Annotated in this window: 110 protein-coding genes, 1 tRNA gene and 6 pseudogenes (2 of these 117 cut by a window edge); 59 read left to right on the top strand and 58 right to left on the bottom strand. The window is 66.1% G+C overall.

The features are described from left to right. From NO931_RS10505 to NO931_RS10485, 5 genes are all read left to right on the top strand, one after another. Window positions 1-21 carry the final stretch of an AbrB/MazE/SpoVT family DNA-binding domain-containing protein gene (locus NO931_RS10505; RefSeq protein ID WP_256392285.1) on the top strand. Its footprint begins 210 nt before the window's first position, so 21 of the gene's 231 nt are visible here — the last part of the coding sequence; the start codon falls outside the window, past its left edge; the stop codon is at window positions 19-21. Continuing rightward, a complete protein-coding gene (locus NO931_RS10500; protein ID WP_256392284.1) occupies window positions 22-399 on the top strand; it encodes a PIN domain-containing protein in 378 nt (125 codons plus the stop codon). 51 nt (window positions 400-450) lie between these two features. After that, window positions 451-1,965, top strand: coding sequence for a replication factor C large subunit (locus NO931_RS10495; protein WP_256392283.1), 1,515 nt, complete (start codon window positions 451-453; stop codon window positions 1,963-1,965). A gap of 198 nt (window positions 1,966-2,163) precedes the next feature. Then, window positions 2,164-3,396, top strand: coding sequence for an AI-2E family transporter (locus NO931_RS10490; protein ID WP_256392282.1), 1,233 nt, complete (start codon window positions 2,164-2,166; stop codon window positions 3,394-3,396). A 104-nt stretch (window positions 3,397-3,500) separates the two neighbouring features. Then, window positions 3,501-4,079: an HdeD family acid-resistance protein gene (locus NO931_RS10485; RefSeq protein WP_256392281.1), complete on the top strand. Its 579-nt coding sequence runs from the start codon at window positions 3,501-3,503 to the stop codon at window positions 4,077-4,079. Here NO931_RS10485 and NO931_RS10480 read toward each other — a convergent pair. Beyond that, entirely contained in the window at window positions 4,051-5,478 is a 1,428-nt protein-coding gene (locus tag NO931_RS10480) for a TIGR00341 family protein (protein ID WP_256392280.1), read from the bottom strand. The two genes, NO931_RS10485 and NO931_RS10480, sit on opposite strands and share 29 nt — an antisense overlap. 99 nt (window positions 5,479-5,577) lie before the next feature. Here NO931_RS10480 and sp36 point away from each other — a divergent pair, with 99 nt between their 5' ends. Next, window positions 5,578-5,796 carry a Sp36 family protein gene (sp36, locus tag NO931_RS10475; protein WP_510629982.1) on the top strand — a complete coding sequence of 73 codons (219 nt, stop codon included), beginning with the start codon at window positions 5,578-5,580 and terminating at the stop codon, window positions 5,794-5,796. Continuing rightward, complete coding sequence (locus tag NO931_RS10470) at window positions 5,793-6,818, top strand: DUF7972 family membrane protein (RefSeq protein ID WP_256392279.1); 1,026 nt, start codon at window positions 5,793-5,795, stop codon at window positions 6,816-6,818. The genes sp36 and NO931_RS10470 overlap by 4 nt, the downstream gene beginning before the upstream one ends. 62 nt (window positions 6,819-6,880) lie before the next feature. On the opposite strand, the gene NO931_RS10465 is transcribed toward NO931_RS10470, so the two are convergent. From NO931_RS10465 to NO931_RS10435, 7 genes and pseudogenes are all read right to left on the bottom strand, one after another. Further along, window positions 6,881-9,271 (bottom strand): heavy metal translocating P-type ATPase, encoded by a 2,391-nt coding sequence (locus NO931_RS10465; protein WP_256392278.1) that lies wholly within the window; start codon window positions 9,269-9,271, stop codon window positions 6,881-6,883. Window positions 9,272-9,370: 99 nt separating this feature from the next. Then, window positions 9,371-10,120: a helix-turn-helix domain-containing protein gene (locus tag NO931_RS10460; RefSeq protein WP_256392277.1), complete on the bottom strand. Its 750-nt coding sequence runs from the start codon at window positions 10,118-10,120 to the stop codon at window positions 9,371-9,373. A gap of 49 nt (window positions 10,121-10,169) precedes the next feature. Beyond that, complete coding sequence (locus tag NO931_RS10455) at window positions 10,170-10,469, bottom strand: DUF7967 family protein (protein WP_256392276.1); 300 nt, start codon at window positions 10,467-10,469, stop codon at window positions 10,170-10,172. Window positions 10,470-10,762: 293 nt separating this feature from the next. Beyond that, window positions 10,763-11,503: pseudogene (locus NO931_RS10450) on the bottom strand (transposase); the annotation flags it as partial. Between the two features lie 67 nt (window positions 11,504-11,570). Further along, entirely contained in the window at window positions 11,571-11,840 is a 270-nt protein-coding gene (locus NO931_RS10445) for a DUF8036 family membrane protein (protein WP_259371498.1), read from the bottom strand. 145 nt (window positions 11,841-11,985) lie between these two features. Beyond that, window positions 11,986-12,276 carry an ArsR/SmtB family transcription factor gene (locus tag NO931_RS10440; RefSeq protein WP_256392274.1) on the bottom strand — a complete coding sequence of 97 codons (291 nt, stop codon included), beginning with the start codon at window positions 12,274-12,276 and terminating at the stop codon, window positions 11,986-11,988. Between the two features lie 68 nt (window positions 12,277-12,344). Further along, window positions 12,345-12,707: an alpha/beta hydrolase family protein gene (locus NO931_RS10435; protein WP_256392273.1), complete on the bottom strand. Its 363-nt coding sequence runs from the start codon at window positions 12,705-12,707 to the stop codon at window positions 12,345-12,347. 1,073 nt (window positions 12,708-13,780) lie between these two features. Between NO931_RS10435 and gcvPA the strand changes: the two genes are divergently transcribed. The 3 genes from gcvPA to nikR are packed head-to-tail and all read left to right on the top strand — an operon-like array spanning window position 13,781 to window position 17,121. After that, window positions 13,781-15,124: an aminomethyl-transferring glycine dehydrogenase subunit GcvPA gene (gene gcvPA, locus NO931_RS10430; protein WP_256392272.1), complete on the top strand. Its 1,344-nt coding sequence runs from the start codon at window positions 13,781-13,783 to the stop codon at window positions 15,122-15,124. Further along, window positions 15,121-16,641, top strand: a complete 1,521-nt coding sequence (gcvPB, locus tag NO931_RS10425) for an aminomethyl-transferring glycine dehydrogenase subunit GcvPB (protein ID WP_256392271.1) — start codon at window positions 15,121-15,123, stop codon at window positions 16,639-16,641. Before gcvPA ends, gcvPB begins: the two co-directional genes overlap by 4 nt. 57 nt (window positions 16,642-16,698) lie before the next feature. Further along, window positions 16,699-17,121 (top strand): nickel-responsive transcriptional regulator NikR, encoded by a 423-nt coding sequence (gene nikR / locus NO931_RS10420; RefSeq protein WP_256392270.1) that lies wholly within the window; start codon window positions 16,699-16,701, stop codon window positions 17,119-17,121. Here nikR and NO931_RS10415 read toward each other — a convergent pair whose 3' ends face one another. The 5 genes from NO931_RS10415 to arsD form a co-directional block, all read right to left on the bottom strand. After that, entirely contained in the window at window positions 17,122-17,286 is a 165-nt protein-coding gene (locus tag NO931_RS10415; protein ID WP_256392269.1) for a DUF7838 family putative zinc beta-ribbon protein, read from the bottom strand. It abuts the gene before it with no gap. A gap of 416 nt (window positions 17,287-17,702) precedes the next feature. Next, the gene (gene hcsS, locus NO931_RS10410) at window positions 17,703-17,894 is read right to left on the bottom strand and encodes a halo-CC-star protein HcsS (protein WP_144928123.1); all 192 of its coding nucleotides are present in this window, start codon (window positions 17,892-17,894) and stop codon (window positions 17,703-17,705) included. Continuing rightward, window positions 17,885-18,253, bottom strand: a complete 369-nt coding sequence (gene hcsL / locus NO931_RS10405) for a halo-CC-star protein HcsL (RefSeq protein WP_256392268.1) — start codon at window positions 18,251-18,253, stop codon at window positions 17,885-17,887. Before hcsL ends, hcsS begins: the two co-directional genes overlap by 10 nt. After that, window positions 18,250-20,181: an arsenical pump-driving ATPase gene (gene arsA, locus NO931_RS10400; RefSeq protein WP_256392267.1), complete on the bottom strand. Its 1,932-nt coding sequence runs from the start codon at window positions 20,179-20,181 to the stop codon at window positions 18,250-18,252. Before arsA ends, hcsL begins: the two co-directional genes overlap by 4 nt. A gap of 3 nt (window positions 20,182-20,184) precedes the next feature. Further along, on the bottom strand, window positions 20,185-20,514 hold the full coding sequence (gene arsD, locus NO931_RS10395; RefSeq protein ID WP_256392266.1) for an arsenite efflux transporter metallochaperone ArsD: 330 nt from the start codon (window positions 20,512-20,514) through the stop codon (window positions 20,185-20,187). Between the two features lie 325 nt (window positions 20,515-20,839). Here arsD and NO931_RS10390 point away from each other — a divergent pair, with 325 nt between their 5' ends. Beyond that, complete coding sequence (locus tag NO931_RS10390; RefSeq protein WP_144928111.1) at window positions 20,840-21,232, top strand: ArsR/SmtB family transcription factor; 393 nt, start codon at window positions 20,840-20,842, stop codon at window positions 21,230-21,232. A 171-nt stretch (window positions 21,233-21,403) separates the two neighbouring features. Beyond that, window positions 21,404-21,835 carry a low molecular weight phosphatase family protein gene (locus NO931_RS10385; RefSeq protein WP_144928108.1) on the top strand — a complete coding sequence of 144 codons (432 nt, stop codon included), beginning with the start codon at window positions 21,404-21,406 and terminating at the stop codon, window positions 21,833-21,835. A gap of 74 nt (window positions 21,836-21,909) precedes the next feature. On the opposite strand, the gene NO931_RS10380 is transcribed toward NO931_RS10385, so the two are convergent. The 3 genes and pseudogenes from NO931_RS10380 to NO931_RS20845 form a co-directional block, all read right to left on the bottom strand. Beyond that, entirely contained in the window at window positions 21,910-22,752 is an 843-nt protein-coding gene (locus NO931_RS10380; RefSeq protein WP_256392265.1) for an arsenite methyltransferase, read from the bottom strand. Then, window positions 22,745-23,104, bottom strand: coding sequence for an ArsR/SmtB family transcription factor (locus NO931_RS10375; RefSeq protein WP_256392264.1), 360 nt, complete (start codon window positions 23,102-23,104; stop codon window positions 22,745-22,747). The genes NO931_RS10380 and NO931_RS10375 overlap by 8 nt, the downstream gene beginning before the upstream one ends. 353 nt (window positions 23,105-23,457) lie before the next feature. Beyond that, a pseudogene (locus tag NO931_RS20845) lies at window positions 23,458-23,580 on the bottom strand (arsenic resistance protein); the annotation flags it as partial. Between the two features lie 52 nt (window positions 23,581-23,632). Between NO931_RS20845 and NO931_RS10370 the strand changes: the two are divergent. The 3 genes from NO931_RS10370 to NO931_RS10360 all read left to right on the top strand — a co-directional run bounded on the left by NO931_RS10370 (window position 23,633) and on the right by NO931_RS10360 (window position 25,855). After that, window positions 23,633-23,854 (top strand): hypothetical protein, encoded by a 222-nt coding sequence (locus tag NO931_RS10370; RefSeq protein ID WP_256392262.1) that lies wholly within the window; start codon window positions 23,633-23,635, stop codon window positions 23,852-23,854. Window positions 23,855-24,065: 211 nt separating this feature from the next. Further along, complete coding sequence (locus NO931_RS10365) at window positions 24,066-25,253, top strand: ABC transporter substrate-binding protein (protein ID WP_256392261.1); 1,188 nt, start codon at window positions 24,066-24,068, stop codon at window positions 25,251-25,253. 68 nt (window positions 25,254-25,321) lie between these two features. Further along, on the top strand, window positions 25,322-25,855 hold the full coding sequence (locus NO931_RS10360) for a cob(I)yrinic acid a,c-diamide adenosyltransferase (RefSeq protein WP_256392260.1): 534 nt from the start codon (window positions 25,322-25,324) through the stop codon (window positions 25,853-25,855). Here the strand turns inward: NO931_RS10360 and NO931_RS10355 are convergent. After that, on the bottom strand, window positions 25,852-27,585 hold the full coding sequence (locus NO931_RS10355; protein WP_256392259.1) for an adenine deaminase C-terminal domain-containing protein: 1,734 nt from the start codon (window positions 27,583-27,585) through the stop codon (window positions 25,852-25,854). The genes NO931_RS10360 and NO931_RS10355 overlap by 4 nt on opposite strands. Further along, entirely contained in the window at window positions 27,582-28,538 is a 957-nt protein-coding gene (locus NO931_RS10350) for an MBL fold metallo-hydrolase (protein WP_256392258.1), read from the bottom strand. The genes NO931_RS10355 and NO931_RS10350 overlap by 4 nt, the downstream gene beginning before the upstream one ends. Before the next feature lie 423 nt (window positions 28,539-28,961). On the opposite strand from NO931_RS10350, the gene NO931_RS10345 reads away from it, so the two are divergent. The 3 genes from NO931_RS10345 (at window position 28,962) to NO931_RS10335 (ending at window position 31,201) form a co-directional block, all read left to right on the top strand. After that, window positions 28,962-29,216 carry a DUF7553 family protein gene (locus NO931_RS10345; RefSeq protein WP_256392257.1) on the top strand — a complete coding sequence of 85 codons (255 nt, stop codon included), beginning with the start codon at window positions 28,962-28,964 and terminating at the stop codon, window positions 29,214-29,216. Window positions 29,217-29,269: 53 nt separating this feature from the next. Further along, window positions 29,270-29,344 (top strand) — tRNA-Val (locus NO931_RS10340). Between the two features lie 162 nt (window positions 29,345-29,506). Beyond that, window positions 29,507-31,201: a thiamine pyrophosphate-binding protein gene (locus NO931_RS10335; RefSeq protein ID WP_256392256.1), complete on the top strand. Its 1,695-nt coding sequence runs from the start codon at window positions 29,507-29,509 to the stop codon at window positions 31,199-31,201. 80 nt (window positions 31,202-31,281) lie between these two features. On the opposite strand, the gene NO931_RS10330 is transcribed toward NO931_RS10335, so the two are convergent. Next, on the bottom strand, window positions 31,282-32,730 hold the full coding sequence (locus NO931_RS10330) for an FAD-binding oxidoreductase (RefSeq protein WP_256392255.1): 1,449 nt from the start codon (window positions 32,728-32,730) through the stop codon (window positions 31,282-31,284). Window positions 32,731-32,840: 110 nt separating this feature from the next. Here NO931_RS10330 and NO931_RS20840 point away from each other — a divergent pair. Then, a pseudogene (locus tag NO931_RS20840) lies at window positions 32,841-33,118 on the top strand (ArsR/SmtB family transcription factor); the annotation flags it as partial. A gap of 42 nt (window positions 33,119-33,160) precedes the next feature. Here the strand turns inward: NO931_RS20840 and NO931_RS10320 are convergent. Beyond that, window positions 33,161-34,162, bottom strand: a complete 1,002-nt coding sequence (locus NO931_RS10320; RefSeq protein WP_256392254.1) for a DMT family transporter — start codon at window positions 34,160-34,162, stop codon at window positions 33,161-33,163. A gap of 243 nt (window positions 34,163-34,405) precedes the next feature. Here NO931_RS10320 and NO931_RS10315 point away from each other — a divergent pair, with 243 nt between their 5' ends. Further along, on the top strand, window positions 34,406-35,200 hold the full coding sequence (locus tag NO931_RS10315) for a helix-turn-helix transcriptional regulator (RefSeq protein WP_256392253.1): 795 nt from the start codon (window positions 34,406-34,408) through the stop codon (window positions 35,198-35,200). Between the two features lie 37 nt (window positions 35,201-35,237). On the opposite strand, the gene NO931_RS10310 is transcribed toward NO931_RS10315, so the two are convergent. Genes NO931_RS10310 through NO931_RS10300 form a run of 3 tightly spaced genes read right to left on the bottom strand, consistent with a single transcriptional unit; the run spans window position 35,238 to window position 38,221 of the window. After that, complete coding sequence (locus NO931_RS10310; protein WP_256392252.1) at window positions 35,238-36,332, bottom strand: glycosyltransferase; 1,095 nt, start codon at window positions 36,330-36,332, stop codon at window positions 35,238-35,240. A 1-nt stretch (window position 36,333) separates the two neighbouring features. After that, a complete protein-coding gene (locus NO931_RS10305; RefSeq protein WP_256392251.1) occupies window positions 36,334-37,305 on the bottom strand; it encodes a glycosyltransferase family 4 protein in 972 nt (323 codons plus the stop codon). A gap of 49 nt (window positions 37,306-37,354) precedes the next feature. Then, a complete protein-coding gene (locus NO931_RS10300; RefSeq protein WP_256392250.1) occupies window positions 37,355-38,221 on the bottom strand; it encodes a sulfatase-like hydrolase/transferase in 867 nt (288 codons plus the stop codon). 240 nt (window positions 38,222-38,461) lie between these two features. On the opposite strand from NO931_RS10300, the gene NO931_RS10295 reads away from it, so the two are divergent. Continuing rightward, a complete protein-coding gene (locus NO931_RS10295; RefSeq protein ID WP_259371518.1) occupies window positions 38,462-39,871 on the top strand; it encodes an aryl-sulfate sulfotransferase in 1,410 nt (469 codons plus the stop codon). A gap of 244 nt (window positions 39,872-40,115) precedes the next feature. On the opposite strand, the gene NO931_RS10290 is transcribed toward NO931_RS10295, so the two are convergent. Further along, on the bottom strand, window positions 40,116-40,640 hold the full coding sequence (locus tag NO931_RS10290; protein WP_256392248.1) for a DedA family protein: 525 nt from the start codon (window positions 40,638-40,640) through the stop codon (window positions 40,116-40,118). A gap of 82 nt (window positions 40,641-40,722) precedes the next feature. Beyond that, window positions 40,723-42,294, bottom strand: coding sequence for a sulfatase (locus NO931_RS10285; RefSeq protein WP_256392247.1), 1,572 nt, complete (start codon window positions 42,292-42,294; stop codon window positions 40,723-40,725). Between the two features lie 115 nt (window positions 42,295-42,409). On the opposite strand from NO931_RS10285, the gene NO931_RS10280 reads away from it, so the two are divergent. Both NO931_RS10280 and cysE read left to right on the top strand, forming a co-directional pair. Then, window positions 42,410-43,426 (top strand): lysylphosphatidylglycerol synthase transmembrane domain-containing protein, encoded by a 1,017-nt coding sequence (locus NO931_RS10280; protein WP_256392246.1) that lies wholly within the window; start codon window positions 42,410-42,412, stop codon window positions 43,424-43,426. A 261-nt stretch (window positions 43,427-43,687) separates the two neighbouring features. Continuing rightward, window positions 43,688-44,239: pseudogene (gene cysE, locus NO931_RS10275) on the top strand (serine O-acetyltransferase); the annotation flags it as partial. A gap of 324 nt (window positions 44,240-44,563) precedes the next feature. Here cysE and NO931_RS10270 read toward each other — a convergent pair. The 9 genes from NO931_RS10270 to glmU all read right to left on the bottom strand — a co-directional run bounded on the left by NO931_RS10270 (window position 44,564) and on the right by glmU (window position 55,723). Beyond that, window positions 44,564-45,736, bottom strand: coding sequence for an acyl-CoA dehydrogenase family protein (locus NO931_RS10270; protein ID WP_256392245.1), 1,173 nt, complete (start codon window positions 45,734-45,736; stop codon window positions 44,564-44,566). Window positions 45,737-45,803: 67 nt separating this feature from the next. After that, on the bottom strand, window positions 45,804-46,691 hold the full coding sequence (locus NO931_RS10265; RefSeq protein WP_256392244.1) for an alanine--tRNA ligase-related protein: 888 nt from the start codon (window positions 46,689-46,691) through the stop codon (window positions 45,804-45,806). Window positions 46,692-46,757: 66 nt separating this feature from the next. Continuing rightward, entirely contained in the window at window positions 46,758-47,258 is a 501-nt protein-coding gene (locus NO931_RS10260; protein ID WP_256392243.1) for a helix-turn-helix domain-containing protein, read from the bottom strand. Between the two features lie 61 nt (window positions 47,259-47,319). Continuing rightward, complete coding sequence (dph5, locus tag NO931_RS10255) at window positions 47,320-48,093, bottom strand: diphthine synthase (protein ID WP_256392242.1); 774 nt, start codon at window positions 48,091-48,093, stop codon at window positions 47,320-47,322. Window positions 48,094-48,152: 59 nt separating this feature from the next. Next, the gene (locus NO931_RS10250) at window positions 48,153-49,742 is read right to left on the bottom strand and encodes a midas domain-containing protein (RefSeq protein ID WP_256392241.1); all 1,590 of its coding nucleotides are present in this window, start codon (window positions 49,740-49,742) and stop codon (window positions 48,153-48,155) included. A gap of 77 nt (window positions 49,743-49,819) precedes the next feature. After that, a complete protein-coding gene (locus NO931_RS10245; RefSeq protein ID WP_256392240.1) occupies window positions 49,820-51,439 on the bottom strand; it encodes an acetolactate synthase large subunit in 1,620 nt (539 codons plus the stop codon). Between the two features lie 3 nt (window positions 51,440-51,442). Beyond that, complete coding sequence (locus NO931_RS10240) at window positions 51,443-52,837, bottom strand: NAD-dependent succinate-semialdehyde dehydrogenase (protein ID WP_256392239.1); 1,395 nt, start codon at window positions 52,835-52,837, stop codon at window positions 51,443-51,445. A gap of 123 nt (window positions 52,838-52,960) precedes the next feature. Then, window positions 52,961-54,286 carry an amidohydrolase family protein gene (locus tag NO931_RS10235; protein ID WP_256392238.1) on the bottom strand — a complete coding sequence of 442 codons (1,326 nt, stop codon included), beginning with the start codon at window positions 54,284-54,286 and terminating at the stop codon, window positions 52,961-52,963. A gap of 234 nt (window positions 54,287-54,520) precedes the next feature. Beyond that, window positions 54,521-55,723 (bottom strand): bifunctional sugar-1-phosphate nucleotidylyltransferase/acetyltransferase, encoded by a 1,203-nt coding sequence (gene glmU, locus NO931_RS10230; RefSeq protein WP_256392237.1) that lies wholly within the window; start codon window positions 55,721-55,723, stop codon window positions 54,521-54,523. A 240-nt stretch (window positions 55,724-55,963) separates the two neighbouring features. On the opposite strand from glmU, the gene aglJ reads away from it, so the two are divergent. Then, the gene (gene aglJ, locus NO931_RS10225; protein WP_256392236.1) at window positions 55,964-56,893 is read left to right on the top strand and encodes an S-layer glycoprotein N-glycosyltransferase AglJ; all 930 of its coding nucleotides are present in this window, start codon (window positions 55,964-55,966) and stop codon (window positions 56,891-56,893) included. Between the two features lie 31 nt (window positions 56,894-56,924). Here the strand turns inward: aglJ and NO931_RS10220 are convergent, their stop codons facing one another. Further along, window positions 56,925-57,248, bottom strand: coding sequence for a hypothetical protein (locus NO931_RS10220; RefSeq protein WP_256392235.1), 324 nt, complete (start codon window positions 57,246-57,248; stop codon window positions 56,925-56,927). Window positions 57,249-57,371: 123 nt separating this feature from the next. On the opposite strand from NO931_RS10220, the gene NO931_RS10215 reads away from it, so the two are divergent. After that, window positions 57,372-57,581, top strand: a complete 210-nt coding sequence (locus tag NO931_RS10215; protein WP_256392234.1) for a ribbon-helix-helix domain-containing protein — start codon at window positions 57,372-57,374, stop codon at window positions 57,579-57,581. Here the strand turns inward: NO931_RS10215 and NO931_RS10210 are convergent. Both NO931_RS10210 and NO931_RS10205 read right to left on the bottom strand, forming a co-directional pair. Next, window positions 57,569-58,069 (bottom strand): JAB/MPN domain protein-containing protein, encoded by a 501-nt coding sequence (locus NO931_RS10210; RefSeq protein WP_256392233.1) that lies wholly within the window; start codon window positions 58,067-58,069, stop codon window positions 57,569-57,571. The genes NO931_RS10215 and NO931_RS10210 overlap by 13 nt on opposite strands. A 106-nt stretch (window positions 58,070-58,175) precedes the next feature. Continuing rightward, window positions 58,176-58,898: a hypothetical protein gene (locus NO931_RS10205; RefSeq protein ID WP_256392232.1), complete on the bottom strand. Its 723-nt coding sequence runs from the start codon at window positions 58,896-58,898 to the stop codon at window positions 58,176-58,178. A 77-nt stretch (window positions 58,899-58,975) separates the two neighbouring features. On the opposite strand from NO931_RS10205, the gene NO931_RS10200 reads away from it, so the two are divergent. Together NO931_RS10200 and NO931_RS10195 are read left to right on the top strand one after the other, a co-directional pair. Continuing rightward, a complete protein-coding gene (locus NO931_RS10200) occupies window positions 58,976-59,662 on the top strand; it encodes a VOC family protein (protein ID WP_256392231.1) in 687 nt (228 codons plus the stop codon). Window positions 59,663-59,699: 37 nt separating this feature from the next. Continuing rightward, window positions 59,700-60,185: a hypothetical protein gene (locus tag NO931_RS10195; protein ID WP_256392230.1), complete on the top strand. Its 486-nt coding sequence runs from the start codon at window positions 59,700-59,702 to the stop codon at window positions 60,183-60,185. A 33-nt stretch (window positions 60,186-60,218) separates the two neighbouring features. Here the strand turns inward: NO931_RS10195 and NO931_RS10190 are convergent, their stop codons facing one another. Together NO931_RS10190 and NO931_RS10185 are read right to left on the bottom strand one after the other, a co-directional pair. Then, window positions 60,219-60,518 (bottom strand): DUF5779 family protein, encoded by a 300-nt coding sequence (locus NO931_RS10190; RefSeq protein ID WP_256392229.1) that lies wholly within the window; start codon window positions 60,516-60,518, stop codon window positions 60,219-60,221. Window positions 60,519-60,596: 78 nt separating this feature from the next. Continuing rightward, a complete protein-coding gene (locus NO931_RS10185; protein ID WP_256392228.1) occupies window positions 60,597-61,052 on the bottom strand; it encodes a ferritin-like domain-containing protein in 456 nt (151 codons plus the stop codon). A gap of 310 nt (window positions 61,053-61,362) precedes the next feature. Here NO931_RS10185 and NO931_RS10180 point away from each other — a divergent pair, with 310 nt between their 5' ends. From NO931_RS10180 to NO931_RS10145, 8 genes are all read left to right on the top strand, one after another. Beyond that, window positions 61,363-62,598: a LeuA family protein gene (locus NO931_RS10180; RefSeq protein ID WP_256392315.1), complete on the top strand. Its 1,236-nt coding sequence runs from the start codon at window positions 61,363-61,365 to the stop codon at window positions 62,596-62,598. 448 nt (window positions 62,599-63,046) lie between these two features. Continuing rightward, entirely contained in the window at window positions 63,047-64,864 is a 1,818-nt protein-coding gene (gene ilvB / locus NO931_RS10175) for a biosynthetic-type acetolactate synthase large subunit (RefSeq protein ID WP_256392227.1), read from the top strand. Between the two features lie 2 nt (window positions 64,865-64,866). Continuing rightward, a complete protein-coding gene (gene ilvN, locus NO931_RS10170; protein ID WP_256392226.1) occupies window positions 64,867-65,487 on the top strand; it encodes an acetolactate synthase small subunit in 621 nt (206 codons plus the stop codon). Window positions 65,488-65,552: 65 nt separating this feature from the next. Continuing rightward, window positions 65,553-66,602, top strand: a complete 1,050-nt coding sequence (gene ilvC, locus NO931_RS10165; RefSeq protein ID WP_256392225.1) for a ketol-acid reductoisomerase — start codon at window positions 65,553-65,555, stop codon at window positions 66,600-66,602. Continuing rightward, a complete protein-coding gene (locus tag NO931_RS10160) occupies window positions 66,595-66,858 on the top strand; it encodes a DUF7989 family protein (protein ID WP_256392224.1) in 264 nt (87 codons plus the stop codon). The genes ilvC and NO931_RS10160 overlap by 8 nt, the downstream gene beginning before the upstream one ends. Next, window positions 66,855-68,276 carry a 3-isopropylmalate dehydratase large subunit gene (gene leuC, locus NO931_RS10155; RefSeq protein WP_256392223.1) on the top strand — a complete coding sequence of 474 codons (1,422 nt, stop codon included), beginning with the start codon at window positions 66,855-66,857 and terminating at the stop codon, window positions 68,274-68,276. Before NO931_RS10160 ends, leuC begins: the two co-directional genes overlap by 4 nt. Beyond that, window positions 68,273-68,908, top strand: coding sequence for a 3-isopropylmalate dehydratase small subunit (gene leuD / locus NO931_RS10150; RefSeq protein WP_256392222.1), 636 nt, complete (start codon window positions 68,273-68,275; stop codon window positions 68,906-68,908). The genes leuC and leuD overlap by 4 nt, the downstream gene beginning before the upstream one ends. Window positions 68,909-69,045: 137 nt before the next feature. Further along, a complete protein-coding gene (locus NO931_RS10145) occupies window positions 69,046-69,207 on the top strand; it encodes a hypothetical protein (protein WP_256392221.1) in 162 nt (53 codons plus the stop codon). A 221-nt stretch (window positions 69,208-69,428) separates the two neighbouring features. On the opposite strand, the gene NO931_RS10140 is transcribed toward NO931_RS10145, so the two are convergent. Then, window positions 69,429-70,295: a hypothetical protein gene (locus NO931_RS10140; protein WP_256392220.1), complete on the bottom strand. Its 867-nt coding sequence runs from the start codon at window positions 70,293-70,295 to the stop codon at window positions 69,429-69,431. 237 nt (window positions 70,296-70,532) lie between these two features. Between NO931_RS10140 and NO931_RS10135 the strand changes: the two genes are divergently transcribed. Then, window positions 70,533-71,513, top strand: coding sequence for an isocitrate/isopropylmalate family dehydrogenase (locus NO931_RS10135; RefSeq protein WP_256392219.1), 981 nt, complete (start codon window positions 70,533-70,535; stop codon window positions 71,511-71,513). A 62-nt stretch (window positions 71,514-71,575) separates the two neighbouring features. Continuing rightward, window positions 71,576-71,719, top strand: coding sequence for a DUF7557 family protein (locus NO931_RS10130; RefSeq protein ID WP_256392218.1), 144 nt, complete (start codon window positions 71,576-71,578; stop codon window positions 71,717-71,719). Between the two features lie 17 nt (window positions 71,720-71,736). Here the strand turns inward: NO931_RS10130 and NO931_RS10125 are convergent, their stop codons facing one another. From NO931_RS10125 to NO931_RS10115, 3 genes are all read right to left on the bottom strand, one after another. After that, window positions 71,737-72,207, bottom strand: a complete 471-nt coding sequence (locus NO931_RS10125) for a DUF5799 family protein (protein ID WP_256392217.1) — start codon at window positions 72,205-72,207, stop codon at window positions 71,737-71,739. Between the two features lie 194 nt (window positions 72,208-72,401). After that, window positions 72,402-72,779 (bottom strand): OsmC family protein, encoded by a 378-nt coding sequence (locus NO931_RS10120; RefSeq protein ID WP_256392216.1) that lies wholly within the window; start codon window positions 72,777-72,779, stop codon window positions 72,402-72,404. Window positions 72,780-72,868: 89 nt separating this feature from the next. Beyond that, complete coding sequence (locus tag NO931_RS10115) at window positions 72,869-73,591, bottom strand: metal-dependent hydrolase (RefSeq protein WP_256392215.1); 723 nt, start codon at window positions 73,589-73,591, stop codon at window positions 72,869-72,871. Between the two features lie 145 nt (window positions 73,592-73,736). Between NO931_RS10115 and NO931_RS10110 the strand changes: the two genes are divergently transcribed. The 4 genes from NO931_RS10110 (at window position 73,737) to NO931_RS10095 (ending at window position 78,485) form a co-directional block, all read left to right on the top strand. Beyond that, complete coding sequence (locus NO931_RS10110) at window positions 73,737-74,000, top strand: hypothetical protein (RefSeq protein WP_256392214.1); 264 nt, start codon at window positions 73,737-73,739, stop codon at window positions 73,998-74,000. A gap of 161 nt (window positions 74,001-74,161) precedes the next feature. Then, on the top strand, window positions 74,162-76,357 hold the full coding sequence (locus NO931_RS10105; RefSeq protein WP_256392213.1) for a DHH family phosphoesterase: 2,196 nt from the start codon (window positions 74,162-74,164) through the stop codon (window positions 76,355-76,357). A 97-nt stretch (window positions 76,358-76,454) separates the two neighbouring features. After that, window positions 76,455-76,745, top strand: coding sequence for a hypothetical protein (locus NO931_RS10100; RefSeq protein WP_256392212.1), 291 nt, complete (start codon window positions 76,455-76,457; stop codon window positions 76,743-76,745). 81 nt (window positions 76,746-76,826) lie between these two features. Next, a complete protein-coding gene (locus NO931_RS10095; protein WP_256392211.1) occupies window positions 76,827-78,485 on the top strand; it encodes a tRNA uridine(34) 5-carboxymethylaminomethyl modification radical SAM/GNAT enzyme Elp3 in 1,659 nt (552 codons plus the stop codon). Window positions 78,486-78,513: 28 nt separating this feature from the next. On the opposite strand, the gene NO931_RS10090 is transcribed toward NO931_RS10095, so the two are convergent. The 3 genes from NO931_RS10090 to NO931_RS10080 all read right to left on the bottom strand — a co-directional run bounded on the left by NO931_RS10090 (window position 78,514) and on the right by NO931_RS10080 (window position 81,944). After that, window positions 78,514-79,029: a CNNM domain-containing protein gene (locus tag NO931_RS10090; protein WP_256392210.1), complete on the bottom strand. Its 516-nt coding sequence runs from the start codon at window positions 79,027-79,029 to the stop codon at window positions 78,514-78,516. Between the two features lie 210 nt (window positions 79,030-79,239). Then, a complete protein-coding gene (locus NO931_RS10085) occupies window positions 79,240-79,716 on the bottom strand; it encodes an Lrp/AsnC family transcriptional regulator (RefSeq protein WP_256392209.1) in 477 nt (158 codons plus the stop codon). 41 nt (window positions 79,717-79,757) lie between these two features. Beyond that, on the bottom strand, window positions 79,758-81,944 hold the full coding sequence (locus NO931_RS10080; protein ID WP_256392208.1) for an amino acid permease: 2,187 nt from the start codon (window positions 81,942-81,944) through the stop codon (window positions 79,758-79,760). Window positions 81,945-82,284: 340 nt separating this feature from the next. On the opposite strand from NO931_RS10080, the gene NO931_RS10075 reads away from it, so the two are divergent. Then, window positions 82,285-82,713: an SHOCT domain-containing protein gene (locus tag NO931_RS10075; protein ID WP_256392207.1), complete on the top strand. Its 429-nt coding sequence runs from the start codon at window positions 82,285-82,287 to the stop codon at window positions 82,711-82,713. 1 nt (window position 82,714) lies between these two features. On the opposite strand, the pseudogene NO931_RS20835 reads toward NO931_RS10075, so the two are convergent. Next, window positions 82,715-83,006 (bottom strand): annotated as a pseudogene (locus NO931_RS20835) (ZIP family metal transporter); the annotation flags it as partial. Between the two features lie 109 nt (window positions 83,007-83,115). Between NO931_RS20835 and NO931_RS10065 the strand changes: the two are divergent. Beyond that, the gene (locus NO931_RS10065) at window positions 83,116-84,528 is read left to right on the top strand and encodes a S8 family peptidase (protein WP_256392205.1); all 1,413 of its coding nucleotides are present in this window, start codon (window positions 83,116-83,118) and stop codon (window positions 84,526-84,528) included. Window positions 84,529-84,540: 12 nt separating this feature from the next. Here NO931_RS10065 and NO931_RS10060 read toward each other — a convergent pair whose 3' ends face one another. Beyond that, on the bottom strand, window positions 84,541-85,503 hold the full coding sequence (locus NO931_RS10060) for an AEC family transporter (protein WP_256392204.1): 963 nt from the start codon (window positions 85,501-85,503) through the stop codon (window positions 84,541-84,543). Window positions 85,504-85,631: 128 nt separating this feature from the next. Here NO931_RS10060 and rqcH point away from each other — a divergent pair, with 128 nt between their 5' ends. The 3 genes from rqcH to NO931_RS10045 all read left to right on the top strand — a co-directional run bounded on the left by rqcH (window position 85,632) and on the right by NO931_RS10045 (window position 89,665). Next, the gene (rqcH, locus tag NO931_RS10055) at window positions 85,632-87,776 is read left to right on the top strand and encodes a ribosome rescue protein RqcH (RefSeq protein WP_256392203.1); all 2,145 of its coding nucleotides are present in this window, start codon (window positions 85,632-85,634) and stop codon (window positions 87,774-87,776) included. A 2-nt stretch (window positions 87,777-87,778) separates the two neighbouring features. Continuing rightward, window positions 87,779-88,513 (top strand): DUF4013 domain-containing protein, encoded by a 735-nt coding sequence (locus NO931_RS10050; RefSeq protein ID WP_256392202.1) that lies wholly within the window; start codon window positions 87,779-87,781, stop codon window positions 88,511-88,513. An 84-nt stretch (window positions 88,514-88,597) separates the two neighbouring features. Then, complete coding sequence (locus NO931_RS10045; protein WP_256392201.1) at window positions 88,598-89,665, top strand: mRNA surveillance protein pelota; 1,068 nt, start codon at window positions 88,598-88,600, stop codon at window positions 89,663-89,665. Window positions 89,666-89,693: 28 nt separating this feature from the next. On the opposite strand, the gene NO931_RS10040 is transcribed toward NO931_RS10045, so the two are convergent. From NO931_RS10040 to NO931_RS10030, 3 genes are all read right to left on the bottom strand, one after another. Next, window positions 89,694-90,452 carry a TrmB family transcriptional regulator gene (locus NO931_RS10040; protein WP_256392200.1) on the bottom strand — a complete coding sequence of 253 codons (759 nt, stop codon included), beginning with the start codon at window positions 90,450-90,452 and terminating at the stop codon, window positions 89,694-89,696. Continuing rightward, on the bottom strand, window positions 90,445-93,453 hold the full coding sequence (locus NO931_RS10035; RefSeq protein WP_256392199.1) for an MMPL family transporter: 3,009 nt from the start codon (window positions 93,451-93,453) through the stop codon (window positions 90,445-90,447). The genes NO931_RS10040 and NO931_RS10035 overlap by 8 nt, the downstream gene beginning before the upstream one ends. Window positions 93,454-93,654: 201 nt before the next feature. Next, the gene (locus tag NO931_RS10030) at window positions 93,655-94,389 is read right to left on the bottom strand and encodes an MBL fold metallo-hydrolase (RefSeq protein WP_256392198.1); all 735 of its coding nucleotides are present in this window, start codon (window positions 94,387-94,389) and stop codon (window positions 93,655-93,657) included. A gap of 231 nt (window positions 94,390-94,620) precedes the next feature. On the opposite strand from NO931_RS10030, the gene NO931_RS10025 reads away from it, so the two are divergent. The 4 genes from NO931_RS10025 to NO931_RS10010 all read left to right on the top strand — a co-directional run bounded on the left by NO931_RS10025 (window position 94,621) and on the right by NO931_RS10010 (window position 96,893). Beyond that, on the top strand, window positions 94,621-94,896 hold the full coding sequence (locus NO931_RS10025) for a 4a-hydroxytetrahydrobiopterin dehydratase (RefSeq protein ID WP_256392197.1): 276 nt from the start codon (window positions 94,621-94,623) through the stop codon (window positions 94,894-94,896). Between the two features lie 15 nt (window positions 94,897-94,911). Beyond that, window positions 94,912-95,280, top strand: coding sequence for an LWR-salt protein (gene lwrS / locus NO931_RS10020; protein ID WP_256392196.1), 369 nt, complete (start codon window positions 94,912-94,914; stop codon window positions 95,278-95,280). A gap of 100 nt (window positions 95,281-95,380) precedes the next feature. Then, window positions 95,381-95,680 (top strand): hypothetical protein, encoded by a 300-nt coding sequence (locus NO931_RS10015; RefSeq protein ID WP_256392195.1) that lies wholly within the window; start codon window positions 95,381-95,383, stop codon window positions 95,678-95,680. Window positions 95,681-96,350: 670 nt separating this feature from the next. Next, window positions 96,351-96,893: a hypothetical protein gene (locus NO931_RS10010; protein ID WP_256392194.1), complete on the top strand. Its 543-nt coding sequence runs from the start codon at window positions 96,351-96,353 to the stop codon at window positions 96,891-96,893. A 729-nt stretch (window positions 96,894-97,622) separates the two neighbouring features. Here the strand turns inward: NO931_RS10010 and NO931_RS10005 are convergent. Continuing rightward, a complete protein-coding gene (locus NO931_RS10005) occupies window positions 97,623-98,861 on the bottom strand; it encodes an ABC transporter permease (RefSeq protein ID WP_256392193.1) in 1,239 nt (412 codons plus the stop codon). Beyond that, window positions 98,861-99,676 (bottom strand): ABC transporter ATP-binding protein, encoded by an 816-nt coding sequence (locus tag NO931_RS10000; protein WP_256392192.1) that lies wholly within the window; start codon window positions 99,674-99,676, stop codon window positions 98,861-98,863. Before NO931_RS10000 ends, NO931_RS10005 begins: the two co-directional genes overlap by 1 nt. A gap of 83 nt (window positions 99,677-99,759) precedes the next feature. Between NO931_RS10000 and NO931_RS09995 the strand changes: the two genes are divergently transcribed. Both NO931_RS09995 and NO931_RS09990 read left to right on the top strand, forming a co-directional pair. Further along, entirely contained in the window at window positions 99,760-100,392 is a 633-nt protein-coding gene (locus NO931_RS09995; RefSeq protein WP_256392191.1) for an HAD family hydrolase, read from the top strand. 123 nt (window positions 100,393-100,515) lie between these two features. Further along, the gene (locus tag NO931_RS09990; RefSeq protein WP_256392190.1) at window positions 100,516-101,298 is read left to right on the top strand and encodes a GIDE domain-containing protein; all 783 of its coding nucleotides are present in this window, start codon (window positions 100,516-100,518) and stop codon (window positions 101,296-101,298) included. A 36-nt stretch (window positions 101,299-101,334) separates the two neighbouring features. Here NO931_RS09990 and NO931_RS09985 read toward each other — a convergent pair whose 3' ends face one another. Continuing rightward, window positions 101,335-101,982, bottom strand: coding sequence for a hypothetical protein (locus NO931_RS09985; protein ID WP_256392189.1), 648 nt, complete (start codon window positions 101,980-101,982; stop codon window positions 101,335-101,337). 140 nt (window positions 101,983-102,122) lie between these two features. Here NO931_RS09985 and NO931_RS09980 point away from each other — a divergent pair. The 4 genes and pseudogenes from NO931_RS09980 (at window position 102,123) to NO931_RS09965 (ending at window position 106,343) form a co-directional block, all read left to right on the top strand. Then, a pseudogene (locus tag NO931_RS09980) lies at window positions 102,123-102,802 on the top strand (IS6 family transposase). Between the two features lie 70 nt (window positions 102,803-102,872). Beyond that, window positions 102,873-104,093 (top strand): hypothetical protein, encoded by a 1,221-nt coding sequence (locus NO931_RS09975; RefSeq protein WP_256392188.1) that lies wholly within the window; start codon window positions 102,873-102,875, stop codon window positions 104,091-104,093. 213 nt (window positions 104,094-104,306) lie between these two features. Then, window positions 104,307-104,663 (top strand): Hsp20/alpha crystallin family protein, encoded by a 357-nt coding sequence (locus NO931_RS09970; RefSeq protein WP_256392187.1) that lies wholly within the window; start codon window positions 104,307-104,309, stop codon window positions 104,661-104,663. An 18-nt stretch (window positions 104,664-104,681) separates the two neighbouring features. Then, complete coding sequence (locus NO931_RS09965) at window positions 104,682-106,343, top strand: ABC1 kinase family protein (protein WP_256392186.1); 1,662 nt, start codon at window positions 104,682-104,684, stop codon at window positions 106,341-106,343. A gap of 34 nt (window positions 106,344-106,377) precedes the next feature. Here NO931_RS09965 and NO931_RS09960 read toward each other — a convergent pair whose 3' ends face one another. The 4 genes from NO931_RS09960 to NO931_RS09945 all read right to left on the bottom strand — a co-directional run bounded on the left by NO931_RS09960 (window position 106,378) and on the right by NO931_RS09945 (window position 109,268). Then, complete coding sequence (locus tag NO931_RS09960) at window positions 106,378-106,767, bottom strand: pyridoxamine 5'-phosphate oxidase family protein (RefSeq protein WP_256392185.1); 390 nt, start codon at window positions 106,765-106,767, stop codon at window positions 106,378-106,380. A 66-nt stretch (window positions 106,768-106,833) separates the two neighbouring features. After that, window positions 106,834-107,442, bottom strand: coding sequence for a DUF2238 domain-containing protein (locus NO931_RS09955; protein ID WP_256392314.1), 609 nt, complete (start codon window positions 107,440-107,442; stop codon window positions 106,834-106,836). A 59-nt stretch (window positions 107,443-107,501) separates the two neighbouring features. Beyond that, window positions 107,502-108,155 (bottom strand): hypothetical protein, encoded by a 654-nt coding sequence (locus NO931_RS09950; protein WP_256392184.1) that lies wholly within the window; start codon window positions 108,153-108,155, stop codon window positions 107,502-107,504. A gap of 117 nt (window positions 108,156-108,272) precedes the next feature. After that, window positions 108,273-109,268: a metal-dependent hydrolase gene (locus tag NO931_RS09945; RefSeq protein ID WP_256392183.1), complete on the bottom strand. Its 996-nt coding sequence runs from the start codon at window positions 109,266-109,268 to the stop codon at window positions 108,273-108,275. A gap of 489 nt (window positions 109,269-109,757) precedes the next feature. On the opposite strand from NO931_RS09945, the gene heR reads away from it, so the two are divergent. From heR to NO931_RS09930, 3 genes are all read left to right on the top strand, one after another. Further along, the gene (gene heR / locus NO931_RS09940; RefSeq protein ID WP_256392182.1) at window positions 109,758-110,567 is read left to right on the top strand and encodes a heliorhodopsin HeR; all 810 of its coding nucleotides are present in this window, start codon (window positions 109,758-109,760) and stop codon (window positions 110,565-110,567) included. 331 nt (window positions 110,568-110,898) lie between these two features. Then, window positions 110,899-111,546: a helix-turn-helix domain-containing protein gene (locus NO931_RS09935; RefSeq protein WP_256392181.1), complete on the top strand. Its 648-nt coding sequence runs from the start codon at window positions 110,899-110,901 to the stop codon at window positions 111,544-111,546. 58 nt (window positions 111,547-111,604) lie between these two features. Next, window positions 111,605-112,461, top strand: the 5' portion of a protein-coding gene (locus NO931_RS09930) for a cytochrome P450 (protein WP_256392180.1). The gene runs 460 nt beyond the window's last position; the window shows 857 of its 1,317 coding nt (coding positions 1-857); it begins with the start codon at window positions 111,605-111,607; the stop codon falls past the right edge of the window.

Here is a 112,461-nt window from a genome sequence, read left to right as displayed (position 1 = left end):
CTCGACGAGGCCGGTCACTGAATGTACGCGGAGACGGACTTCCTCCTCGCACTGATCAAAGACGACGACTGGCTGGGCGATGCGGCCGAATCGGTGTACCGCGACCATCGGAACGAACTGTGGACGTCGCGATTCACGCTCGTCGAACTGCTGCTGGTCGCCTACCGCGAAGACAGGGACGCGGAGCGAGTCGTCGCTAACGCCGCCGCCCTCGTGGAGGTCCGCGGCGATGTCGACGCAGTGGTCGCCGCGGCGACATACGTCGAGGACCACGGCTTCACGCCGTTCGACGCGCTTCATCTCGTCGAGTCGAACGGCGACGCCGTCGTCTCCAGCGACGAAGCGTACGAGGGGTACGCACCTCGGGTCGACCTCAGAGATACCGACGACGAAGCCTGACGGCGCGCCGCTCCGCAACCACTAAACGCGGTTCGTCCCTACCTCCGGGCAATGACCGACTGGACGGAGAAGTACCGCCCCGACACCCTCGCCGAGGTCCGGGGGAACGACAAGGCCCGCGACGCGCTGAAGGAGTGGGCCGACTCCTGGGAGGACCACCGGAAGGCGGCGATCGTCCACGGGAGCCCGGGGATCGGCAAGACCTCCGCGGCCCACGCGCTGGCCAACGACATGGGCTGGCCGGTGATGGAACTCAACGCCAGCGACCAGCGTCAGGGCGACGTGATCGATCGGATCGCGGGCGAAGCCTCCAAGAGCGGGACGCTGACCGCCGGGGGCGCCGGGCGCCGTCTCGTCATCATGGACGAGGCGGACAACTTCCACGGCAACGCCGACTACGGCGGCTCGCGAGCGGTCACGGGCGTCGTCAAGGACGCCAACCAGCCGATCGTGCTGATCGCAAACGAGTTCTACGACATGTCCCAGAGCCTGCGCAACGCCTGCGAGGAGATCGAGTTCCGCGACGTTTCGACGCGCTCGATCGTCCCCGTGCTGCGGGACATCTGCCGGCAGGAGGGCGTCGAGTTCGAGGACGAGGCGCTCAAGAAGATCGCCGAGCAGACCAGCGGCGACCTGCGCTCGGCGATCAACGACCTCCAGGCAGTCGCCGAGCAAACGGAGACGCTGACCGTCGACGACGTGATGACCGGCGAGCGCGACACGACCGAGGGCATCTTCGATTACCTCGACGACGTGATCAAGAAGTTAGACGCCGAGGAGGCGCTGAAAGCCTCCTACGACGTCGACGAGACGCCCGACGACATGATCAACTGGATCGAGGACAACATGCCCAAAGATTACGAAGGGCAAGAGCTCGCCGACGCCTACGGCTACCTGGCGAACGCCGACCGCTGGCTCGGCCGGGTGCGGGCGACGCAGAACTACTCGTACTGGCGCTACGCGGGCGACAACATGACCGCCGGCGTCGCCGCGGCCCGCCAGGGATCGAAGGGCGGATGGACTCGCTACGGCCCGCCGAGCTACTGGTCGAAGCTCGGGCGCTCGAAGGGGACCCGCCAGACGCGCGACGGCATCGCGCGGCGGATCGCCGAACAGAGCGGCACCAGCATCGGCACGGCCCGCCGGCGCGTACTGCCGTTTCTCGCGGTGATGACTCATCACTGCAAGAACCGCGATCTCACGGTTCGGATGGCCGCCGCCTACGATCTGGACGCGAAAGAGCTGTCCTTCGTCACCGGCAGCGGGAAAGACACGAACAAGGTCCAGTCGATCGTCGAGGACGCCGAGGAGCTGCGGGCGGAAGCCGCCGTCGAGCACTCCGGCGGCGCGTTCGAGGGCGCGGTACGATCGACCGACGACGCGGGCGACGACGACGCCGACGAGTCGAGCGACGAGAACGAGAGCGACGACGGTCAGGTGACGCTCGACGCCGGCGCGAGCGACGCCGACGCGACCGACGCGGACGCCGAATCGTCCGAGAACGATGCGGACGCCGACGCCGCCGAGTCGGACGACGACCAGTCCGGTCTGGACGACTTCTTCTGACGCGGTCGGTGGAGATCCGGCAGGCCCGCGCCACAACCACCCCGCAACTGTTCGAACCCACTGCGCACACACCGGTAAACAACGCGTTTTGCGGCGGCTCCTGTACCACGATCCGACGCTCGCGTCGACGACCCGGTCGAGCGGAGCGACGGCGTCCGCACAACCGATATCCGGGTCGCGTCGCCGAGCCTACCACTCATGAGTCGACGCTCTCCCGGGTCGCGACGTTTCCTCCTCGCGCTGGCGGCGGTCGTCGCGGCCCTCTCGGCGCTGGTCGTGTTGCCGTACCTGCAGTTCGTGCTGTTCGCCGTGTTGCTCGCGTACGTGCTCGACCCCATCAACGATCGGCTCGCGCGCCGGATCGGGCCGACGCTCGCGGCCGCCGCGACGATGATGTTCGCCACGGCGGTGATCCTCGTCCCGGTCGGACTGGCGCTCGCGACCGCCGTCAGGCAGGCCGACAGGATCGTCGAGGGTGTGGAGACGTTGGACGCCGAGGCGATCGCCGACCAGGTGTCGGGCCGGATCGGGATCGAGACAGAGATGCTCGTCCAGACGCTCTCGGACGCCGTCGAGAACGGTCTCCAGGGCGCAGCGGGTAACGTCGTCACCATCGTCGGCGGCATCCCCGAGCTGCTGATCGGGCTCACCGTGTTCGGATTCGTCCTGTTTTACCTGCTGCGCGACGGCGACGCGCTGGTGGCGTGGCTCCGGGGCGTGACGCCGATCGAGCCCGAGCTCCGCGAGGAGCTGTTCGCGAACTTCGATCGGCTCATGTGGGCCGGCATCGTCGGCACCGCCGTCGTGGCGTTCGTCCAGGCGCTGCTGACGGTGCTGGCGTTCGTCCCGCTCGGGTTCGGCAACGTGGCGTTCTGGTTCGTCATCACGTTCGTACTCTCCTTGCTCCCGCTGGTGGGCGCGTCGGTGGTCTGGATCCCCGCCGTCGGCTTCCTCGCGCTCGTGAACCGGCCGGTCGCGGCCGGCGCGCTACTGGTCTTCGGCGCCGTCGTGATCAGCGGGTCGGACAACGTGCTCCGCCCGCTGATCGTCAACCGCGGCGCCTCGCTCAACCCCGCTACGATCGTCGTCGGCATCTTCGGCGGCGTGGCGGTCTTCGGCGTCGTCGGCCTGTTCTTCGGACCGATCGTGCTGGGGATGCTGAAGATCATCGTCGAGGTGCTGGTCAGGGACGCCGCCATCGGTCCGGCGAGAGCGCCCGCGGCCGCCGATCGGGCGGCGGCTGGCGCATCGACGCCGAACGATGGCCGAGCAGCGGGCGTTTCGGCGGCCAATCGTACGGATCCCGAGAGCGACGGGGGCGGGGACGATGCCGATTCCGACGGAACTGATCCTGAAGCGACTGACACCGGTGCGCCTGCGGACGCCGATTCGGCTGACGGCGTCGACGAGACCCGCGATCCCGAGGGGTGAACTGTAGATGCGAATTCTGACATATCGTCCCGACGTATATTCTCGGATCCAGTAAACGGCGGTTATACGCGCTGACGTCGTAGTTTATACACGGAGGAACTGAAATGGCAGAAACATCTGTAGAAGAGATAGGCATCGCTCCCGATCAAAACTGGCGCGTCCCCGCCGGCACGGGGATCGTCCTCGCGCTACTCGGACTACTCGCGATCGTGTTTCCGTTCGTGACGGGCGTCTCGCTGTCGCTACTGCTCGGCGTCCTACTGGTGGCCGGCGGGATCGCCCACGCGGTCCACGCGTTCTCGGCGCCCGGCTGGACCGGGAGCGCCGTCCAAGTGGTTCTCGGTGTCGTGTACGTCGTCGCCGGGGTCATCTTCTTCGTGAACCCGGTGTTCGGGCTGACGACGCTGACGCTGCTCGTGATCGCGTACCTGTTCGTCGGCGGTCTGATCGAACTCGTCGCCGGGCTGGGGATGCCCCGCGAGGCCAACGGGCTCTGGATCGCGGCCAGCGGCGCGATCGGCATCCTGCTGGCCGGACTGCTGTTCGCCGGCTTCCCGTCGACGGCGCTGTGGGCGGTCGGCACGCTGTTCGGCGTCAACCTGCTGGTCAGCGGCGTCGCGCTGCTGTCGGTCGGATCGGCCGAACGCCGCGTCGTCAAGGACGAGCCGGCGACGTCGGTGTGATCGCACCCCGACTATTTTCGTACTCGGAACCGACCGCGACCGTCGTCCGTGGCGCCCCGCCGCGGTCTGCCTCGACGCGTACACCGGTCGAGGTGCCGGTCGTCGGAGGGATCGGTTCGGTCTCTTGCGCGACGACGAACGAGACGCGCACCGCGGGATCTCGGCCGGTCGCTCGTTCGATTCGTCGGTCGAGTTGCGTGGCGGTGTCGGGCGGAATCCCGGTCGCGTTCGGCCGTCCGACGACGGCCGAGACCGCCGGGTCGTTTCCGAGGAGGATGTCCTGTGTATCGTAGTCGACCTCGACGGCTTCGAGCTCGTACGCCGAGAGCGCAGCCTCGTCGAAAAAGCGCTCGGTCTCGGCGGTCGCCTGCTGTTCGAACGTGGTCGTCTGATAGGACGCGAACGTGACCAGTCCGAGCACGACCGAGAGCCCCACGAGTGCGACGACGAGCACCGCGCCGCGCCTGAGAACCGAGGAACGGGCGCTGTCTCGATGCGTCCTGCGTTCGGGCCGGTAGCCGCTGAACCAGAAGATCGCCAGCGCCGAGAGGTTGATCGACAGCAGGTTGACCAGCACCAGCACCGTGGCCGACGCCGCGACGCCCGAAAAGCCCCAGGCGATCCCGAGCCCCGCCGTCGCTGCGGGCGGAATGAGCGCGACCGCGATGGCGACGCCGACGAGTGTCGATCCCGACCCGCGCGAGACGCTGATCGCGCCGGCGATCCCCGAGCCGAACGCGATGAACAGCGAGAGGAAGTCGGGACTCGTCCGTTCTAGAATCTGTGGAATCGTCCGAATGTCGGTTCCCGGCGGGATTATCACTGTCCCCCTGAGCAGCGCCCCCGCCGCCGCGGCCACGACGATGGCCAGGACGAGTCCCGTCACCTGCAGCGCGATGCCTCGGGCCGCCAGATCGCGGTCCGCGAGGACGCTGCCTGCGCTCGCGGTGATCGCCGGCCCCATCAGCGGCGCGACGACCATGGCGCCGATGATCGTCGCCGCCGAATCGAGCAGCAGTCCGCCCGTGGCGATGACCGTGCTCAGGACGATGAACGCGAAGTACGTCAGCAGCTCCGGTGCGAGCGATTGGGCGTTGGCTTTTAGCTCCTCCCGCGAGAGACGATCGCCGGGATAGAGCGCCTCCAGCGCCACGATACGTTCGGAGACGACGGTCTCGGTCGGCAACACGATCGTGTATGCACTCTCGCTGACGCCGGCCGCTCGCAGGTCTTCGAGCACCGGCTCGACGCCCGTCGGTGGGACGGGAAACTGAACCATCGCCTCGAACTCGCCGCGACCGGTCTCGTCGAACACCGCGTAGTCGATTCCCTGGTCGTCGAGTGCCCGCAACACCGGCTGTCGATTTCCTTCCGGAATCAACACCTGCACGAGGCGCATACCGACGGTACCACGAGGTGGCGCTTAAGCGTACGACGAGCGCCACGCGATCGTCGGGATGGGCCAATATGCTTATGCCAGAGCCTCGAACACTGCTCTGTGACTGATGCCCGACGAATCGAGTGGGAGTACCGGAGCCTCCGGCCGCCTCGAGAGGCGACGATGAAGGAAGCAAAGGACCCGACGGAGCGGCTCAACGAACTCGGCGCCGAGGGTTGGGAACTCGTCGATACGATCGATTACACCGGCGGCGGGACGAAGTACCTGCTGCTCAAGCGCCCGGCCGAGGCCGACGAACGGACGCGAGAGGACGGATGAGCGAGGATGACAGCAGCGGGGAGATCAGCACCGCGGACACGATGCGCGGCCGGGCCGACGAGAGCCGGGTCAAGATCTGGCTGCTGTTCCGGACGAACCGGTTCGCCCTGACCGGCGCGTTCGCCGCGCTCGTGTTCCTGTCGTTCCTGGGACTGAGCCTGCTCTTGGAGCCACCGCTGTCGACCCAACTCGCCTCCGACGACACGATCGAGACGACGTTCTCGACGATGATCAGCGCGATCATCACGGGCACGACGCTGGTCGTCACGATCAGCCAACTCGTGCTCTCCCAGGAGAACGGGCCGCTGGGTGACCAGCGCAAGCGGATGAGCGACGCCATGGACTTCCGAACGTACACGAAAGACCTGTTCGGTACGGCCGTCCCGGCCGATCCCTCGGCGTTTCTCGGTCACCTCGCCGAGGAGATCGAGCGACGAGCCGAGGTAGTCGACCGGATCGTCCGCGAGAGCGACAACGAGCAGTTGATCGACCAGACGGGCGAGTTCGTCGACAGCATTCACGGCAACGCCGAGGAGGTTCAGAACGAACTCGACGGCGCCCAGTTCGGCACGTTCGACGTGCTGTTCGCGGCGCTGAACTTCAACTACGGCTGGAAGATCTATCAGGTCGAGCGCATCGTCGACGAGTTCGGCGACGAGTTCGACGAGGACCAGCGCGAAGCGTTCGAGGAGCTCAGATCCTCGCTGGCGATGTTCGGTCCTGCCCGCGAGCACATCAAGACGCTGTACTTCCAGTGGGCGCTGGTCGACCTCTCGGTGTACATCCTCTACGCGGCGATCCCCTCGCTGATCGTCGCCGGCGGCATGCTGACGTTCGTCGGTTCGGCGACGTTCACGGGCGTCTTCTTGTCCGTTCCGACCGTCACCTGGGTGTTCGCGGCGGCGTTTACTATCTCGCTGATCCCGTTCTTGCTCTTCGTCGCCTACATCCTCCGGATCGCGCCGGTCGCCAAACGGACGCTGGCGATCGGCCCGCTGATTCTGCGGGAGTCCCAGCGGTAGGCGGACGCCGATCGTCGGCGTCGCGCCGCCGTCGTCATCGTCGTCGAGTCGGCCGGCCGTCGCTACTCGTCCTCGAACCGATCGGGCGTCACGCGCGAGAGCCGCATCGCGTTGCCGGTGACGCCGAGGCTCATTCCCATGTCGCCGACAACCACCGCCAGCGCGACCGAGACGTAGCCCAGCGGGACGCCGACCGCCAGCAGCGCCTTGACGCCGAGGCTCGACCAGATGTTCTGCCGGATGACGGCGTTGCCCTTGTGCGAAAGATCGTACAGGTACGGCAGTTTCCCGACGTCGTCACCCATCAGCGCGATGTCCGCGGTTTCGAGAGCCGTGTCGGTGCCCGCCGCGCCCATCGCGACGCCGACGTTCGCGGTCGCCAGCGCCGGCGCGTCGTTGACGCCGTCGCCGACCATCGCGACGCTGCCGTACTCCGCTCGCAGCGCCTCGACGGCGTCGACCTTCTCGTCGGGCAGCAACTCGGCGCGGTACTCGTCGACGCCGACCTCCTCGGCGATCGCCCGCGCGGTGCCCTCGTTGTCGCCGGTGAGCATCACGACCCGGCCGACGCCGAGGTCGCGCAGGCGCTCGACGGCGCGCTTCGAGGCGGGCCGCACCTCGTCGGCGACCGCGACGACGCCGAGCAACTCCGCGTCGGTCCCGACGAGAACGACCGTCTTGCCCTCGCGTTCGAGCGCCCGAACGCGGTCGGCGACGGTCTCGACGTCGGCGCCGCGCTCGCCGTCCGACGGCGTCGCAGCGACGGTCCCGCCGTCGGTGCGCTCGCTGCCGGCGGGGCCGACGCCAGCGGCCGAGAGATCGACGCCCAGTTCCTCGAACAGCGCGGGCTTGCCGGCGTAGACCGTCCGCCCGTCGAGATCGGCGCGGACGCCTTTGCCGGTCAGGCTCTCGAACGCCGACGGTTCGGGCAGGTCGTCGACGCTCGCCTCCTCGGCGCGGTCGAGGATCGCCCGCGCGATCGGGTGCTCGCTTCGCCGCTCCAGCGCGGCGGCGTGTCGCAGCAGGTCGTCGGCGTCGCCACCGTCCGCCGGGACGACGTCGGTGACCGCCAACTCGCCCTTGGTGAGCGTCCCGGTTTTGTCCAGCGCGACGGCGTCGACCTCGCCCATCGCTTCGAGGTAGTTGCCGCCCTTGATGAGGACGCCGTTCTTCGCGGCGCTGGTAATCCCCGAGACGACTGAGACGGGCGTCGAAATCACGAACGCACAGGGGCAGGCGATCACCAGCAGGGTTAGCCCCCGGACGAACCACGTCCCCCAGTCGCCCTCGAACGAGTGGGCGAGGCCGGCGATCTCGACCGTCGCAGCGGTGTCGATCAGCAGCGGCGGGACGGCGGCGGTCAGGATCGCCAGCACGACGACGACCGGCGTGTAGTAGCCCGCGAACCGGTCGACGAACTGCTCGGTTTCCGTCCGTTCGGCCTGGGCGCCCTGGACCATCTCGATGATCCGCGAGAGCGTCGAGTCGCCCGCCGTCGAGGTGACCTCGACCTCCAGATACCCCTCCGCGGCGATCGATCCGGCGAACACCTCCTCGCCAGCGGTCTTGTCGACCGGCACGCTCTCGCCGGTGATCGGCGACTCGTCGACCGCGCTCTCGCCGTCTCTGACGACGCCGTCGAGGGGGATCTTCTCGCCCGGTCGGACGACGACCGTCTCGCCGACCTCGACCTCCTCCGCCGGCACCGTGATCTCCTCTCCACCGCGCCGGACCGTCGCCTCGTCGGGCGACAACTCCATCAGCTCGCGCAGCGAGTCCCGCGCCCGATCCATCGCGAAATCTTCCAGCAGCTCCGCGATGCTAAAGAGAACCGCCAGCGTCGCCGCCTCGACGAAGTAGCCGATCCCCGTCGCCGCGATGATCGCGGTCCCCATCAGCAGGTCGATGTCGAGGCTGCGCTGGCGCGCCGAGTAGTAGCCGCCCCGGATCACGGGCAGCCCGCTGGCCACGACGGCGCCGAGGAACAGCACGTCCGCGAGCGAGAGCGGGTAGTCCAGAACGCTCGCGATCTCGGGGTTGAGTCCCGTCAGGACGAACTCGAACAGCAAGCCGAGCGCGACCAGCACCGCGCCGATCCACGTTTTGATCGCGCGCGTGCTCGTCCAGATTTCGGCGGGCGGCGCGACGTCGACGCCGTCGCTTCCCTCTTCGCCGTCCGCCGGTTCCTCGTCGCCTCCGACGACCTCGTAGCCGGCGCCCTCGATCGCCGCGACGAGGTCCGACCGGTCGGTGCGATCTGGATCGTACGTCACCGTCGCCGTCCCGGTCGTCGGCTGCTCGGTGGCGTCGAGCACGCCGTCGACCCGCTTGAGGCTCTTGTCGACTTTCCCGGCGCAGGACGGGCAATCCATCTCGGGAACGGAGAAGCGAGCGGTCAGCTCGCGCCGCTCTCCGCCTCCCGCCTCCGCGCCCTGGTCCGACTTCTCTGTCATTACGTCAGGGTTAGGGCGGTACGTCGATAAGCCTTAGTTGGAATATTCCAAGAAACCGGGGCGGCGCCGGTACGGCGTCAGCACGACGCCAGTACCGCATCAGAGCGACGCCGACGGTCCTTCGGTGCCCGGTTCCTCGGCGACGTGGCGCTTCGCCAGCCGTTCTTCGGCTCGTCGGAGTCGGTAGGTCAGCGTCGATCGCGGCACGTCGAGGTGATCGGCGAGCTCGCCGACGTCGACCGCCCGCGGTGACTCGTAGTAGCCGTGTTCGACGGCAGCCCGGAGCGCGGCGTCCTGCTTCGGCGTCAGATCGCTCGTCTCGCCGGCGGCGTCACCCGCCGACGCCGCGCTCTCACCGGTGCGGAGCATCTCGGTCCGGGCGCAGTCGCCGACCGCCTCCTCCAGGTCCTCGAAGAAGTCGGCCACGTCGCCCTCGCCGGAGTGAACCAGCCGCCAGGTGTAGTGGCGACCCTCGTGGCGCGTCTCGAACAGCACGCCGTCGCCGAGGTGGTCGCGGGCGATGTGGGGCACGGAGTTGCAGTCGGGAGTTCGCTCCCAGTAGGAGTACAGCACGAGCGCGTCGTCGGTGTGTTCGAGCACTTCGGTCGACTGGGTGGCGCCGCAGTGCTCGGTCGCCAGGCAGTCCGCGTAGTAGTCGGCCGTCAGAAAGGCGTCCTCGATCGCGTCCAGCGCGTCGGGCGACCCCGTCGCGTGGTCGACCCGCCAGAGCTTCTCGTCGGTCGCGTGCAAGGAGAGCGAACGGATCCGGGCATCAGGGTACTCCGCGAGCGTGTCGGCCACCCTGTTGCAGCCCGGCTCGTACTCCAGGGCGAAGGCGAGTTCGCGCATAGCTGTCGATACACGGCGGCGGCCTAAAACCGTGCGGCGAGTTCCGGCGTCAGATCACGTCGTCGGGCTCGTGAACGTCCGCCATCCGGCGTGCTTCGGCGGCGTACTGTTCCCGGAGGTCGGCGTCGTCGACCGCTCCGAGGTTCTCCGGTTCGGCGTCGACGGCGGCCGTCGTGTCCCGGACGTCGGTGAACGACGTCAGCGCGCGCTCTTTCCGGAAGTATCGCTCGCCGTCGATCGTGGCGTACGTGAGGATGATCAGGTTCTGCTCGTCGTCGGAGTACGTTCGCTCGACGAGCCAGACGGTTACGCCCTCGTCGGTGTCGGCGTCGTCTGCGTCGGTTCCCATACTCGGTGTTCGGGAACCGAACGGAAGTCGGTGACGCCGACCGGATCTTACCGGTCTGATTCAATTTGCTATAGCGTTATCTGGTTTACTTCACTTGGTGCGGTGAAGTTGAGACTACAGAGGGTTTAGCGGGACTGTAATGCGTGGTTTCGGCTAAATCGACAAGTGGAAACTGCTTCAAATCGCTCTCTGAACAGGCGTCCTTATCATATTTCCAATCAGACGGGCGGATTTTGTCGGCTCCCGACAGTGTTACCCCTCAGACGCCACGGAAACCCTAACTGAAGACTTTATCACCCGATACCGGTTTCCTCCTTCAGCAGCATCAGTGTATTGTCGGCCGTCACGAGTGGCGAATGCTCGTGTTCTCCGGTCAATTCGACCTGTACCAGCAGGTCCACCGCTCGCCAAATCGAGTACAGGAGACGTGAATGCGAAGTAGAAGAATCGAAGCCCGAAATCCTTCGAGGTCGTCGCCGCCATGAACCGCTTGACCGACCTGTACCCGCTCTCGATCTCCCACCTGTAGCCGTATTCGCTGAGGTGGCCACTCCCTCGAGTCGTCATGAACACCGAGTACTGCCTATGGTCGTCGTGCTCGGAGTCCTCTTTCTGCCGGTAGATTAGCGTCGTCTCGTGCCACTCGTTTTCCCGAGGTGGAGCTTCCGGTCGGTCTCGTAGCGGTCCTGACCGCGCTGGAGCAATCGCTTGGCCTGGACTTTCTCGCTGGTCTGAATCCGTTTCGGGCCAACGTACGAGAGCCCACGCTGGCTGATCATCTCCAGAACGTGTTGGCTATCGAACTCCCGGTCCATCAGCACGTCATCGACATGAACGAGGTTCTCAGCCGAATCGAGCAAGTCCTCGACGATTTCCAGTTGTGTCTCTCCCTTTCGGACGGGGCGCGCATCCAGCACGATTGGGACGGCGTTGCCGACCAGCTGGACCGTCGCCCATTGATAGGCGTATTCGTCGGTTTGCTCTTTTGTCCCGATGATTTCGTCCTTATGGCCCGTTCTATCGCCGGTGAAGGGGTAGCTTCGATAAGAACGAAATCAGTCTATGAAACCCCTCTCAGAGATCTGAAATATTAATGCGAACTCAGGTCTGGCTTTGATAGAGAAGAACCAGGATGGCAAGTCCGATGAAGAAGTCCGGGAGAAACACGAACGCGCCGATATTTGGGCGAGGGCGGAAGCCTAGGATGTTGTGTACTAATGGATTTGACGTACCCGCGTATAGGAGCAGCGTGAGGCTTAGCACAAGCAGGCTTGCTGTGTACTTGTTCGGAAGATCACGATAAAGCTGCACGTAGATGGCTGCGAGTGCCACCAGTAACACGAGATTCAGGGTTGTAAAGAAAACCTCCATCCGAATGAGCAGTTCAACCTGGGAGGACAGCGGCCTCGACGGAGGGCCATGAGATGGAACTGATACGAAGAGTGCGACTAAGAGTGCGATACCACTCGCGGCGGTCGCACTCGCTACTGTCGTTCCAAGTGGACTCTTGATCCAGTTACGAATCATCATCAACTCCGGCCTGTTCCGCCACGTCTTCCATGATGTCGAGGTTGTTCATCATTCTATCTGAGAGGAAGTACATCTGCCCGTAATTGTCACCCTCCGTGGTCACGATATTGCTCTCTTCGAGGACTTCGAGGTGGTGCTGCACTGTTTTGTAGTTCAAACCCAGATCATTCGACAATTGATTGGTGTTTCGTGGCTGGTCGTTGAGTGCGCGGAGGATACGAAGCCGATTTCGGCCTCCATGAGACCCACCAATGAGCCACCAGAGCAACTGCCGCATCTATCGAGTATTCATTTGGTCGGTGCAAATACATTCTGTCTCGGGCCGAACGATACTACGGCCTCAAATCAGTCACTAATCCAGGAAATAATCCGATCAGCGATTTCACCGTTATTGTCGTCTTGCATCATGAGATGTGTATTTCCGGATATCCCTTCGTCCGGAAGGCTAAGCAGCGTCGATGCGGGACTTGTCTCTCCTGCGAGGTCTGCAGTTGTCTGGGTCGCTTCCTTGCGACCAGTCTGTCCACGCTCGTCGACATAATCGCCATACACGCCCATGAACGGTGCATCACCACCCATCTCCGCCACAGTTTGCGGGTCAGTCGGCGCACCGACCGGCTCAACTGCGACGATCCGGTCAACGAGATCCGGCACAGCTTGTGCAACCGTGAATCCGGAACTACCGCCCGCTGAGTGAACGAGCAGCACTGCCGGACCAACACGGTTGAGAAGCGCCTCTAGGGCGGCAGTCTCCTGAGGTGATGCGAACTGACTCCCACCGCCACCTCCGGTAGTCGTCCCTGGCTGAGTTCCAGTTGCTGCCTCAGTGGAATCCGCAGATGTGGAGTTTTGGTTGCCGCCACGTCCGCCCGTCTGGCCTCCACCTTGCCTACCGCCACCTCCGCCACTGGTGCTGACGTATGCGGGGAATGACGCAATGAGTTGGTCGACCGACTCGACCGGGTATCGAACGTCATCGTACGGGTCACTGACTTCAGGTCCGAACCCCCATGTCGGCCATGCTCGATCGATAGACCATCGAGAGAGTGATGCAGAGTCTGAGTTCTGGAGGGCAGCAGTGTCTAAGCCACCTGAATCGACGTTTCGAGGCGGGTTGAATACATACACTGGATGGCCAGCTTCGGCAAAGTACTCCACCCAACCGCGTCGACCGTCAGGTGTCGTCCGGTAAATGTACGGTGACAACCCAAGGCCGGGCACCATTACAACGGGTGACTTGTCGGTGGCCGTATCGGGCCGTGTATATACGACTTCAGCACGTCCGTCGATGACCGTACTACTGCTTGTGCCTGCGTTGCCGACGTAGAAATTACCGAACGTCGGAGAGTCGTCATTCTGTTGTTCGGATTGCGGAGAGGCCTCAGGAGAAGTCTGTGTATCGGTGTTCGGTCCGCTGTTGTCAGTTATGCTATTGCACCCTGCGATAGTCGCAGCAAGTGCGACTCCACTTGCGCGAAGAAACGCTTTCCGAGAGATGCCCGATGACATACAGATCGTACTGGCCGGGGAACTGACTTAGTCGATTGCCGAAATCGGCCACAGGTTAGGCACAAATTCATTCCAGTTCATGCAGAACGCCCGTTATTGACAGATGATAGTAAGTTGAGGTAACTACTGTGTCGCTCAGAGCGTCTGCATTGAGAGCGCCGGTCTCAACTACTGAGGTGCGCTCGAAAAACCGGGGTCCTGATATGCCCCTGGCGGCTACGTTCGGACGTGATAGACGCAGTCAGCATGCGACGGGCGACGGGGGGCCGCCCGTGACGCGCGAATCGGCAGGCGAGGACGGGAGCCCGTACGCTCCCCACGGCGAGTCCGAGACCGCGGCGATGCTGTCGGCCGTCGGCGTCGACTCCGCCGAGGAACTGTTCGACGTGCCCGAGTCGGTGCGCTTCGACGGCGAGTTCGGCATCGCAGCGCGCGGCGAGCGCGAGATTCGCGAGGAACTGCGCTCGACGCTCGGGCGGAACGACGATCTCGTCGAACTGCTCGGGCGGGGCCACTACGACCACTACGTCCCATCGCTGGTCGACCACCTCTCCCAGCGCTCGGAGTTCCTGACCTCCTACACGCAGTACCAGCCCGAGATCGCCCAGGGGTTCCTGCAGGTGCTGTTCGAGTACCAGTCGCTGTTCGTCGAGCTCACGGGGTTGGAGATCGTGAACTGCTCGATGTACGACGCCGCGACGGCGCTGGGCGAGGCGGCGACGCTGGCCGACCGGGTCCGCAGCGCGAGCGGCCACAGAGTGCTCGTCCCCGAGCAACTGCGCGCGGAGCGCCGGGACGTGCTGGCGAACTACGTCTCGGGAACCGATCTGACCGTCGGGACCTACTCGATGGACGACGGAAACGTCGACCGCGACGGTCTCGCCGACCGACTGGACGACGACGCGGTGCTGGTGTACGCCGAGACGCCGACGGTACGCGGCGCGATCGAGGAGGGGCTGTCCGAGATCGCCGATCTGGCCCACGAGAACGACGCGCTGTTCTGTCTGGGCTCGGATCCGATCGCGCTCTCGCTGCTCGAAGAGCCGGCGAGCGTCGGCGCCGACGTCGTGGTCGGCGACGCGAGCACCCTCGGGCTTCCGGCGAGCTACGGGATGGGGCTGGGCCTGTTCGCCACCCGCGAGGAGTACGTCCGACAGGTTCCCGGCCGACTCGTCGGCGCGAGCGACGACGCCGGCGGACGCCGCGCCTACACGCTCACGCTGCAGACCCGAGAACAGCACATCCGCAAGGAGCGGGCGACGAGCAACATCTGTACGAACCAGGCCTGGGTCGCGCTCCGGACCGCGATCCACGCCGCCTGGCTCGGTCCCTCGGGGCTCGTCGAGGAAGCCGAACGCGCCGTGACGAAGGCGCGCGACCTCGCGACCCGTCTCGACGCCGTTCCGGGCGTCGCGGCGCCGATCCACGATCGGCACCACTTCCGCGAGTTCGTCGCGCGCACCGACGCGCCGGCCGCCGAGGTGGCGTCAGACCTCGCAGACCGCGGGTTCGCGGTCCACGCCCTCGACGACGACCTCGTGCAAGTCTGTGCGACCGATCACGACGAGGCGACGCTCGACGAGTTCGTCGCCGCGGTCGAGGAGGTGCTCTCATGAAGTACGATCAAGCGCGCTGGACCAGAGACGACGAGGACGTGTACGAGCCGCTGCTCTCCGAGAAGGACGAGACGACCGTCGAGATCGGCGGTAGCGGGGACGGTGATGCCGAAGCTGAGGGCGCCGATTCACCGCTTCCAGACGACCTCACCCGGGACGAGCTGACGCTCCCCGAACTCTCCGAGCCCGAACTCGCGCGCCACTACACGCGACTCTCCCAGATGACCTACGGCGTCGACAGCGGGCCCTATCCCCTTGGGAGCTGCACGATGAAGTACAACCCCAAGTTCACCGAGGACGTCGCCGCGCTGGCCGACGCCGCCGTCCACCCTGACCGCCCCGAGCGGCGCCAGCAGGGCACGCTGGAGCTGCTCCACCGCCTGCAGGACTATCTCGGTCGCATCGGCGGGATGGACGCCGTCTCGCTGCAGCCGCCCGCCGGCGCCGCCGGCGAGTTCGCCGGCATCCTCGTCGCGCGCGCCTACCACGAGCACAACGGCGAGAGCCACCGCGACGAGGTGATCGTCCCCGAGAGCGCCCACGGAACCAACTTCGCCAGCGCGGCGCTGGCGGGCTACGACGTCGTCGAGCTGCCGGGCGGCGAGGACGGCCGCGTCGACCTCGACGCCCTGGAGGGTGCGCTGTCCGAAAACACGGCGGCGCTGATGCTCACGAATCCCAACACGCTCGGGCTGTTCGAGCGCGACATCGAGGAGATCGCCGAGGCGGTCCACGACGTCGGCGGGCTGCTCTACTACGACGGCGCGAACCTCAACGCCCTGCTCGGACGCGCTCGCCCAGGCGACATGGGCTTCGACATCATGCACTACAACGTCCACAAGACGTTCGCGACGCCACACGGCGGCGGCGGGCCGGGTGCCGGCCCCATCGGCGTCGCCGAGAAGCTCGCGCCGTTCCTTCCGGCGCCCCGCGTTCGGACGACCGAGATGGGCTACGAGCGCTTCGAGCCCGAACAGTCCGTCGGCAAGGTCCACGGGTTCGACGGCAACTGGCTCGTGCTCGTCAAGGCCTACGCCTACATCGCCCGGCTCGGCGACGACGGCCTCGCCGACGCCAGCGCGAAGGCCGTACTCAACGCCAACTACCTCGCCGAGCAGATCGATCTGGAGGTTCCCTACGGCCCGTTCCACCACGAGTTCGTCGCCAGCGCGGGCGATCGCGACGCCGCCGAAGTGGCGAAGCGCATGCTCGACTTCGGCGTCCACCCGCCGACGACGAAGTGGCCCGAAATCGTCCCCGAGGCGTTGATGACCGAACCGACCGAGGTCGAGAGCAAGGATTCGCTCGACCAACTCGCCGCGGCGTTCGACGCCGTGGCGGGCGAAGACACCGACGAGCAAAGCTCGTCGAGCCTTGCCTCGGCTTCGACTCGGCAGGACGCCGACGCGGCGACCGATGCGCCCCAGCGGACCGCAGCCCGGCGGATCGACCAGACCGCCGCCGCCAGGGACCTGCGGCTCTCCTGGCAGTCCCTGGGCGAATCAGAGGACGCGTAGGCGTCCCGCGACTGGCGGTTAGCAATTCTTAATAGTTCGAGCGCGGTCAGTTAACATATGACCGTCGTGAGCGTCTCGATGCCGGAGGAACTGCTCGAACGGATCGACGAATTCTCCGAGGATCACGGGTACACCGGCCGCAGCGAGGTGATCCGCGAGGCGTCGCGCAATCTGCTCGGCGAGTTCGAGGACCAGCGTCTGGAGGACAAGGAACTGATGGGCGTCGTCACGGTCGTCTTCGACTACGAGACGACCAGCGTCGAGGAGCGGATGATGCACCTGCGCCACGAGCACGAGGATCTCGTGGCGTCGAACTTCCACAGCCACGTCGGCGACCACTACTGCATGGAGCTGTTCATCTTGGAGGGGCGTCTGGAGGAGATTTCCGCGTTCGTCGGGAAGATCCGCGCGACCCAAGACACGCTGTCGGTCGATTACTCCGTGCTGCCGGTCGACGAGTTCTCGCAGGCGTTCGTGTAGTCAGGCCGTCGCGCTCGTGTCGACGGTGTCGTCGATCTTCACGAAGCCGTAGTTGCACTCGGGGCAGCGCCACTTCGTCTTCGTTCCGAGGTGGAGTTCCGTGCTGGCCGCGAGCCAGAACGTGTGTTCGGCCTCACACTGCGGACAGTACTGATCCAGTTCCATACGCGACAGTACCCGGCTCTCGGAATTTAACACTACTGTTTCTCGCGCTCTCCGAGCGGTCCCGCCCGTCGGCCGATTCGAGTGCCATTGCCGGAGCGCCAACAAGTAATAAATCATATGCTGATATATAAAATTCGTCAGTCGTGGATACCACAACCTCGGAGGATGAATTTGATGCGTGCCTTTTATCCGCTGTGGTTAGAACTCGATTTATGTCTGCTGATCGGCGCCACGTCCACACTCACCACTTTTTTGATGTACTCGACATCGATCATACCCTCTCCGTGTCATCGAAGAATTGGACACAGACACTTCTGCAATAGATGGATACTGACAGCTTGGATACTGACAGCTCACCCTCTATCAGCATCCGTCTACTGATATAAGAAAAATTGGAGTAGCCACCAGAGCTGCTGTTAGCAACAGTCGCTTCCGGCGTCGCAGACGGCGCCGTACTCGAGACCGATCTCGTCACTAATCGTTTCATTGCATTCGATCAACAGCGACTCGAACTCAGCCGCCGTCGCCTCCGACTGCGCCACATCGAGGTCCTCCCCGAGCGCCTCGGCGGCAGCCAGCACGTCTTCGTCGGACGAGCTCAACAGCACCCACCTCCGAGTGACTGCGCGAACTCCCGTCTGATCTGCTCGCTGACTACATCGTTCGTCTGCTTGAGCAGGGCGACGAGTTCCTCCTGCGCTGCCCGATGCTGTTGGATCGTCTCGTTGTTCGAGAGCTCAGTCTGGAGTTCCTGAAGATCGCTCATGACCGACGAGTCGAACTCGTCTCCTTGCAGCTGCTGTTGTTTTTGCTGGTACGTTTCGAGCAGTGACTGCGCTTCATCGTCGGCTTCGAGTTGCTCGCTTGCGTCCACGAACTGCTGGTAGGTCTCTGAGTCGCAGAGCGTCTCGGTGAACGCCTGCAACGACGCTTCGACGGCTGGCTCCTCCGATACAGCTTCGCTCACGACGCTGTCACCTCCTGTTCCGCCTCCTCGGTGACATCGTCCAGCCCGGTGATCTCTTCACCGAACGCGCGCAGTTCGTCCAGTCCGACTGGCTCGTCCTGACGCAGAGGGGCGAGCATCATCGGCACGTTGAACCGATCGCTGATCTCGCCGAGGTACTCCGCCTGCTGGGCGCGGCGGTTCTCGAAGAAGGCATTGTCGCCGTATTCCTCGGGGAGCAGGTAGTTCGCTACCACCAGCGAGGTTTCGATCCCGACTTGATCTTCGAGGTCTGCAGCGGCCCGGTAGGCCTCCATCATCGGGGTGTACTCGGGGTACATCACGAACGCGAACGTACTCTGTTCAGGGTCTTTCATCGTCTCGATGACCTCGTCGTACTGGTCGCCTTTCGCGGGGGCGGCGCCCTTCGTCAGCGACCCGAGGTCCATGAAGCCCTTCCAGTCAGAGGGAAGTTCGAGCAGTCGGAGCGTGTGCCCCGTGGGGGCGGTGTCGAAGACGACGACGTCGTAGCCGTCTTCGTCGAAGTAGCTCACGAACTTCTCGAGGGCGGCCATCTCTTCGGCGCACGGTGACTCCAGTTCCTCTTCGACGTTTGCGATCGCCGCGTCCACGTCGATCTGAGTGTCCTCTTTGTCCTCGTACATTCCGGTGACGTGGTCGAGGACCTGCGTGCGGTACTCTTCCAGCGCTTTCTCCTGGTCGATCCGCGCGGCGTCGAGGTTCGCCTGGCTGACCGAGGTCGGGTCGTGGCCGACCGGTTCGCCGAAGATGTCCTCGAGGTGGGCGGCCGGGTCGGTTGTGACGACGAGCGTTTCGTGGCCAGCTTCGGCGAGCTTCGTCGCCGCCGTCGAAGCGATCGTACTCTTGCCGACGCCGCCCTTCCCGGTGAAGAAGAGGTACCGTGTCTCGTCGCCCGGTTGCAGCTGATCGGCGACTGCCTCGGCGTCAGCCATCGACTCGAAGTCGACTGCGATTTCGGCGTCAATGTCAGTCGCCGTCCCGACATCGACGGTCGCCTCGTCGCCGTCGTACAGGACGCCGCCGACATCTGCGAGTAGGTCGAGCCCTGCGATCTCGCCCGGCTGGAGTGGGTACGTCGCCATCGCGTCGGCGCCGAACTCCGTCCGTGCGCGCTCGATAACGGCCTGCTCGTCTTCCCGCTTCCCCTCGAAGAACGGATCCTCACACACCGAACTGGGGAGATAGCCGTTGATGATCAGCAGTTGGGACTCGATCCCGAGGTCGCCGAGGTCGCTTGCACTGCGCTCGATCTCGTCGATCGAAGAGTCCTCGGGCTTGCCGACGAACGCGAATGAGGTTCGTTCGTCGTCCTGAAGCGTGTCGATGGCACGCTCGTAGTCCTGTTTGCGCTCCTCCATCGAGGCTGCCGGCCCGATGCAGGTCGAGCCGCCTTTCTCCAGTTCGGCGTTCCAGTCGGAGGGCAGCTCCATCAGACGGATGGTGTGTCCCGTGGGAGCGGTGTCGAAGACGACGACATCGTACTCCGGGCTGTCCATGAAGTCGACGAAGTTATCGAATGCGGCGATCTCCTCGACGCAGGGACTGTTCAACTGTTCTTCAACCGTCTCGATTTCGTCCTCACCGAGCAGTTCGCGCATCGGTTCGATCGTCTCTTGGCGGTACTCCTCGGCGGCAGTGTCCGGGTCGATCTCGATGGCCGAAAGGTTCTCGATGTCGTCGATCGCGGTGACCTCGTGGCCGATCTCTTGGCCGAAGATGTCCGAGAGATTCGGCGCAGGGTCGGTCGTCACCAGCAGCGTCTCGTAGTCGTTGTCGGCGAGCCAAGTTGCCGTCGCACAGCTCACGGTGCTCTTGCCGACGCCGCCTTTGCCGCTGAAGAAGACGAACTCGGTCTCATCACTCGTCGGCTCGACGACCGCTCGCGCGTCGGTGGGCGTTGTGCTCATGCGTTAGGCCTCCTGTGTCTGGGTAGTGGTTTCGAGTGCTGCCGCGAGTTCGTCGTACGAGAGGTACTCGGACTTGGCGACGATTTCGTCGTCGACGACGGTGATCGGCAGGATCGAGGGGCCGTGTTCCTCGACCAGATCGTAGATGCGCTGCGTTTCGAGGAACTGATCGATGTTGTGCTGCATGTTCGCCCGCGAGACGTCGACGTCCTCGAACTCCGCTTCGAGTTGATCGAGGGCGGCGCTGACTTCAACGAGCTCTTCGTCGGGGTCAGGACCACAGACGCCGGTGGAGCAACACATCGCCTCCTCGTACAGGGTGAGTTCAGTCATTGGTGAGAATAGATCGCTCGCTCAATTGTCTGGTCGACAATGCAGCTATCATGGATCACGGAGTGGACAGAGTTGCCTTGCATTCAGTTGAGCAGTTATTCAATCATGGTCATAAGCTCTTCGGCTCAGCGCGGACGTGGCCCAACGTGCGATTCAGAACATGTGCGGCGTTTAGGGCCTCAAAACACGTCAAAATAGAAGATTACTGCCAATGTATTTCTGGAGCCATCTTATAGAATCCTAAAATGATCGGATGTCAATCGAATGCGCGTGGCTCGCAGGTCGCTCCACAATGCTTAATCCACTATCTGCTCAATCGATGTGTATGTCATCGACTGAGCGGCTACAGCGGTATCTCGCCGACGAACGGGGTGGCTGTGGTGACGAGGAGGTCTCCCAGCGTCTGGCGGAACTCGAAGAGATTGATGCGGCCGCGGGTGGGCCAGCGCTGGACCAAGATGTCGGGCTGCTATCGGCGCTCGCGAACGAGACCCGGTACAAGATCGTTCGTATCCTCCACGTCGCTGGCGAGGAACTCTGCGTCTGCGAATTTGCGCCGTTACTCGATGTTAGCGACAGCGCGATCAGCCACGCCCTGTCCCAGCTCACCGATGCTGGACTCGTCACACGCCGTAAAGAGGGGAAGTGGCGAAAATATCGTGCGACAGCGCGCGCCAATGCTGTCCTCATCGCCCTCGATGGATCGCGGGAGCTATGACCAGTCGACGAGAGCGATCGGCGAGCTAGTTCTCACCGCTCCGTTGGAACCCGCTTCAGTGGTCAGTGTTTGAGAGTGGCTCCAGCTCTGACACGGCAGCTATTTGGTCCTATATAGGGCGAGATATTCCTCATATGAACCCTTAAGACGGCCTAAGAGAGGGTATTCCTCATGGGTACGGAATCGACGACGAAGTTGGGATTCGTGTGTGTCCAGAATGCCGGTCGCAGTCAAATGTCGGCAGCGTTCGCCGAACAAGAGCGTGACCAGCGAGAGCTAGGGGACAGCATCGAAATTCTCACAGGGGGGACACACCCGGCTGAGCACGTTCACGAGGAAGTCGTCACGGTCATGCGAGAGCGGGACCTCGATCTCTCCGACCGAACACCGCGGGAAGTCTCGACTGACGAGCTCGAATCGTGCGACATCGTCGCTACGATGGGTTGTTCGACGCTGGAACTGGACGCAGAAGATGTGGATGTTCGGGACTGGGCGCTAGACGATCCTCACGGACAAGATCTTGATACTGTCCGCGAGATTCGTGACGACGTGGAGCAACGCGTCGAGGCCCTATTTGACGAAGTCCATCAAGACGAACCGTAGCGCAGGCGCAACGAGGTCGTACACTCTCTGTAGGGGCTATTGAGTGGGCAGAACTGCCCACACCTGCTGATCAGTCAGGTGGGGTGCGCTGGTTTCCGGGCCTCGATAGTGGCAGAAACGAGATAGTCACTGAGATCGCGATCAGCGTCCCAATCGCTGATGAACTCGGTGCTCTCGTCTTTAGGGGCTATCTCGATCGCTTCGAAGCCGGCACTGTCGAGCATCGCTTCAAGGGAATCGACAGTCGACGCACCGGCGACACAGCCAGTTAGCGAGTCCGGGTCCATCTTGACGTCGTCGGGGAACGGGGCGGTTTGGACGACATCCGAGATGGCGACGCGGCCACCGGGCTTGAGAACGCGGTAGGCGTCGTCGAACACCCGTTGTTTTTCCGGAGCGAGGTTGACGACGCAGTTCGAGATGACGACGTCGACGGTCGCGTCTGCAACCGGCAGGTGACTGATCTCACCGAGGCGAAACTCGACGTTGACGGCGTCGTTCTTCGCAACGTTTTCCCTCGCTTTCGAGACCATCTCTGGTGTCATGTCGACGCCGATGACGTCGCCGTCCGGGCCGACCTCCTCTGCAGCGAGGAAGCAGTCGAAGCCCGCACCCGAGCCGAGGTCGAGCACTGTCTCGCCGGGCGTCATCTCGGCGAACGCCTTCGGATTTCCACACCCGAGGCCAAGGTCTGCGCCATCTGCGACCGACGCGACATCGTCGGCGTCGTAGCCAAGGCGTTCGCTCCCGGTCGCGTCCGCGTTGCCCTCACAGCACCCATCGTCGTCGGTGGTATCGATGCCGACATCGCCACAGCAGTCCTGACTGTCCGAAGCGATAGTCCCGTAGCGTTCGCGCACCATCTCGCGGGTCTCCTCGGGGTCACGGTCACCGGCCGCCGTAGTATCGTTACTCATGGGCACCTCGCAGCTCGTCGAGGGTTTCGAGAAGGGCCGCGGTCGTTTCAGTCGGTTCGTAGTACCGCCAGGACCCCTCTTTGCGGCGCGTGACAAGTCCTGCGGTGTACAAGCGGGAGAGCGCTTGGCTGACGGCGCTCTGACTGACGCCGACGGCGGCTTCGAGATCACAGACGCAGACGCCGTCATCGGCGTTCGAGATTCGGCGAAGCAGCTCGTATCGTGTGTCGTTCCCCATCGCGGTCAGTACTTGGAGGTCTGTCGCCATCGCGTCCGAGTCGACGTCTCCGGGCGGTGTGCAGCAGGTCTCGGCCCCTCCCGTGGCCCCATCCGTGATCGCATCCTCTGTCATATCAGCACTAGCTTATACAAGTGAGCACTAATATGTTTCCCTCGACGAGCCCCTCGAAACTCTGGAATCAAGTTGAACCCTGGGTACAGCGGTACCATCACCGATCTGAATCAGAATCGGTGCGGTAGAAAGAGAATACGTCGGTGAAGTTCCCTGAGGTAAAAACGACGTTCAAGATCGTGTGGGCTGAACGCGTATGCATTGAGAGTACCAGTCTCAACTTCTGGTCGCGTCAACTTCTCACAGTGTTGGCAATTGGTCCAGACCTTTCCAGTCGCCGCTTCCCTTCGTTCGACGATTTCGCTGTGCTTCGGAACGAACGCAGTATCGGCTTCGTTACATTCTGTGAGCGCTTAATCGCCTCGTACCCTGTCGAAAAGTGGAATCGGCGTTGGGCGCTCCGGGAGAAGCCATGCTGGAACCACCCGTGTCAGAACGACCATCCCCGTCAGTTCGACGAGCGTCTGGGGAAGGAGCTTATTAGCTACCTCAGGAAACGCTTTCCGTCGTCCATCTCATAGAACGAGTATGTCCACGACTATCGCCACTCCCCACGCGGACGAGACGTGCGTGTACTGTGATTCGTTTATTTTCGACCACGACCCCATCTGTGTCCGTGACTGTGTGGACGACTGTGGGTCGCCTGCATACTTCTGTAACTACGCTTGTCTGTCGACCTACATCGACGAAAACGACCTTACGACAGGCAATGCATGTAAGTGGACGCCAGAACGGGACGGCTGCTGCTAATCGAATACACTGTTAGATACGCGGACGTATCGACCGGTTAGTTCGACCACGATTCAACAGAAAAGAAGGCACGCATCAAATCCATCCTCCGAGATTGTGTGGATAAGCGTGTCTCGCACCGGTCGGACCGGAGTGGCTGTACTGCACCGGTCGGTCTCCCGCATTGAGCGCAAACACAAGTCTTTTAGATGTTTTAGGCGTGCCTAAACACATGCACGACGCGACGACCGGTGACGGCTGGACGCGGCGGAATTACCTTCGATCTCTGGGCGTGCTGGCCGGCAGCGCCTCGCTGGCCGGCTGTCTCGGCGAAACGCCCGGATCGGAGTCCTCGGAAGGTTCCTACTCGGTGTCGATGGCGCCGATGGGCGAGGTCGAGTTCGACGCTCCACCCGAGAGCGTGTTCACGATCTACCCGCAGTACGCCGACATGGCCGTGGCGCTCGGCCACAGCGGCGCGATCGAGTCGATGTTCGCCACCGAGATGGCCGAGACGACGATGAGCCACTACTACGACCACCTGGAGGGCGTCGACTACGAGTGGGGCGACCTCCTGAACCCGCTGGACGGCAGCTTCAGTCCCGAGACGGTCTACACGACCGCCGCCGACGTTCATCTGGCGGACCCCGCCTGGGTGAGCACCCAGAGCAACTGGGACCAGTCGCGCATCGACGAGATCCGAAACCAGCAGGGTCCCTGGTTCGGCAACTTCTACAGCGGTACGAACGCACAACCGCCCGAGGGATACCGCGACCAGTACGAGTACTACGGCCTCTGGGAGCTGTTCGCGAAGGTCGCAGCCGTGTTCGACGAGTCCGAGCGCTATCGGGCGATCAAGTCGATCCGCGACGACGCCGTCGCGACGATCGAGGAGAATCTCCCGCCCGAGGAGGAACGTCCGACCGCGGTGCGGGTCACGTACAGCGCCCAGAACGATCAGTTCTTCACCTACCACCTGAACAAGCCGGGGTACTGGCTGGCCGACACGCGCCCGCTCGGCGCGACCGACGCGTTCGCCGATCAAGACTGGGAGCAGCTGTGGGGTACCGTCGACTACGAAACCATGCTGGAAGCCGATCCGGACGTTATCTTGCACCTCTGGGGACTGACGCCCCGCCACGACATGACTCAGGTGCGCAACCAGCTGGATAGCGAGGCGTCGGGCCAGAAGCTCTCCGCCGTGCAGAACGACCGCGTGTACGCCGCCGGGATGCGCTATCAGGGCCCGATCATGAACCTGTTCCAGCTGGAGATGGGCGCCAAGCAGCTCTACCCCGAGCAGTTCGGCGAGTGGCCCGGTACGCCCGACGGCGGCGCTTCCTACCCCGAGATTCCCGAGGACGAGCGGCTGTTCGATCGGCAGGAACTGGCGAACGCGATCACCGGCTCGGGCGAGTAGCGGATTCCGAGCGGACAGCGAACATCGTCCCGGGGAGAACTAAGGTGGTCCGCTCCGTGGGTCCGGACATGAAGATCTACACCGGCCGCGGCGACGAGGGGATGACCGATCTCCGGGACATGTCCCGCGTCTCGAAGACCAGCGCGCGGATCGAGGCCTACGGCACGGTCGACGAACTGAACGCGCTGCTCGGAACGGTCCGACCGACCGGTCACGACGACGTCGACGACCACCTCGCCGCGATCCAGAATCACCTCCACGTCGCGCAGGCCGACCTCGCCAACCCCGACCCCGACGAGGACGATCCCGTCGTGCGCGACGACCACACCGACGAGCTGGAGGCGATGATCGACTCCTTCGACGACGAACTCGACCCCTTAGAGCAGTTCATCCTGCCGAGCGGGAGCGAGAAGGGATCGCGGCTTCACCACGCCAGAACGGTGTGTCGGCGCGCCGAGCGCCGGACCGTCGCGCTCGCGGCCGACCAGACGATCAACGGCGAGGCCGTCCAGTATCTGAACCGGCTCTCCGACGCGCTGTTCGTGCTCGCACGCGCCGTGAACAAGCGCGACGGCGTCCGCGAGGAAAATCCGGAATACTAGTCGGGATCGAGGCCGACCAGCTCCCGGCGCACGACGTCGGCGTACCCCGAGGTCGTCAGCTTCATCGTCGGGACGCCGACGAACGGCAGCGACGCCAGCGAGACCAGCGGCCGCTCGACGCCGACGCCCAGCGAGCGCACCGCGTTCTCGGCGGCGTCGAGCAGCTTCGCGGTCTCTTCAACCTCCAGATCAGCAGCACAGCCGGCGACCCGGTAGGGAAGTTCGGCGATCACGTCGCCGTCGCGGACCACCGCCCAGCCGCCGCCGAGCTCGTTGACTCGTTCGACTGCGGCGCGGAGATCGGCGTCGTCGGCGCCGACCGCGAGCACGCCGGTGGCCTCCATCGTCATGCTCGTCGCGACGCCGCCGCGCTCGATGCCGTACCCCGTCAGAAATCCGGTGAAGCCCGAGCCGTCGGCGTCGGGATGGCGATCGAGCAGCGCGACCTTGGCGACGTCGCGCTCGGGCGCGGCGCGGAGTTCGCCATCTACTTCTGCGGGTTCGACCGTCGTCTCGTGGGAGAGCAGTCCCTCGCCCAGTTGAATTGCGCGCACGTGGCCCTCGGCGTCGGCGGCGTCGGCCGGGACGCGGAACGCGTCGGGATCGGTCCGCACGTCGACGGCGTCGTAGAACCGGTCGGGGTACTCGTGGCTTCGGGGCGCGACGCGGACCTCGTTGTTGTGGACGACGACCTCGCCGCCGCTGATCACCGTGGTCACGTTGACCGATTCGAGGTCGTCGACGAGCAGCACGTCCGCGGCGTTGCCCGGCGCGAGGCTCCCGCGGTCGTCGAGCCCGAAGTGTCGCGCGGGGTTGAGCGTCGCCATCCGGATCGCGTCCGCGGGGTCGACGCCCGCCTCGATCGTCCGCCGGACGACGGCGTCCATCAGCCCCTCGTCGAGCAGTTTCCGGGGCCACATCCCGTCGGTCGAGAGCGATAGCTCCGCGGCGCCGACGCGGTCGACCGCGCCGGCGACCGCCTCGACGTCGTCCCGGATCGAGCCGTACCGGCCGATCGCGTGGATGCCGCGCTCGACGCGCTCGACGATGCCGTCGGCGGTGATCGCCTCGTGGTCGTTGTCCACGACGCCCGCGAACGCCGAGAGCTTGGCGCCGTCGCAGCCCGCGCCGTGGCCGCAGCTGCGCTTGCCTTCCCTCTCGGCGCGCTCGTGGAGCCGCTCGATCGGCGAGTCGCGCCCGACGACGTGGATCCAGTCGGTCTCGCCGACGCCGACGATCCGGTCGTCCGCGAGCAACTCGGCGAGCGCCTCGGCCTCGTCCTCGTCGGCGCGGGGCTCCTCGAACGTGTCCGCGAGGGGCTGGGGCGGAACGGTCGCCTTCACTGTGATCGGCAGGTACGACGTGGCCGCGAGCAGCGCCTCGACGCCCTCGGCGCCGAACGCGCCGCCCAGCCCGGAGGTTTCGGTGACGACGGTCGTCGTGCCGCCCTCCAGCGCGTAGTGATAGGCGTTTTCCAGCGTCTGAACCGTGTCGACGTGCGTGTGGGCGTCGATGAAGCCCGGCAGCACGGCCCGGCCGTCGGCGTCGATCACGCGGGTGTTCTCGCCGATCACGTCGTCCGCGTCGTCGGGGAGCGCGGCAACCTCGTTGTCGCAGATCGCGACGTCGAGCGCGCGGAACTCGCCGGTCTCGGGGAGGAACACCCGCCCGCCGGTGATCACGAGATCCGCGGGCGCCTCGCCGAGCGCGACGGCTTGCGTGCGCTTCATGCTCCCGTCGCCTCGTAGCGAACGAGCCCGTCGTCGCCCTCGGTCGGCGTCACGTCGCCTCGCGCTTCGAGCACGTCGAGGTGGCCGATCGCCTCGCTCATCGCCGGGAAGTACTCGGTCGCGGGCAGGTCGTCGAACAGCCCCTCCATCACGTCCATCGCGGTGGCGGGTTCCTCGACGAGCGCGCGGACGTTGTCCGTGCGGTCCTCGTGGGCGGCCAGCATCTCGTCGATTCTCTCGCCGGGCGCCTCGATCCGCTCGCCGTGGCCGGGCAGGATCTCGTCGAGCCCGCGGTCGCGGAGTTCGGCCAGCGAGTCGTTGTACGCCGGCAACATGCGCGGGCGCTCCCCGCCGGGCTCGGCCGGCGGCTGCAAGAGCGGGTTCGGCGTCACGTCGCCGAGCACGTGATCGCCGACGATCGCTCGGTCCCGGCCGGCTGCCTCGTACGTGAAGATGAGCTCGCCCGGCGCGTGGCCCTCGACGGCTTCGACCGTCACGTCCAGATCGGCGATCTCCAGCACGTCGCCGTCCGCGAGCGTGGCGTCGACCTCGCAGTCCGGCGCGTAGGGGAGATAGGCCTCCGGCAGTTCGACGACGGTGCTGGCGGTCGAACGGGACATCCCGTGAGCGACGAAGAAGTCCTCGAAGAAGGACTGCTCGTAGTCGAGTCGGTCGCCGAACGCCCGGATGATCTCGGCTGTTGCGGGTGCGGCGAGAATCTCCACCCCGGCCTCGCGGAGCCGCCGCGCGGCGCCGAAGTGATCGGGGTGGGGGTGGGTGATCAGCGCGCGATCGAGGTCGCCCGGTTCCAGATCGTGGTCGGCGAGCCCCGCCGCGAGAGCCTCCCAGGACTCCTCGCTGTCGGGCCCTGGGTCGATTATCGTCCGCCCGGCGAGGTAGGCGTTGACCGGGCCGACCTGGAACGGCGTCGGGATCGAGAGCCGGCTGAACATTCGTGGTCCGTTTGGACGGCCGAACAGTAAAACCGTTTGTGAACCGGTGACTCGGCGTCGGTCGTTGTCGCGAAAGAGAGATGCTACGGGACGTGTCGAGTCCGATGCCCACGGAACCTCGACCGTCTGGCGGGGACCGTCGCCGGTCCCCCAGTCTGCTGGCACACCACGGGTGGAGGGCAGGAGCGTCATCCAACGGTTGCCTCCGACGCCGCGATTTTAGGTATGCCTAACAATTTGTTAAAGCCACCGGTTTCGGCTCGCCTAAAAGCAAACGTTGCGAGGTGGAGCGGTTCGGCTCGCCCCGGGATCAGTAGGATCGTACGCGAGCGCGCTCCACACGGCCTGATCGCCCGAAGGCGTGCGACACGTCAGCAGTGTGACGCCACAACCGTTATATCTGTTGCCTTCCTACGGTCAGATATGAACCGGCACTTCAGCGATGCGCGGTACTACCTGGCCCGAGCGGGAGCACACGCCAAGCAGGGCGTCGTCGAGACGCTCGAACCCGTCGTGGCGAAGGCCCGCGAACTCGCCGGGCGCGAGGAGGAACCGGAACCGGGCCGCGTCGAGCGGCTTCGCGCGAAGCTGGACGAGGCCACCGATCGCACCGAGAACGAGGCGGCCGACTTCGCCGCCGACGCCCGCCGTCGCGTCCGGCGATACCGCGGGACGTGATCGCTCCGAGAAGCAAGTCTTAAGTCTCGGCTCCGAGTACCGATTTCTGTACCGGGTTGGTGGTCTAGCCTGGTTATGACGGCTCCTTCACACGGAGCAGGTCGGCGGTTCGACTCCGCCCCAACCCACTACGGATTTTGCGACAGTCACACGAACGAAGTGAGCGTGACATCGTGACGAACGAAGTGAGCACGTCTTCCTCCGGTTTGACATCGCCGACTCGTTTCTGTGTCTCCGCACGCCGGCGACCCACCAAAGAGCCAACTTGATGGCCCGTGCCAGTAGGAAGCATGGGAGACGCGTATACGGGAGCGAACCTGTTCGTCGACGCTCTGGAGCGGTACGGCGTCGAGTACGTGTTCGGCAACCCCGGGACCACCGAACTGCCGGTGCTGCGTGCGCTGGCCGACGGCGACCCGGAGTACGTGCTCGGACTGCACGAGGATATCGCCGTCGGGATGGCCGGCGGGTACGCCCAGACGCGGCGCTACCACAGCCACCACGATCCGGACGTGCTGCCGGTCGGGGTCGCAAATCTGCACACCACGCCCGGAGTCGCCCACGGGGCAGGCAACCTGATGAACGCGCGCTTCGCCGGGGCGCCCATCGTCGTGACCGCCGGGCACCACGCCACCGACTTTCGCCACGAAGAGCCGATCCTGAGCGGCGACCTCGAGGAGTTGACCGACCAGTTCTGCAAGTGGTCGGCGGAGGTGCTGGACGTCGCGGCGCTGCCGACGATGCTCCGTCGGGCGTTCCGGACGGCGCTGACGCCGCCGACGGGGCCGGTCTTCCTCGGGTTGCCGATGGACGTGACGACGGCCGAGACGGACGCCGAACCCGAGCGCCTCGGCCCGATCCCGGACGCCGGGCGCGGCGATCCCGGACAGATCGAACACGCGGCCGAGTTGCTCGTCGACGCCGAGGACGCGGTGCTGGTGGTCGGCGACGGCGTCGCCCGATCGGGCGTCGACGCCGTCGAGGCCGCCGTGGACCTGGCCGAGGCAGGGGGTTTGCGAGTCCACGGCGAGATTCTCGCCTGCGAGGTCGATTTCCCGACCGATCACGATCAGTGGGTGTCCTATATTCCGCCGGACGAGGATCTGGCGGCGACGATCATGAGCACCGACGTGCTGCTGTTCGCAGGGTGTTCTACGAACACCACGCTGTGGAGCCACGAGCGCGACCTCGTGGGCGCGGACACGACCTGCGTCCACGTCGGCGACGATGCCCGAGAAATCGGGAAGAACCAGCCCGCCGACGCGGCCGTACTGGGCGACCTCGGGCGGGTACTGCGGGCACTCGCAGACCGGGTTGATGACCGCATAGACGCCGAGACCGTGAACTCGCGGCTGGCGACCGTCGAATCGTTCAAGCAGATGGCGGCCCGGCGCGTCGACGCGATGGGCGAGGACGAGAGCGACGACCCGCGAGCCTCGAAGGCGGAACTCGTCGACGCGCTGGAGGTGGCGGCGCCGGACGCGTACGTCGTCGACGAGGGCGTCACCGCGAAGTACGCAATGCTGACTCGCTGGTCGTTCGAGCCGGAACAGTACGTCTCGAACAAGGGTGGCGGACTGGGCTACGGCCTCCCCGCGGCGGTCGGGGCCGCCATCGCCGAACGGGACCGCGACGATCGCGAACCGAGAGACGTGCTCGGTTTCGTCGGCGACGGCTCGTACCTTTACTACCCGCAGGCGCTGTACTCTGCCGTCCGCCAGGGCGTCGATCTCACCGTCGTGATACCGGATAACCGGAACTACCGGATCCTCAAGGACAACGCGCTCGAGATATTCGGCGGCGAGGAGTCCGGCCACGAGTTCGTCGGGATGGACATCGACCCGCCCATCGACATCCCCGCGAACGCCGAAAGCCACGGCGCCGCCGGCCGGTTGATCGAGCGTCCGGGCGAGATCGAAGCGGCTGTCGAGCGCGGGATCGAAACCGAGGGACCGGTCGTGCTCGACGTGCTGGTCCACGACTGAGCCCCGCCGGAAGTAGGTCGTCCGCGCCGCCGCGCCGAGCCGCGCCGCACCGCAGCCCGGCGTTCTCCGCGCGGTGTTCCCTACGACGCGTCGCTGGACGGTCCGTCCCGATCCGGCGCCTCGACCCACAGTCGCTCCTCGTCGGCGGTTTCCGGGAAGATCTTCCCCGGGTTGAGCGTGTCGTTGGGATCGAGCGCTCGCTTGATCCGGCGCATCGCCTCGACGCCGGCGTCGCAGTGCTCGGCGACGAGGTACTCGCGCTTGCCGGTACCGATGCCGTGCTCGCCGGTCGAGGTCCCGCCGAGTTCGAGAGCTTTCCGGACGATCTGCTCGGAGACCTCTTTCCCGGATTCGACTTCCGCCGGGTCCGACTCGTCGACCAGCACCGAGTAGTGGAGGTTGCCGTCGCCGGCGTGGCCGAAGCAGGGGATCAACAGGTCGTGTTCGTCGGCCAGGTCCCGGACGTACCGGACGATCGTGGGATAGTCGCTGATCGGGACGGTCACGTCACCGGGCGACGTGGCCGTCAGGTCGGGATCGTAGCTCCTGACGGCGAACGCGAGATCCTTGCGCGCTTGCCACAGTTCGGCCATGCCCTCGTCGTCGGGTGCCTGGTCGAAGCGCTCTACGTCGTGAGCCTCGAAGATCGTCCGACAGAAGTCGATCTCCGCTTCGATCCCGTTGTCCGCGTGGAACTCGAGGAACACCGTCGGCACGTCGGGGAGGTCGGTCCCCGAGTACTCGTTGGCCATCGTCGCGCTGGTCGCGTCGACGAGTTCGATCTTCGCGACGTCGACCCCCGACCGAACCGCGTCGAAGACGGCCGACGCGGCGTCGTCGAGCGTCGGGAACAACGCCCGGCCGCCGCGGATCTGCTCCGGCCGCCCCGCGAGTTCCAGGGTCGCGCGCGTGACGACCGCCAGCGTCCCCTCGCTGCCGACCAGCAGGTCGCCGACGTTGTAGCCGCTGGAAGTCTTGACCGCTCTGGAGCCGGTCTCGATCACGCTCCCGTCGGCGAGCACCGCCTCCAGTCCGAGCACCCAGTCGCCGACCTCGCCGTACTCGACGGTCTGCATCCCCGACGCGTCGTTAGCGATCATGCCGCCGACGGTCGAGATGTCGCCCGAAGAAGGGAGCGGGGGAAACCACAGACCGTGTTCGGCGACAGCCTCGTCGATCGCGGACCCGTAGACGCCCGGTTCGACATCGATCTGCAGGTCGTCGGGGCGGACGTCCAGCACCGCATCCATCCGGGTCAGGTCGAGAGAGACGCCGGCGTGAGTCGGCGTCGCGTTCGCTTCCAGGCTGGTGCCCGCGGCGAAGGGCGTCACCGGGACGCGGCGCTCGTCGGCCGCGGCCAGTACCTCGGATACGTCTTCGGTCGACTCGGCGAAGACCACGGCGTCGGGTCGGACCCGCTCGTCCGCAGCGGTTCCCCAGTCGCCGGCGTGGCTATCGCGATCGGAATCCCCGAACGAGACGTCGCCGTCGAGGTCGAGAGACGTCAGGAACGAACAGTCGTGGGTCATGGGCGTGGTGACCGAGGGAGCGAAGCCATCGGTCGCTTGCGAGACTTGTTCGCAATCGTTCGTGATAAAACTTCCAGCGAGCGCCGCAGTCCGACGGAAGCGTCGGCCGGGAGAGTCTCTACCGACTCGTCCACGGGGGCGAGATGAGTCCCAGGGAGCTCGAAGCCGCGATCGATATCGACGACAGTACGATCCACTACCACCTCGACGAACTCGTCGACGTCGGTCTCGTCGAGAAGCGCCGGCGAACGGACCGCGGGCAGGACGGCCTGTACACGTACTATCGCCCGACCGTGTCCGGCGCCGTCACGCTCACTGACGGCGTCGACGAGCTGATCCGCGGCGAACGGGAGTCGAGGCGATGTACGACAGTTCGGCCGAAAACTGATCCGCCGATCCGTCCGAAAAAGACCGCGAACCGCCCCCGAGATCAGTCCGACTCGAACCCTCGCGGCTCGTTCCGAATCCCGAGTCGCTCCTCGGCCTCTTCACTCTCCACGACCTCGTCCGGTAGCCGCCCGGCCAGCCGCGCGACCTGCCCGCGAACGTCGACGTCCTCGGTGCCCAGCACCGCGAAGCCGGCGAAGATCGTCAGGAAGCCGACGATCGCCAGCCCCGAAATTTGCTCGTCGAGCAGCGCCCAGCCGCCCAGCGTCGAGACGACCGGCACCGCGTAGAACACCAGGTTCGCGCGGATCGCGCCGGTGCGGTCGAGCAGGCCGAAGTAGGCGATGTAGGCGATCGCGCCGGCGAAGATGCCGACGTACACGAGCGCCAGCACGGCCTCGGGCGTCCAGACGATCGACGCCGCGGACTCGCCGGCGCCCAGACTGAGCGCGTGGGAGAGCGCGGCGGCGAAGGGCAGTCCCCAGGCGGTCCGGACCGTGCTGGAGATCGTGCTGTCGGCCCAGCGGATCAGGACGCTCCCGAGCGCGCCGGTGACGGCGCCGGCGAACAGGATCAGCTGGCCGACGCCGCCGTCGAGGAACATCGCGGGGTCGGGGTCGACGACCAGCCCGACGCCGAACAGTCCGAGCAGCATTCCGACCGCGCCGCGGGCCGAGAGTCGCTCGTCGGCCAGCAGCGCCGCGGCGAAGACGGGCGTGAGGATCGGGTTCAGGCTGAACACGATCGACGCGACCGCGCTGGTGGCGTACTGCTGGCCGACGAACAGCAGGGCGTTCGTCAGCCCGATCGCGAGCACGCCGGTCGCGAGGATGCCGACGACGTCGCCACGAGTCTCGGGAATCAAGTCCTCGCGAGCGGTCGTCGCCACCGCGAAGACTGCCAGCGCGACCGCGGCGATGTCGAACCGCAGCGCGACGAACAGCAGCGGCGGGAAGTACGCCAACCCGGCCTTTGCGGCGACGAACGTGCCGCCAAAGAGGACGGCCGCCGCGGCGAACGCGGCGAGGATGCGACGATCGGCCACGGTTACGCGCACCTCCCGATGCCCGAGACTTGCGAGCGGACCGGCGACGCGGGCGCCGAGTGATCGAACGTCGGCGTGCTGAGAGCGCGGATCATCTTACTCTACCGTAGGACTCCAGGGGTTATAGTTTCGTTCAGAAAATATTTCACGGGAAGAAATTGGGTGTCGGCGTGTCGATCCTGCGGGGGATGCAAGCGTTTCAGGGTGCGAAAGCGATTTCCCGCGACGAGTGCCAGATTCGGTATGGAATCCGCGCTGGAGGAGATCGAGTTCCTCGCGCTGTCCTCGAACCGCGTCGACGTGCTGGGGCTTCTCGCGGACGGCCGCAAGACGCGGACCGAGCTCGCCGAGGCGACCGGCGCCTCGCAGGCGACGCTCGGGCGCATCCTCGGCGACTTCGAGGACCGCTCGTGGGTGCGACGCGAGGACGGCGAGTACGTCGCGACGGCGACCGGTCGGCTCGTCGCGAAGGGCTTTACCGATCTGCTGGAGATCCTCGAAACCGAAGGCGAGCTCCGGGAGATCGTCCGCTACCTGCCGACCCACGCGATGGACTTCGACCTGCGTCACCTCGCCGACGCCAACATCACGGTGCCGAGCCAGACGCGGCCGAACGCGCCGGTCCAGCGACTGCTCGATCTGGAGCGATCCGCCGACGAGGTGCGGGCCTTTTCGCACGCGTTCAACGAGCAGAGCCTCTCGGTGATCGAGGAGCGCACGACCGCGGGCGACCTCACGTTCCGGGCCGTGCTCTCGGAGCGCGCGATCGACGCGCTCGACGACGATCCCGGACTGCGCGATCGACTGGCGTCGCTGCTCGACGCCGACAGCGCCGCGGTGCGGGTCCGCGAGGAGGGGATCCCGCTCGCGGTGACGATCGCCGACGACGTCGTCCACCTGCTGTTGCGCGACGAGAACGGCGTCCTGCAGGCGTCGGTCGACACCGACGACGACGCCGTTCGGTCGTGGGCTCACGACACGCTGGATCACTACTGGCGGACGGCGACGCCGCTGGACGCCGAGGCGTTCGCGGAGTAAGCTGTCGCATCGCCGCAGGTCAGTATCTTCTCGCGACTCAGCTGTGGTCGCGCTCGGGGAACTTCCGCGTGCCGGCCGGTTCGGACGTGGTCTCGGATGCCAGCGTCACTTCCTGATAGAGGTCCTCCAGCCGTTCGAGCGTGTTCGAAATGGCGTACTCCTGGACGGCAGCGCGGGTGTCGCGCTCCTCGGCCAGACAGGCCTCGACGGCCTCACCCATGGCGTCGAGATCCTCGTACTCGAAGCGGACGCCGTTCTCCGCCTCGATCGTCGAGGTAAAGGGCGCCACGTCCGTGGCGGCGACCGGCGTCCCGCAGGCGTTGGCCTCCAGCGTCGAGAGTCCGAGCGTGTCGGCGGTCGACGCGGTGACGAAGACGTCGATCGACGAGTAAAACGTCGGCAGGTCCTCGCGCGGGAGGAAGTCCCTGAACTCGACGTTGTCGGGCGCTCGGCGTTCGAGCTTCGACCGACACGGACCTTCGCCGACGATGACGAACGTGCGATCGGAGCGCTGCTCGGCGAGTTCGACGATCTCGTCGACGTTTTTCTCCCCGCTGATTCGGCCGCTGTAGCCGACGACCGTCTGCTCGGGGTACCAGTCTTCGTCGGTCGGCTCGAAGAAGTCGAGATCGATGCCGACGGGCAACTGGACGTGATCGACGTCGCGATCGATGCGCTCGGTCGAGGCCGTCACCGCGTCAAAACTGCCGAGCAGCGAGTTCTCCCAGGGTACGTACGCCGACGCCAGCGCCGAGCCCACCAGCTCGGAGTGGACGCTCTGCGGGAAGTACTCCTCGATCGGCGTGTGGTGGGTGTACACCGCGGGGATGTCCTGACGCCACGCGTACAGGCGCCCGAGGATGCCGACCGAGGCCGGACCGTGGCAGTGGACGACGTCCAGATCGGGCAGCTTCGAGGTGCGGACGAACAGCGGGATCCGGTAGCCGCTGTAGAACGGGTTCGGGATCGACGGGACCGCGATCTCGCGGTCGCCGGGGTCGTAGTCGCCGTCGGGGTAGACGACGTACACCTCGTGGCCGTTGCGCTCTAGCTTCTCGCGCCAGTGCTTGATCGTGTAGGTCACCCCGTCGATCTCGGGGAAGTAACTGTCCGTGAAGAACCCGATTTTCATATCAAATCACCTCCTCGTACAGGTCGCGCAACTGCTCGGCGGTGTTCGAGAGCGCGAACCGTTCGCTCGTGGCGGCGGCGTTGTCACCGAGTTGCTGTCGTAGCTCTGGTGTTTTCAATCTATCTAACTGCTCCTGAAAGTCGCCGTCGGTCTTCAGGCAGTCGTGGCCGTCGTCGAGCCACTCGAACGTGTCGATGTCGCGGACGACCACCGGCTTCCCGGCGCTCATCGCCTCCAGCAGCGCGATCCCCTCGTTTTCCTCGTGGGTCGGGAAGAAGAACACGTCGCCCGCCGCGAACGCGCCGCGGATGTCGTCGACGAAGCCAGTAAAGGTGCAGTTTTCGGGCGATTCGCGGATCAACTGCTTCGTCTCGCGGCCCTTCAGCGAGAGGTCCAGCGGGCCGAACCACGCGAAGTCGAGTTCGGGCATCTCGCGGGCCGTCTCGACGAACGTCTCCAATCCTTTGCGCTTGATGACGTGGCCGACCTGGAACACGGTCGGCTCCGATAGGTCGTAGCGCTCGCGGTACTCGTCTTCGAGCGCCTCGAACCCCGCCAGCTTCTCGCGGTCGACGCCGTTCGAGATCACCGTCGTCGGCGAGTCGGTGTACGACCGCAGCAGATTCTGGTTGTACTCTGAGGGACAGATCAACCGGTCGCCGAGAGCGTACGCCGCCCGGAGGTAGGGCCGGAGCGGCTTCGCCAGCGCGTTCGTAAAGCGGAAGCTGTCGCCGAAGTCCTCGGCGGTGACGTGCGTGTGGATCACGACCGGCGTCCCGCGGCGCTTCGCCCGGGCCGCGTGGGCGACCGACCGCGGGCCCATCAGATTGAGGTGGAGCACGTCGGCCGACGGCGTCGGCTCGACGGTGTACTCGATCCCCTCCCTGTCGAGCATCTTCCGCTGGTGGCGGACGGATTCGGCGATGCCGCCGGTGACCGAGTCCGAGAACTCGAAGTAGTGGCTGACGTTCATGGCGTTCCTCCGTCGGATCGTCGGCCGCTCGGATGCGGCGTCGACGACGCTACTGGTCGAGTTCCAGCCACGGGACCTCCATCAGCGCCGGGATGTGCGTCTCGATGTGGTGTTCCCAGACGCCCTCCTCGCCGAACGCCTCGCCGTGGTCCGCGGTGACGACGACGTCGCCGTCGAGTTGCTCGACGAGCTCCTCGACTTCCTCCAGCGCGATCCGGAGGTTCTCCTCGTAGTAGCTCATCGCGGTCGCTCGCGTGCCGTCCTGCAGCAGACTCACCGGGTCGAGTTCGAGCCAGAGGCCCGCCTTCATCGCGAACTGGCTCTCCTCGAGCACGCTCTCGACTTTCGGTCGGACGGTGTTACCGATCGAGGAGAGGACGCCGCCACTGCCGCCGTCCTCGCCGGATTCCTCTTCGTCCTGTCGCCGGATGCCCTTGCGGATCTGCTTTAGCTTCTGGCCCTTGCCGCGCGTGAGATACGGCGCGTGGGGCTGCATAAAGTGGATCACCGTCCGGTCGGCTTCTTCGACGGCGTCCTGATTCTGCTCGAACGCCTCGGTCATGCTTTCAGGGGGAACCGTCCCGAGATCGTCGTCCCAGCCGGTCTCCCAGACGTCGAACACGTTCGAGATGTGGTCCGACGCCGTCCACTCGTAGTCACAGGAGGCGCCCCACTTCAGCTCGTTCAGCGGGATGCCCAGATCGTTGATAAAGGGGTTCGACGAGAAGTACGCGATGTCGTGGTCGCCGTCGAGCGTGCGGTAGGCCCACTCGGGCGTCGAGGAGCCCTTGCTCCAGCGCTTCTCGAGCGATCCGTCCAGGTAGTCGTCGTAGACGTCGCTAAACACGTCGTACCGGGCGGCGTCGAGTACAATGCAGTAGTCCCACTCTGACTCGAGGAAGCGCTGGTCCTGCATCAGTCGTCGGAAGATTCGATCGGAGGTCTATATGCTTTCCGATACGATCGGGGTCGTCACGGGGCAAGCGCCGCGATCTCGCGGTCGGCGGATCGTGGTACCCGTCCCCGGAAAGCACAACGCCTATTGGTCAAACATCGGAAGGACGGGTATGGACAGCCGCGTACCGAATCGACCGACGATGCGGGGGGTATCGTGACGGCGGACGACGCATCGCCGTCCGGCGCCGACCAGTCACCGATGGACAGCGTGCGAGCCGGACTCGGCCGCGCGCGGAGCGCGATCGCGACCGGGCGATCGCACCTCTCGCGGAACCGACTGCGAGCCGCGTTCGTGATCGTCCTTCTGCTGTGTGCCGGCGTGCTCGCCTACGGCGCCGCGACGGCGACGACGACGGCGAACGCCGAGGCCGTCCCCGAGGCGCCGCCGACCGAGAACCACACCGTCGTTACCGAGTCGGGACGGTACGGCACCATCGTCGCGTTCAACCCCGACGGGAGTCTCCAGTACTACAACAACAGCCACACGAAGTACTTCGACGTCGACCCCGTCGAGAACGAGTCGATGACCGTCGAGTACGCCGCGACGGACACGATCCACACGTCCGGACCGAACTGTCGGGCGCCCCCGTGCGCGCGGAACATCCTCGAACGGACGAACCTCTCGACCGGCGAGACCGAGGTGCTCTACGAGCGGATGGACCACACCGAGACCGCCGCCGAGTGGCACGACGTCGACCGGATCAACGAGACCCACGTCGTCGTCGCCGACATGGTCTCCGACCAGATCTTCATCGTCAACACCGAGACCGAGATCGTCACCTGGCTGTGGGACGCCCAGAGCGAGTTCCCGCTCGACGAAGGGGGCGCCTATCCCGGCGACTGGGCCCACCTCAACGACGTCGAGGTGCTCCCCGACGGCCGGATCATGGCGAGCCTGCGCAACCAGGACCAGGTCGTGTTCATCAACCGTTCGACCGGACTGCAGGAGGACTGGACGCTCGGCGCCGAAGGCGAGCACGACATCCAGTACGAGCAGCACAACCCCGACTACATTCCCGAGGAGCGCGGCGGTCCCGCGGTCGTCGTCGCCGACTCCGAGAACGGCCGCGTTCAGGAGTTCCAGCGCGAGGACGGCGAGTGGGTGCGCACCTGGCAGTGGGCCGACGAGAAGATGCAGTGGCCCCGCGACGCCGACCGGCTCCCCAACGGCAACACGCTGATCGCCGACTCCAACGGGAAGCGCGTGATCGAGGTCAACCCCGAGGGCGACATCGTCTGGGAGGTCCCGATGTCGCTGCCGTACGACGCCGAACGCCTGGAGACCGGTGACGAGAGCGCCGGCGGCCAGAGCGCCCAGGAACTGGGGCTGGAATCCCAGACCGTCGAGGAGAGCGACGAGAGCGGCGGAAGCTTCGGCTTCGATCCCTTCGATCGGGTCGAATCGACCGTCTCCGGCTTCGTTCCCCACCGGATCCACAACGCGATCGTGTTCGTCTCGCCGGTGTGGATGGGCGACACGCAGTTCGGCGCCGCGTTCGTCGCCATCCTGATCGCGCTGAGCTGGATCGGCCTCGAATCGCGGTGGAAGCTCCGCGACGCCGGCATCGGGTTCCGGTCGCCGATCGCCCGACGCGACGACGGTAGCTGATCGGGTCGCTTTCTTTTTCGTCCGGAGAGGGACGCTGCCGCCGACGCGTCAGTGTCGACGCCGAAGCGATATCGTTGCCGGGATCGAGCGCGCCGATGCCGAAGCGGCATCGCTACTGGGGTCGAGCGTCCCGACGCCGAAGTAGTGGAGAAGCGTAGCGTCGACGTCGAAGCGGCGGCGTGAGACGCCAGAGCGTCAGAGCTGACGCCCTCGGTCGGCCCACCGCCGGCGTCGCGTCGACAGCCTAGAACAGCAGCATCTGGTCGAACAGCAGGTACAGGCCGGCGAGGATCGTCTGGAACGACAGCGATCCGACCGCCGAGAGGGCGACGAACGTCCGGCCGTCCATCTCCGAGAGGCCCGCCGGAATCGTCAGCAGGCCGCGGATCATCAGCATCGAGTTGCTCACCGGCACGGCGATCGCGCCCCAGCGCTCGAACCAGCCGTCGAGCGTGTCGAGTCGGTCCTCGGAGACGCGGAACCAGCGCTTCTTGAGCAGGTACTCGCGGCCGCCGCGCCGGAGCAAGCGAAAGAGGATGTACTGGCCGATCGTCGTTCCGACGACGGCGATGACGACGACGGCAACGATCGTCCCCGGCTCGGCGCCCATCACCAGTAGCGCGCCCGGAACGACGAGTTCGCTCGGCATGAACCGCAGCATCATCGCGCCTTCGAGGATGCAGATGCCAAAGAGGACGAGCAGGCCGAGCTCCGAGCTGAGCCAGTTCTCGACCCACCCGGGGAAATGCTCGGTCTGTGCGAGCAGCATTGGCGAGTCGCTAATTCGCTGCCGAAGTTAAGGGTTGCTTGTTGGGGATTCTAGCCCTCGGCGACGATCAAGTCGTGCCGTCTCACTCCATGTAGCCCAGATCGCGAAGCCGCTCGCGCATCTCCTCGTCGGCGTCGTCGAGCGCGTCGGCCGCCCCGGCGTCGACGCCCTCGCCGTCGGTCCAGGCGCCGCCGACGCCCTCCTCGAACCGAGAGAGCGCGCGTTCGGCCGCCGCGACGACCTCGTCGTCGTCGGGATCGATCGGCGTCAGCTCGTCGGGATCCTCGTCGAGGCGGTAGGCTTCGTCGGGGATCCGGTCGGCGCGGACGTACTTGCTGTCCTCCGATCGCGCGGCGCGCAGCCGCGAGTACGCGCGGTGGTCGTCCGGCAGCTCGATCCCGGCGTTCGCGGCCTTCTCTTCGAGGTGGTGGAGCTCGATGACGGGCTGGGAGTACTCGACGAATGCGTAGTCGCCGTCTCCGCCCCCGTCGACGACCGCGCGCTGGCCGGGATCTGCGTCCGGCCCGGCGGCGAACTCGCGGTAGCTGGCCGAGAGCAGCGAGCGCGTGGCGTCCCGGTCGACGGCGTCGAACTCGTACCCGTCGCCGGCGGCCGGATCGACGTCGACGGCGTCGAGCGTCGTGTGATAGAGGTCGACGAGTTCGACCAGATCCTCGCGCCGGTCGGCCTCCAGGTCGGGATGCTTGACCATCAGCGGGACGTTGATCAGCTCGTCGTAGAGCGCGAACTCGTGGCCGTACAGATCGTGCTCGCCGAGGTTCTCGCCGTGGTCGGCACAGACCACGACCGTCGTGTCGTCCCACCGGTCGGTCTCGCGGAGCCAGTCGAACAGCCGCCCGAGTTCGGCGTCGATGTGGGCGATTTCGGCGTCGTACAGCCCCCGAATGTCCTCCCACTCCTCGTCGTCGATGTCGCGGGCGCCCGAATTGAACTCCTTGGAGTTCTGGCACACGTCCGAGGAGTCGACGCCCGGCGCGAACTCCTCGCGGTACTCCTCGGGCGGGTGGTACGGCAGGTGGGCGTCCATCAGGTTGATGAAGCCGAACCAGCCGGAGTCCTCGTCGCTCTGCTCGATGAACGCCTTCGTCTGGTCGATCACGGCCGGCGTCTTCGAGGCGGCGTCGTCGTCGCCCGCCAGTTTCGCGTGGGCCTTCGCCCCGAGGTGGACGATCCGATTCGCCAGGTTCCGCAGCCGGTCGTTGTCGTTGATCGTCTGCCAGAGGTTCGCCAGCGTGCCCGAGAGGAAGTTCCCGGGCATGATCTCGAAGGAGGTGTCGTGGTGCTCGAAGCCGCGCGTGAGCTTGGTGTACGGCGTGATCCAGGCGTTCGAGGAGTAACACGCCGTGTCGTAGCCCCGCGCGGACAGCACCGACGCCAGCGTGGCGACGTCGTCGAGGTAGGGGCTCTCCTGGTCGGCGCCGTGCTGGCTCGGATAGAGTCCAGTGAACATCGACGCGTGGACGGGGAGCGTCCAGGGCGCCGGTGCCACGGCCTCCTCGAACACCGTCGCTTCCTCGGCGAACGCCTCCAGGTTCGGCGTCGTCGGTCGGTCGTAGCCGTACGGCGTCAGGTGGTCCTTCCGGACCGTGTCGAGCACGACGAAGAGAACGTTAGACGGACCCGAACTACTCATTACCGGGCGTTCCGTGCAATCACGGATAAAACGCTCGGAACGAGCGTTTGATTCTCGCTCGTACGACGGTTAACAACGGAAACATTTTGAAGGGGCACAACCACCTTCGACGTGAATGGACGGGCGCAACTGGAGGATGCTCGCCGCTGGTGTGGCGGGCGCTCTCGTCATTTTCGCCGTGTTGTTCTATCTCGTCGGCGGGCAACGAATCATCGAGGAGTTGACCCACGCGACGCCCTCGCTCGTCGGGGCGACGGTCGGATTCGGTCTCCTCTGGCTGATCGCCTGGAGCCTGATGTTGCGGACGATTCTCGGCACGCTCGGCGTCCCCGTCGCCCTCGTGCGTTCGTTTGCGATCTACGCGGCCGCGGTGTTCGCCAACAACGTCACGCCGTTCGGGCAGGCCGGCGGCGAACCGGTCGCCGCCCTACTGATCTCGCGATCGTCGAACGCCCGCTACGAGACGGGTCTGGTCGGTATCGCCAGTCTCGACGTGCTCAACGTCGTCTCGTCGCTGTCGTTGATCGGGTTGGGCGTCAGCTACTACGCGCTCAACTTCACGCTGGGTGAGCGCCTCGAAACTGCCATCATCACTGTCGTCGTGCTCGTCGCTGCCATCGTCGTCGCGTTCACGTTCGTCTGGCACCGCCGCGAGCAGTTCGTCGAGTACATCGCAGGCGCCCTCGCACGGGTGCTCGGTCGCATCCCGCTCGACCGACTCGACGACATCGACGAGGACGATCTCGTCGAGCGGATGCAGCGCTTTTTTGGGCACGTCGAGCGCGTGGCCGTCAACCGCCGCCGGCTGGCGATCACGATCGGGCTCTCGACGGTCGGCTGGCTGTTTCAGGGCGCCGCGCTGATGGCGGCGTTCGCCGCAGTCGGCTACTCGGTGCCGTTCTACGTCGTCCTGTTCGTTATCCCGCTGGGTAACATGGCCGGCGCGGCGCCGTTGCCGGGCGGCCTCGCCGCGATCGAGGCGACGTTCGTCGCGCTGCTGGTCCCCACGACGGGACTGCCGGGCTCTGCGGTCGCCGCTGCCGTGTTGATCTACCGATCGGTGATCTACTGGATGCCGGTGCTGATCGGCGGCGGGTCGATGACGGCCTTCGGCGTCCGGTCGTTCGCCTGACCGCGCTCTTGCGTCCGGTCGCACATCCGAACGCCTTTTTATGCGCGTCGCGTCAGTTCCACACCATGGCGACGATAGCCCGCACCCCGGGAACAGGCAGCGAGCAGCGACGGCGCCCCGCGGCGCCGTGTCGCTGCCGGGGGGCGGACTGGCCGCGGCCGACCGGCGCCGGTCGGCCGATCGCGGCGGTGGTCACCGAGCGTAGCGTGCCGTCCGTTACTCGGGCAGCGGCCGGAGATCGACGGCGAGACCGGAGCCAGTATGCTTGACCGCATCCGCGAAGACGTCCGAACGGCACTCGACAAAGACCCCGCGGCCAGAAGCCGCCGCGAGGTCCTCACCAGCTACCCGGGGCTGCACGCGGTCTGGTTCCACCGGATCGCCCACGCGCTGTGGAACCGAGGGCTGACCTGGCCCGCCCGGCTGGTCTCGCACCTCTCGCGCTTTCTCACCGGCGTCGAGATCCATCCCGCCGCAACTGTCGGGCGGCGCTGCTTCATCGACCACGGCTCGGGCGTCGTGATCGGCGAGACCGCCGAAATCGGCGACGACGTTCACATGCACCACGGCTGCACGCTCGGCGGCAACTCGCCCCGCCCCGAGAAGCGCCACCCCACGCTCGAAGACGGCGTCACGCTCGGCGCCGACGCGACGCTGGTCGGCGATATCACGATCGGCGAGGGCGCGACCGTCGGCGCCGGCGCGGTCGTCGTCGACGACGTTCCCCCGGAAACCACGGTCACGGGCGTCCCGGCCGAACCGGTCGAACCCGGGACGACGACCGCCGACTCCGTGGCCGGCGACGATCCGGACGCCGATCCGGCGGAGCGACCGGCGCCGACCGACCGCGGCGACGACGGCGACTCCCGGCGACTTGGCGGCGACGCCGAGCGAGACGCCCAGAAGCGGGCCGCGCTTGCGGGGTCCGGCGCCGTCGCGCTTCTGGACGAGTCGTGCGAGGATCGATCCGGAACTCCAGACCCCGAGGAGTTGCTCGACGCCATCGACGCCGCGCTGGCCGACGCCGAGGATCGGGAACGGCGGCTCCGCGAACTGCGCGAGGACGTCGAGCGCCTGCAGCGCGACCGATAGCCGGCGCGGCGCTCTCGCGTCGTCGACCTCGGCGCCCTCCGCGAGTCACTCGCCGCGCTCGCCGAGCAGGTGGCGCGCGATCACGGTTTTTTGGATCTCGCTGGTCCCCTCGTAGATCGTCGTCACCTTGGCGTCCCGGTAGAGCCGCTCGACGTCGAACTCGGTGACGTAGCCGTAGCCGCCGTGGACCTGGACCGCCTCGTTCGTGACGTCGACGGCCGTCTCGCTGGCGACGTACTTCGCCATGCTCGCGAGCATCGCCGGATCGTACAGCGACTGCTCGCGCCCGCGCTCGGCGGCGCCGGCGGCGTCGTAGGTCAGCGCTCGCGCGGCGTGGATCCGGGTCGCCATCTCGGCGAGCTTGTGGCGGATCGTCTGGATGTCGCCGATCGGCCGGTCGAACTGCTCGCGCTCGGTGGCGTACTCTCTCGCCCTATCGAACGCGTCCTGGGCCAGCCCGACCGACTGGGCGGCGATGCCGATCCGCCCGCCGGTAAGAATCGACAGGGCGGCCCGCAGGCCGGCGCCCTCCTCGGTCAGCCGGTTCTCGGCGGGAATCTCGACGCCGTCGAACTGCAGAGCCGCGGTGTCGCTCGCGCGCAGCCCCATCTTGTCCTCAGTCTTGCCGACCGAGAACCCGTCGGCGTCCGCGGGGACGACGAACTGCGTGATCGAGTCGGGGTCCGATCGGTCGGTCTTGGCGAACAGGACGATCACGCCGGCGCGCTCGCCGTTGGTGATCCACTGCTTCTCGCCGTCGATCACGTACGACTGGACCTCGCCATCAGCCCCTTCGACCGGCCGCGCCTCGGTGGTCATCTCGGCGGGGTTCGAGCCCGCGCCGGGTTCGGAAAGCGCGAACGCGCCGACCGGCCGACCCGCTGCCATCTCGGGGAGCCAGCGCTCTTTCTGGGTCTCGCTCCCGAACGAGGCGATGCAGGCGGTCGCCAGACAGTGGACCGACAGCGCCGTCGCCACCGCGAGCGAGCCGTACGCGACCTGCTCGTTGACGACGGCGTAGGTCGTCCGGTCGGCGCCGTAGCCGCCGTACTCGGTCGGCGTCGTCAGGCCCGTCAGATCCAGTTCCGCCAGCCCGTCCCAGACGTCCTCGGGGAACTCGCCGGTCTCGTCGGCCTCGCGGGCGATCGGCTGGATCTCCTCGACGGCGAACTCCCGGACGACGTCCCGAACCGCTCGCTGCTCTCCGGTGAGATTCATACCGGGACGTTCAGATTCCGCATGGAAAAATATGATCGTCGCGGCGCACGCTCTCCGGTCGATCGATTCACCCGTCGCGTGCGAACGGTTCGTCGCGCGTCTCGCGCAGTCGATCGAGCGCCGCGGGGACCTCCTCGACGCCGACGCCGAGACGGCGCGCCGCCGCTCTGGCCGCCCGCTTCTCGTCGCCCCGGCGCTCGATGCCCGCCGGTCCGACGCCGAACTCGATCCGCGTTCGTCCCTCCTCGGGGTTCGACCAGTCGAGCACCGTCACGGGGCCGATTTCACGGGTGTTGCGGACGTGCGTGCCGCCGCAGGCCGTGACGCTCCAGTCCTCGATCGTCACCAGCCGGTCCGCCTCGGTGCCGCCGCTTCCGTCGCCCGCAAGCCCCTCCGTGGACCGGGCGTCACACGCCACGTCGTCGCGGTCGACCGCGTCGTCGGCCGGCGTCGTCTCCCAGGCGACGTCGTGGGCGTCCCAGACGACCCGGTTGACTGCGCGTTCGAGGTCGGCCAGCGTCGCGTCGTCGATCTCGGCGTCGGTCCGGAGGTCGATTCTGACCGACTCGTCGCCGCCGAGGTCGCCGTCGGGGGCGCCGATGTCGAACCCGGCGTATTCCACGTCGTCGAACAGCCGGCGCACAGCGCCGTACAGCGCGTGGCCGGCGGTGTGAGCGCGCATGCAGTACATCCGGCGCTCCCAGTCGATCGTACACAGGACGGACTGTCCTTCGCGGACGGCGTCGGGCTCGGCGAGTTCGTGGACGATCTCGCCGTCCTTCAGGCGAACATCCTCGACGCGGGTCGTCCCGATCCGGCCCGTGTCGGCGGGCTGGCCGCCGCTCTCGGCGTAGAAGTACGTCGTCTCGAGGCGCACGTCTCGGCCGTCGACCGACCGAACCGTCGTCGAGAACTGCGTGGTGTAGGGCTCGGCCGCCGCGCGTTGTCCGCTCATCACTCCCCCGTGGCGGGGAACCCACAAAAGTGATCGGGCCGCCGACCTGTCGGCGATGCGACTAGCTCATTCGGCGAGCTCGATATCGAGCCGCTCTTCGAGTGCCCCGACGACCGAGCCGGAGATGCCGGCCTGGTTCGCCCGGCCCTGCTCGATCGCCAGCAGGTCGGACTCGGGAATCTCCAGCTCGTCGGCGAGTTCCCCGCGCTGCAGCCCGGCGTCCTGGCGGGCTTCCTCGGCGACCGACCCGTAGCCGCTCACGAGATAGGGAAGGGGGTCGTCGTCGTAGTCGGTGCCCTCCTCCTCCCAGTGGGAGGTGTCGCCGTCCCACATCGTCGTGTCGGAGTTGGCCGCCTCCACCGGGTTCCGGTCGGAGCCGCCGCCGGACTGGTCCGTCTTCTTGTTGTCCTTGTGAGCGTTGTCGTCGTGGGGCGCGCAGTCGGGACAGACGTCGAGGTCGGCGCCGGCGACGTTCGCCGGCCGCAGCGACGCGCTCTCCGTTCCGCAGAGCTCGCAGGCGTCGGCCTCGCCCGACCCCGACGAGCCGCCCGTCGAATACTTCGCCATGCTACCCCGTAGGCGGGTCGCTCATTTCAATGGCGCGGTGACCGACGGCCGTCGCCGGCTCTCAGACGGGATCCAGCAGCTCGGACGGCGCGCCGCCCAGGGCCTCCAGCGCGTCGGCTTCGATGTGGTGCAGGTCGCCAGGGATCACCAGCAGGTGCAGCGGATCGCCGAACGAACGCTCCGCGAGGGCGTCGATCCGGTCGGCCGCCACCAGCGGGTCGGGGCTCCCTGCTCGCGCGACGACGACGCCGAGGTCCTCGCCGAACTCGGCAGCGAACTGCTCGGCGGCGACGTCGGCGGTCATGTACTCCTCGCGCTCGGCTTTGATGTCGAGGTAGACCAGCGTGTGCAGCCCGCGCTCGCGGTTCGCGCGGATCGTCTCGACGACGCTGTCGGGGACGCCCTCGGCGCCGTGGGCGTACTCGAACGGCAGCGTCGTCGCCTTGCCGAACCGGTAGTTCTGCAGCCCGGTGAGCCCGCTGGCGGCCGACTGGGCGGTGACGCCGTGGATCACTCGCGTGTCGATGCCGCGCTCGTGGGCGCGCAGTCGGAGGTCGACGTGGGTCGTCGAGACCATCGTGTCGCCCGCGGTGAGAAACACCGCGTCGCCCGCCTCGGCGGCGTCGAGGATCGGGTCCGGGTCCTGTTCGACGCCGGCCCGGTCGCGGACTTCGATCTCGATATCGTGGTTCGATTCGAGCTCCTCGACCGTTGCGCCGACGAGCTTGCTGGTGTAGAACTCCGCGAACGCCCGGTCGGCCGCCCGCAGCGCCTCGCGGCCCTCGACCGTGATCGAGCGCTCGTCGTAGAGTCCGAGTCCGACGAAGGTGAGCATGCTCTCACTCGGCGCGTGCGGGTGAAAAGTCGTGCGTGTTTCCGGCGACCGATCTACGCTCAGGCCAGGCGGGCCAGCAGCGACCGGAGCCAGCCCGCGGCGGCGCGAGCGTACCGTAAGCCGGCGAAGCGGCGTCGGTCGTCTTGCTGCCCCTCGGAAGCGTCTTGCTGCCTATCGGCGGCGTCTTGCTGCTCGTCGCGGTCGGCTCGCCGGGCGTCGCCGGCGTCCTCGTCGACCTCGACGCCCTCCCGCGTACGGTCATCGTCGCCGAGCGAGGTCGATGGCTCCGCCCCTGCGGTCTCCGGCGCGAGCCACGACCCGTCGACGCCTCCTCCATCTTCGCTCCACTCGACGCCGGCGTCGTCCGGCGTGTTCAGGGCGAGTCGGGACGAACCGTCCGACGATCGGTCGTTCGCGCTCGATTGCGACCGGACGGTCGCCTCCCGTTCGTCGGCGTCCTGCGGCGACGCCGACCCCCGGTCTGCATCGCTGCGCTCGCCCGCGTCGTCGAGCGAGTCGACCGACGTTTCGCTCTCCGTGCCCGACTCGAGGTCGTCCGCGGCCGACAGCAGCGCGTCGACGTCGGCGGCGAGATCTGGATCGATCCCGTCCGCGTCCGACTCGTCGTCCGCCTCGACGTCGTCTTCGATCGCTGCGAAGCTGTTCTCGGCGGCTGTGAACTCGTCCGATGCCACGTTCTCGTCCATCGTGTCGGTCCCGTCGCTCGTCGAGTCGTCGTCGAAGAACTCGTCATCCGCCCCGTCGTCGTCGAGCGGTACACCCTCTGATTCCGGCCGGTCATCGTCGGACTGCTGTACTCTCTCGGACGGATCGTCCGGCGTGTCGACGGTCGACTCCCCGTCGTTGACCTCCTCGGCCACGTCGGCGAACAGGTCCAGCACCGCGCCGTCGGCGTCGTCCGGTCGAAGTTCGTCGGCGTCCTCGCCCGGCGTGTGCTCGTCCGGTTCGGGGACGGCCTCGTCGTCCGCTTCGGTCTCGACAGTTTCCCAGTCGTCCGGAAACACGGCGTCCGGGTCGACCTCGGTCTCGGCGGCGACCGCCGGCGCGTCGTCGCCGTCGAACGTCGCGTAGTCGACGTCGTCGCTGACCTGCGAGAGCACCTCGTCGACGCCCTCGTCGGACACCGTCGTCGTCGGGCCGCCGCCCGAGAGCGTGCCGAACTCGTCGTCGGTCGTCGAGTCTCCGGACTGCACGTCGATCGGATCTTCCGCAGTGACGGCACCGTCGTCAGTGCCGTTCACGGCGCCCGCGTCGTCCTCGGGCGCCTCGCCTCGCTCGTCGTGATTCGGCGTCTCCGCTTCGAGTCGCTCGAACACCTCGTCGATCCCGTCCTGCGAAACCGTGGTCGTCGGGCCGCCGCCGACGAGCCCCTCGCTCGTCTCGCTGTCGGCGTCCCGCGCGTCGGCATCCTGCTCATCGGCGTTCTCTCCTCCGTCGAGGTCCGACAGCACGTCGTCGACGCTTTCGTCCGAAACGTGCTGTCGCGGCCCGCTCTCGCGCAGGCGCTCGACGACCGCGTCGGCGTCCTCCGCGTCGGCGTCGGCGAGCAGATCTGCCGGGTCGTCGTTCGCCGCGCTCCCCCCAGAGCGGTCGGCGTCGCCCTCGCTCCCCCGTTCGTTGTCAACCATACGCTATCGAATGAAACGTGAGCGGCAACCATATTAAAAATACGTATCAGATGAAACAAACGTCGGACGCGCGAGCGTCAGCGCTCGTCCACGGGAACGGCGACCAGCGACAGGTCGTCGGTCGGCACGACGTCCGAGAGCGTTCGATCGATCGCCGACCAGGACTCGGGCCGGTACGCGTCGGCGTCGAAGCTGTCGGCGAACGTGGCGAAGTCGGGGTTCGTGAACTGGGTTCCGTAGTCCCCGCCGCCGTGGGCGTGTTGCTGGCGGGCGATCGAACCGAACTCGCGGTTCTCGAACACGAGTACCGTGAAGCCACAGTCGAGCCGCCGGGCGGTCTCCAGGTCCGAGGCGTTCATCATGAACCCGCCGTCGCCGGTCGCGGCGACGACGTTCGCGTCGGTCGCGAGATCCGCCGCGATCGCGCCCGGGAGGGCGATCCCCATCGTCGCCAGCCCGTTCGAGATCACGCAGGTGTTGGGTTCGTACGTGGGGAACCGCTTGGCGAGCACGCCCTTGTGGTGGCCGACGTCAGAGACGAGCACGTCGTCGTCGGCCATCGCGTCGCGGAGCAGCGGAACGAGCCGCTCGACGGTGAGCGGCGCGTCGTCGGCCGGTCGCTCGGTCGCGGCCGCGTGGACGTCCTCGCGGATCTCGGTCCACCACTCGTCGTCGAAGCGCAGGTCGACGCCGCTCGCCAGCCGATCCAGCGCCGCGTCGATGTCGCCGACGATCTCGACGTCGGGGTTGTAGTGCCGCGAGATGTCCGCCGACGCGGTATCGACGTGGACGATCGCGCGATCCAGATCGGGGTTCCAGTCGACCGGCTCGTGCTCGGCGACGTCGTAGCCCGCCGCGACGACGCAGTCGGCCCGCTCGATCGGGGCGTACTGCTCGTCGACGCCGGAGGCGAGCGTGTACAGCGAGCGCTCGTCGGCGTCCGACACCGCGCCTTTGCCCATGTACGTCGCCGCGACCGGGATCCCCGTGTCGTCGACGAACGACCGGAGCGCGGGCGCGGCCCGCGTTCGGAGGACGCCGTTGCCGGCCAGCACGAGCGGTCGCTCCGCTGATTCGAGCAATTCGACGGCGGCGTCGAGCGAGTCCCGATCAGGTGCGGGCAGCGAGACGGGATCGCGCCGAGCGAGCGGTTCGTCGTCGACCGTCTCGCCGGCGACGTCGTAGGGCAGTTCGAGGTGCGTCGGGCCGGGCTTCTCGCGCTCGGCGCAGCGGAACGCCTTGCGGACCGCCTCGGCGGCGAACGCGGCGTCGTCGATCTGGGCGTTCCACTTCGTGACGCTGTCGAACAGCGAGACGACGTCGATCGCCTGGTGGCTCTCGCGCTGGATGCGCTCGCGGCGTCCCTGTCCGGTGAGCGCGACGAGCGGGCTCTTGTCGAGATAGGCGTCCGCGACGCCGGTCAGCAGGTTCGTCGCGCCGGGTCCGAGCGTTCCGAGACAGACCCCGGCATTCCCCGTGAGCCGACCGTACACGTCTGCGATGAACGCGGCTGCCTGCTCGTGGCGGACCGGGACGAACTCGATGTCTGAGTCGCCGAGCGCGAACAGCAGCTCGGTCGTCTCCTCGCCGGGAATGCCGAACACGTGCTCGACGTCCTCGGCTTCGAGGCAGTCGACGATCAGCCGGGCGGTGGTGTCCTCGCCCGCGGCGTCGTCCGTTGCGGTATCGTCGCTCATCGGTCACTCCGTGGCGACGTCGTCCGGGCCGCCGGCCGGCTGGACCCAGACGGTCTTGCGGTTGACGAACTCGCGGATGCCCATGTGGGCCAGCTCCCGGCCGTAACCCGAGTCCTTGATGCCGCCGAACGGCAGGCGCGGGTCGGACTTGACGAGCTCGTTGACGTACGTCAGCCCGGCCTCGATCTCGCGAGCGACTCGCTCGCCCCGGTCGAGATCCTCGGTCCAGATCGAGGCGCCGAGGCCGAGGTGGTGATCGTTCGCGAGTTCGATCGCCTTGTCCTCGTCGTCGACCCGGAACAGCGCCGCGGCGGGGCCGAACACCTCCTCGGCCGCCATCGGCGCGTCCCTCGGAACGTCGGTGACGACGGTCGGCGGGTAGAACGCGCCCTCGCGGTCGAGCGGCTCGCCGCCACATTGGATCGTCGCGCCGGCGTCCTCCGTGGCCGTTACCTGCTCGTGGAGGTCCTCCATGAGATCCTCGCGGGCCTGGGGGCCGACGTCGGTGTCCTCGTCCATCGGATCGCCGACCGAGAGATCCTGCATCTGCTCGACGAAGCGCTCCTCGAACTCGTCGTACACGTCTCCGTGAACGATGAAGCGCTTCGCCGCGATGCAGGACTGGCCGGAGTTGAGCGTCCGCGCCTGGACGCCCGTCTCGACGGCGGCGTCGAGATCGGCGTCGTCGAGCACGACAAAGGGGTCGCTTCCCCCGAGTTCGAGGACGTGCTTTTTGAGGTTCTTGCCGGCAGTCTGCCCCACCGATCGCCCGGCGCCCTCACTCCCGGTGAGCGTCACTGCTCGAATCCGGTCGTCGGCGATCACGTCGTCGATCCGGTCGGAGCCGATCAGCAGCGTCGACAGCGCGCCGTCCGGCACGCCCGCCTGCGAGAAGATGTCCTCGATGGCGAGCGCGCAGCCGGGCACGTTCGAGGCGTGCTTGAGCAGGCTCGTGTTGCCCGCCGCCAGCGACGGCGCGGCGAAGCGGAACACCTGCCAGAACGGGAAGTTCCAGGGCATGATCGACAGCACCGGCCCGAGCGGCTCGTAGGAGACGAACGTCTTCGACTCGGGCTCGCTTCCGATCACGTCGTCCTGCAGGTGTTCGCCGGCGCGCTCGGCGTAGTAGTCGCAGGCCCACGCGCACTTCTCGACCTCCGCGCGGGCCTCCGCGATCGGCTTGCCCATCTCGCGAGTCATCAGTTCGGCGTACTCGTCGACGTTCTCCCGGAGCACGTCGGCGGCGTCCTCCAGGATCTCCTGGCGCTGCGAGACGCTGGCGTCGCCCCAGGCCGGCGCCGCCTCGTCCGCGGCGTCGAGCCGCTGCTCGACATCCTCGTCGTCGTGATCCTCGTACTCCTCGATTACCTCGCCCGTGGCCGGGTTGGTACTCTCCATGTATGGTCCCCTCAGGTGAGCACACCACGGACTGACTGAAACACGATGGGGGTAGCGCCGGTATCGACGATCGACTGCGGGACCTCCCCTCGCGACGGTCGACGGCCGGGGAGGCGAGAACGGTCAGTCGAGTACGACGTTCTGGACCTCTCGGGCGCTCCCCCGACGGACGACGCCGCCGACGATCTCGTCGTCGACGAGTTCCCGGAGTTCGCCATCGCCGTCGACGACCGTCAGCTTCGCACGCTTGCCCTCCTCGATCGTGCCGATCTCGTCGTCCCGGCCAATCAGCTTCGCGCCATTGATCGTCGCCATCCGGAGGACTTCCCGCGGCGTCACGTCGAACAGCTTGCTGGTGAACTCCATCTCGCGGAACATGGTCGCGTTGTTGAGCATGACGTTGTCCGTCCCGAGCGCGACCGTCGTCGCCTCCGCAAGCCGTTCGAGCGGCGGTAGCTCGTCGAGGATCACCAGGTTCGAGCGGGGAAGACAGGCGACCCCGATATCGTTGTCCGCCAGCACCGAGTAGTCCTTCTCGCGGGTGTGAACCATGTGGGACGTGTAGTCCGGTTCCAGCGCCAGGCTCGCGTCTATGTCGTCCGGCCCCGGCTCGCCGGAGTGGAGCGCGAACACCTTGTCGGTCTCGCGGCAGATTTCCCGGGCGCGTTCGTCGCGCTCGGTGTAGGGGTAGTAGGCGTTGTACCCGTCGGCCTGCTCGATTTCGGTTTCGAGGTCAACGTCGTCGGGGAGCCCCTCCCCCGTGAGGAGGGTCAACGCGTCGACCGCCGTCTCCTCGTCGACCGACTCGAGGTTGTCGACGCCGTCGAGGCCGAGTTCCTTGAAGTCGACGAACGTTCCCGTGCCGGTGGCCCGCATGAACTCCATCGTGCGACGCATCCCCGTGCGCCGCTCCTCGGCAGTCGCGTTACTGTTGACCCGGCCCTTGACATTGGGATCGATGAAGAGTTCGGACCAGGTGTACCCCCGTCCGGCCTCCTTCGCGATCGAGTCGGTGATGTGGGTATGCGTGTTGACGAACGCGGGAACCACGATATCGTTCGAATCTACGCCTTCCTCCCTGATCTCCGAGATAGTTCCGTCCTCGACGACCACCGTTCCCTCGACGACCGACATCGCTTCGCCGGTCACGATCCGTCCCGAAAGTTCGGTGGGACCGTCGTCGGTCGTCTCGTCTCCCGCTGAGGGCCCTGAGTCGTCCGTGCTTGCGCCCTGACAGCCCGCGAGCGTCGCGATCCCTGCAGCAGCGCCGGTGCTTGCGAGGAAGGATCGTCGACTGACGCCGGGCCGCGTTCCGAGATCAGTGTGCGATCCGAGGTCGCGCAGCGATACGTCGACGCGCCGCGACGCGTCGTCCTGGCCGTCGTCGCGACGGCGTCGATCCGAGTGGTAGCTACATCCGCAGTGGACGTCCGTTTCCGTGTTCTCCATTAGCAACCACGCTCAGATGATTCTCTCGTAAATAACTTTGTTATAGGAAGATATAGGGATCATACGTAGTCAAATGAATTCTAAAGAGTCCAGGAGAGAAACGCGTGTCGAATCCGCGATGAAATCAGCGAGCACGGCTGCCGAGACTGGATCGGAAAGCTAGCCCTCAGGTCGTCACAAGAGCGGACGCCGGGATCCGGGTTTCCCAGAGGCCCGGGATCGTCGTTCGTTCTCTCAGACGCCGTCACCGCGGTCCGACATCACCGACTCGCCCGGCCGCGTCATGGCGCCGACGCCGAGCTTGGTACCGGCGTTGAGGCTCGTGTTGATACCGGTCTTGACGCCGTCGGCGAGCACCGTGCCGAGCTTCCGGCGGCCGGTGTCGACTTGCTCGCCCTTGACGGACATCCGGACGGGCTCGTCGTCGTGGCGGAGGTTCGCCACCTTGGTGCCGGCGCCGAGGTTGGCGTCGGCGCCGATGATCGAGTCGCCGACGTACGACAGGTGGCCCGCGCTCGCGCCCGAGAGCAGGATCGAGTTTTTCACCTCGACCGCGTTGCCGACGCGCGCGTCGGGCCCGATCACGGTCGCGCCGCGGACGTAGGCGTTCGGTCCGACGTCGGCGCCGGACTGGATCAAGACGGGGCCCTCGACGTACGCGCCCGATCGGACGCGCGCGCCCTCCTCGACGACGACGTCGCCTTTCAGGGTGGCGCCGTCCTCGATCTCGCCGTCGAGCTGGCGCGAGCAGTGCTCCAGCAGGCGCTCGTTGGCGTCGAGCACCTCCCAGGGGCGGCCCACGTCGAGCCACTCGCCCTCGTGCTCGACCGCGACGACGCGGTCGCCGTCCTCGATCAGCATCTCGATCGAGTCGGTGATCTCGTACTCGCCGCGCTCGCTTCGTCCTGTGCGCTCGATGTACTCGAAGATCGTGGGGTCGAAGGCGTACAGCCCGAGGTTCGCGAGGTTCGACGGCGGGTCGTCGGGCTTCTCGACGATGTCGACGACGCGGTCGCCGTCGCGTCCGACGACGCCGTAGGACCGCGGGTCGTCGACGCGCATCGTCGCGATCGCGGTGCTGTCGGCGTTCGCGAGCTTGGCGACCAGCCCGTCGTCGATGACGACGTCGCCGTTGAGCGCGAGAAAGCGCTCGTCGACGTGCCCGTCGGCCGTGCCGATGGCGTGGGCGGTGCCGCGCTGTTCGTCCTGATCGACGTAGGTGATCGGCTTCCCGCGGTGGGCGTCGCCGAGGTGCTCGCGGATCGCGTCCGCGCGGTAGCCCACCACGAGCACGTAGCCGTCGACGTACTCGGCGGCGGCGTCGAGCACGTGCTCGACCAGCGGCTTCCCCGCGACGGGGACCATCGGCTTCGGGCGGGTCGCCGTCAGCGGGCGCATGCGGGTGCCCTCGCCGGCCGCGAGGACAACGGCTTTCACGCTGCGGTCACCTCCGGCGTGCCGACACGCTCGGCGCGTCCGCCCGGACCAGTGTCGCTCCTGCCGCGTTCCGGTCGGCTTCCGGCGGCGGTCGCTCCAGTTTCACTCCCTGCGTTCGGTAGCGTTGTCACAGTCGCATCTCCGACTGCCGGCTTGAATACCTTGGCGTGTAACAGGTCGCTTCCAGAATCGTAAGCGACCAATAACGCTTTTGCACCCGTGGCATCGAATCCGGGTACGATGGCCGAGACGGACGTTTGCGTGATGATCCCGACGCTGGACGAAGCCGCGACGATCGGCGACGTGATCGACGAGTTCCGCGATCTGGGATACGAGAACGTGCTCGTGGCCGACGGCGGCTCCAGCGACGGGACCCGCGAAATCGCCGAGGACCGCGGCGCCCGGGTGTTCGTCCAGTCCGGCTCGGGGAAGGGACAGGCCGTCCGCGAGGCGCTTCGGCGGGTCGACGCCGAGTACGTCCTGATGCTCGACGGCGACGGCACCTACCGGCCCGCGGACGCCGAAGCCCTGCTCGAACCGCTCCGCGAGGGCCGGGCGAGCCACGTGATCGGCGACCGCTTCGCCGAGATGCACCCCGACGCGATGTCGGGACTCAACCGCTTTGGCAACGGGATCATCAACAGCGCGTTCGGCGTCGTCCACCACCGCGACCTGGGCGACATTCTCAGCGGCTACCGCGCCTTTACGACCGAATCGGTCGAGCGGCTCGATCTCGTCGCCGACGGGTTCGGCATCGAGACCGAACTGTCGGTCGAGTGCGTCCGCCACGGGATCGACACCGAGGTCGTCCCGATCCACTACGATCCCCGGCCCGACGGGTCGGAGACGAACCTCCACCCGTTCCGTGACGGCGCGACGATCATGCTGACGCTGTACCGGCTCGCGAAGATGAACAACCCGCTGTTCTACTACGGCAGCATCGGCGTCACCGCGATCCTGGCGGGTATGCTGGTCGCGACCTGGGTCGCGTACCGGTACTTCGTCGTCGGGATCAGCCACGAGGTCATGGCGATGCTCTCGGGCTTCGGCGTGTTGCTCGGCGTGCAGTTGCTCATGTTCGGCGTCCTCTCCGATATGGTCGTCACGCTCCACCGCGAGCAGCGCCAGCGTCTGGAGCGGATCGCAGCACGGGACGACGACGAGGAGTAGTGTCGATCGCAGCGCCCGCCGACGCCCGTTCTCAGAAGGGAAGCATCGCCCGGAGATGCCCGAGCATCCCGCCGTCGGCGCGGCGCTCGTCGAACACCGGGTACAGCACGTCGAGCAGTTCGTTCTTCGTATCGTACTCCCGGCGCTCGACGGCCGCGAGCGCGTCCCCGATGGGGATCGTCCGGCCGTTGGCGTCGTAGGGGATCTCCTGTCCCCCCAGCGCGCGCCGGACGTCCTCGTCGGTCGCGGGGAAAGATAGCTCGGCCTCGTCGAGGCGCGCGTCGAGCTCCGCGATGCCGAAGGCGATGACCTCCGGATCGTCGCCGTCGTCGCCGGTCGGTGGGCGCGCTGCCATTGTGTGGACTGAGACGGCTCCCCGCCTATCAACGCTACGCTTGCGTGCCGGGCGACCGGGTGGGCACGGCGTCGCGCCGACACCTTCGCAAGGACTTTCGGCGTCGCCGACCGAGCGTTCGGTATGACCGAGTACACGACGGTTTCGATCCCGAAGGACCTCGCGGACCGGGTCGAGGGAACCATCGAGGGAACCAGCTTCTCCTCGACGAGCGACCTCGTCCGGTTCTTGCTGCGCAGCATCGTGATCCAGCACCAGCAGGAAGGCGAACTGACCGAGGCCGAGTTCGAGGAGATCACCGACCAGCTCCGCGAGCTGGGCTACATCGACTGAGTTTCGTCGAAGTCCTCCAGCTGGCCGACCGGAGGCGCGGCGTCGAGCACGACCAGTCGCCGGCGGTTGCCGCGCCGGTCGAACGCCGCGACGGCGTCGCCGTCCCACGGCGGCACCGCCACGAGCACGACCTCGTGGAGGTCGTCTTCTTTCGTCACTTCGAGCTGCCCCAGCGGGTGCGAGACGAACCGCCCCTGCGTCTGGCGCGGCGGGATCGTCACGTCCATCCCGAACACGGCGTTGACCGAGCGGCGCTGCTGGGGCAGAAACAGGTCCGTGAACACCGGCGTCGCCGGATCGAGATCGGCGCCGTCTGCGTCGAACCCGCCGTTGCCGTCGGGCGACCCCTCGGAGACCGACCGATCGAGATCGCCCGCCGGCGTCACGGCGATCGCGGCGCTGACCGCCTCGGGGTCCTCGGCGGCGGCGAGTTCCAGCAGGGCGTCGAGCAGCCCCCTCGTCACGTGAACGTCGGTGTCGGTCGACACGTGCGTGGACCTACCGGCGGCGTAGGGTTAACCGTACCGACCGGTTCGGGCCGACGGTCGGTCGTCCCGGCCCCGCGCCAGATCGGTGACGAACTCGGTCGGAACGTCAGCTCGTGAGAAATCCGGTGAACGTCTCGGCGTACAGCCGCGGCGCGCGACGACGGGCGCCGGCGAGCGCGTCGGTCAGCGCGTCCGGGGCGTCCTCGACGACCGGCGCCCCGTGCCCGACTGCGATCCGGGCCGGCGAGAGGCCTCCGAGCGACCCGCGCGGCGGGAACAGGCGCAGCGCCGGGTGGACGCCGAGGCGCTCGTCGTTCGCCAGGAAGTAGTCGCTGGTCCCGACGGCTTCGGGGACGACGAGCGTGTCGGCCGCGGGCGAGAACAGCGCCACCTCGGTCCAGAGGCTCCGGTCGAGCACGCGGATGGCCCGATAGCCCGTGTCCGCGAGTTCGGCGTCGAACCGCTCGACATCGGCGTCCAGCGACTCGGCGACGTCGTCCATCGTCGCGTGGACGTACGCCGGCACGTCGTGGCGGCGGGCGATTTCGGCGGCGTCGCGCTCGTGGCGATCCAGCAGGACGACGACGCCGGCGACCGCACCCAGCTCGGCGACCGTCTCGTCGAGGTCGGGCGTGTCGACCGGGTCGACGAGCCAGACGTCCGCGTCGCCCCCGGCTCCGTCGGCGTCTCCCTGTGCGGAGTCGTCATCTACGACGAGTGCGTGACTCGCCCGCTGCATCGCCTCGTCGGGGTGGGCGATCCACGTGAGTCCTCCCTCCCAGCGGAACGTCTCGCTGTCGGCCGCCGCGCCCGAGGCTTTCATCGGCATGTGTCGTCTCTTGGGTCTCGCCCGGAATAAAGCCCGTCCACCGCGGCCGATTTGACGATCGAGGTCGTAGGGCGGGTATGCTCGCCGCTCTGGACCGCCTGGCGCTGGAAGCCAAGTCCCTCGAGTCGATGCGCGCGTTCTACGAAGACGACCTGGGACTCGATCTCGCCGCCGAAACCGACCGGGAGCTGTCGTTCGCGGCGGGCGAGACGATGCTGATCGTCCGCCGACCCGACGGCGTTCCGCGCGGCGGCCTCCACACGCACTTCGCGTTCTCGATCCCCGCCGACGAGTACGACGACTGGTGGGATCGGCTCTCGGCCGACCGGGAGCTGGAGGAACACACGTTCGGTTCGGCGTCCTCGCTGTACTGCTACGACCCGGCGGGCAACTGCGTCGAACTCGGGCAGTCCGACGTCGCGGGCCCCGGGATCGACGGCGTCTTCGAGGTCGTTCTGGAGGTCGAGCAACTGGACCGGGCGCTCGAGTTCTACGAGGCGCTCGGCTTCTCGGTCGTCGATCGCGGTGCCGAGCGACGCCGCGTCAGGCTCTCGGGACCGATGGATCTGGAGCTCTGGGAACCGCACCTCGGCCTCGCGGACGCCCGGGGCGGCGTCCACGTCGATCTGGGGTTTACGGCGCCCGACGTCGACGCCGCGGTCGACGCGATCCGGGAACGGGCCTGCCGGGTCGAGCGGGCTGGGAGCGACGCTGTGGTCAAGGATCCCGACGGGCACTACCTGACGATTGCTCCCCCGACCTGACGGGGTGTTTTTGTAGCCTCGCCGAGATAATTCGACTGTGACACCCGACGTCAGTCGACGGGCCATCCTCGCCGGAGCGATCGGCGTCGCGGCGCTCGGCGGGGAGAGCTACGTTCGGACGCGGCGTCTCCGGGGCGACGATCAGCCCCGTCAGGAAGGGTTCCGGATGCGGTCGCTGAACGTCGTCAACGAGTCGGACGAGACGGTACGGGTCGCCCTGCGGGTCACCGCCGGGAGCGGCGAACCAGAGGAAATCAGTGCCAAGACGATCGAGCTCACACCTGCAGGCACCGGGAGCGGCGTCGACGACGATCGAGCCCACGTCAACGGCAACTGGATCAAGCGAGCCGACGAGTATCACGTCCGCGCGGAGCGGGAGAACGAGCGTCTGGAACTGTCGGCGACGGAGATCGAGTCTCGACTCGACGGATCTGGCTGGGACGGCGAGTGTGCGGACGTGACGATCGTCGTCGGAGCCGACGGCGGCCTGAGTGCCCGAGTGGTTCCGTCAGACGCCTGTTGACGCGGAGAGCGGAGTGGCGTCGAGCGGCGGCGTCTACAGTCGGTCGGTGTCGATCGAGACGCCGGGCGGCGAGACGACGAGAAAGCCGCGGAAGTGGACGAGTTCGCCGCCGCCGTCGCGGACGTCGCGGGCGAAGCCGGCGGCTAACTCGTTGATATCGCCCTCGACGGCGAGCACGAGGACGTTCCCGCGGAGCACCGTCTCGCACCACTCGTCGGGATCGGCGGTCCCGTCGAGCACGCCCAGCACGACCTCGCCCCCGAGCGTCTCCCCCTCGTCGTCCTCCTCGATCTGGTCCTCGACGGCGCCCAGATCGAGGCTGAAGTCGGTCATATCCCCCTCCACGAAACCACCCGGCAAAAATCCTTCTCAGTCGAGTTGGTGCTCGTCACCCGGTCGCCCGGCTGGGAGTCAGTCGTTGACGTACTCCTTGCGGAACCCGCGGAACTCGGTGCGGTGGGCCTCCTCGTCGGTCAAAAGCGTCACCGCGATGTCCTCGGTCACGAGGTCGTCGTTCTCCTCGGCGGCCTTCGCGAGCTGTTTGTACTTCTCGATGGCATCCTCCTCGGCCTCGAGGACGCCTTCGATCACCGAGGGGACGTCGGTCGAGTCCTCGGGCGGCTGGAGCGACTCCTGGCTCGCCTCGAACTCCATCGATCCCGGCGGCTGCTCGTCGAGTTGCTTGAGCCGCTCGGCGAGCATCTGCGCGTGGTTGAGTTCCTCTTGTACGTCGGCTTCCAGGCTGTTCTTGATCTCTTCGGCGCGCACGCCGTCGAGCACCACCGCGTTCGACAGGTAGTTCATCACGGTCTCGATCTCGTCGCTGTAGGCCTCCTTGAGAAGCCGCGTAACTTCTTCGTCGGACATAGCGTCCTAGAATAGGACACGGGATGCAAATACGTCTGGTGCCGAACCGCACGTCTGGCCGCTACCGCCGAGCCGCGCTGACACGGTGCGCGTGCGAGCGTCGCCGCTCGTCGCGCGGCGGAAATCGGCCGATCGACGCCGGGTCATCGGCGACCTATGGCATTAGACCACACGGCGAATACATTAATCGATACTAGGAGAACTAGGTCGTTGACGTCGTACGGTTCGCTGCGACTGGACCGCCCGCCGGAGCGGCGGCGGCGTCTGTTCTAAAGACAGCTTTATATACCGTGAAGCCACTCTACGTTAGATACCATGTCCGACGACACGTCCATGGATTCGTCCTCTGGCACCAGCCAGGGGGGTCGAGTTCTTCCAGGGCACGTTAGATTCCACTGACGAGATAAAGTCAGCACGCGTTTTCGACACGACGCTCCGCGACGGGGAGCAATCGCCACGCACGTCGTTCTCCTACGAAGACAAGCGGGAGATAGCGGCTGTGCTGGACGAGATGGGCACCCACGTCATCGAGGCGGGGTTCCCGGTCAACTCCGACGCGGAGTTCGAGGCGGTGCGTGACATCGCCGCGAACACGACTTCGACCACCTGCGGGCTCGCCCGCGTGGTCGACAAGGACGTCGAGGCCGCGATCGACAGCGGCGTCGAGATGGTCCACGTGTTCTCCTCGACGAGCGACGTCCAGATCGAGGATTCGATGCACGCAACCCGCGAAGAGGTAGTAGAGCGTTCGGTCGAGGCCGTCGAGCGAGTCAAGGAGGCAGGCGTGACCTGCATGTACTCGCCGATGGACGCGACCCGCACCGACGAGCAGTTCCTTATCGACGTGATCGAGGCTGTCTCCGACGCGGGGACCGACTGGATCAACATCCCCGACACCTGTGGGGTCGCGACGCCGCGCCGGTTCTACGACCTGATCAGCACGGTCGTCGACCACACCGACGCGCGCGTCGACGTCCACACCCACGACGACTTCGGGCTGGCGACGGCCAACGCCCTCTCGGGCATCGAGGCCGGCGCCTCGCAGGCCCAGGTCTCGGTCAACTCCATCGGCGAGCGGGCGGGCAACGCCGCCTACGAGGAGTTCGTGATGGCGATCGAGTCGGTGTACCAGGTCGACACCGGCATCGACACGACCCGCATCACCGAGCTCTCGCGGCTCGTCGAGGAGCTGAGCGGCATCGACGTGCCGGGCAACAAGCCCGTCGTCGGCGAGAACGCCTTCTCCCACGAGAGCGGCATCCACGCCGCGGGCGTGATCGAGAATTCCGACACCTTCGAGCCGGGCGTCATGACGCCCGACATGGTCGGCGCGAACCGGAAGCTGGTGCTGGGCAAGCACACCGGCAACCACTCGGTCCGCGAGCGACTGGAGGACGCCGGCTTCGAGCCGACCGACGAGGAGGTCCGCGCGGTCACCCGCCGCGTCAAGGACTACGGCGCCGAGAAAAAGCAGGTCACGATGGAGACGCTGGAGCAGTTCGCCCGCGAGGAGGGCGTCACGCGCACGGAGGAGGTCAAGGTCTGATGCCCCCCGCCGGGTTCGTCCGTTCCCACCACCGGGAGCGGCAGGTAGAGCGCGACGACTCCGGGCGTGCCGTCGCCAGCAGCGGCGTTCGCGGCGTCACGCCGGCCCGTGCGCCCCGGCGGCGACCCCCGACGCGCAACAATTATAAGCGACGAACGCATCATCACTGCAATGATGAGAGGGACCCCCGCGACCGAGGGTACGAGCCCGGTCAGCGGCGGGTCCGCGGCGACCCTTCTCGCGACGCTCGGTGTGATCGTAGGGGCCCACTAGCCCCTCACACATCCACTTCTCGACCACGGATCGCACCGTCTTCAGATCTCCCAGCACCCGCTCGACATATGTACGGAACACAACCGCAACCCCGACGCCAGCATCGACCCACAAACCACCAGTCACGACGACCGACAGCGCCGACAGCATGGACCGCAGCGTCCGGTGAGAGCGCATGAGCGAACGCGCTCCCGTCACCGAGACCGAGAAGGAAGCGACCGACGCCGGCGACGCCGCGGACGCCGCGGCGTCCGGCGCCAACCGGTCGCCCGAGGAACGCGCCGAAGGACGGCCCGTCGCGACGGGCGCGGACTCGGTCGTCCGCGCGCTGGAGAACGCCGGCATCGAGTACCTGTTCGGCGTCCAGGGCGGGGCGATCATGCCCGTCTACGACGCGCTGTACGACTCCGACCAGCTCACCCACTTCACGATGGCCCACGAGCAAGGGGCGTCCCACGCGGCCGACGCGTACGGCATCGTCGCGGGCGAGCCGGGCGTCTGCATGGCGACGTCGGGGCCGGGCGCGACCAACCTCGTGACCGGCATCGCCGACGCCAACATGGACTCGGACCCGATGATCGCGCTGACCGGTCAGGTCCCCTCCGATTTCGTCGGTAACGACGCGTTCCAGGAGACCGACACCACGGGTGTCACCGATCCCGTGACGAAGACGAACTTCTTCGCCGACGACCCCGACGAGGTCGGCACCGACGTCGGCCAGGCGCTGGCCCTCGCTAACACCGGCCGGCCCGGTCCGACGCTGGTCGACCTGCCCAAGGACATCACGAACGCCGACACCGACGTCGAACCCGGCGAGCCCGAGACCCCGGACACGTTCCACGCGCCCGAGGAGGCCGACGACGAGGCCGTCGCCGAGGCGGTCCGCGCGATCGAGGCCGCCGAGAAACCCGCCATCCTGGCGGGCGGCGGCATCATCAAGGGCGACGCGACCGAGGAGCTGCGCGAGTTCGCCACGACCTACGATATCCCGGTCGTCACGACGATGCCCGGCCTGGGCTCGTTCCCCGAGGATCACGAGCTCTCGATGGAGATGGCCGGCATGCACGGCACCGGCTTCGCCAACATGGCGATCACGCACTGCGACGTGCTGATCGGCGTCGGCACCCGGTTCGACGACCGGCTGACCGGCGGCATCGACACGTTCGCGCCCGACGCCGAGGTCGTCCACGTCGACATCGACCCCGCCGAGATCAGCAAGAACATCCACGCCGACTACCCGCTGATCGGCGACGCCGGAACGGTCATCGAGCAGCTGGACGCCGAGATGGAGTTTGCGCCCGACGCCGACGAGTGGCGCGAGCAGTGCCAGACCTGGAAAGACGAGTACCCGATGGACTACTCGACGCCCGACGACGAGCCGCTCAAACCGGAGTTCGTCGTCGAGGCGCTGGACGAGGCCACGAGCGACGACGCCATCGTCACGACCGGCGTCGGCCAGCACCAGATGTGGGCCTGCCAGTACTGGACTTACACCGAGCCCCGCACCTGGGTTTCCTCCCACGGGCTGGGGACGATGGGCTACGGGCTGCCGGCGGCGATCGGCGCCCGCGTCGCGGCCGACGACGACCAGGAGGTCGTCTGCTTCGAGGGCGACGGCTCGTTCCTGATGACGATTCAGGAGCTGTCGGTCGCGGTCCGCGAGGAGATGGACATCACCGTCGCCGTCCTGAACAACGAGTACGTCGGGATGGTCCGACAGTGGCAGGACGCGTTCTTCGAGGGGCGCCACGCCGCCTCGGAGTACTCGTGGTGTCCCGAGTTCGACAAGCTCGCGGAGGCCTTCGGCGCCCGCGGGTTCGCGGTCGACGACTACGACGAGGTCGCCGACGCCGTCGAGGCAGCCGTCGAGTACGACGGCCCCTCGGTGATCGACTTCCACATCGACCCGCGCGCCAACGTCTACCCGATGGTTCCCAGCGGCGGGGCCAACGGCCAGTTTGCACTGAGCGAAGCCCAGCTGGAGGATCTCTAACGATGACAGGAGGACTGCAAGGACCCGGACCGAAGGATCGACCCCGACCTGACGGTCGGCGCAACAGCCAGGGGATCCGCGTCGATCCCGACGCCGAAGCCGAGCCCGACACCCGCCGCGCCGTGCTGTCGGCGCTGGTGAAACACGAGCCGGGCGTCCTGGCGGAGGTTTCGGGCCTCTTTAGCCGGCGCCAGTTCAACATCGAGAGTCTGACCGTCGGCCCGACCGAGGACGACGACCGGGCCCGGATCACGCTGGTGATCGAGGAGCCCGAGCCCGGCATCGAGCAGGCCAAAAAGCAGCTCCGGAAGCTGCTGCCGGTCGTCTCGGTGCGGGAACTGCCCGAGGACGCCAACCAGCGCGAGCTCGCGCTGATCAAGGTCGGCGCCAGTCGACCCGACGAGGTCAGCGCCATCGCCGACATGTACGACGCGAAGGGCGTCGACGCCGGCCGGGACACGATCACCGTCGAGATCACCGGCAGCACCCAGAAGATCGACGCCGCCGTCGACGCGTTCGAGCAGTTCGGCATCCACGAGATCGTCCGCACCGGGACGGCCGCGCTCTCGCGGGGCGCCGAGTACACCGCGACGACGCCCGACGGCGCGCCGGCCGACGACTGACCGAAATCTGACCGACCGACGAGCGATTCGCAACGTATACGCGACACGAAACGAGATCGACACACATGGCAGACGAATTCACGACAACGGTATATCGAGACGAGGACGCGGACAGTTCGCACATCGAATCGGAGACGGTCGCGGTGCTGGGCTACGGTAGCCAGGGCCACGCGCACGCGCTCAACCTGCACGAGAGCGGCGTCGACGTGATCGTCGGCCTGCGGGAGAACTCCTCCTCGTGGGACGAGGCCGAAGACGCCGGCCTGCGCGTCGAGACGCCCGACGTCGCCGCCGCCGAGGCCGACGTCGTCAAGATGCTGGTGCCCGACACCGTACAGCCCGCCGTCTACGAGGCGATCGAGGACGGTCTGGAAGCCGGCGACACGCTGCAGTTCGCCCACGGCTTCAACATCCACTACGGGCAGATCCGCCCGCCGGAAGACGTCGACGTGACGATGGTCGCACCGAAGTCGCCCGGCCACCTCGTGCGCCGAACGTACGAGCGCGGCGAGGGCGTCCCCGGCCTGATCGCAGTGTACCAGGACGCCACCGGCGACGCCAAGGAGCGCTCGCTGGCCTACGCGCAGGCGATCGGCTGCACCCGCGCGGGCGTCGTCGAGACGACGTTCCAGGAGGAAGTCGAGACCGACCTGTTCGGCGAGCAGGCCGTCCTCTGTGGCGGCGTCACCGAGCTGATGAAGATGGGCTACGAGACGCTCGTCGACGCGGGCTACAGTCCGGAGATGGCCTACTTCGAGTGCATGAACGAGATGAAGCTCATCGTCGACCTCATCTACGAGGGCGGGCTGATGGGCATGTGGAACTCCGTCTCCGACACCGCCGAGTACGGCGGGCTCACCCGCGGCGAGTACGTCGTCGACGAGGAGTACGCCCGCGAGGGCATGGAGCAGGTTCTCGAAGAGGTCCAGAACGGCGAGTTCGCCCGCGAGTGGATCTCGGAGAACCAGACCAACCGGCCCAGCTACAAGCAGCTGCGCGCGGCCGAGGAAGGACACGAGATCGAAGATGTCGGCGGCCGACTGCGCGACCTGTTCGCCTGGGAGGCCCAGGAGGACGCCGACGAGGAGAAAGAGCAAGTGCAAGCAGATGACTGACACCATGAAAGACGTCGACCACACCCATCCCAGCGACGAGGACAGCGTCGCGCGCGTCTTCCGGCGCGGGCGAGGCGTCGCCGCGGACGGGAGCGGTCGACCGAGCGACCGGGAGGACGAACAGGACGACGACGACGAGTCGATGGCGAATGTCGACCACCAGCCCCCGAACGGCGACGGGGCGAACCCCGTGTTCGAGCGCGGGAAGAAGCGAGAGGACGCCGTCGCAAACGACGTAACAGAGGACGAAGAATGAGCGAGGGAACGCTGTACGACAAAGTCTGGGAGAATCACAAGGTAACCGAGCTGCCGACGGGACAGGATCAGCTGTTCGTCGGCCTCCACCTCATCCACGAGGTTACCAGCCCGCAGGCGTTCGGGATGCTCGAAGAGCGCGACCTCGACGTCGCGTTCCCGAAGCTGACCCACGCGACTGTCGACCACATCGTCCCCACGGCCGACCAGTCCCGCCCCTACAAGGAGGACGCCGCCGAGGAGATGATGGCCGAACTGGAACAGAACGTCCGCGACGCCGGGATCGACTTTTCGGACCCGACGACGGGCGACCAGGGCATCGTCCACGTCATCGGCCCGGAGCAGGGGATCACCCAGCCAGGCAAGACGATCGTCTGTGGCGACTCCCACACGTCGACTCACGGCGCCTTCGGCGCGCTCGCGTTCGGCATCGGGACGAGCCAGATCCGCGACGTGCTGGCGACCGGCACGGTCGCGATGGAGAAACAGAAGGTCCGCAAGATCGAGGTCACCGGCGAACTGCAGGAGGGCGTCGAAGCCAAGGACATCATCCTGGAGATCATCCGCCGACTCGGCACCGAAGGCGGCGTCGGCTACGTCTACGAGTACGCCGGCGAAGCCATCGAGGACCTCGACATGGAAGGTCGGATGTCGATCTGCAACATGTCGATCGAGGGCGGCGCCCGCGCGGGCTACGTCAATCCCGACGAGACCACCTTCGAGTGGTTAGAGCAGACCGACTACTTCCAGGAGAACCCCGAGAAGTTCGACGAGCTCAAGCCCTACTGGGAGTCGATCCAGTCCGACGACGACGCCGAGTACGACGACGTCGTCACGATCGACGGCTCCTCGCTCGAACCGGTCGTCACCTGGGGCACCACGCCCGGGCAGGGCATCGGCATCACCGACCCGATCCCGTCGCCCGAGGAACTGCCCGAGGAGAAACAGGACACCGCCCGGCGCGCCCAGGAGCACATGCGCGTCGAGCCCGGCGAGACGATGGAGGGGTACGACATCGACGTCGCCTTCCTCGGCTCGTGTACGAACGCGCGCCTGCCCGACCTGCGACGGGCCGCCCGGATCGTCAAGGGCCGGCAGGTCGACGACGACGTCCGCGCGATGGTCGTCCCCGGCAGCCAGCGCGTGCAGCGGAAGGCCAAAGAGGAGGGCCTCAAAGACATCTTTGAGGAGGCCGGCTTCGAGTGGCGCAACGCGGGCTGTTCGATGTGTCTCGGCATGAACGAGGACCAGCTGGAAGGCGACGAAGCCTGCGCGTCCTCGTCGAACCGCAACTTTATCGGCCGCCAGGGCAGCAAGGACGGCCGCACCGTGCTGATGAACCCCCGGATGGTCGCCGCCGCGGCGATCACCGGCGAGGTCTCTGACGTGCGCGACCTGAAGGAGGTGAACCTCGCATGAGCGACGAAGTCGAGATTCCCGAAGTCGATTACGTGTCCGGGTCTGGCGTGCCGATCCGCGGCAACGACATCGACACCGACCAGATCATCCCCGCGCGGTTCATGAAAGTCGTCACGTTCGACGGCCTCGGCGAGTTCGCGTTCTTCGACGTCCGCTTCGACGACGAGGACAACCAGAAGGACCACCCGATGAACGAGGAGCGCTTCCAGGACGCCAACGTCATGGTGGTCAACAACAACTTCGGCTGCGGCTCCTCGCGCGAGCACGCCCCGCAGGCGCTGATGCGCTGGGGCATCGACGCGCTGATCGGCGAAGGGTTCGCGGAGATCTTCGCGGGCAACTGCCTGGCTCTGGGCATCCCGACCGTGACCGCCGACAGCGAGACGATCCAGGACCTGCAGGACTGGGTCGACGAGAACCCCGACGGCGAGATCGACATCGACGTCGCGGCCGAGACCGTCACCTACGGCGACAACGAGATCGACGTCACCGTCGACGACGCCCAGCGCAAGGCGCTCGTCGAGGGCGTCTGGGACACCACCGCGCTGATGAAGTCCAACGCGGGCGCGGTCCGCGACAAGGCCCGCGAACTGCCGTACGTCGAGGACGCGGCGATCCCGGACGCCGAGTAATTCGGCTCGGTCGATTCCAACGTACCGCGCAGCGGATTTCTTCGTTTTCGACGCCGAGCGTCACTCCGATCCTCCCAGCGACGCGTTCGCCCGCCGGACGCCTCCGCGTATTTGGCGTCGGACGGCGTACACTCGGTATGGCATCCAGACCGCCTGTCCAGTGCCCGTTGTGTTCCGGCGAACTCCCGGAGGAGAAGCGGCTCGAAGACCATCTCGTCGAGGAGCACACGAAGCGAGAGCTCGCACGGGACGTCGTCTCGGCCTACGAACAGTTAGAGGAGAGCGAACTCTCCGGGTGACGTTCCCTGCCCTCGTTCGGGACTCCGGAACCGACGACGCCGTACTGAAACACTTTTACCTGCTCGGGGGTTCGGTGTAGTTGGCCTTCCTAGGATCGGAAGTCCACCCCGCGTGTCACCACGCGGGTGCGTTTCAATACTCCAGAGCAGCAGGACTCGTCTATCGATCCTCTCTCCGCGACGATTTCGAGCGACTCCGTTCCGAGCCGCGGCCGCGACTGTCAGTCGGCTGACTGCGACGCCCGAGCGGCGGACGCGCTCTCGGCGTCGACGAGTTCGTCGGCGTCGGTCGACAGTGCCGTCGGCAGTTCGCCTTCGGTCGCGTAGCGGTACAGCGCGGTTTTCAGGATGCCGTCGATCGTGAACTGGACGAGGATGGCTGCGAGGATCCCCGAGACGCCGACGACTACCGGGAACGTGAACGGACCGAGCGGGCCGGCATCGACTGCGAAGCGGCCGGTGAACGCCCCGGCGGCGAGCACTACGGCCGCGATGATGCCCACCCACGCGATCACCGTCCCGAGCAGTTGCGTGCTGGCGGTCGCGACCAGCGATTTTCCCCACTCTGCCTCGACTGCGGCGACGACTTCGTCGAACGCGTCGTCGAGATCGCCGTCGGTCGTCGCGACGACGGGAAACGCGAACACACCACCGACGCGCAGCGCCCACGCCGAGCCGAGACCGGCAACCGAGCCAAAGGGGAGCGAGTCACCCATCGAACGGACGAGAAAGCCGCCGGTACCGACGACGAGCCCCGCGACGGCGACCAGCTTCGCTCGGCCGACGGCGACGCGGAGGCCCTCGCCGAACGAGGGCGATCGCCCCTCGAACGCCTCGTTGAGTTCGTGACAGTACGCCACCATCAGAAACGCGAAGATGACGGGGAAGAGAACCATCGACAACACCGTGCTGTACTGCGCGAAGCGCGGCGCCACGAGGTACGTCCCGCCCGCCAGACCGACCGGGACGCCGACGCCGAGCACGGCTGCCAGCAGCGGGTAGACGAGCATCTGTGGCGCCGACAACAGCGTTCGCACGGCGTCGAGACCGATGCCGAACTGCCGCCGAAGCGATGCGAGACTACGCATCGCTACCTCCGCGGCTACGGGGTCGTCGACGGTGATCGGCCAGTTCGTTGTCGTTGCGGACGGATAGTTTCTGCGCCACGATCTGCGGGATCTGGCCGCGGTATCGCATAAAAATGTGTTGCGGTCGATATCCCGCTCGGTGTCGGGGTAACGACTCGCGTGGCGCCGATCGCCGCGGCGCCGTCGGCATCGACCGAATCGAACCACTTTCCAACCCCGGACGCATCTGAGCAAGCAATGACCCACCAGATTGCCGTCATTCCCGGCGACGGGATCGGACAGGAAGTGACGCCCGCCGCGGTCGACGTCCTGAACGCGCTCGACGTCGAGTTCGAGTTCGTCGAGGGCGACGCCGGCGACGCCGTCAAAGAGGAAACCGGCGAAGCACTGCCCCAAGAAACGCGCGACCTCGCGGCCGAGTCCGACGCCACGCTGTTCGGCGCCGCCGGCGAGACCGCGGCCGACGTGATCCTCCCGCTGCGCGAGGTCGTCGGCTCGTTCGCCAACGTCCGGCCCGCCGTCTCCTACCCCGGTCTGGACGCCGTCCAGCCCAACACCGACCTCGTGTTCGTCCGCGAGAACACCGAGGGCGTCTACTCGGGGATCGAATCCGAGATCGCCGACGGCGTCACGACGCTCACGAGGGTAATCACCGAGGAAGCCTCTCGCGACATCGCCGAGTTCGGCTTCGACTATGCCGAGGAGAACGGCTACGACGACGTCACGATCGCTCACAAGGCGAACGTGATGCGGACGACCGACGGCGAGTTCCTCGACGCCGCCGAAGCCGTGGCGGAAGAGCGCGATGCCGACTACGACACCGCGCTGATGGACGCGCTGGCGATGCACCTGATCATGCACCCCGAGGACTACGGCGTGATCATCTGTCCCAATCTCGCGGGCGACGTTCTTTCGGACCTCGCCGCGGGACTGGTCGGCGGACTGGGACTGCTCCCCTCCGCGAACGTCGGCTCCGAGAACGCGCTGTTCGAGCCGGTCCACGGCTCGGCGCCGGACATCGCCGGCGAGGGCGTCGCCAACCCCTCCGCGATGATCCTCTCGGCGGCGATGCTGCTGGATCATCTGGGCTACGACGAGCAGGGTGACCGGGTTCGCGACGCCGTCGAGACGGTGCTCGACGAGGGGCCGCGCACGCCCGATCTGGGCGGCGACGCCTCGACCGAGGACGTCACGCAGGCCGTTCTGGATCGGCTCTAAACCGGCCGCGGCTCCCGTCGGCGGGCTAATCGCTTAAGTCGATCGCCGGTAAATATTCTGGTATGCCGAACGTAAACCTCGACGACGAGACGATCGAACGGCTCGACGCGCTGCGCACCGAGGACGAGTCCTACGACGAGATCGTGACCGAGCTGATCAACATCTACGAAGCCGAGGAGTTGACGCTGTTTACCTCCGAAGGATAGGCCGTTTCGATCGCTCGTCAGTCCGTCTGTTCTGCCGCGGCCGAGCAGGCTCGCGCCCACTTCCCCTGTGACTCCAGGCGTTCCTGAAACTGCTCGGCGTACTCCTGGGCGAGCTCTGCAGCGGCTCGCTCGCGTTCGTCGCCGCCACCACCGCTGCCGCCGCCGAACAGCCCCTTGATCGCGCCGACGATGCCGTCGCCGCTGCCGCCCGAGCTTCGCGACGAGCCGCCGGAGGGCGCGCCGCCCATCCCGCCCATCTGCTCGCGCACGTCGTCGAGCGCGGGCATCACCTGCGGGAGCTTGTCGGTGTCGGCGACGAGTTGCGCGCTCTCGGGATCGTCCGGGTTCTCGATTTCCAACTCGACCGCCGTCATGATCATCCCCCACTCCTGGCTGGAAAAGTCGGATCGGGCGACGCGCTGGTTGAACTCCTGATCGACGGACATCCTGTCGCCGACGAACCGGTCGGTCCAGTCACCGTTGCTCATACCGAGTACGTACGGAGAGCCACCGTATCAGGGTTGTGCAAAGTCCTCGTTCGCTCCCTCCAGTCGCTCGCGAGGACGCCGACAGCGACCACGCGCAACCCTGCCCTCTCCCCGGGGCGCGCTACGGAGAGCGCGCCCGGCCGCGAGGCTGAACGGGTGACGTGACGATCCAAAAACGCGGAGTTCTGAGCCGTCTACAGGTTCACTTCGGCGCCGAGGCTCTCCTTGAGCGCGTCGTGGACCTTGCAGAGTTCGTTGGCCCGCTCGATCACGTCGTCGGCCTTGTCGCCGACGTCAGCCTCCGTCTCGACGTCGAACGCGACCGACTCCAGCTTGTCGTCGTCGTTGAGCTCGCCCGTGACGTCGATCGAGATCTCGCCGAGATCGCCCACGTCTCGCTGTTCGGCGGCGACGCGCAGTGCGGGGACGTAACAGGAGCTGTAGGCTGCCAGCAGCGCCTCCAGCGTGTCCGGCGCTTCCTCGCCGGTCGCATCGACGGTCGTCTCGAAGTCGCGGATCTGATTCGTCGTGGAATACCCTTCGGTCGACGTGGAGTGTACTTCTTTCGCCATAGCACCTAGAGAGTTTACCGCGACCGACGTAAGCGTTGGTCCGGCGGCAGGCGCGTCGAAAAAATGCGCCGCGGCGCAGCGCCTCGGCCTCAGTACCCTTCCGAGAGCTCGAACGTCTCGTCGCCGTCGAGCACGTGCACGTCGGCGTCGCTGCCGGTCCCTTTCACCTCGTCGACGAAGTCGTCGACGTCGATCTCGATCGGGCCGAACGTGTCGTAGTGCATCGGGAACGCGTGGTCGACGTCGAGCCAGTCGATCGCGATCGCGGCCTGCATCGGCCCCATCGTGAAGTGGTCGCCGGCCGGCACGGCGGCGGCGTCCGGCTCGAGATAGGGGGCGATCACGTCGCGCATCTCGGTCATCAGCCCGGTGTCGCCGGCGTGGTAGAACGTCGTCGACTCCTCGTCGCTGACCTGCGTGGGCTTCGTGTCGCTGATCACGAAACCCGACGGCATTCCGGCGCCGCTCTCGTAGTCGGTGTCGAAGCCGTTGGTGTGGTCGGCGCGGTGCTTGGTGACGAACGCGTCGCCGAGCTCGACGGTTCCGCCGAGGTTGAACCCGATCGTCTCCTCGACGCCGTACTCGTCCTCGACGTACCCGGCCAGCTCGGGCGACGCGGCGACCGGCACGTCCGCAAACTCGCCGACGCTCCCGATGTGGTCGGCGTGCCCGTGGGTCAGCAGGACGTAGTCGGGATCGACGTCGGCCGGATCGGTCGACGTGAGCGGGTTGTCGAAGAACGGGTCGATCAGCAGCTCTGTGTCCTCGACCGAGACGTGCCACGTCGAGTGGCCGTGCCAAGTGAGCTCCATAGTCACGGGAGAGTACCGCCGACAGCCACTTAATGGTACTCGGACCGGAAATTCAGGAGTCGGCGGCCGGCACGGGCGTGACGCCGATCTCGCCGTCGCGCTGACTCCGGGCAGCTATTTCACCGTCGCGGGCGAACCGACGGCCGTGCTCACGCTGCAACTCGACGAGTTCATGGTCGAACTGAAAGAGGGATCGCTCAAGAACGTCGGCCCGACGAACAAGTCCGGCACCGCGAAGCTGTTCGACGTCGAATCGGCCGAGGCCCGCGAGTTCGGCGACAAGCGCGTCAAACTCGTCTTCGAGGACGACGAGGGCAACGAGGTGCAGGTCGCGCTGTTTCCCGAGGATGTCCGGTCGATCGCGCGCGACATCGAGGCGCTGGAGGACGACAGTCCCGTCTTCGAGTGAGTCGACGGCCGGCGCCGCAACGGCGTCCAGCAAGAGAACCACGACGCCGCGACGCGCCGCCGTCGAACGTGACACCGACCGAACACCACCCCCGATTACCGGGACGCCTGGCGAGCGCGTTTCGACAACAGTTTTAGGCCGGGACCATTCAGACCGATCAAATGGGTAACTGTATCATCTGTGGCGCGCCCGTCGACGGGCAAGTCTGCAGTACTCACGAAGAAGACGTCGCGTTCGAGTTCGAAGGAGATTCGCCCGATCAACTGACCGCCAACCGGTTCTACCGCGGATCGGTCGACGGATTCGCCGACTTCGGCGTGTTCGTCGACATCGGCGACTCCGTCACCGGCCTGCTCCACCGGAGCGAGCTTGACCGCCGGCTCGACAGTCTGGACTGGGACTCGGGCGACGAGGTGTACGTCAAAGTGAAGTCGGTGCGCGACAACGGCGACATCGACCTCGGCTGGTCGATCCGCCAGTCCGCCGACGAGTTCCGCGGCTCGCTCGTGGACACGCCCCGCGGCGACGTGCGGACGGACGAGTCGGACGACGAAACGGAGGAGCAGGCGAGCGAGGGAAACGCGCAGTCGGCCGCGGCGACGGCGACGCCTAACGGCGGTCGCACCGCCGCGGTCGACGCCGACGAGCGAGACTCGTCGAGCCCTGCTTCGCAGGCTCAGCAGGACGCCGACGACGGCGCGAGCAAAGCGGCCGAGGACGACTCGTCCGCCGACGATTCCGATGCCGCCGCCGACGCGTCGACTGACGCGGACGACGCGACTGCGGAGGCGGACTCCACCGACGACGCGGCCGCCGACGAGTCGCCGACCGCGGAGACCGAGGAGAGCGACGACGCTGACGCCGGAATCGAACGCTCGCCGGTCGAGGACCTCGACGGTCTCGTCGACGAGGACGTCCGGATCGAGGGCGAAGTCGTCGGCGTCCGCCAGACGAGCGGTCCGACGATCTTCGAGCTGCGCGACGAGACGGGCGTCATCGAGTGCGCCGCCTTCGAGGAGGCCGGCGTCCGGGCGTACCCCGACGTCGACGTTGAGGACGTCGTCCGACTCGACGGCGAGGTCGAACTCCGCCGCGACGAGTTGCAGGTCGAGACCGAGACGCTGGCTCGACTGGAGGGCGAGGAGGCCGACGCCGTTCGGGAGCGACTCCGCTCGGCGCTCGACGACGCCGCCCAGCCCGACGAGCTCGAACTGCTGGCCGACAACGACGCCGTGGCCGCGATCGAAGACGACCTCGCCGAGGCCGCGACGGCGATCCGGCGAGCGATCCTCGAAGCGCGACCGATCGTGGTCCGCCACAGCGCGACCGCGGACGGCTACGCCGGCGGCGCCGCGATCGAACGAGCCGCGCTGCCGCTGATCCGCGAGGAGCACTCCCGACAGGACGCGGTCTACAACTACTTCCAGCGCCGGCCGATCGAGGGCCACATCTACGACATGGACGCCGCGACGAGCGACGTCACGGACATGCTGGAGGACCGCGAGCGCCACGGCGACCAGCTTCCCCTCGTGGTGCTGGTCGACGCCGGCAGCACGGTCGAGTCCGAGGACGGCTACGACCTGGTCGACGTCTACGACGTCGAGACGGTCGTCGTCGACGCCCGCGCGCCCGACGACGCGGCGGCCGACGCCGTCGACACGTTCGTCAACCCCGGGAGCGACGACGTGACGACGCCGTCGCTCGCGGCTAACGTCGCAGCGGCGGTCAACGCCGACGTTCGCGAGGAGCTGCGCCACGTCCCTGCGGTCGGCTACTGGGAGGACGCCCCCGAGGAGTACGTCGCGCTGGCCGCCGAGGCCGGTTACGACGCCGACGCCGTGCGCGAGATCCGCGAGGCCATCGCGCTGGAGGCGTACTACCAGACGTACAAGGACAAGCGCGAGCTGATCGCCGATCTGCTGTTCGAGAAGGCCGAGGGGCTGGCGGGCCACGTCAGCGGCCAGTTCCGGACGAAGCTCGACGCCGAAATCGAGACCGCAGAACGCAACCTCACGATCCGCAACGCCAGCGACGTGACGTTCGCGGTGCTGGACACCGACGCCTACACTCACCGCTTCGACTTCCCGACGACGACGCTGCTGGTCGACGCGCTGCACCGCCGCCAGCGCGACGAGCACGGCGCGCCGCTGGTGACGCTGGGCGTCGACGAGGACGAGATCCACGTCCGCAGCACCGAGCCGGTCGACGTCCGCGACATCGGACAGGCGGCCGCTGAGCGCGCCGACGAGGCGGGCGTCTCGGTCGTCGGCGGCCGCGACGGCCACGTCGAGTTCCTGGCCGGCCAGCGCGACGCCGTGCTGGAGGCCGTTGTCGCCTCGATCGCGAGCGAGCTGTAAGGTCCTCCTCTCCTGTCGTCCATCGTCCGTCGATAGCCGCGGCTTCGGCGTCGCACTCGTCACCACAGTTATGGTTCGGGACGCTGAATCCGCCAGTATGGACCCTGAGAACGTCCGCGTCGACGTCGAGGTGGAGGTCGAGGTAGATACCGACGAGCTGGAAGTCGAGGTCGGCGACCTCAAAGAGCTCGAAGCCGAACTGGAGTCGGACGGCGTCGAGATCGAGGTCGAAGCCGAGGTCGAAGTCGAGGGCGGCGAGGAGGACGAGCACGAGGGCGAGGAGGGAGACGAAGCGGATGACGAGGAAGAGGACGAAGCCGAGCACGAAGACGCCGAAAGCGAATCGGACGACGAGGAGTCGGAGGACGACTCGGCGCTCGGCGAGTAACGCGCCGGGCGGGCCCGCGTTTCCGGTGCACGATCCGCCAGTCGACATTCTTATTCGGCCGAACCCGCTTCGTACACCGTAATGAGTACCGAGTCGGACGTCACCGAGACCGACGCGTTCGAGCGCGTCTGCGAGGAGTTGATCGACCGGATCCTCGCCGGCGAGATCGAGCGCGACGACCTCGAGTCCGCGAAGCTCGACGTCTGCTCGGAGTTCTCCGCGCCGAAGGTGCCGAAGAACACCGAGCTGCTGGACTACGCGCCCGACGAGCGTCGCGAGGAGTTAGAGGAGGTGCTGCAGCGAAAGCCCGTCAGAACCGCCTCGGGCGTCTCGCCGGTGGCGATCATGACCAGCCCGCACACCTGCCCGCACGGGAAGTGCCTGTACTGTCCGGGCGGTCCCGCCTCCGACTTTTCGAGTTCCCAGAGCTACACCGGCCACGAGCCCGCGGCCGCCCGCGGCGAGCAGAACGACTACGACCCCTACGGGCAGGTCACGCTGCGGCTCGACCAGCTGCGCGAGATCGGCCACCCCGTCGACAAGGTCGAGCTGATCCTGATGGGCGGGACGATGACCGCCCGGAGCCACGACTACCAGGAGTGGTTCGTCAAGCGCGCGCTGGAGGCGATGAACGACTACGATCTCGACGCCGAGCCCGAGCCCGCCGAGGGCGAGAGCTTCGCGCAGGATCCCGACGAGTACGAGTTCTCGTATCTGGAGGACGTCATCGCCGAAAACGAGACGGGCGAGATCCGCAACATCGGAACGACGTTCGAGACCAAGCCCGACTGGTGCGACCCCGAGCAGATCGACCGGATGCTCGATCTGGGCGGCACGAAGGTCGAGGTCGGCGTCCAGACGACCTACGAGCGGATCAACCGCGAGATGCACCGCGGCCACGGCGTCCAGGCGTCGATCGACGCCAACCGCCGGCTGCGCGACGCCGCGTTCAAGGTCGGCTTCCACATGATGCCCGGCCAGCCCGGCATGTCCCAGGAGATGTGCCTGGAGGACTTCCGGCGCATCTTCGAGGACCCGAAGTGGCGCCCGGACTACCTCAAGATCTACCCGACGCTGGTCGTCCGCGGGACGATGACCTACGACATGTGGCACAACGACGAGTACGACCCCCTCACCAACGAGGAGGCCGCCGAACTCGTCGCCAAGATCAAAAAAGAGATCCCCCGGTACACCCGCCTCCAGCGCGTCCAGCGCGACATCCCCGCCGACTTTATCGACGCCGGCGTCTGGAAGTCGAACCTCCGCCAGCTCGCCCGCAAGCGGATGGAGGAACATGGCTGGGAGTGTTCGTGCATCCGCTGTCGCGAGGCCGGGATGAACGACGAGGAGCCCGAGAACGTCGAACTCGACGTGATGACCTACGAGGCCGGCGGCGGCACGGAGAAGTTCATCAGCTTCGAGGACTTCGAGAAGGACCTGCTCGTCGGCTTCTGTCGGCTCCGCTTCCCGAACGATCCCGTCCGCCGGGAGCTGGACAACGCCGCGCTCGTCCGCGAGCTCCACGTCTACGGCAGCGAGGCGGGGATCGGGCAGGACGCCGAGCTCGGGCAGCACCAGCACAAGGGGTACGGCCGCCGCCTGATGGACCGCGCCGAGGACATGGCCGCCGACGCCGGCTTCGACAAGGTCAGCGTCATCTCGGGCATCGGCGCCCGCGAGTACTACAAGCAGAAGCTCGGCTATCATCAGGACGGTCCCTACGTCAGCAAGCGGCTCTGAGGCGCTCTCTGGCGTCCAGGTTCCGTTTTCAGTCCGTGTACGGCTTCTCGATGTCTCCGCGAACCGTGATCAGCGCGTTCATCCGGCTGGTGACGGCGTCGAACAGCGTGATCAGCGGCGAGAACGCGCGCTCGACGAGCCGCACGGGTGAGGCGACCGTCAGCGACCACCGCTCGGCGTTCCCGAGGCCGAACGCCTTCGGGACGATCTCGCCGAAAATCAGGATGAGCGAGCTCGTCAGCACCGTCGTGACGACCACCGCCGGCCCGGCCGGAAGGTAGCTGGCCACGAGAACGGTCGTGATGCTGGAGATCGCGATGTTGACGACGTTGTTACCGACCAGTAGCGTCACCAGCAGCCGATGGGAGTCGTCGTGGAGATCTTTCAGAACGTGCGCTCTCGGGTCATCGGTCGTCGCCTGTCGGTCGATCCACTCGCGAGGAAGCGAGAAGATCGCGGTTTCGGAACTCGAGAAGAACGCGCTCAGCGCCAGGAGGACGACGATCGCGACGCCGCCGATCACTGCGGCTACGTGACTACTCATGGATCTTCTTTCGAGACACGTCCCAAGAACCCGGCGATGGACGCAGTTTAGCGGCGGCTCGCAGTCGTTCGAGAGACGGGGTAGGTCGGCAGCCGAGACCCGCATGGAAACCACACGAGTTGAAAGGCGGCCCCGACCGTGCCGTCTACCCGATCCTCTCTTCCGTCGCTACAAAACACCACCGGTACTCGACGCTCCGCATCCGGGAGGTCACTCCGCGCCGCAGTCGGCCTCGAAGTCGTCGTACGGGCGGGTGTGTTCGCTGTGGACGAGCTCCTCTTCGGCGATCTCGAGGCCGATCCCCGAGAGCTCACCGCTGATCCGGTTGAGATCGTCGCTGTCCTGACCGACGGCGACGACGTGGAGATTCTCCTCGCCGGTCATCAGCTCGCGCACCGAGACGACGCCCGAGATCTCCAGGGCCTCCCTGGCGAGCTGTTCGCGCTCGGGGATCGGCGCCGTACAGAAGATGAGCGTGTACAGGGGGTAGCCGACGAGTTCGTAGTTGACGTCGAGGTGCGCACCTTCCACGACGCCGTCCTCGACGAGCTGGGAAATCCGGTTTCGGACGGTACTCGGCGAGACGCCGTAGTCCTCGGCGATTTCGGCGGCCGAGGTCGTCCGAGCGTCGCCCTGTAGTCGGTAGATGACGTATTTGTCGAGCTCGTCCAGGTCGCGCGTCTGCATACCAGTGCGGGCGGGAGCGGGCCCCTAAGGTGTTTTGATCCTCAGAAGAGCCGGCGCTCGACGGCGCGGCCCAGCCGGCCGGGAACCTCGTCGCTGCGGGGCCGAACGACCAGCGCCGAGCAATCCACGCCGTCGACCAGCGCGGCGGCGCGACCGTCGCCGTCCGAGCCGGTGTCGACGATCAGCAGGTCAGTCTCCGGGCTCTCGAACGCCGCGGCCTCGCCCGGACGGACGATCTTCGTCGCCGTCGACGCCGACACGAGGTCGGCGATCTCGTCGTGGTAGTCCTCGATCGTCGTCGCGCGCTCTTCCGAGCCTGAAGCGCCGTCCGGGAACTCTAGGGTGACCGCGGCATCGTGAGCGGTCGCGATCGCGTCGGCGACGGCGATTTTCGAGGGATCGTAGGGCCCCTCGTCGGTGACGACCGCGATCGAGTCGATCTCGCCGACGTCGCGGTCCTCGACCAGCACGGCGTCGCAGTCGGTGTGATCGAGCACCCAGTCGACGTCGGTGCCGAACAGCCGCGACTGGAGCCCCGCCGGTTCGCGTTCGAGGACCAGCACGTTCGGTTCGGTCTCCTCGACGTAGTTGGCCAGCGCGCGGCGGGTGTCGTGGCTCACGATCTCGCTAGCACGGACGGGAACGTCGGCGTCGGCCGCGAGTTCGTCGGTCCGCTCCTCGAACTCCAGGTCGGCCGCGGACTGGTCGGTCGCGGCGTCCAGCGGCACCTGGTCGGCGACCTCGTCGAACTGCACCACCGAGACGTGGCCGTCGTGGGGCCGCGCGAGATCGGCCGCGACCGACAGCAGCGTCGCCTCGGTCTCGCGGGCGGCGCCCTCCGGCATCGCGACGAGCGCCTCGTAGTCCTCGGTCGGCTCGATCGCCTCGCGCGTCCGGCCGACGGCGTTGCGACCGACTTCCCGCCGAACCACGTCGAGCGCGGCGCCCTCGCGGTCGACGCGCGGGCGGCCGTAGTAGTAGAACCAGGCGATGCCGCCGAGCGTGATCACGACGGCGCCGACGATCGCGACCAGCCCCATCTGGGTCAGCAGCGCGAGACCGGTCACGATCCCGAAGATCTGCATCCAGGGGTACAGCGGCGAGCGGAACGTCGGCTCGTACTCGACGGTGCCCCGGCGAAAGGAGATCACGGCGACGTTGATCAGCACGAACACCAGGATCTGGAACGCGCTGGCGAGCTTGGCGATCTCGAGGATCGGGACGAACGCGATCAACACGAGCAACACGGCGCCGGTCAGCAGGATCGACTGGCTCGGCGTCCCGAAGCGCTCGCTGATCTCCGCCAGCGACGGGGGTGCGAGGTCGTCGCGGCTCATCGCGAAGGGGTACCGGGAGGACGACAGCAGGCCGGCGTTGGCGGTGCTGATCAGCGCGAGGATCGCGGCGACCATGACGCCGTAGACGCCGGCGGTCCCGAGCGTCGCCTGGGCGGCGTCGATCATCGGCACCTTCGAGCCCGCGATGGCGTCCAGATCGGTGGTTCCGAGCATCACGACGACGATCAGCGCGTACAGAACTGTCGTGAAGGCGAGCGAGCCCAGGATTCCCAGCGGGATGTTCCTGCTCGGGTTCTCGATCTCCTCGGCGACGCTGGTCACCTTCGTCACGCCCGCGTAGGAGACAAAGACCAGTCCGGTCGCGGCGAAGATGCCGCCCGCGCCGCTGTCGAACGCCGTCGAGAACGACCCCCCGTCGACGGCCGGTACGCCGCCCACGACGAACCACGAGAGGATCGCGAGCATAGCGGCGACGATGCCGATCTGTAGGGAGCCGGTCTGCTTGGCGCCGACTAGGTTGACCAAGATGAGTACCGTCGCCAGCGCCAGGGCGATCACCGTCGTGACGACGTCGGGAACGTCGAACACCCACAGCAGGTAGGGGACGCCGCCGACCAGCGCCAGGCCGCCCTTGAACGACAGCGCGAACCAGGTCCCGATGCCGGCGACGGTGCCCAGCAGCGGTCCCATCCCGCGCTCGATGTAGATGTACGTCCCCCCGGCTTCCGGCATCGCCGTCGCCATCTCGGACTTCGAGAGCGCCGCGGGGACGACCAGCAGCCCGGCGAGCACGTACGCGATCACGACGCCGGTGCCCGCGGTCTTGACGGCCAGCGCCGGCAGGATGAAGATGCCGCTGCCGATCATGGCGCCGATGCTGATCGCGAGCACTGCCGGAAGTCCGAGGTCCTTTTCGAGTTCCTTTGGCACAGTTACCAACCTCCGCCGTCGGGCGATCTCGCTGCCGTCGTCGACCCCGAACCGTCCCGTCCGCCCGGCGACCGCTCCGGCGGTACGTCTGCGGTCCTGTCGTTCCGGTCCACGGCGCATTCGACGTTCGCGTTTCCGGTCATTGCTCTCGGTTTGGACCCCGTGTCGTAAAAACGACTCGTTTAGATTCTCGCATCGTGATTCAAAGCGCGTATTTTTAGCGTTTCGTTTCTATAACTCGTTCAGCACCGACGAATCGACGGCAACCGCCCGAGACGCCGCGGGATCGCGAGTGGTGCGGACCGGCGCAAATTTACCGGATGCGTGCGCAACCCACGGTATGAGCGAGACGGCGACCGAGCGGCTCCGAAACAACGCCGTGAAGATAACGTCGCTCCTGATCACGGGACTCTGGATGGGGGGACTGTTTCTCACCGACCAGAATTGGTGGCTCGGCGTGTTGATCGTCGGCTACGCGGCCGTGCTCCCGATCGTCAAGACGCTGTTCGGCGACGACGAAGAGGAGTACGACGACGCCGACGAGGACGGCGAGTGGTCCCACTGGTGGGGGCGCGAGAAGAAATCCGGATCTTCGACGGACAGCGACGACGAGGACGACCCGCTGGAGACGCTCCGGGGACGGTACGCCCGCGGCGAACTCACCGACGAGCAGTTCGAGCGAAAACTGGAGCGCTTGCTGGAGACCGAGACGATCGAGGACGTCGAGGATCGGCGTCGCGCGGAACGGGAGTTGAACTACGAACGCTGACTCAGACCGCCAGCGCGACGTCGACGACGAGCATGACGCCGACCCCGGAGACGAACGCGAGCGTCGCCAGATCGGCGTAGCCGTGCCCGTGGCTGGAGGGGATCATCTCCCGGAAGATCACGGCCATCATCGTGCCGGCCGCGAACGGGAACACGTCGGTGACGACGGCGACGAGGCGAAGCCGGCGGCGGCCGCGAGCGGCTTGGGAATCCCGCCTGAGACCGTCGTGTACGTCAGCGTGACCACCGCGAGACGCCCGCCTTCGTCGTGGGGACCGCCATCGCGAACCCGTCGCGTTAGCGGTTGCGAGTTGCTATCGGCCATTGCCAACTTACATAATTAACTGCAATATTTATTTGCCACAACGATCCAGTAACACACGTCTGCGAGGTGAGACGAACGATGACACACACCAGACGGACGGTACTGCGGAGCATCGGATCGGCGGGACTGATCGCGAGCGCGGTCGGCGCGGCGAGCGCGACCGGCGAGGGAGACGCGCGGTACGTCGTCACCGCGGGCGGTGGCGACGCCGGAGGACGGGTCGAACGCGCGGGGTTCGACGTGCGACACGAACTCGCCGGCGGATCGGTGCTGATCGTCGAGGGGCCGAGCGGGGATCGCGACGCGCTCGCTTCCGTGAACGGCGTTCGGAACGCCGCTCGCGATCTTCGGATCGCATTCGACGGTCCGGCGCTGGAAGACGCCGACGAGACCCGAGACGAACCGCTGTACGATCTGCAGTGGGACAAACAGCGCACGAGCGCCGCGCCGGCCCACGACGTTGCGACGGGCGAGGGCGCCACGCTGGCGATCCTCGACACCGGCGTCGACCACGACCACCCCGACCTGACGCCGAACCTCGACGCCGACCGAAGTCGCCTGTTTCGGGCGGGCGAGATCCGAGAGGGTACGGGCGCCGTCGAAGTGCCGGTCGACCGCGACGATCCGACGAAGGGCACGATGACCGACTCCCGGAACGTTGCGGACGACGTGGACGGTCACGGCAGCCACGTCGGCGGCATCGCCGCGGCGCCGCGGAACGGCGCGGGGATCGTCGGGACGGCGCCAGACGCGTCGCTGGTGGCGCTTCGGGTGTTCTACTACGACGAGATCGAGAACGAGGACGGCGAAACGGTGTCGGCGCTCACGACCACGACGGCCGACATCCTGCTCGCGATCGACTACGCGGCCCGCATCGGCGCCGACGCGGCGAACATGAGCCTGGGGACGGAAACGTTACCTCCAAAGTCCCGGTCGGAGGGGATGCACGTCGCGTACGATCGGGTGATCAAGTCGGCGACTCGCCGGGGGACGCTCGTCGTCGCCAGCGCGGGCAACGCCGAAAGCGACCTCCAGCGCGGCGGCCAGTACTCGCTACCGAACAGCACGCCGGGGGCGCTGAGCGTCAGCGCGACCGGCCCGAACGACGAGCTGTCGTTTTACTCGAACTACGGAACGAACGAGATCGACGTGGGCGCGCCCGGCGGCGGCTACGAGACGCTGGAAAAGTCACTCTCGATGGACACCGAGTGGCCCTATCCGACGAACCTCGTGCTGTCGACGGTACCGCCGGAACTGTACGACGGCGCGACGCACTCGTACTTCGCCGGAACGTCGATGGCGGCGCCGCAGGTGACGGGACTGGCGGGGCTCGTGCGCGAACTCGATCCGTCGATCACCGCGAAGCGAGTCGAACAGGCGATCAAGCACGGCGCCGACGGCGCGAACGGCCGTTCGAGTCCCGAGCTCGGCGCCGGGCTGATCGACGTCGCGAACACCGTCGAACGGGTTTCCGGCGGGAACGACGGCTGACCCGGTCGGTCGTCATCCCATCCCGATCACGAACCGCAGGAGGACGAAGATCGTGACCAGCGAGACGACCGTCGTCGCGAACACGTCGACCGACGCGAGGCGCTCGTCGCCGCCGTACTCGGTGGCGTAGACGTACGTCGACACCGCCGAGGGCATCGCCAGCATCACGACGCCGGCCCGGACCGTCGAGGGCGAGGACGCCAGCAGCGAGAACGCCGCCAGCGCCACCGCCGGCATCAGAAACACCTTCAGCGCGACCACCGACCCGACCGTCGAGAGTTCGACGTCGGCCGACTCCAGCGACAGCGCGCCGCCGACGCAGATCACCGCGATCGGTAGCGCGAGCTGCGAAAGGGCGTCGAGACCGGCCAGCGCGGTCGGCAGCACGAACTGCGAGAGGACGTCGGTGCCGGCCACCGTGACGTCGGGAACCGGAACGTCAGTCACGGCGACGGCCAACCCGGCCGCCAGCGAGAGGATCACCGGATTCCGCGCGAACTGCGTCAGCTCGTCGGCGAGCGAGGCGTCGCGCTCGTTGAGCATCACGAGGATCAGGATCGTCAGGGGCACCTGCGTGAGCGCGCCCATCCCCAGCAGGATGCTGGCTTTGGCCGTCGTGACGTCGCCGAACGTCGCCGCCACGATCGGCAGCCCGAAGAAGCCGAGGTTGCCGTGGTACGACTGGACGATGGCGACGCTCCGGGCGCTGGCCGAGCGGGCCGACCGGTGAACGATCCAGCCGGTCGCGACCATGACGACGAGCACGGTCCACAGCCCCGCCAGCAGCGCCGGCGTGAGGACCTCGTCGAGCTGCTGGGCGTACGTCGAGGAGAAGATCAGCGCCGGCAGCGCGACGTAGAACGCCAGCGCGTTCAGCAGCTCCCGGCGCGCGGGCGTGAGCACGCCGATCGAGCGCGCGGCGATGCCGACGCCCAACAGCACCAGCATCGTCAGCAGATTCGAGACGAGAGACACGGCTACAGCAAGCGTGAGGCCGCTAATGGCTCTGTTGGATTCCGCTTTGCTCGCGGACCCGGTATCGCGGATCGACGCCGCGCTCGCGGAGCGACACGCCTTTCCCCCGCGCGTCGGACCACTCACGTATGGACCGCAAGCGGGAGATGACGAGCGTCGATCTGGCCGCCCTCGTCTCGGAACTCGGCAGCTACGAGGGTGCCAAGGTCGACAAAGCCTACCTCTACGGCGACGACTTTCTGCGGCTGAAGCTCCGGGACTTCGAGCGCGGCCGCGTCGAACTGCTGGTCGAGGTCGGCGACGTGAAGCGCGCCCACGTCGCGGCGCCCGAACACGTCCCCGACGCGCCGGGCCGGCCGCCGAACTTCGCGATGATGCTTCGCAACCGCCTGTCGGGCGCTGACTTCGTCGGCGTCGAACAGTACGAGTTCGACCGCATCCTCGAGTTCGAGTTCGAACGCGACGACGAGAACACGACGATCGTCGCCGAGCTGTTCGGCCCCGGTAATCTCGCGGTGCTCGATCCGAACCGCGAAGTGATCGACTGTCTCGATACGGTTCGGCTCAAGTCCCGCACCGTCGCGCCGGGCGCCCAGTACGAGTTCCCCGAGTCCCAGGTCAACCCCCTGGCGATGTCCTACGAGGCCTTTGCCGCGCTGATGGACGAGTCCGACAGCGACGTCGTCCGGACGCTCGCGACCCAGCTCAACTTCGGCGGCCTGTACGCCGAGGAGCTGTGTTCCCGCGCGGGCGTCGACAAGAACCTCGACATCGCCGACGCCGACGCCGAGCAGTACGAGCGACTCTACGAGGCCATGGAAGCGCTGGCGATCGAGCTCCGGACCGGCGCGCTCGACCCGCGGGTGTACTACGAGCCCGACGAGGAGGGCGGTGGGATCGAAGACGGAACCCGCGTCGACGTGACGCCGATCGCCTTAGAGGAGTACGAACACCTCCCCGCCGAGGCGTTCGACACGTTCACCGACGCCGTCGACGACTACTTCCACCACCTCGATCTCACCGAGGACGAGGACGCCGGGGGAAGCGGCCCCGACCGGCCGGACTTCGAGGGCGAGATCGAGAAGCAGAAACGCATCATCGAGCAGCAGGAGCAGGCGATCGAGGGGTTCGAGCAGGACGCCGAGGCCGAGCGCGAGAAGGCCGAACTGCTGTACGCCGAGTACGGGCTCGTCGACGAGATCCTCTCGACGGTCCGCGAGGCTCGCGAGAACGACGTGCCCTGGGAGGAGATCGAGGAGACGTTCGAGGCCGGCGCCGAGCAGGGGATCGACGCCGCCGAAGCAGTGCAACGGATCGACGACGAGAACGGCCGGGTGACCGTCCGGATCGACGGCACCGACGTGACGCTGGACGCCAGCGAGGGCGTCGAGCAGAACGCCGACCGACTCTACAAGGAAGCAAAGCGCATCCAGGACAAAAAGGAGGGCGCGAAAGCCGCCATCGAGGACACCCGCGAGGCCCTCGAGGACGTGAAGCGCCGGCGCGAGGAGTGGGAAGCGCGTCAGGAGGAACAACCTGAGGACGACGAGGACGGCGACGAAGCGGACGAAGACGAGGCCGTCGACTGGCTCGCCGAGCCGTCGATCCCGGTCCGCAAGTCCGAGCAGTGGTACGAGCGGTTCCGCTGGTTCCACACCAGCGACGGCTTCCTCGTGATCGGCGGGCGCAACGCCGATCAGAACGAGGAGCTGGTCAAGAAGTATCTCGATCGGGGCGACCGGTTCTTTCACGCGCAGGCCCACGGCGGCCCGGCGACGATCCTGAAAGCGACCGGTCCCAGCGAGTCGGCGCGGGACGTCGACATCCCCGAATCCAGCGAGCGGGAGGCCGCCACGTTCGCGGTGTCGAACTCCTCGGTCTGGAAGGACGGCAAGTACAGCGGCGACGTGTACGCCGTCGACTACGATCAGGTCACCAAGACGCCCGAGAGCGGAGAGTACCTCGAAAAGGGCGGGTTCGCGATCCGGGGCGACCGCGAGTACTTCCGGGACGTGGGCGTCGGCGCCGCGGTCGGGATCACCTGCGAGCCCTCGACGCGCGTGATCGGCGGACCGCCGAGCGCGGTGCGCGAGCACGCCGAGACGCTGATCGAGGTCGAGCCGGGACGGTACGCTCAGGGCGACGTCGCCAAGCGGGTCTATCGCGAGTTCCGCGAGCGCTTCGCGGACACGTCGTTCGTCCGGTCGGTCGCTAGCCCGGACCGGATCCAGCACTTCCTGCCCCCGGGCACCAGCCGGATCGCGGAGGACTGACCATGGAGATGCGCGAGGGGCTCCGGTACCCGTTCCGGGCCGACCGGCCGACCGATCTGTTCGCGATCGGCGTCGTGCTCGGGCTGGCCGTGGCGGTCTTGCTCCGGATCGCCGCCGCGTTCTATCCCATCGTGGTCTGGGTGCCCGCGGTCGCGCTGGCGATCCTGCCGGCGGTGGCGCTGCTTGGCTACCTGCTGCGGGCGTTCGCGGCGACGGTCGAGGGCAGCGAGACGCCGCCGTCGTTCGGGGCGCCCTCGGAACTACTCCGAGACGGCGCCCGCGCGAGCGTCGTCACGCTGGCGTACCTCTTCGTCCCGCTCGCAGCGGTGCTGGTGACGCTCGTCGGGGCGTCCCAGTCGCCGCTCTCGGGCGAGTCGATCAGCCCCGGCGCGACGCTGGGGATCTACGCCGCGGGCACGATGACGCTCGTGTTCGTCGGCCTGTTCTGTTACGCGTATCTCGCCGCGTTCGGCGCGCTCGCCCGCGGCGAGTCGCTTCGGTCGGCGCTGGACCCGCGCGGGCGCCGCGGCACGCTCGGCGACGCGCGGTACTTCGTCGGCTGGGCGTTCGGCGCGATCCTCGTGCTCACCGGCTGGGCGGCGATGCTGGCCGCGACGAACCGAAACGTGCTCGGCCTGCTCGCGGTCGTGGTCGCGTTCTACCTGCACCTCGCCGGTGCCCGCGTCGCGGCGGAGGGGTACCGTCGCTCGCTCGGGCTCCACCGGCGCGACGACTGAGCGGCGTCGAGACGCCGCGTCCGCTCTCCGTCGCTCGCCGGTCGAATAACAGCGCACTTACGCCAGGGGCTCCGATCCTCAGCCATGCGAATTCAGGACCGCCACTCCGTCGAGGGGGGCCGGGAGCGCGTCACGCTCGTCCCCGAGAGCCTCGACGACCTCTGGCACCTCCAGTACGTGCTGGAGCCGGGCGATCTCGTCTCCGGCGACACGACCCGGCGCATCCAGCGCAACGACGACCAGATGCGCGACACCGGCGGGCAGCGCGAGCCGATGCACGTCACCATCGACGTCGAGGAGGTGGAGTTCCACAAGTTCGCCAATCGGCTGCGCGTCGGCGGCGTCATCGAGGACTGCTCGCGCGAGGATCAGCTCGGGCTCCACCACACGCTCAACGTCGAGGAGCGCGAGGAGCTCACGGTGGAAAAGGTGTTCAAGCCCGACCAGAACGAGCGCCTGCAGGAGGCCGTCGAGGCGACCGAGAACCCCGATGTCGCCGTCGCCACGGTCGAAGAGGGCCAGGCCCACATCCACACCGTCGCCCAGTACGGCACCGAGGAGCGCGCGCGCTTCACCGGCACGACCGGCAAGGGCGAGTACAGCCGGGGTCGCGACGAGCTGTTCGACGAACTCTCGACCGCACTGGCCCGGATGGACGTCGACGCGATCATCCTCGCGGGACCGGGGTTCACCAAGCAGGACGCGCTCGATCACATCGAGGAGGAGGCTCCTGAGGTCGCGAAAAAGATCTCGACCGTCGACACCAGCGGCGTCGGCGACCGCGGCGTCCACGAGGTGCTCAAGCGGGGCGCCATCGACGAAGTCCAGGAACAGACCCGCATCGCCGAGGAGGCCGAGTACATCGACGAGCTGACCGCCCGGATCGCCACGGGCGCGAAGGCGTCCTACGGCCCCGAGAACGTCGCCGAGGCCGCCGAGTTCGGCGCCGTCGAGACGCTGCTGATCCTCGACGAGAAGCTCCGCGAGGAGCGGGGCGCCGACGGCGAGTGGGAGATCGACGTCGACGAGGTGATCACGCAGGTCGAACGACAGGGCGGCGACGTCACCGTGTTTTCGAGCGACTTCGACCCCGGCCAGCAGCTCTCGAATCTGGGCGGGATCGCGGCGCTGCTACGCTACCGGCTGGAGTAACTGCGAAAGAAGGCGGTCGCAGCGGCGTCTACACGCCGAGATTCGACTCGACGATCTGGATCAGCATCCGCGCGAAGTTCGACTCCGCGCTCCAGATCGCCGTCTCCCGATCGCCGCCGGTCACTGAACCGTCGCCGACCACGCTCAGGAGCAGCGTGTCGCCGTCGACGAACACGACCCGTCCGGCCGGCGAGTCCTCGCCGTGGTGGACGGGCGGATCGGCGACGTGGACGCCGTCGACCGACTCGAAGTACGCCCGGACGTCGGGATTCTCGCTGACCACCGCAACGACCAGTCCGTCCTCGACGCGCTCGCGGAGCGTGCGCTCGATGTCCTCGGAGATCAGCGACTGGTTCCCCGATCCGAACACGACGCGCTCGTCGGCCTCGCGGATGAGTTCGATCGCCCGCTCTTCGACCCGATCGCCGCCCCGCAGCGTCCAGATCGCCTCCTGCTCCTCGTCGCCGTCGTCGTGCTGGTCGCGGACGTCCTCGACGTAGTCGAACGCCCGCTCCTGTTCGCGCTCGAACCGGGAGCGCAGCGTCTCGCGGGCCTCGTCGATGCTGACGGGGCGGTACTGGATCGGGTTGGACTGCTGGATCTCGACTAGCCCGCGGTCCGCGAGGTTTTCCGCAACGCTGTAGACCTGTGAGCGGGGAACGTCCGTGATCCGGTGGACGTCCCGCGCGGTGCCGGCCCCCAGCTTCTGGAGGGCGATGAACACCTTGGCCTCGTAGCTGGTCAGCCCGAGGCGTTCGAGCGATTCGACCGCGTCTGATTCACTCATCGGCGTGGGGCGTCGCGGTCGGCGAGTCGTCGCTCGACGCGTCGAGCGCCTCCGCGGGACCGATGTAGCGCGTCCACACGACCAGCAGGCTCGGCAGCACGACCACGCTGGCGACGAACGCGTAGATGATCGTCATCCCGGTGATGATGCCGAACTGCTGGAGCGGCGGCATGATCGCGAACACGAGCACGCCGAACCCGCCGACGGTCGTCGCCGCGCTGCCCAACAGCGCGCCGCCGGTGCCGGTGAGACTGACGCGCATCGCTTCCCACGCGTTGTCCTGCCGGTCGAGTTCGATGTTGTAGCGCTCGCTGAGGTGGATGCTGTAGGCCACACCCATCCCGATCGTCAGGCTGGTGATCATCCCCGTCAGGACGTTAAAGGACATCCCGAGCAGGTACATCGTCCCCAGGATCCAGCTGACCGACAGGGCGACGGGCAACAGCGTCACGATGCCGAGCGTCGCGCTGCCGTACTGGAACCGATAGACGAGCGCCAGGAACCCGAAGACCGTCACCAGCGTCACCAACAGGCTCTGGAGCACCGTATCGAGGAGTTCGCTCTGGCCGACCTCGTTGACGATCGGCGTACCAGTTGCGACCGCGGTGCGCGTTTCACTCGCGCCGTCGTCGTCGATAACGGCGGCGACGCCGCGGACGTCTTCGGTGATCGCGCCGGTGCTCGCACCGCCCTTAACTGAGATGGACATCCGGAGCGCCTGATACTCGTACTCGCCGGCGTCAGCGCCGGTGCGGTTGATCACCAGTGCGGCCTCGGAGGGCGCGGTCCGGTACAGTGCGTCGTAGACCTGCTCGACGTTCTGTTCGGGGATGCCGTCACCGTCCGTGTCAGCGGCGGTGAGCGTCGCGTTGAACGTCTCGTTCGAGTTGGCCGTCGACTGCATCACCGTCAGCGGGCTCTGAACGTCGGCCTGATCGTTCGAGAGGATAACCGTCGTATCCATCTCGGCGGCTTGGGCCGACGCGTTATCCATCCGGTGTAACGTCTCCGATGACGTCACGTCGCCCCTGATGAGGACCTCGCCCTGGGAGTTCTCGACCACGAAGTTGTCGTAGACGTAGTCCATGTGGTCTTTGGCGTTGTACTCACCGGGTTCGAGCGGCCCGGGGAGGCTGTCCATCCAGTCCGGCGGGTCGCCGGCGATGAAGTCCTCCTGCTGGAAGCTCGTGTCGACCTGCGTCGCGGCGGCGCCGCCGGCGACGCTGACCACGAGGGCGATCGCGATGACCGCGAGCGGCGCCTTGCGAGCCAGCGTCTCGCCGGTCGACAGCAGTTGACCCAGACGACCACCGCCGGTGCCGAAGGCGCGCTTCTTGCGGTCGAACCCGCGAGCTTCGAGGAACTCGTCGAGTTCGACCTTGACCGCCGGCACGAGGACGCCGAAGATCACCAGCGCCGAAAGGATGCCGACGGAGCTGACGATGCCGAAGTCGCGGATCGGCCCCATGGGACTGACGAGGTTCGAGAGGAAGCCGATGGCGGTCGTCGCCGTCACCCACACGAGCGTGGCGCCGACGCCGCCCAGCGCGACCCGCATCGCGCTGCGGACGCCGTCACCCGCGTCGGCGCTGCGATCCTGGCGCTGTTCGCGGTGGCGCATGAACACGTGGATCGCGTAGTCCACCGACAGCCCGATCAACAGGACCGGCACTGCGATGAAGATCATGTTGAACGTGATCCCGGCCCAGCCCATGAACCCGAACGTCCAGAGCAGGACCGCGATGATGCCGACGAAGCCGAGCGCGATGTCGAGTAGATCGCGGTAGGCGACGATCAGGGCCAACAGGACAAACAGCATCGCCAGCGGCCCGACGATCGCCAGGCTGTCGTTCATCGAGCGGGTGATCTCGTCGCTGATCAGCCCGAAGCCGAAGACGATGTAATCACCCTCGACCATCTGGGCGTCGGCGACGTCCTGCATTGCGAGTTGGCTATCGATGAGCACGTCACTCGCCGAGCCGGTCTGGACGTTCCCGGTAGCGATCTCCTGCCGGAGGATCATCATCCGGGCGTCCGCTGTCGTCGGGTTGTCCGGATCGTACTGGGTCGAGAGCAGTTGATAGGCCATTCCCTGCCCGTTATCGGGGTCGAGCGTCCCCGCGACGACGGCGTCGACTTCGCTCTCGTTCATCGACTCCAGTTGCTGGAGTTGGGCGTCGAGTGAGGGCTGGCTCTCCTGGCTCTGGAGCGCGGCGAACTGCTCGGCGAACACGCCGCGAGTTCCCTGCTGATAGGCCTGCTGGAGTTGGCTGTCCAGTTCGGCAGATTGGGTCTGGTAAGCCGACTCGCTGATTTCGCCGCGGTCGTACTGCGCCTGCAGGGCGATTTGCTGGGCGGTCAGGTTCCGCACCGACCCCGCGGAGGCGTTGAACTGCGCCGCCTGCTCGGCGGAGAGATTCGCGGTGGCGTCAGCGCGAACCGCGACCAGCGACTGCTCGATCTCGGCCGACTGTGCCTGATAGGTCGACTCGTTGATCTCTCCCTGCTGGTAGGAGGCGTTCAACTGAGCGTACTGTTGCTGCAGACCGGCCGTCTGATTTAGCGCGTCGCTCAACCCGCCGGCTCGGGTCTGCAGTTGCGCGGCGCGTTCTTGACTGATCGCCGTAATGGCGACGAGATTGGAGACGCCGAGTGCGGGCTGTTGCTGGTCGAGCGTCGCGTTGACCGTCTCGTTGTCCAGCAACGCCTGCTGGTACTCCAGCGACGACACCAGCGACTCCTTGCTGAGGACGTTCCCGGACTCGTTCCGGACGATCACCTGCACCCGAGAAACGTTCTTCTCACCGGGCGGAACGAAGTTGTTGGTGATGTAGTTCTGTGCTTCGACCGCGTCGTTGTCGCTCTGGAACGCGTCGAACGACGAGGACTGTTCGACCATGCCGGCGCCGCTGCCGAGCGCGAGCGTCAGCACGAGCATCACCGCGATGACGATCCGCGAGTGATCCATGATGAGCGACGCGAGGCGATCCGGCAGACTCACCGCGATCCCCTCCGGCTATCGTTCGATGCGTTTCTGTTAGTATCCTGCATACAACACCACTGTTGTTATGGAGCTACTAACAGAACGCTCGGTTTAACTGTGACGGTATCGTCAGCTGACAAAACCGAGCGACTGCTACGCGACGATGACGAACGATGAAGAACTCGGCCGGTTCGAAACGATCCGCGGCGTCCCGCCCGGTCAGTCGATCCGAACGGTCGTCAGATCCTCGGCGAACCGGACGTCGCCGTCGTAGCGGGCGCCGACGCTTTCGAGCATCTCCTCGTGGCGACCGTCGGTGTGCGGATAGAGGTGGGTGAGGTAGACGCGCCCGATCTCGCGGCCCGAGAGCGCCCGCCCGAGCGACGACGGCGTCGGGTGGTTGTCGACCTCGACGTCGTCGGGAAACGAGCAGTCGTGGACGAGCACAGCCGACCCCTCGGCGAACGACGCCAGCCCGGCGAAGGCCTCGGTGTCCCCGCTGACCGTCAGCCGATCGCCGAACCGGTAGGCGAGTCCGTACTTGGAGTGTCGGACCTCCCGCGCTCGCACGTCGAAGCCGGCGACCGAGAACTCGCCGGGATGGACCTCGCGGACGCTCAGGTCGACGCGGCCGTCGAGGTACTCGTGGACGTCGAGCAGATCGTCGAGGAGCGCCTTCGTTCCGGACGGCCCCACGACCGTCAGCGACTCCTCGCCCGCCAGCCAGCGGGCTTTCAACAGCGGCAGCAGGTCAGCGACGTGATCGAGGTGGTGGTGAGTGAGCAGCACCGTCGACACCGACTCGTAGCCGACGCCGCTCTGCTGGAGGCGATGCAGGACGCCGCTGCCGCAGTCGACCAGCAGGGTTCGACCGTCCTCCTGGACGAGCAGGCCGGACTGGAAGCGATCGCCCGTCGGCATCGCGCTGCCGGTCCCGAGAAAGGTGACGCGCATACTCGATCCCCCGACCCGGAGCGTCATAACGGCTTTGCACCGCCGAAGACGGGTTTGCTCGCAGGCCGAGACGGCGCCGAAGCGCGAGCACGATTGACGCAGCGAACAGTTCAGACAGATGTCATTGTGGTGTGTGGCCGCGCACCGATCGTCGCCAGCGGGAACGGGGGCGGACGCCCCGCTGCGGTCGCGGGGACATGATTTATTTCGGATGAACCCGTTGCAGGCGGTATGGCCGACCTGCTATCCGACGACGAGATCGCGGAACAGCTGCCCGAGGAGTGGGAGCGCGACGGCGACGAGATCGTGCGCGTTTACGAGTTCGACGACTACCTCCGGGGCGTCACGTTCGCGCAGATGGTCGGCGAGATCGCCGAGGCCGAGTTCCACCATCCGACGATCGAGATCCGCTACAAGGAAGTCGAGGTCCACTTCACCAGCCACGAGGAGGGCGGTATCACGGATCAGGACATCCACATGGCGGAGCTGATCGAGAACGAGACCTGAGGTGTTCCGCGACCCGTGGACGCGACGTACGTCTTCTCCGTCCGATTTCGGCTCTCGCCCGACGCTCCGGTCAGCGTCGAGCCCGCGACGTTCGAGACGACGCTCCGTCGTCCGGCCGACTCGCCCGGCGAGGACGGCTGGCTGTTTTTCAGGGACAACCTCTGGCGCGGCGACGTGAACGACCCGGCTCACGCCCGCGAGCGCGTCGAGGACGCGCTGGACGTGTCGGTCGAAGCCGTCGAGTATCGACGCTTCGACATGGACGAGGAGTACTACGACGCGCTCAAGGCAGCCATCGCCGAGGATCTAGAGACGTTCAAGTCCGACAGCGTCAGCGAAGTGCTCACCAAGTACTTCGGCAGTTCGGTGGAAGTCGAATCCTGAAGTTTGAGGGGCCGATGGTACGATTCAGTTCCTCTTACTGTGCTCCCCGTCAATGGTAGATACAGGCAAGATACTTGCCGTCTGCTGTTATGTATGAGATATGAAACGCCGCCAAGCCCTCCTCTTGGCCAGCAGCGCCCTCGCGGTGAGCGGTTGTCTCGATCTCGGGCAGCGACGTCAGGCAAGACTCGCGTACCTTTGGCTGGTGAACGACCGGGATGAAACGTACGGGGTAGAAGTGGTTGTGGAAGACAACGAAGAGGCGGTGTTCACAAGATCATTCGAGCTGGGGCCGGAATCAGGAACCTCGAATATCGACGTGGAAACCCCTGTAGACGGACTAGGAGACTACGTGGTCCGGCAACGATGGATGGCGAAACCTATGAGGTGGATACACTGACGTGATTGACGAGGACGAACCCTGCGTCGGCGTGCAGTTCGTACTGTTAAATAACGGGAGCGTCGATTACTCGGCAGAGTCGCTACAGCAGTGCTAGGTTCGAACACCTACTATACGTGAATTTCTCCCTAAATCGTATCTGAACAAGAAAATTTTCTGCCGAGTGCCCTTCGGTACATTTCCTAAGAGGGATCATCTGCGCAGCGGGAATCCGCTGGCGTCGAACTGGCGCCGATCGTCACCATCGCGACGCCGCCGCTCGTCGTAAACAAACTCAACTTGTACGCACGTACGTAAAAACTAATATCTAGTTGAAATTAGAGGTCGAAGAACAGCGTTGCCACGACGAGGGGCCGCGCTACCAGGCGAGCGTCGCCAACTTTGAGCGGCGCCAATCACCATCAGCGTTCAGCCATTCGACCCACGCCCCTCGGAAATCTCGTGGGTTGCGACCGTCCTTCACCCAAGGCCGTCTTCGCGGCGTCGATCACGTCGGCGATATGGGGGAACGACGTGGATTTGTGCTCCCCCAGGAGAGTGTCGATCTGGATATAGATCCGGACCGCCCACGCTTTCTAACTGAGACTAACTTGGTATAGATAATATGCATATCTAATAAAAGAGGGGTTGAGTTAGGTGGATTTAATTGCTTCTTTGAGTTATTATACATATGAACATCACAGACCGAAGACGAGTACTCCAACTCGGAGCAGGCGCTTTGGTAGGAATGGCAGGTTGTACCGGAGATACAGATAACCAGAATGGCGATCGCCCTAACGGACAGTCAGACTCGGACGAGGATGGTGTTCCGGACAGTCAGGATGCCTACCCAAACGATTCCCGTTTTAGCAAACAGGTCCTTTCGAAGTCCAATACATGGGAGATCGAGGAAGACCGGTGGCGCTACTTTGGATTTTCTCTCCGCGGAGAGGGGAAACTCTACTACGACTTTATCGTCCGAGAAGGTCCCGAGATTGACGTTATCTTGATGGACGAGTCTGAATACACGCATTTCGAATCCCAGTCACGGTATAATTATTACACAAAATTCAGTCAACTAAATAGCGCTGGCGGTACCGTCGAGCAGGTTCTCCCAGCTGGTTCGTATTATATCATATTCGACAATTCCGAAGCGGGTGAAGCCTCGCCACCCACTGATTTCAACAATAGTGTGGCTACGGTCGAGTTTGACATTGAAGTCGGGAGTAGCTAATCTCAGCTCAAGGAACTTCAGACAACCCCTAGTTCTGTTACTTATTACTGTAGCAAGAGGTTAGCGCCAAAGTTGTCCCTCGACTTCTCCATCCATGCTGATACAATGCGTTTGTCCGGAAATTTGTATGTCATCTCCGGGAGACGAACTGATCTGGTTTTCTCTTACCGACAGTTCCGTCCCGTTTCCGTCAAGAGTGACTAAGAGGGAGTAAGATGCTGGATACTTGAACTTATAAGACGTGTATCGATCTCCTCCTAGTTCGACCGACTCCTCATAGATCACCTCTGAACGCACGGACACTTCAATACTGACTGACGTAGGTTCCTGCTGATCGACGAGCAAATAGACCCAATACTCACTATCTCCCTCACCGAACTCCATCGCACTCACCGGGGTTGCCAGTGACTCTTCTTGAGAGATATTACAATCTAACTCGTCGTACCCGGTCAAGTTTCCTGCTCGGTCAGCCTCTTTCACTGCTATTGCCGGGCTGCCGATTATTGGAACATCGTAACGAGTCACACACCCAGCACAGGACGCGACACTACCGATGGCACACGCCCTGAGGAGTGTTCGCCGATGCATACCTAACAGTGTGAAAAGAAAACACATATACTTTTACATATCATACTTGATCTATTCGTCACCACTTCGTTCAGTTCGCACATCTACATAGCGGATATTTCGTTGGATTTCCAGCGAATATCTGGAAACTGGTCTACGCACTTACTCCCGGCGCAGCGCGTCGATCGGATCGACTCGCGCCGCGTTCCAGGCCGGGTACAGCCCGGCGAGGACGCCGACGCCGACGCCGACGACCACCGCCGCGGCGAACCACTCCGGCGCGAACGTCAGCGAGAGATCGAGGTAGTCCGTCGCGACGTAGCCGCCGGCCAGCCCGACCAGCGTCCCGAGCACGGCGCCAGCGAGGCCGAGAACGATCGCCTCGACGAGAAAGAGCTGGAGCACGTCGCGGCGCCGCGCGCCGACGGCTTTCATGATGCCGATCTCGCGGGTGCGCTCGGTGACGCTGACCAGCATGATGTTGGCGATGCCGACGGCGCCGACGATCAGCGAGATGACGGCGATGCCGGCGACGAAGCCGGTGAACGTCGAGATCACTTCGCGGATCTGGTCGACCAGCTCCTCGTTGGTCTGGACCGAGAACTCGTACTCGGCGGGCTTGAGCGACGCGGCGTCCGACTCGTCGTCGAGGTACGCCTCCACGTCGGACTGGACCGACGGCACGCTCTCGTAGTCGGTCGCCACCACGGTCAGCGAGGGGTAGACGCGCTGGCTCTCGCCGGTCGCGGGGCTCTCCGCGGTCGTCTCGTAGAACGGATCGGTCGGCACGAACACCTGCGGGATTGCGATGTCGCCGAACGGACTGCCGCCCCCGCCTTCGAGGACGCCGACGACCGTCGCCTCGCGGGTGCTGTTGGCGCCGCTGCGCAGGACGAGCGTGTCGCCGACTTCGAGTTCGGGATCGAACAGCGCCGCCGCCTCCCCGTTGATCACTACCTCGTTCGCGCCCTGCTCGAACGGCCCGCCCGCCTCGAACTGCCGGTCGGCGAAAAAGCCCGGCGACGTCGCCGTCGCGCTCTCCCAGGCGATCGATCGCCCCTCGTGCTGGAGCGTGGCGATCTGGACGGTGCCCTGCGGGACCGCCCGCTCGACGTCCGGCAGCGATCGTATCTCTTCGAGGTCACGCTCGGTGAACGCCGGCACCGTCGACGCGCCGGGCGGGCCGCCCTGCTGGCCCTCGGGCCCTACCGTCGCCTGCATCTCCGGCGGCGCGTCGCCCGATACCTCGCCGACCACCTCGGCCTGCAGGCTCGCGCCGAGCGTGACGAACGTGATCACCGCGGCGATCCCGATCGTGATGCCGACGACCGTCAGCGCCGACCGGAGCCCGTGCTCGCGGATCGCCCGCAGGCTCAACTGGACGCTCTCGCGCAGTTCCATCAGCGATCGCCCCCCCGGTCGTCCTCGTCGGCAGCGCTCGGGTCGACCGGCGCGTCGTCCGCGACCGCGGCCCGACGCCGTTCCTCGATATCCTCGATCCGGTCGATCTCGCCGTCCCGGAGGTGGACGATCCGCTCGGCGTGCTCGGCGACGTGGCGTTCGTGGCTCACGAGCAACACCGTCGTCCCGGCCTCGTGGAGGCGCTCGAACTCCCCCATGATGCGCCGGCCCGTCTCGGCGTCGAGGTTGCCGGTCGGCTCGTCGGCGAGCACGATCGCGGGGTCGTTCGCGAGCGCCCGCGCGATGGCGACGCGCTGGCGCTGGCCGCCCGAGAGCTCGTTGGGCCGGTGGTCGGTTCGATCGGCGAGCCCGACCCGGGCGAGTAGATCGTCGGCCCGTTCGAGGCGCTCGGCGCGATCGACGCCCCGAAACACGAGCGGGAGCGCGACGTTCTCCCGGGCGGTCAGGCGCGGCATCAGGTTGAACGTCTGGAACACGAACCCGACTTTCTGCCCGCGAATCCGAGCGCGACCGTCGTCGGACAGCTCGGTGACGTTCTCGCCGTCGACCAGCACGGTGCCGGCGCTCGGCGTATCGAGGCAGCCCACCAGATTCATCAGCGTGCTCTTGCCCGAACCGCTCGGCCCCATCACGGCGGTGTAGGACCCCCGCGAGAGGTCGAGCGAAACGTCCGCGAGCGCCCGGACGACCTCGCCGCCGCGCTCGTAGCGCTTCCCGACGCCCGAGAGCGACACCGCCGGGGGCGCGGTCCCAGGGGCGTCATCGGCGTCGGATGCGTCCGTGTGACCTGTCATCAGTCGGATGGACGTTCGTCCTCCGTCACCGTATTTCTCCGGGGAGAACGCTTATTATCGCAGGTCGCGTACTTGAGTGCCCCATGGCCGCCACCGACTACGACTTCTGGCTGCTCGACCTCGACGGGACGCTGGTCGACGTCGAGCCGTCCTACGTCAGCGACGTGATGGGCGAGGTCGGCGACAGGCTGGGAGTCGGCGTCACCGACCGGCAGGCCCAGGTGCTCTGGCATGGCTACGGCGGGCAGCGCGACCGGATCATCGACGGATTGGACGTCGACGCCGCGACGTTCTGGGAGACGTTCCACGAGGTCGAGGACCCGACGAAGCGCTCCGAATCCACGTTCCTGTACGACGACGCGTCCGCAGTCGCGGCCCTCGATCGGCCGACCGGACTGGTCACGCACTGTCAGCAGTATCTCACCGACCCCGTCCTCCGGCACCACGACATCGCCGACTGGTTCGATACGGTGGTCTGCTGTACCGACGACCTGGGCTGGAAGCCCGATCCCGCGCCGGTCCGCCGCGCCATGCGCGACCTCGGCGTCGCGCACAACGGCCACGTCGGCGCGCTCGTCGGCGACAGCGCCGAGGACGTCGGGGCGGCCCGGAACGCCGGACTCGACGGCATCCACGTCCAGCGCTACGACCCCGACGAGCGCGGCTTCGCGGTGTGGGGCGATCGGCGGATCCGCTCGTTCGACGAACTGGGCTGATCTCGTTCCGCGACGCCCGACGAGACGGTCCATCGGAACGGCCTCCACCGATTCTCGACGCCGAATCGATCGCCGTTATTGACAACGATACGATTTATTAGTTCGCGGAAATAACGTCGGCGCATGATCGCGAACCTCCCGTCGTGGCTGCTCGCCGTTGGCGTCGCCCTCGCCGGGCTGGTCGGCTGGCTGTGGTGGAACGCTGCGACGGAACTGTGGCAAGGCTGGAGGCTGTGGCGCAACGACCCCGTGCCGGTGATGGACGCGGCAAACGTCACCGGCGTGGTCGAGGTCGAAGGGACCGCGGCGTCGGGCGGGCGGACGCTCCAGTCGCCGTTTACGGGCACCTCGACGCTGGTCTGCGAGTACAAGATCCAGGAGTGGCGGAGCTCGGGCAAGAGCAGCCACTGGGAGACGCTCCACGAGAACCTGAACGCCGTTCCGTTTCTGCTGGAAGACGACACCGGCAGCGTCGCGATCGATCCGGAGGGCGCCGAGTACTCGCTCGAACGCGACGCCGAGATCGAGTCCGGCAGCGGCGAGACGCCGCCCGAGGAGATTCAGGAGTTCCTCGAGAAGGTCGGCGTCGAGCGGGAGGAGGGCGGGAAGACCTCTCTCGGACCGATCTCGTTCAACCGCGGCGACCGCCGCAAGTACGTCGAGAAGCGACTCGATCCCGGCGACCCGGTGCACGTCTACGGGCAATCCCGGAGCGGCCGAACCGCCGGCGAGGTCTCGGGGTCGGTCAACGCCGTCGTCGGAAGCGGCCGGGCGACGCCGAACTTCCGGATCTCAGAAGGCGACGAGTCGGCGGCTATCCGGCGACACGTGAAATCCGGCACGATCTACGCGGTCATCGGGGCCGTTCCGGGCGTGATTCTGGCGGCGCTCGTCGTTGGTGTTTGAGTGTTCCCCACCGATCGGCTAATTCACCCGATCGAACTACTGGGCCGAAGCGACAGCGGGGTTCGGGACGAACGCGCCCGCGCGACGTAGTAGCACGGCAGTGATCGCACAGAGTCCCGCAAAGGCTGACAGCGGACCGCCCGTCGGACCGAAGACGGAGTTCATGTACGTATAGGTGAGCAGAAACACGGCGCCGGACAAGGCGGTGTAATCCTGCAACCCCCACGAAGTGGCCTGTATCCAGTCCGGATAGGTCACGCGGCCGCGCCGCCGGGCCACGAGAAAAGCCACCGTGACGGCGGTCGACACGACCAAGTGGACTACGAGGGGAGCCTCCGACTCGCCAGTGGCGACCGAACTGACCGCCACGAGCACGAGGGCGGTTCCGACGATGGCGGGAACGAACGTCGCGGCGTACAGTATCACTTCGTTCCAAATCGACTCCTCGTCAGCATGGATACACGCCTCCAGGCGCGGCCGGAATAGTGTCGACGCCACGACGGCGCCGGCGATAGCCGTCAACCCCACGGCAAGCGCGTATTGTGACTCGCTCAAGACAGATCCGTCGAAGAATGTGCCATACACCGGCGCAGCGAGAAGGGTCGTAGTCCATAATCCTAGGAAGAGAATACCAATCTTCTCTAAGTGAGGCCGGTCAGCTTTAGCATTGGATTCCATCGACATACACGCAGTATGAAAGTAGCTGCAGTTATATATTGTGTAGATCACTATCTGAATATTTCGCAGTCTTAAACATATCTTACACAATCAATAATGTGATACTGTCTAGCTAAGGAATGAGCAGGTCAAAGAGCTAGGTGTTCATGCCACTCTCAGTCCTGCTCAGAGAGAATTTCGAGACGGATGATCTTGAGTGTTGGCAGCGTGAGCGGACGCCGACGCCCGTCAGGGTGTTCGGCGTCCGCCTCACCGCTGCCAGTTTATCGATCTGGCAAACACCGCCGTGTTACGGCACCTGGGCGGTAATCGCTCGCATGGAGCAGTCTGGCAGTGGATTCACGGATTGGCCGACAGCTTAGCAGACCCGCCGATGGCAACGCCGTCGTGGTTCGCTGACGATGAACTGGCTGTCCGACTCAACGATGAACACCACTGGCTGTATGCGGCGGTCGACACCGAGACAAAACTGCTGCTGGGCGCTGAGCTTTTCGAACAGCGCGTGACGGACGCCGCAACGGCGTTTTTGCGCTCTCTCGACCGGAAACACGATTTGGCAAACACCGTGTTTATGCTCGATGGCTACGGCTATCTGACTGCCCTCGCACGCCTCGATCTCAGCGATCGGCTCGACTACACCTTCCGAAACCACATCGAAAAGTGGTTTCAGATCCTCAGAATGCGAATCGACCGCTTTCATGCGTCGTGGGTGGGCAGTTGGGCCAGCGCTCAGCAGTGGCTTGCTGTCTTCGTTGAGTATTATAACCGACAGCGACCGCATCAGGCACTCAACCACCGTACGCCGGCTGAGGAGGTGCTAAAATAGACGATGCCAGCAATCTCATCTTGTAGACGAACTATTATAACGAATGAGCAAAATCACAAAATGAAGCGTAATGAGAGACAATATTAGTCGGAGACAGGTAATTGGATCGTTGGCAGCTACTGGATCTCTTGCCATAGTCGGAAGCAGTTCCGCCGCAACGAGCAACCGTGATACATATGATATTGGAGTCTACCTCCGAAAACTGGCCGATAAACACGGTGCAATCAGAATCGGGCGTGGATGGTTCCTGAACAAAGAGAGGGAGAAAGTCGTAGATACTGCTGGCAATCGGTACTCAGGTTATTCCCAGAATATAGATCCCACAGAGGGGTCATTTGTCCAGCAGCTTCATTTTGAAGATGGGTACAGTACACTCACAGAAACTGAGCTAAAACTGGACCAAGAGCAGCGGGCATCAATCAAGTCCCAGCACCGATCAGCGAGCGGATCTGCAATCCTTGTGAATAGGATCAGAGGGAAAAAAGCAGAAAGAGAATTCACCTTTGATGAGTTTGAACAAAAGGGTCAAAAAGCGAGAATTAGATCTAATGCTCATAGAGGACGTGCAAACTCTAATCCACGTAGGAGTCGACCAAAGGTCACCGCAGAGCAATCCCGAAAAGAGCCGCCAGTTGAAAGTGAGACAGAGGTGACCAATTCTGTCGATGCAAACTTTACGACTACCGCTAGTACGGAGAGGACTTTTAACGACGCTGATGACGGGACTGAAAAACTGGACAGTGGGATTCCAGGGCTAAATTATGTCGGTGCAAATTATAAAACATCAGATAACCGTTGTGGGGTCGCACAAAGAAGCACGTATATAACTGTTGATGCTAGTGCTACCGCCGAAGTATACTCCACTTTCTATCTTCCATCTCCAAAAAGTGATCTTAATATCCAATTTAGTGGCGATATACACGGAGTCGTGTCAAGCATCGGAATGGGAGGCTATGTACAGGCGGAAGGATTTGTGAGAGATGTTTCAGGAGAAGAGTCCGTGTTGTTGATGGATGCTGACATGGGGATTTGGGAACTTCCATTTGTTTCAAACAACGGAGACGTCAATTCTCAGTTTGGGCCGGGTGACGGAGCAGTCGGTGATCAACCATATCTTGACTACGAGTTCCAGAGAGATAGTCTCCGTGGCAATGTGGAAGTGGGGGTGCGTATGACTGTTGCATTCAACGGTTTCAGGGGAGGTGTCACAGTGACTAACTTCATACCAGCGAAGAATTCGAGTCAACCATCGGGGCTTGGGACAGAGTTCTTCAACATATCCATAAATTAATACACTATAGATCTCATTATAGATATCCAGACTCAATAGTAATTCTCTGTTTTCGGGTATAGTTTAAATATCACAATACTATTTCAGTAATAGAGAATCTGGATGAATATATAGCGAGTAGTTAATTATTTTTGGTTCGAGAATGGAGTCACGGGACACACTTGGCTCGCCGCGACCACGGGCTTTAACGCTCCCCGCTCCCAAGTGACGCGCATGTCAGCGCTGCGCGAGGCCCTGCGCGACCTCCCCGACGCCGTGTTCGCCGATCTCCTCGAGAGCGACGAGGCGTACAAGCTGGTGATCGACCTGCCGGGCGTCACCGCCGAGACGTTGGACGTGCGCGTCGAGGACGGCCGCCTCGTGATCGAAGCGCGGCGCACGAAGTCCGCCCCCGCGGAGTTCCGCTACCTCCGCGAGGATCGGTCGCTGTTTCTCGACGCCGAACTGCCGCTGCCGCCGGACGCCTCGGGCGAGGACGCCGAGGCCTCGATGTCGGGCGGCGTCCTCGAACTCACCGTCCCCAAGCGCGGCCAGGACGTCGAGACCACAATCGAAGTCACCGCCGAGTAAACCGGGGTGGTGACGCTGGTGAACCTCAGGGCGTACTGGCGGTTTTTCGTCGTCGCCAGGCGCTTTCTTCCGCTGTTGCTCGCGTACGCCCGGGACCGCAACCGGTTCCTGCTGTTCGGGCGGGGTCGGCAGGTCGACGCCGAAACCCGGACGCGCCGCGCCGAGCACCTGCTCGACGCGCTCCTGACGCTGGGCCCGACGTTCATCAAGCTCGGCCAGCTGCTCTCGACGCGGCCGGACATCCTGCCGCCCGAGTACGTCGAGGTGCTCGCCCAGCTACAGGACGAAGTGCCGCCCGCCGACTGGGAGCCCGCCCGCGAGGTACTCGAAGACGAGCTCGGCCCGATCGACGACCGATTCGACGAGTTCGACACCGAGCCGATCAGCGGCGCCAGCCTCGGGCAGGTGTACCGCGCGACGGTCGACGGCGACGACGTGGCGGTGAAGATCCGCCGCCCGGGAATCGAGTCGCTCGTGCAGGCCGACCTGCGGGTGATCCGCTGGTCGCTCCCGCTTCTGATGCCCTTTGTCGGGCAGGGCCGGTCGTTCTCGCTGCGGAACCTCGCCGACGAGTTCGACAAGACGATTCGCGAGGAGATGGACTACCAGCGCGAGGCCGCGATGCTCACTGAGATCCGGGCGAACTTCGACGGCGACGACGCCATCCGGATCCCGCCGGTCGTCGAGAGCCACTCCGGCCCGCGCGTGCTCACGATGGAGTATCTCCCGGGGACGAAGATCAGCCGCGTCGACGAACTCGACGAGCAGGGGGTCGACCGCGGCGCCGTCGCCGAGAATCTCCAGCGAGCGTACATGCAGATGATCATCGACGACGGCGTGTTCCACGCCGATCCCCACCCCGGCAACCTCGCGGTACAGGACGACGGGACGATCGTCTTCTACGACTTCGGGATGAGCGGGCGGGTCGATTCGTTCCTCCAAGAGAAGATCGTCGACTTCTACGTCGCCATCGCCAACCAGGACATCGACGGAATCCTCGACGCGCTGATCGAGATGGGGACCCTGAGTCCCGAGGCCGACCGCGCGGTGATGGCCGACGTGATGGAGCTGGCGATTGCCGACGCCCGCGGCGAGGACATCGAGCAGTACCGCGTCCAGCAGATCGTCGGCCAGATCGAGGACTCGATCTACGAGTTCCCGTTCCGGCTGCCCAAGAACCTCGCGCTCGTCCTCCGGGTGGCGACCGTCGTCGAGGGTGTCTGCGTCACGCTCGACCAGAACCACGACTTCATCACGAGCGCGACGGAGTACCTCTCCGAGGAGGGCTACCGCGAGGAGACCGCCCGGCGCTACGTCTCCGAAGCCGGCGAGCAGTTCCAGGAATCGGCTGCGGCGGCCGTCCGCGTCCCGCCGAAACTCGAAAGCGCGCTCGACCGAATCGAGCGCGAGAACTTCCAGCTCCAGGCCGATCTGGAGGACTCTGACGGCTTGCTCGACAGGCTGGCAAAGCGGATCGTCCTGGGGATGCTCGGCGCGGCCGGCACGCTGTCGACGGCGCTGCTGTACGCCTGGGGTACCGTGGCCTCGGCGGCGGTCGCCGGCGTGCTGACGCTCGTCGTCGTCGCGCTGCTGTACTGGTCGTTCCGAAGCAAGCGAGGCATCCGCGCGAAGCCGCAGTTCACCCGCCAGAGCATGCGCCAGCGCCGCGGCGGCGACTGAGAATCCCGCGGCAGCCGGCGCTCGACGGCGATCGTCAGTACTCCCGGAACCGTGCCGATCCGACGTCGATCCGCACGAGCACGTTCTCGGCGTAGGCGTCCTCGCTCGCGCCGTACTTCTCGTTGATCCGACCAGCGGCGTCCCGTGTCGCGGCCTCGTCCTCGACGACCGACGCCGTGCCGTGGATCGCGACCATCCACTCGGCGTCGCCACTCGCGTCCTTCTGGACCGAGAGCGCGACCTTCGGGTTCTCGCGGATGTCCCTGAGTTTGCGGCCGCCGGTCAGCACTTCCACGACGCCGTCGGCGTAGTCGTACCAGACCGGCGCGACGTGTGGCCGGTCGTCGACGCTGGTCGCGAGGTGGGCTATCAGCGGCTCGCTGGTCAGGAGCGTCTCGGCTCGTTCGGGGACGGCATCTGCCATGGGGGACGTACGACTGCGGTCGGGAAAACAGGTGGCCCGCGCCGTCAGGGCGGTGCGGCGCTCCGATCAGGCAACTCCGAGTCGCTCCGCGATCGCATCCGATATCTCGGTCAGGTAGACCCCACCCCACAGCGCCACGATGACGGCGCCGATCGAGTTGTACACGACGTCTTTCAGCGTGTCGTAGACGCCGTACTGGGTGAGCACCGACGCGGTGCCGAACTCCGTGGCGGCGACGCCGATGCCGAACTCCAGTAGCTCCCACAGCACCGCGAACGCCAGCACGAACAGCAGGATGATCACGCCCATGAACTTCGGCGGCAGGTACACTTTTTCCGAGTGCTCGTCGACGGCCCGTACCGTCGCATAGCCGACGGCTGCGACGACCGAGGAGGAGAGTGCGTGCGTGATGTGGTCCCAGTACTCACTCACCACCGGAACGCCGGAGTAGAAGTTCCCGTCGGTCACGCCCGGAATGCCGACGACGCCGATCCCGTGAAGGAACGCTGCGCTGGTGATCCACAGCGTGAGCCGCGGGTCCATCGGAATCTCGTAGTTGCGTTCGAGGATCGGCGGAAGCTGGGTCACCACCAGGCACATACCGGCGTTGACGATGATGCCGACACTCCCCCGTTCGAGGCCGACGAATAGCAGCCCGACGAGGCTGATCTCCATGAAGTACGACAGCTGGCGTTGGCGTTGCTTCGAGGGAAGCCCGCGGGCGAGCAGGTTGTTCACAGCCGCTCACCTCGCTGGTCGCCAAGCACTTCGTCTTTCATGTCGGCGGGCACGCGGTCCTCCATGGTGATCCGGCGCCGGAAGTACAGCGTGAACACGCCGCCGGCGAACAGTCCGGCCAGCGTGCAGTAGATCCACTCCCACATCAGGTTCGCGTTGGCTTCGTCCGGGTCGTCGACGGGGGTGATGTAGCTGGTGTCCAGGTAGACGTCGAACCCCCACTGGGCAACCCCCCACAGCGCGGCGGCGGCCATCGTCCCGATGACGACGAGTGCAACCGCAAAGCCCGGCGAGAGCCGGATCGACGTGAACGACTGGAGTTCGACGGCGATCACCAGCGCGATCGCGGCGACCGCGAAGTACGCCGCGAACTGGCTCGACAGTATCTCGGCGCCGAGCGCGAGTCCGACGACCGGCAGTGCGGCCATCAGCAACACCTCCCAGGGCAGCATTATCCGCGGCGTCCGGTAGGCCGCGGGCGGGATCAGCGCCAGTACGAGCAACACGAACGCGAACAGCGACCAGAGTTCGCCCGGCGCCACGACGACCACGCCGACGCTCGCGGCCGCCAGCAGCGCGACCAGCAGCCACGCGATGACGCCGTTCCGACGGCCGTCATCGAGCATCTGGTCGAGTTCGGAAAGAGACATAGCGACCGTAAGGACTTCGCACATAAAATTATGTGTGGCCGGCCGGCGGCGGGGCGTCACGGGTCGGTTCGCGTCGGCGTCACGCCGCGGCAGGCTGCGGTCCGCGACGCGGCGGCGTCACGCTGCGACGACGAGGTACACGACCGCGTATCCGACGAGCGCGGCGGTGATCCCCGTCAGCGCGGTGAACGTGACGCTCAATAGTAGCGGGTGACGGCCGAACTGCCGGCGAAGCTCCGTCGCGCTCGGGATCGCGGTGGGTCGGGTGGAGACGCCCGCACTAATCACGCCGACCGAGAGGATCGAGAACACGAAGTGGTAGGATACTTCGAGCGTCGGCGGCGCCATCGCCACCGCGGGGACGCCGTACGCGACGCCGGCCAGCGCTCGCAGGTCGACCAGCTCCGGGAGCGAAAATCCGGCGACGCGGGCGATCGTCACGGCGGCGAGCCAGACGACCGCCAGCTCGATCGCGAACGCACCCAGCAAGTGCATCGTGGGATCGCCGTGGAGCAACACCCGGCCGTCGAAGACGCCGACGTCGAAGGGATAGAACAGCCGCGGCGGCGCGCCGGTCACCAGATCGCCCCACGGGTGCGAGAGTAGCCCGGCGGTCGCCGCGAGCGCGACGGTCCGGGCCGGGAAGTCCGTCGTGATCCGGCACAGCGTCGCGACGCCGACGCCGGCGGCCGCGAACATCCCCATAACGACGCCGCCGAGCGGGCCGCTCACGAGGTAAGCCGCGCCGACCAGCGCGGCGAGCGCGATGGCGCTCACGCCTCGGCCCGCCGCTCGGGTCAGCGGGGAGCCGGTGCGCTTGACCGCCCAGAGGCCGAAGGCCGGCCCGGCCAGCAGCGCGACGACCAGCGAGTGGGTCATCGTCCGGTGGACGTCCCGCGTCGCGTCCCAGAGCGTACTTGGCTGGGTCACCGCGGCAGCATTGAGCGCGCCGACGTCGATCGCAACCGCGGCGTACGCGACGTCGACGTCCGGGATCGCCGCGAACGCGCCGGCGACCAGCCCGAGCGTCAGCGCCCGGCGAGCGGGCCAGCCTCGCCAGTCCGCGATCAGCGTCGCGAGGGCGAACGCCAGCAGCGCGTGTCCGAGAAACACGTCGTCGGAGCTAGGCGAGTGCGGCGTATAAGCCCCTCGCTGGCCGCGTGTAACGGTAGCAAGTGACGCTCTACGGCGGTGCGGACGGTTTTAGTTCGGCGGGTGCGTACCGTCGACCGGCCGATGACGATGGCTCCGCTCCGAGCCGGACTCGGCACCCGGCGACGACGAGCCCTATGAGTGCCGAGGCCAGCTTTCTATCCATACATTTGCGAAGAGACGTGAACGCTCAGGAGTCACGTCCACGGCCTGCTGATAACAGGTAGCCGTATCGACGTTCCTCAGCTGCGGTCTGTCGTTTTGGCTCCCCACGGTGGCGTCCGAACTGGACCGCAACCGCCGGCCGAACTCGTCGTGTCTGTCGCGGAGGGCATCGAGCTGGAACTGCTTGGGAAATAAACGAAGCCGAAGCTGGAGAAACGCACGCTACACCGCTTGTCAAATGTCCAATAGTCGTATGAGCGATGAGTGCTTACTTTTGATGGAACTATGCCCACGACAAGTGCAACGGCGGCCGAAGCCCACGCCGAGACGCCTGCGCGGGATACCCGACTCCGGCTATGGAACGCTGTAATGGCAGTTCTTCACCTTCTGCAAGGGCTGGCGATGGTCGTCCTTGCCGAGAACGTCATGTGGCCGGTTACGCGAACCAGATACGGATTCAACCCTGAAACGGAGTCGATTTTCCCGGAGACGGTTTCGTTCGTCGACGCCAACCTCCCGCTGCTCGTGGCCGGATTCCTCTTCATTTCCGCGGTCGCACACACCGTCATCTCAACTGTACGGTACGACAAGTACGTCGAGTATCTCGACAGGGGCATGAACCCCTACCGCTGGTACGAGTACTCCGTGAGCGCCTCGCTGATGATCGTCGTGATCGGCATGCTGGCTGGGGTCTGGGATCTCGGGACGCTCGTTGCACTGTTCGGACTCGTTGCGGTCATGAATCTTTGCGGACTCCTGATGGAACAACGCAACGAGTCGACCAACGAAACCGACTGGGCGCCCTTCTGGGTCGGTGTCATCGCCGGTATCGTTCCCTGGATCGTCATCGCGATCACGTTCATCGGCACTGTAACGGCTAGCGGCGGCGAGTTTCCCGAGTTCGTCATCTACATTTACATCTCGATTTTCGTCTTTTTCAACCTCTTCACGCTGAACATGGTCCTGCAGTATCTGGAGGTATCACGCTGGAAGAATTACATCTTTGGCGAGAGGATGTACATCCTGCTGAGTCTGGTGGCCAAGTCGGCCCTCGCGTGGCAGGTGTACTTCGGCACGCTGAACTCACCGATCTGAGCGTCGAAAGCATGGGTGACCGCCTGGATGGTCGCAGTAGTCGACGTTGCGTGCCCACTCAGTTCCGCGGCCTGCTGCTGAAGCGTCTTTCAGCCCGACAACTGCGAGGAGAACGACGGCTCTCGGAAAGTGGCGTCTGCTACCTTCTGAGAGAGGATAGTCCGAGCTTTCTCGCCATACATTTGCGAGGAGAAGTAAATGAACGTCAGAGAATCGCGTCTTCGGTGTGGCGTAGTTGTCCTGGAAGTGTCTCACGCCCTGCCGGCCGCAGATTCTCCCCACGGCTCGAAACGGGCGACAGTGTATTGGGGTGGCCGATCCAACCACAGGTATGCGGTACCTGACGCTCACCTTTCCACGGACGCCAGCGTCGGAGACCGATGACGCGCTGGTTCCCGGACTCGATGTCGACCGCGGCATGCTATGCAACATGAACTACCTCCACGACGAGACGCTCGTTCAGCTCTGTCGGCTGGAGGCGTCCCGTGACAGCGTCGTCGCCGACCTCGAATCGTGGGCTGACGCCATCTCCTACGACGTCATCGACGCCGAGAACGGGGCTCTGTACGTCTTCGTGCACTCGCACCCGACACCGGAACTGGCCGAATTACTGCGGATCGTCGAACGTCATCGGCTGCTCGTCGAACTACCGATCGAACTCGAAGCCGAGAGCGTGACGGTCCGCATCGCAGGTGCGTCTGCGGCGCTTCACGACGCGATGGACGACCTCCCCGCCGACGCCGCGGCCGACGTCCGCATCGAGCAGTTGGGCACGTACGACCCGGAGGTCGACGCCGCTCGGTCCGCCCTGACCGACCGCCAGCGAACCGTCCTCGATGCGGCCGTCGACGTGGGATATTACGCGACGCCACGCACCGCCACCATCGAGGATGTCGCGGCCGCCGCGGAATGCGCCGAGAGCACCGCATCAGAGCACCTCCGCAAGATCGAGGGCCGCCTGCTCCCGCGCCTGTCTTAAATGACCAGTTTTCGCCCGCAGTAGGCCGATTGGCCGTGGGTACCTCCCTCTGTACACAATGGCAACGACGGATCACACCGACACGCCGTCCGGACCGACCGGCTACCCGCTCGTGGGCAACACCCTCCAGTTCGCTCGCGGCCGGCTCGAATTCGTCACCGACACCGCGACCCAGTACGGGCCGGTGGCGTCCTACGAGGTCGCCGGTACGACGATCTATCAGGTGAGCGACCCCGACCTCGTCGAACAGGTACTCGTCCAACACAACCAATCCTACATCAAGGGCGACCTCTTCCAGGAGGCGCTCGGCGACGCGCTCGGCGAGGGGCTGCTCACCAGCGAGGGGTCTGCGTGGCGCGAGCAGCGCCACCGGATGCAACCCGCCTTCCATCCGGGGATGCTCGAACAGTACTCCGAGCAGATGACCGACGGCGTCGTGGGCCTGCTCGACTCGTGGGCCGACGGCGACACGCGTGACATCCACGAGGACATGATGCACCTCACCGTCGAAATCGCCGCCCAGACGCTCTTCGACGTCGACGTTTCCGACGAGAAAGGCGACGTCAGCGAGGCGCTCGAAGCCGTGATGGATTACGCCGAACGCCCGTACCACCCGCCCAGTTGGGTCCCGACACCGGAGAACCGCCGGTATCAGGCCGCCATCCGGACGCTGGAAGAAATTGCCGACCGCATCGTCGAGAAACACGACGAGGGCGACGGCAACGATATCGTTTCGATTCTCCTCGCGGCACAGGGCGAGGACATCACGCGCGAACGCGTTCGCGACGAAATCATCACTATCCTGCTCGCCGGCCACGAGACGACGGCACTGACGCTGACCTACACCCTGCACGCCCTGGGCCGCAATCCCGAGCAGAGCGCCGAGTTGCAGGCCGAACTCGACGACGTCCTCGA

Source organism: Natronoarchaeum rubrum (assembly GCF_024494695.1).
Note: the sequence above shows the minus strand (reverse complement) of the source record. Positions and strands in the feature narration are given on the sequence as shown.

Excerpts from the sequence above, each read along its gene's own strand:
- heR (WP_256392182.1), top strand. The coding sequence starts at position 109,758 with ATGCCCACGACAAGTGCAACGGCGGCCGAAGCCCACGCCGAGACGCCT.
- NO931_RS10235 (WP_256392238.1), bottom strand. The coding sequence starts at position 54,286 with ATGGAGAACACGGAAACGGACGTCCACTGCGGATGTAGCTACCACTCG.
- NO931_RS10290 (WP_256392248.1), bottom strand. The coding sequence starts at position 40,640 with ATGCTGCTCGCACAGACCGAGCATTTCCCCGGGTGGGTCGAGAACTGG.
- NO931_RS10245 (WP_256392240.1), bottom strand. The coding sequence starts at position 51,439 with ATGAGCGACGATACCGCAACGGACGACGCCGCGGGCGAGGACACCACC.
- NO931_RS10305 (WP_256392251.1), bottom strand. The coding sequence starts at position 37,305 with ATGAACGTCAGCCACTACTTCGAGTTCTCGGACTCGGTCACCGGCGGC.
- NO931_RS09955 (WP_256392314.1), bottom strand. The coding sequence starts at position 107,442 with ATGGAGATCAGCCTCGTCGGGCTGCTATTCGTCGGCCTCGAACGGGGG.
- NO931_RS10115 (WP_256392215.1), bottom strand. The coding sequence starts at position 73,591 with ATGGAGCTCACTTGGCACGGCCACTCGACGTGGCACGTCTCGGTCGAG.
- NO931_RS10495 (WP_256392283.1), top strand. The coding sequence starts at position 451 with ATGACCGACTGGACGGAGAAGTACCGCCCCGACACCCTCGCCGAGGTC.
- NO931_RS10050 (WP_256392202.1), top strand. The coding sequence starts at position 87,779 with ATGGAGATGCGCGAGGGGCTCCGGTACCCGTTCCGGGCCGACCGGCCG.
- rqcH (WP_256392203.1), top strand. The coding sequence starts at position 85,632 with ATGGACCGCAAGCGGGAGATGACGAGCGTCGATCTGGCCGCCCTCGTC.
- gcvPB (WP_256392271.1), top strand. The coding sequence starts at position 15,121 with ATGAAGTACGATCAAGCGCGCTGGACCAGAGACGACGAGGACGTGTAC.
- NO931_RS10490 (WP_256392282.1), top strand. The coding sequence starts at position 2,164 with ATGAGTCGACGCTCTCCCGGGTCGCGACGTTTCCTCCTCGCGCTGGCG.
- aglJ (WP_256392236.1), top strand. The coding sequence starts at position 55,964 with ATGGCCGAGACGGACGTTTGCGTGATGATCCCGACGCTGGACGAAGCC.
- NO931_RS10105 (WP_256392213.1), top strand. The coding sequence starts at position 74,162 with ATGGGTAACTGTATCATCTGTGGCGCGCCCGTCGACGGGCAAGTCTGC.
- NO931_RS10360 (WP_256392260.1), top strand. The coding sequence starts at position 25,322 with ATGAAGATCTACACCGGCCGCGGCGACGAGGGGATGACCGATCTCCGG.
- NO931_RS10125 (WP_256392217.1), bottom strand. The coding sequence starts at position 72,207 with ATGAGCAACGGTGACTGGACCGACCGGTTCGTCGGCGACAGGATGTCC.
- NO931_RS10335 (WP_256392256.1), top strand. The coding sequence starts at position 29,507 with ATGGGAGACGCGTATACGGGAGCGAACCTGTTCGTCGACGCTCTGGAG.
- NO931_RS10480 (WP_256392280.1), bottom strand. The coding sequence starts at position 5,478 with ATGCGCCTCGTGCAGGTGTTGATTCCGGAAGGAAATCGACAGCCGGTG.
- leuD (WP_256392222.1), top strand. The coding sequence starts at position 68,273 with ATGAGCGACGAAGTCGAGATTCCCGAAGTCGATTACGTGTCCGGGTCT.
- NO931_RS10375 (WP_256392264.1), bottom strand. The coding sequence starts at position 23,104 with ATGACAGAGGATGCGATCACGGATGGGGCCACGGGAGGGGCCGAGACC.
- nikR (WP_256392270.1), top strand. The coding sequence starts at position 16,699 with ATGACCGTCGTGAGCGTCTCGATGCCGGAGGAACTGCTCGAACGGATC.
- NO931_RS10455 (WP_256392276.1), bottom strand. The coding sequence starts at position 10,469 with ATGGGAACCGACGCAGACGACGCCGACACCGACGAGGGCGTAACCGTC.
- NO931_RS10215 (WP_256392234.1), top strand. The coding sequence starts at position 57,372 with ATGACCGAGTACACGACGGTTTCGATCCCGAAGGACCTCGCGGACCGG.
- NO931_RS09975 (WP_256392188.1), top strand. The coding sequence starts at position 102,873 with ATGAGAGACAATATTAGTCGGAGACAGGTAATTGGATCGTTGGCAGCT.
- NO931_RS09950 (WP_256392184.1), bottom strand. The coding sequence starts at position 108,155 with ATGTCTCTTTCCGAACTCGACCAGATGCTCGATGACGGCCGTCGGAAC.
- NO931_RS10140 (WP_256392220.1), bottom strand. The coding sequence starts at position 70,295 with ATGCGTAGTCTCGCATCGCTTCGGCGGCAGTTCGGCATCGGTCTCGAC.
- NO931_RS10470 (WP_256392279.1), top strand. The coding sequence starts at position 5,793 with ATGAGCGAGGATGACAGCAGCGGGGAGATCAGCACCGCGGACACGATG.
- NO931_RS10445 (WP_259371498.1), bottom strand. The coding sequence starts at position 11,840 with ATGGAGGTTTTCTTTACAACCCTGAATCTCGTGTTACTGGTGGCACTC.
- NO931_RS10370 (WP_256392262.1), top strand. The coding sequence starts at position 23,633 with ATGTCCACGACTATCGCCACTCCCCACGCGGACGAGACGTGCGTGTAC.
- NO931_RS10345 (WP_256392257.1), top strand. The coding sequence starts at position 28,962 with ATGAACCGGCACTTCAGCGATGCGCGGTACTACCTGGCCCGAGCGGGA.
- NO931_RS10220 (WP_256392235.1), bottom strand. The coding sequence starts at position 57,248 with ATGGCAGCGCGCCCACCGACCGGCGACGACGGCGACGATCCGGAGGTC.
- NO931_RS10120 (WP_256392216.1), bottom strand. The coding sequence starts at position 72,779 with ATGGCGAAAGAAGTACACTCCACGTCGACCGAAGGGTATTCCACGACG.
- NO931_RS10085 (WP_256392209.1), bottom strand. The coding sequence starts at position 79,716 with ATGCAGACGCGCGACCTGGACGAGCTCGACAAATACGTCATCTACCGA.
- NO931_RS10250 (WP_256392241.1), bottom strand. The coding sequence starts at position 49,742 with ATGGTTGACAACGAACGGGGGAGCGAGGGCGACGCCGACCGCTCTGGG.
- NO931_RS10030 (WP_256392198.1), bottom strand. The coding sequence starts at position 94,389 with ATGCGCGTCACCTTTCTCGGGACCGGCAGCGCGATGCCGACGGGCGAT.
- NO931_RS09990 (WP_256392190.1), top strand. The coding sequence starts at position 100,516 with ATGATCGCGAACCTCCCGTCGTGGCTGCTCGCCGTTGGCGTCGCCCTC.
- NO931_RS10260 (WP_256392243.1), bottom strand. The coding sequence starts at position 47,258 with ATGGCGAAGTATTCGACGGGCGGCTCGTCGGGGTCGGGCGAGGCCGAC.
- NO931_RS10285 (WP_256392247.1), bottom strand. The coding sequence starts at position 42,294 with ATGAGTAGTTCGGGTCCGTCTAACGTTCTCTTCGTCGTGCTCGACACG.
- arsA (WP_256392267.1), bottom strand. The coding sequence starts at position 20,181 with ATGAGCACAACGCCCACCGACGCGCGAGCGGTCGTCGAGCCGACGAGT.
- NO931_RS10040 (WP_256392200.1), bottom strand. The coding sequence starts at position 90,452 with ATGAGTGAATCAGACGCGGTCGAATCGCTCGAACGCCTCGGGCTGACC.
- NO931_RS10015 (WP_256392195.1), top strand. The coding sequence starts at position 95,381 with ATGAAACGCCGCCAAGCCCTCCTCTTGGCCAGCAGCGCCCTCGCGGTG.
- NO931_RS10075 (WP_256392207.1), top strand. The coding sequence starts at position 82,285 with ATGAGCGAGACGGCGACCGAGCGGCTCCGAAACAACGCCGTGAAGATA.
- NO931_RS10310 (WP_256392252.1), bottom strand. The coding sequence starts at position 36,332 with ATGAAAATCGGGTTCTTCACGGACAGTTACTTCCCCGAGATCGACGGG.
- NO931_RS10090 (WP_256392210.1), bottom strand. The coding sequence starts at position 79,029 with ATGAGTAGTCACGTAGCCGCAGTGATCGGCGGCGTCGCGATCGTCGTC.
- NO931_RS09935 (WP_256392181.1), top strand. The coding sequence starts at position 110,899 with ATGCGGTACCTGACGCTCACCTTTCCACGGACGCCAGCGTCGGAGACC.
- NO931_RS10415 (WP_256392269.1), bottom strand. The coding sequence starts at position 17,286 with ATGGAACTGGATCAGTACTGTCCGCAGTGTGAGGCCGAACACACGTTC.
- NO931_RS10365 (WP_256392261.1), top strand. The coding sequence starts at position 24,066 with ATGCACGACGCGACGACCGGTGACGGCTGGACGCGGCGGAATTACCTT.
- NO931_RS10240 (WP_256392239.1), bottom strand. The coding sequence starts at position 52,837 with ATGGAGAGTACCAACCCGGCCACGGGCGAGGTAATCGAGGAGTACGAG.
- NO931_RS10280 (WP_256392246.1), top strand. The coding sequence starts at position 42,410 with ATGGACGGGCGCAACTGGAGGATGCTCGCCGCTGGTGTGGCGGGCGCT.
- NO931_RS10315 (WP_256392253.1), top strand. The coding sequence starts at position 34,406 with ATGGAATCCGCGCTGGAGGAGATCGAGTTCCTCGCGCTGTCCTCGAAC.
- NO931_RS10025 (WP_256392197.1), top strand. The coding sequence starts at position 94,621 with ATGGCCGACCTGCTATCCGACGACGAGATCGCGGAACAGCTGCCCGAG.
- NO931_RS10465 (WP_256392278.1), bottom strand. The coding sequence starts at position 9,271 with ATGACAGAGAAGTCGGACCAGGGCGCGGAGGCGGGAGGCGGAGAGCGG.
- NO931_RS10000 (WP_256392192.1), bottom strand. The coding sequence starts at position 99,676 with ATGACAGGTCACACGGACGCATCCGACGCCGATGACGCCCCTGGGACC.
- NO931_RS10270 (WP_256392245.1), bottom strand. The coding sequence starts at position 45,736 with ATGAATCTCACCGGAGAGCAGCGAGCGGTTCGGGACGTCGTCCGGGAG.
- NO931_RS10295 (WP_259371518.1), top strand. The coding sequence starts at position 38,462 with ATGGACAGCGTGCGAGCCGGACTCGGCCGCGCGCGGAGCGCGATCGCG.
- leuC (WP_256392223.1), top strand. The coding sequence starts at position 66,855 with ATGAGCGAGGGAACGCTGTACGACAAAGTCTGGGAGAATCACAAGGTA.
- NO931_RS10330 (WP_256392255.1), bottom strand. The coding sequence starts at position 32,730 with ATGACCCACGACTGTTCGTTCCTGACGTCTCTCGACCTCGACGGCGAC.
- NO931_RS10350 (WP_256392258.1), bottom strand. The coding sequence starts at position 28,538 with ATGTTCAGCCGGCTCTCGATCCCGACGCCGTTCCAGGTCGGCCCGGTC.
- NO931_RS10265 (WP_256392244.1), bottom strand. The coding sequence starts at position 46,691 with ATGAGCGGACAACGCGCGGCGGCCGAGCCCTACACCACGCAGTTCTCG.
- NO931_RS10100 (WP_256392212.1), top strand. The coding sequence starts at position 76,455 with ATGGACCCTGAGAACGTCCGCGTCGACGTCGAGGTGGAGGTCGAGGTA.
- dph5 (WP_256392242.1), bottom strand. The coding sequence starts at position 48,093 with ATGCTCACCTTCGTCGGACTCGGACTCTACGACGAGCGCTCGATCACG.
- NO931_RS10145 (WP_256392221.1), top strand. The coding sequence starts at position 69,046 with ATGGCATCCAGACCGCCTGTCCAGTGCCCGTTGTGTTCCGGCGAACTC.
- ilvN (WP_256392226.1), top strand. The coding sequence starts at position 64,867 with ATGACAGGAGGACTGCAAGGACCCGGACCGAAGGATCGACCCCGACCT.
- NO931_RS10005 (WP_256392193.1), bottom strand. The coding sequence starts at position 98,861 with ATGGAACTGCGCGAGAGCGTCCAGTTGAGCCTGCGGGCGATCCGCGAG.
- NO931_RS10135 (WP_256392219.1), top strand. The coding sequence starts at position 70,533 with ATGACCCACCAGATTGCCGTCATTCCCGGCGACGGGATCGGACAGGAA.
- NO931_RS10460 (WP_256392277.1), bottom strand. The coding sequence starts at position 10,120 with ATGCGCGAACTCGCCTTCGCCCTGGAGTACGAGCCGGGCTGCAACAGG.
- NO931_RS09995 (WP_256392191.1), top strand. The coding sequence starts at position 99,760 with ATGGCCGCCACCGACTACGACTTCTGGCTGCTCGACCTCGACGGGACG.
- NO931_RS10160 (WP_256392224.1), top strand. The coding sequence starts at position 66,595 with ATGACTGACACCATGAAAGACGTCGACCACACCCATCCCAGCGACGAG.
- NO931_RS10355 (WP_256392259.1), bottom strand. The coding sequence starts at position 27,585 with ATGAAGCGCACGCAAGCCGTCGCGCTCGGCGAGGCGCCCGCGGATCTC.
- NO931_RS10205 (WP_256392232.1), bottom strand. The coding sequence starts at position 58,898 with ATGCCGATGAAAGCCTCGGGCGCGGCGGCCGACAGCGAGACGTTCCGC.
- NO931_RS10440 (WP_256392274.1), bottom strand. The coding sequence starts at position 12,276 with ATGCGGCAGTTGCTCTGGTGGCTCATTGGTGGGTCTCATGGAGGCCGA.
- ilvB (WP_256392227.1), top strand. The coding sequence starts at position 63,047 with ATGAGCGAACGCGCTCCCGTCACCGAGACCGAGAAGGAAGCGACCGAC.
- NO931_RS10045 (WP_256392201.1), top strand. The coding sequence starts at position 88,598 with ATGCGAATTCAGGACCGCCACTCCGTCGAGGGGGGCCGGGAGCGCGTC.
- NO931_RS10130 (WP_256392218.1), top strand. The coding sequence starts at position 71,576 with ATGCCGAACGTAAACCTCGACGACGAGACGATCGAACGGCTCGACGCG.
- arsD (WP_256392266.1), bottom strand. The coding sequence starts at position 20,514 with ATGACTGAACTCACCCTGTACGAGGAGGCGATGTGTTGCTCCACCGGC.
- NO931_RS10385 (WP_144928108.1), top strand. The coding sequence starts at position 21,404 with ATGGGTACGGAATCGACGACGAAGTTGGGATTCGTGTGTGTCCAGAAT.
- NO931_RS10485 (WP_256392281.1), top strand. The coding sequence starts at position 3,501 with ATGGCAGAAACATCTGTAGAAGAGATAGGCATCGCTCCCGATCAAAAC.
- NO931_RS10500 (WP_256392284.1), top strand. The coding sequence starts at position 22 with ATGTACGCGGAGACGGACTTCCTCCTCGCACTGATCAAAGACGACGAC.
- NO931_RS10190 (WP_256392229.1), bottom strand. The coding sequence starts at position 60,518 with ATGACCGACTTCAGCCTCGATCTGGGCGCCGTCGAGGACCAGATCGAG.
- NO931_RS10200 (WP_256392231.1), top strand. The coding sequence starts at position 58,976 with ATGCTCGCCGCTCTGGACCGCCTGGCGCTGGAAGCCAAGTCCCTCGAG.
- NO931_RS10185 (WP_256392228.1), bottom strand. The coding sequence starts at position 61,052 with ATGTCCGACGAAGAAGTTACGCGGCTTCTCAAGGAGGCCTACAGCGAC.
- NO931_RS10300 (WP_256392250.1), bottom strand. The coding sequence starts at position 38,221 with ATGCAGGACCAGCGCTTCCTCGAGTCAGAGTGGGACTACTGCATTGTA.
- NO931_RS10390 (WP_144928111.1), top strand. The coding sequence starts at position 20,840 with ATGTCATCGACTGAGCGGCTACAGCGGTATCTCGCCGACGAACGGGGT.
- NO931_RS10065 (WP_256392205.1), top strand. The coding sequence starts at position 83,116 with ATGACACACACCAGACGGACGGTACTGCGGAGCATCGGATCGGCGGGA.
- NO931_RS09960 (WP_256392185.1), bottom strand. The coding sequence starts at position 106,767 with ATGGCAGATGCCGTCCCCGAACGAGCCGAGACGCTCCTGACCAGCGAG.
- NO931_RS10010 (WP_256392194.1), top strand. The coding sequence starts at position 96,351 with ATGAACATCACAGACCGAAGACGAGTACTCCAACTCGGAGCAGGCGCT.
- NO931_RS10380 (WP_256392265.1), bottom strand. The coding sequence starts at position 22,752 with ATGAGTAACGATACTACGGCGGCCGGTGACCGTGACCCCGAGGAGACC.
- ilvC (WP_256392225.1), top strand. The coding sequence starts at position 65,553 with ATGGCAGACGAATTCACGACAACGGTATATCGAGACGAGGACGCGGAC.
- NO931_RS09970 (WP_256392187.1), top strand. The coding sequence starts at position 104,307 with ATGTCAGCGCTGCGCGAGGCCCTGCGCGACCTCCCCGACGCCGTGTTC.
- NO931_RS09985 (WP_256392189.1), bottom strand. The coding sequence starts at position 101,982 with ATGTCGATGGAATCCAATGCTAAAGCTGACCGGCCTCACTTAGAGAAG.
- NO931_RS10095 (WP_256392211.1), top strand. The coding sequence starts at position 76,827 with ATGAGTACCGAGTCGGACGTCACCGAGACCGACGCGTTCGAGCGCGTC.